Origin of the sequence: Saccharopolyspora endophytica, from assembly GCF_018070075.1 — a bacterium.
GTDB classification, from domain to species: domain Bacteria; phylum Actinomycetota; class Actinomycetes; order Mycobacteriales; family Pseudonocardiaceae; genus Saccharopolyspora; species Saccharopolyspora endophytica.
In genome coordinates this window covers 513,046-627,448 of sequence record NZ_JAGPXE010000002.1, presented here as the reverse complement: position 1 = coordinate 627,448, position 114,403 = coordinate 513,046, and the positions used below count along the sequence as shown (strand labels likewise).

105 protein-coding genes, 1 tRNA gene and 1 pseudogene (2 of these 107 running past the window's edge) are annotated in these 114,403 nt (G+C 68.4%); 64 read left to right on the top strand and 43 right to left on the bottom strand.

The annotated features are described in order from the left end of the window. Window positions 1–2,352, top strand: the 3' portion of a protein-coding gene (locus tag KBO27_RS06955) for a Tex family protein (RefSeq protein WP_307870270.1). Its footprint begins 63 nt before the window's first position; only the last 2,352 of its 2,415 coding nucleotides appear in the window; the start codon falls outside the window, past its left edge; the stop codon is at window positions 2,350–2,352. A gap of 55 nt (window positions 2,353–2,407) precedes the next feature. Here KBO27_RS06955 and KBO27_RS06950 read toward each other — a convergent pair whose 3' ends face one another. The 5 genes from KBO27_RS06950 to KBO27_RS06930 all read right to left on the bottom strand — a co-directional run bounded on the left by KBO27_RS06950 (window position 2,408) and on the right by KBO27_RS06930 (window position 6,875). Beyond that, complete coding sequence (locus KBO27_RS06950) at window positions 2,408–2,602, bottom strand: DUF397 domain-containing protein (RefSeq protein WP_210969088.1); 195 nt, start codon at window positions 2,600–2,602, stop codon at window positions 2,408–2,410. A gap of 225 nt (window positions 2,603–2,827) precedes the next feature. After that, a complete protein-coding gene (locus KBO27_RS06945; protein WP_210969087.1) occupies window positions 2,828–3,589 on the bottom strand; it encodes a MerR family transcriptional regulator in 762 nt (253 codons plus the stop codon). Window positions 3,590–3,825: 236 nt separating this feature from the next. Further along, on the bottom strand, window positions 3,826–5,352 hold the full coding sequence (locus KBO27_RS06940; RefSeq protein ID WP_210969086.1) for a tripartite tricarboxylate transporter permease: 1,527 nt from the start codon (window positions 5,350–5,352) through the stop codon (window positions 3,826–3,828). 3 nt (window positions 5,353–5,355) lie between these two features. Beyond that, window positions 5,356–5,892 (bottom strand): tripartite tricarboxylate transporter TctB family protein, encoded by a 537-nt coding sequence (locus KBO27_RS06935; RefSeq protein WP_132678898.1) that lies wholly within the window; start codon window positions 5,890–5,892, stop codon window positions 5,356–5,358. Next, window positions 5,889–6,875: a Bug family tripartite tricarboxylate transporter substrate binding protein gene (locus tag KBO27_RS06930; protein WP_210969085.1), complete on the bottom strand. Its 987-nt coding sequence runs from the start codon at window positions 6,873–6,875 to the stop codon at window positions 5,889–5,891. Before KBO27_RS06930 ends, KBO27_RS06935 begins: the two co-directional genes overlap by 4 nt. Before the next feature lie 291 nt (window positions 6,876–7,166). Here KBO27_RS06930 and KBO27_RS06925 point away from each other — a divergent pair, with 291 nt between their 5' ends. Together KBO27_RS06925 and KBO27_RS06920 are read left to right on the top strand one after the other, a co-directional pair. Then, window positions 7,167–8,729, top strand: coding sequence for a sensor histidine kinase (locus KBO27_RS06925; protein ID WP_372448829.1), 1,563 nt, complete (start codon window positions 7,167–7,169; stop codon window positions 8,727–8,729). Further along, window positions 8,726–9,409, top strand: a complete 684-nt coding sequence (locus KBO27_RS06920; protein ID WP_210969084.1) for a response regulator — start codon at window positions 8,726–8,728, stop codon at window positions 9,407–9,409. The genes KBO27_RS06925 and KBO27_RS06920 overlap by 4 nt, the downstream gene beginning before the upstream one ends. A gap of 111 nt (window positions 9,410–9,520) precedes the next feature. Here KBO27_RS06920 and KBO27_RS06915 read toward each other — a convergent pair whose 3' ends face one another. The 5 genes from KBO27_RS06915 to KBO27_RS06895 all read right to left on the bottom strand — a co-directional run bounded on the left by KBO27_RS06915 (window position 9,521) and on the right by KBO27_RS06895 (window position 13,462). Next, on the bottom strand, window positions 9,521–10,711 hold the full coding sequence (locus tag KBO27_RS06915) for a cytochrome P450 (protein ID WP_307870269.1): 1,191 nt from the start codon (window positions 10,709–10,711) through the stop codon (window positions 9,521–9,523). A gap of 11 nt (window positions 10,712–10,722) precedes the next feature. Continuing rightward, window positions 10,723–11,286, bottom strand: a complete 564-nt coding sequence (locus KBO27_RS06910) for a GTP-binding protein (RefSeq protein ID WP_246536373.1) — start codon at window positions 11,284–11,286, stop codon at window positions 10,723–10,725. Between the two features lie 10 nt (window positions 11,287–11,296). Then, complete coding sequence (locus KBO27_RS06905; protein WP_132679289.1) at window positions 11,297–11,656, bottom strand: DUF742 domain-containing protein; 360 nt, start codon at window positions 11,654–11,656, stop codon at window positions 11,297–11,299. Then, on the bottom strand, window positions 11,653–12,057 hold the full coding sequence (locus KBO27_RS06900) for a roadblock/LC7 domain-containing protein (protein WP_132679291.1): 405 nt from the start codon (window positions 12,055–12,057) through the stop codon (window positions 11,653–11,655). Before KBO27_RS06900 ends, KBO27_RS06905 begins: the two co-directional genes overlap by 4 nt. 67 nt (window positions 12,058–12,124) lie before the next feature. Continuing rightward, a complete protein-coding gene (locus KBO27_RS06895) occupies window positions 12,125–13,462 on the bottom strand; it encodes an ATP-binding protein (protein WP_210969081.1) in 1,338 nt (445 codons plus the stop codon). A 379-nt stretch (window positions 13,463–13,841) separates the two neighbouring features. Here KBO27_RS06895 and KBO27_RS06890 point away from each other — a divergent pair, with 379 nt between their 5' ends. After that, a complete protein-coding gene (locus KBO27_RS06890) occupies window positions 13,842–14,663 on the top strand; it encodes an SAM-dependent methyltransferase (RefSeq protein WP_210969080.1) in 822 nt (273 codons plus the stop codon). Window positions 14,664–14,730: 67 nt separating this feature from the next. Continuing rightward, a complete protein-coding gene (locus KBO27_RS06885) occupies window positions 14,731–15,837 on the top strand; it encodes an acyltransferase family protein (RefSeq protein ID WP_210969079.1) in 1,107 nt (368 codons plus the stop codon). On the opposite strand, the gene KBO27_RS06880 is transcribed toward KBO27_RS06885, so the two are convergent. The 3 genes from KBO27_RS06880 to KBO27_RS06870 all read right to left on the bottom strand — a co-directional run bounded on the left by KBO27_RS06880 (window position 15,825) and on the right by KBO27_RS06870 (window position 19,122). Beyond that, window positions 15,825–17,186: a S28 family serine protease gene (locus KBO27_RS06880; RefSeq protein WP_210969078.1), complete on the bottom strand. Its 1,362-nt coding sequence runs from the start codon at window positions 17,184–17,186 to the stop codon at window positions 15,825–15,827. The two genes, KBO27_RS06885 and KBO27_RS06880, sit on opposite strands and share 13 nt — an antisense overlap. A gap of 152 nt (window positions 17,187–17,338) precedes the next feature. Further along, window positions 17,339–18,274 carry a coiled-coil domain-containing protein gene (locus tag KBO27_RS06875; protein ID WP_210969077.1) on the bottom strand — a complete coding sequence of 312 codons (936 nt, stop codon included), beginning with the start codon at window positions 18,272–18,274 and terminating at the stop codon, window positions 17,339–17,341. 272 nt (window positions 18,275–18,546) lie between these two features. Continuing rightward, on the bottom strand, window positions 18,547–19,122 hold the full coding sequence (locus tag KBO27_RS06870; RefSeq protein ID WP_210969076.1) for a TetR/AcrR family transcriptional regulator: 576 nt from the start codon (window positions 19,120–19,122) through the stop codon (window positions 18,547–18,549). A 526-nt stretch (window positions 19,123–19,648) separates the two neighbouring features. On the opposite strand from KBO27_RS06870, the gene KBO27_RS06865 reads away from it, so the two are divergent. From KBO27_RS06865 to KBO27_RS06855, 3 genes are all read left to right on the top strand, one after another. After that, on the top strand, window positions 19,649–21,142 hold the full coding sequence (locus tag KBO27_RS06865; protein WP_210969075.1) for an aldehyde dehydrogenase family protein: 1,494 nt from the start codon (window positions 19,649–19,651) through the stop codon (window positions 21,140–21,142). 156 nt (window positions 21,143–21,298) lie between these two features. After that, on the top strand, window positions 21,299–22,843 hold the full coding sequence (locus KBO27_RS06860) for an APC family permease (protein WP_210969074.1): 1,545 nt from the start codon (window positions 21,299–21,301) through the stop codon (window positions 22,841–22,843). An 18-nt stretch (window positions 22,844–22,861) separates the two neighbouring features. Then, window positions 22,862–24,415, top strand: a complete 1,554-nt coding sequence (locus tag KBO27_RS06855) for a GMC family oxidoreductase (protein ID WP_210969073.1) — start codon at window positions 22,862–22,864, stop codon at window positions 24,413–24,415. Window positions 24,416–24,656: 241 nt separating this feature from the next. On the opposite strand, the gene KBO27_RS06850 is transcribed toward KBO27_RS06855, so the two are convergent. After that, the gene (locus tag KBO27_RS06850; RefSeq protein ID WP_210969072.1) at window positions 24,657–25,214 is read right to left on the bottom strand and encodes a helix-turn-helix domain-containing protein; all 558 of its coding nucleotides are present in this window, start codon (window positions 25,212–25,214) and stop codon (window positions 24,657–24,659) included. A gap of 51 nt (window positions 25,215–25,265) precedes the next feature. On the opposite strand from KBO27_RS06850, the pseudogene KBO27_RS06845 reads away from it, so the two are divergent. Continuing rightward, window positions 25,266–26,408 (top strand): annotated as a pseudogene (locus KBO27_RS06845) (benzoate/H(+) symporter BenE family transporter); the annotation flags it as partial. Window positions 26,409–26,467: 59 nt separating this feature from the next. On the opposite strand, the gene KBO27_RS33465 reads toward KBO27_RS06845, so the two are convergent. After that, on the bottom strand, window positions 26,468–27,103 hold the full coding sequence (locus tag KBO27_RS33465) for a cyclase (RefSeq protein ID WP_246536371.1): 636 nt from the start codon (window positions 27,101–27,103) through the stop codon (window positions 26,468–26,470). Between the two features lie 348 nt (window positions 27,104–27,451). Between KBO27_RS33465 and KBO27_RS06840 the strand changes: the two genes are divergently transcribed. From KBO27_RS06840 to KBO27_RS06810, 7 genes are all read left to right on the top strand, one after another. Beyond that, window positions 27,452–28,135, top strand: coding sequence for an HAD family hydrolase (locus KBO27_RS06840; protein ID WP_210969070.1), 684 nt, complete (start codon window positions 27,452–27,454; stop codon window positions 28,133–28,135). Then, window positions 28,132–29,169 (top strand): phosphotransferase family protein, encoded by a 1,038-nt coding sequence (locus KBO27_RS06835; RefSeq protein WP_372448828.1) that lies wholly within the window; start codon window positions 28,132–28,134, stop codon window positions 29,167–29,169. The genes KBO27_RS06840 and KBO27_RS06835 overlap by 4 nt, the downstream gene beginning before the upstream one ends. 3 nt (window positions 29,170–29,172) lie before the next feature. Beyond that, window positions 29,173–30,390 (top strand): acyl-CoA dehydrogenase family protein, encoded by a 1,218-nt coding sequence (locus KBO27_RS06830; RefSeq protein WP_210969069.1) that lies wholly within the window; start codon window positions 29,173–29,175, stop codon window positions 30,388–30,390. A 195-nt stretch (window positions 30,391–30,585) separates the two neighbouring features. Beyond that, the gene (fabG, locus tag KBO27_RS06825) at window positions 30,586–31,341 is read left to right on the top strand and encodes a 3-oxoacyl-ACP reductase FabG (RefSeq protein WP_246536370.1); all 756 of its coding nucleotides are present in this window, start codon (window positions 30,586–30,588) and stop codon (window positions 31,339–31,341) included. Then, on the top strand, window positions 31,338–32,525 hold the full coding sequence (locus KBO27_RS06820; protein ID WP_307870268.1) for an acyl-CoA dehydrogenase family protein: 1,188 nt from the start codon (window positions 31,338–31,340) through the stop codon (window positions 32,523–32,525). The genes fabG and KBO27_RS06820 overlap by 4 nt, the downstream gene beginning before the upstream one ends. Then, on the top strand, window positions 32,522–33,619 hold the full coding sequence (locus KBO27_RS06815; RefSeq protein ID WP_210969067.1) for an acyl-CoA dehydrogenase family protein: 1,098 nt from the start codon (window positions 32,522–32,524) through the stop codon (window positions 33,617–33,619). The genes KBO27_RS06820 and KBO27_RS06815 overlap by 4 nt, the downstream gene beginning before the upstream one ends. Then, a complete protein-coding gene (locus tag KBO27_RS06810) occupies window positions 33,616–34,068 on the top strand; it encodes a MaoC family dehydratase (RefSeq protein WP_132676815.1) in 453 nt (150 codons plus the stop codon). Before KBO27_RS06815 ends, KBO27_RS06810 begins: the two co-directional genes overlap by 4 nt. Before the next feature lie 62 nt (window positions 34,069–34,130). On the opposite strand, the gene KBO27_RS06805 is transcribed toward KBO27_RS06810, so the two are convergent. From KBO27_RS06805 to KBO27_RS06785, 5 genes are all read right to left on the bottom strand, one after another. Next, complete coding sequence (locus tag KBO27_RS06805) at window positions 34,131–35,684, bottom strand: AbgT family transporter (protein ID WP_246536368.1); 1,554 nt, start codon at window positions 35,682–35,684, stop codon at window positions 34,131–34,133. 97 nt (window positions 35,685–35,781) lie between these two features. Then, on the bottom strand, window positions 35,782–36,393 hold the full coding sequence (locus tag KBO27_RS06800) for a TetR/AcrR family transcriptional regulator (protein ID WP_132683539.1): 612 nt from the start codon (window positions 36,391–36,393) through the stop codon (window positions 35,782–35,784). A gap of 48 nt (window positions 36,394–36,441) precedes the next feature. Further along, window positions 36,442–37,146: an SDR family oxidoreductase gene (locus KBO27_RS06795; RefSeq protein WP_210969267.1), complete on the bottom strand. Its 705-nt coding sequence runs from the start codon at window positions 37,144–37,146 to the stop codon at window positions 36,442–36,444. Window positions 37,147–37,207: 61 nt separating this feature from the next. Further along, entirely contained in the window at window positions 37,208–37,960 is a 753-nt protein-coding gene (locus KBO27_RS06790; protein WP_210969065.1) for an SDR family oxidoreductase, read from the bottom strand. Next, complete coding sequence (locus KBO27_RS06785; protein ID WP_246536366.1) at window positions 37,957–39,648, bottom strand: class I adenylate-forming enzyme family protein; 1,692 nt, start codon at window positions 39,646–39,648, stop codon at window positions 37,957–37,959. The genes KBO27_RS06790 and KBO27_RS06785 overlap by 4 nt, the downstream gene beginning before the upstream one ends. Before the next feature lie 268 nt (window positions 39,649–39,916). Between KBO27_RS06785 and KBO27_RS06780 the strand changes: the two genes are divergently transcribed. Together KBO27_RS06780 and KBO27_RS06775 are read left to right on the top strand one after the other, a co-directional pair. Next, window positions 39,917–40,501: a DNA-binding protein gene (locus KBO27_RS06780; protein WP_210969064.1), complete on the top strand. Its 585-nt coding sequence runs from the start codon at window positions 39,917–39,919 to the stop codon at window positions 40,499–40,501. A gap of 35 nt (window positions 40,502–40,536) precedes the next feature. Beyond that, window positions 40,537–41,193 (top strand): RES family NAD+ phosphorylase, encoded by a 657-nt coding sequence (locus tag KBO27_RS06775; protein WP_210969063.1) that lies wholly within the window; start codon window positions 40,537–40,539, stop codon window positions 41,191–41,193. 67 nt (window positions 41,194–41,260) lie between these two features. Here the strand turns inward: KBO27_RS06775 and KBO27_RS06770 are convergent, their stop codons facing one another. Beyond that, complete coding sequence (locus tag KBO27_RS06770) at window positions 41,261–42,229, bottom strand: TerC family protein (protein ID WP_210969265.1); 969 nt, start codon at window positions 42,227–42,229, stop codon at window positions 41,261–41,263. A gap of 676 nt (window positions 42,230–42,905) precedes the next feature. Here KBO27_RS06770 and KBO27_RS06765 point away from each other — a divergent pair. The 13 genes from KBO27_RS06765 (at window position 42,906) to KBO27_RS06705 (ending at window position 56,744) form a co-directional block, all read left to right on the top strand. Beyond that, window positions 42,906–45,530: an alpha/beta fold hydrolase gene (locus KBO27_RS06765; RefSeq protein WP_246536498.1), complete on the top strand. Its 2,625-nt coding sequence runs from the start codon at window positions 42,906–42,908 to the stop codon at window positions 45,528–45,530. Then, window positions 45,527–46,453: an ABC transporter permease gene (locus tag KBO27_RS06760; protein WP_372448827.1), complete on the top strand. Its 927-nt coding sequence runs from the start codon at window positions 45,527–45,529 to the stop codon at window positions 46,451–46,453. The genes KBO27_RS06765 and KBO27_RS06760 overlap by 4 nt, the downstream gene beginning before the upstream one ends. Before the next feature lie 282 nt (window positions 46,454–46,735). Continuing rightward, the gene (locus tag KBO27_RS06755; RefSeq protein ID WP_210969061.1) at window positions 46,736–47,644 is read left to right on the top strand and encodes a LysR family transcriptional regulator; all 909 of its coding nucleotides are present in this window, start codon (window positions 46,736–46,738) and stop codon (window positions 47,642–47,644) included. A gap of 132 nt (window positions 47,645–47,776) precedes the next feature. Continuing rightward, entirely contained in the window at window positions 47,777–48,967 is a 1,191-nt protein-coding gene (locus KBO27_RS06750; RefSeq protein WP_210969060.1) for a CaiB/BaiF CoA transferase family protein, read from the top strand. After that, entirely contained in the window at window positions 48,964–49,737 is a 774-nt protein-coding gene (locus tag KBO27_RS06745) for a crotonase/enoyl-CoA hydratase family protein (protein WP_210969059.1), read from the top strand. Before KBO27_RS06750 ends, KBO27_RS06745 begins: the two co-directional genes overlap by 4 nt. After that, entirely contained in the window at window positions 49,734–50,483 is a 750-nt protein-coding gene (locus tag KBO27_RS06740; RefSeq protein ID WP_210969058.1) for an acetoacetate decarboxylase, read from the top strand. The genes KBO27_RS06745 and KBO27_RS06740 overlap by 4 nt, the downstream gene beginning before the upstream one ends. Next, window positions 50,480–51,436: a 3-hydroxyacyl-CoA dehydrogenase NAD-binding domain-containing protein gene (locus KBO27_RS06735; RefSeq protein ID WP_210969057.1), complete on the top strand. Its 957-nt coding sequence runs from the start codon at window positions 50,480–50,482 to the stop codon at window positions 51,434–51,436. The genes KBO27_RS06740 and KBO27_RS06735 overlap by 4 nt, the downstream gene beginning before the upstream one ends. Window positions 51,437–51,448: 12 nt before the next feature. Then, a complete protein-coding gene (locus tag KBO27_RS06730; RefSeq protein WP_210969056.1) occupies window positions 51,449–52,633 on the top strand; it encodes an acyl-CoA dehydrogenase family protein in 1,185 nt (394 codons plus the stop codon). A gap of 386 nt (window positions 52,634–53,019) precedes the next feature. Beyond that, window positions 53,020–54,711, top strand: coding sequence for a sensor histidine kinase (locus tag KBO27_RS06725; protein WP_210969055.1), 1,692 nt, complete (start codon window positions 53,020–53,022; stop codon window positions 54,709–54,711). A gap of 73 nt (window positions 54,712–54,784) precedes the next feature. After that, window positions 54,785–55,225 carry a roadblock/LC7 domain-containing protein gene (locus KBO27_RS06720; RefSeq protein WP_210969054.1) on the top strand — a complete coding sequence of 147 codons (441 nt, stop codon included), beginning with the start codon at window positions 54,785–54,787 and terminating at the stop codon, window positions 55,223–55,225. A gap of 2 nt (window positions 55,226–55,227) precedes the next feature. Continuing rightward, window positions 55,228–55,587: a DUF742 domain-containing protein gene (locus KBO27_RS06715; RefSeq protein WP_210969053.1), complete on the top strand. Its 360-nt coding sequence runs from the start codon at window positions 55,228–55,230 to the stop codon at window positions 55,585–55,587. Continuing rightward, window positions 55,568–56,140, top strand: coding sequence for a GTP-binding protein (locus KBO27_RS06710; RefSeq protein ID WP_210969052.1), 573 nt, complete (start codon window positions 55,568–55,570; stop codon window positions 56,138–56,140). The genes KBO27_RS06715 and KBO27_RS06710 overlap by 20 nt, the downstream gene beginning before the upstream one ends. Before the next feature lie 37 nt (window positions 56,141–56,177). Next, window positions 56,178–56,744: a GAF domain-containing protein gene (locus KBO27_RS06705; RefSeq protein WP_210969051.1), complete on the top strand. Its 567-nt coding sequence runs from the start codon at window positions 56,178–56,180 to the stop codon at window positions 56,742–56,744. Window positions 56,745–56,811: 67 nt separating this feature from the next. Here KBO27_RS06705 and KBO27_RS06700 read toward each other — a convergent pair whose 3' ends face one another. Further along, on the bottom strand, window positions 56,812–58,371 hold the full coding sequence (locus tag KBO27_RS06700) for an acyl-CoA dehydrogenase family protein (RefSeq protein ID WP_246536364.1): 1,560 nt from the start codon (window positions 58,369–58,371) through the stop codon (window positions 56,812–56,814). Window positions 58,372–59,095: 724 nt separating this feature from the next. After that, entirely contained in the window at window positions 59,096–61,261 is a 2,166-nt protein-coding gene (uvrB, locus tag KBO27_RS06695; protein WP_132676849.1) for an excinuclease ABC subunit UvrB, read from the bottom strand. Window positions 61,262–61,454: 193 nt separating this feature from the next. On the opposite strand from uvrB, the gene KBO27_RS06690 reads away from it, so the two are divergent. Together KBO27_RS06690 and KBO27_RS06685 are read left to right on the top strand one after the other, a co-directional pair. After that, window positions 61,455–62,051, top strand: a complete 597-nt coding sequence (locus KBO27_RS06690; RefSeq protein ID WP_210969050.1) for a ribonuclease FAU-1 family protein — start codon at window positions 61,455–61,457, stop codon at window positions 62,049–62,051. A gap of 116 nt (window positions 62,052–62,167) precedes the next feature. Next, entirely contained in the window at window positions 62,168–62,674 is a 507-nt protein-coding gene (locus tag KBO27_RS06685) for a ribonuclease FAU-1 family protein (protein WP_307870266.1), read from the top strand. 188 nt (window positions 62,675–62,862) lie between these two features. Here the strand turns inward: KBO27_RS06685 and coaE are convergent, their stop codons facing one another. Together coaE and rpsA are read right to left on the bottom strand one after the other, a co-directional pair. After that, a complete protein-coding gene (gene coaE / locus KBO27_RS06680; protein WP_210969049.1) occupies window positions 62,863–64,050 on the bottom strand; it encodes a dephospho-CoA kinase in 1,188 nt (395 codons plus the stop codon). A gap of 153 nt (window positions 64,051–64,203) precedes the next feature. After that, the gene (gene rpsA, locus KBO27_RS06675; protein WP_210969048.1) at window positions 64,204–65,718 is read right to left on the bottom strand and encodes a 30S ribosomal protein S1; all 1,515 of its coding nucleotides are present in this window, start codon (window positions 65,716–65,718) and stop codon (window positions 64,204–64,206) included. Between the two features lie 307 nt (window positions 65,719–66,025). On the opposite strand from rpsA, the gene KBO27_RS06670 reads away from it, so the two are divergent. The 4 genes from KBO27_RS06670 (at window position 66,026) to KBO27_RS06655 (ending at window position 70,661) form a co-directional block, all read left to right on the top strand. Then, entirely contained in the window at window positions 66,026–66,883 is an 858-nt protein-coding gene (locus tag KBO27_RS06670) for a class I SAM-dependent methyltransferase (protein ID WP_210969047.1), read from the top strand. Between the two features lie 128 nt (window positions 66,884–67,011). After that, window positions 67,012–67,944, top strand: coding sequence for a GNAT family N-acetyltransferase (locus tag KBO27_RS06665; protein ID WP_210969046.1), 933 nt, complete (start codon window positions 67,012–67,014; stop codon window positions 67,942–67,944). Window positions 67,945–67,993: 49 nt separating this feature from the next. Beyond that, entirely contained in the window at window positions 67,994–68,623 is a 630-nt protein-coding gene (locus KBO27_RS06660) for an ATP-binding cassette domain-containing protein (RefSeq protein ID WP_210969045.1), read from the top strand. A gap of 16 nt (window positions 68,624–68,639) precedes the next feature. Next, on the top strand, window positions 68,640–70,661 hold the full coding sequence (locus tag KBO27_RS06655) for a YhgE/Pip domain-containing protein (RefSeq protein ID WP_210969044.1): 2,022 nt from the start codon (window positions 68,640–68,642) through the stop codon (window positions 70,659–70,661). Between the two features lie 150 nt (window positions 70,662–70,811). Here the strand turns inward: KBO27_RS06655 and KBO27_RS06650 are convergent, their stop codons facing one another. Together KBO27_RS06650 and polA are read right to left on the bottom strand one after the other, a co-directional pair. Next, a complete protein-coding gene (locus tag KBO27_RS06650) occupies window positions 70,812–71,198 on the bottom strand; it encodes a VOC family protein (RefSeq protein ID WP_210969043.1) in 387 nt (128 codons plus the stop codon). Window positions 71,199–71,438: 240 nt separating this feature from the next. Continuing rightward, complete coding sequence (gene polA / locus KBO27_RS06645) at window positions 71,439–74,084, bottom strand: DNA polymerase I (RefSeq protein WP_246536490.1); 2,646 nt, start codon at window positions 74,082–74,084, stop codon at window positions 71,439–71,441. 136 nt (window positions 74,085–74,220) lie between these two features. On the opposite strand from polA, the gene KBO27_RS06640 reads away from it, so the two are divergent. Further along, window positions 74,221–74,640, top strand: a complete 420-nt coding sequence (locus KBO27_RS06640) for a PaaI family thioesterase (protein ID WP_235876892.1) — start codon at window positions 74,221–74,223, stop codon at window positions 74,638–74,640. An 84-nt stretch (window positions 74,641–74,724) separates the two neighbouring features. On the opposite strand, the gene KBO27_RS06635 is transcribed toward KBO27_RS06640, so the two are convergent. Together KBO27_RS06635 and KBO27_RS06630 are read right to left on the bottom strand one after the other, a co-directional pair. Next, entirely contained in the window at window positions 74,725–75,336 is a 612-nt protein-coding gene (locus tag KBO27_RS06635) for an ANTAR domain-containing response regulator (protein WP_093416966.1), read from the bottom strand. Between the two features lie 121 nt (window positions 75,337–75,457). Beyond that, window positions 75,458–76,762 carry an amino acid permease gene (locus KBO27_RS06630; protein ID WP_210969261.1) on the bottom strand — a complete coding sequence of 435 codons (1,305 nt, stop codon included), beginning with the start codon at window positions 76,760–76,762 and terminating at the stop codon, window positions 75,458–75,460. 267 nt (window positions 76,763–77,029) lie between these two features. Between KBO27_RS06630 and KBO27_RS06625 the strand changes: the two genes are divergently transcribed. From KBO27_RS06625 to KBO27_RS06610, 4 genes are all read left to right on the top strand, one after another. Then, a tRNA-Leu gene (locus tag KBO27_RS06625) sits at window positions 77,030–77,105 on the top strand. Between the two features lie 83 nt (window positions 77,106–77,188). After that, window positions 77,189–78,448: a site-specific integrase gene (locus tag KBO27_RS06620; protein WP_210969041.1), complete on the top strand. Its 1,260-nt coding sequence runs from the start codon at window positions 77,189–77,191 to the stop codon at window positions 78,446–78,448. A gap of 123 nt (window positions 78,449–78,571) precedes the next feature. Continuing rightward, complete coding sequence (locus tag KBO27_RS06615) at window positions 78,572–80,197, top strand: pentapeptide repeat-containing protein (protein WP_210969040.1); 1,626 nt, start codon at window positions 78,572–78,574, stop codon at window positions 80,195–80,197. 107 nt (window positions 80,198–80,304) lie between these two features. After that, complete coding sequence (locus tag KBO27_RS06610) at window positions 80,305–80,892, top strand: NUDIX hydrolase (RefSeq protein ID WP_210969039.1); 588 nt, start codon at window positions 80,305–80,307, stop codon at window positions 80,890–80,892. Here KBO27_RS06610 and KBO27_RS06605 read toward each other — a convergent pair. Together KBO27_RS06605 and KBO27_RS06600 are read right to left on the bottom strand one after the other, a co-directional pair. After that, on the bottom strand, window positions 80,839–81,972 hold the full coding sequence (locus KBO27_RS06605; RefSeq protein WP_210969260.1) for an NsdA family TPR-like regulatory protein: 1,134 nt from the start codon (window positions 81,970–81,972) through the stop codon (window positions 80,839–80,841). The genes KBO27_RS06610 and KBO27_RS06605 overlap by 54 nt on opposite strands. A 177-nt stretch (window positions 81,973–82,149) precedes the next feature. Beyond that, entirely contained in the window at window positions 82,150–82,533 is a 384-nt protein-coding gene (locus KBO27_RS06600; RefSeq protein ID WP_132676873.1) for a helix-turn-helix domain-containing protein, read from the bottom strand. Between the two features lie 174 nt (window positions 82,534–82,707). Between KBO27_RS06600 and KBO27_RS06595 the strand changes: the two genes are divergently transcribed. Genes KBO27_RS06595 through KBO27_RS06575 form a run of 5 tightly spaced genes read left to right on the top strand, consistent with a single transcriptional unit; the run spans window position 82,708 to window position 86,515 of the window. Next, window positions 82,708–82,983 (top strand): helix-turn-helix domain-containing protein, encoded by a 276-nt coding sequence (locus KBO27_RS06595; protein ID WP_132684718.1) that lies wholly within the window; start codon window positions 82,708–82,710, stop codon window positions 82,981–82,983. Continuing rightward, a complete protein-coding gene (locus KBO27_RS06590) occupies window positions 82,980–83,363 on the top strand; it encodes a WhiB family transcriptional regulator (RefSeq protein ID WP_210969038.1) in 384 nt (127 codons plus the stop codon). Before KBO27_RS06595 ends, KBO27_RS06590 begins: the two co-directional genes overlap by 4 nt. Next, on the top strand, window positions 83,338–83,667 hold the full coding sequence (locus tag KBO27_RS06585) for a hypothetical protein (protein ID WP_210969037.1): 330 nt from the start codon (window positions 83,338–83,340) through the stop codon (window positions 83,665–83,667). Before KBO27_RS06590 ends, KBO27_RS06585 begins: the two co-directional genes overlap by 26 nt. Continuing rightward, a complete protein-coding gene (locus tag KBO27_RS06580; protein WP_246536360.1) occupies window positions 83,664–84,392 on the top strand; it encodes a hypothetical protein in 729 nt (242 codons plus the stop codon). The genes KBO27_RS06585 and KBO27_RS06580 overlap by 4 nt, the downstream gene beginning before the upstream one ends. Then, the gene (locus KBO27_RS06575; protein ID WP_210969036.1) at window positions 84,389–86,515 is read left to right on the top strand and encodes an FtsK/SpoIIIE domain-containing protein; all 2,127 of its coding nucleotides are present in this window, start codon (window positions 84,389–84,391) and stop codon (window positions 86,513–86,515) included. Before KBO27_RS06580 ends, KBO27_RS06575 begins: the two co-directional genes overlap by 4 nt. 214 nt (window positions 86,516–86,729) lie before the next feature. Here KBO27_RS06575 and KBO27_RS06570 read toward each other — a convergent pair whose 3' ends face one another. After that, a complete protein-coding gene (locus KBO27_RS06570) occupies window positions 86,730–86,951 on the bottom strand; it encodes a hypothetical protein (RefSeq protein WP_210969035.1) in 222 nt (73 codons plus the stop codon). Continuing rightward, a complete protein-coding gene (locus KBO27_RS06565) occupies window positions 86,948–87,163 on the bottom strand; it encodes an HC3 family zinc finger protein (RefSeq protein ID WP_210969034.1) in 216 nt (71 codons plus the stop codon). Before KBO27_RS06565 ends, KBO27_RS06570 begins: the two co-directional genes overlap by 4 nt. Window positions 87,164–87,448: 285 nt before the next feature. Here KBO27_RS06565 and KBO27_RS06560 point away from each other — a divergent pair, with 285 nt between their 5' ends. Both KBO27_RS06560 and KBO27_RS06555 read left to right on the top strand, forming a co-directional pair. Beyond that, complete coding sequence (locus KBO27_RS06560) at window positions 87,449–88,570, top strand: NsdA family TPR-like regulatory protein (RefSeq protein ID WP_210969033.1); 1,122 nt, start codon at window positions 87,449–87,451, stop codon at window positions 88,568–88,570. Next, window positions 88,567–88,824, top strand: a complete 258-nt coding sequence (locus tag KBO27_RS06555) for a hypothetical protein (protein ID WP_210969032.1) — start codon at window positions 88,567–88,569, stop codon at window positions 88,822–88,824. Before KBO27_RS06560 ends, KBO27_RS06555 begins: the two co-directional genes overlap by 4 nt. 559 nt (window positions 88,825–89,383) lie before the next feature. On the opposite strand, the gene manD is transcribed toward KBO27_RS06555, so the two are convergent. The 3 genes from manD to KBO27_RS06540 form a co-directional block, all read right to left on the bottom strand. Continuing rightward, window positions 89,384–90,628: a D-mannonate dehydratase ManD gene (gene manD / locus KBO27_RS06550; protein WP_210969031.1), complete on the bottom strand. Its 1,245-nt coding sequence runs from the start codon at window positions 90,626–90,628 to the stop codon at window positions 89,384–89,386. Between the two features lie 127 nt (window positions 90,629–90,755). After that, window positions 90,756–92,156 carry an MFS transporter gene (locus KBO27_RS06545; protein WP_210969030.1) on the bottom strand — a complete coding sequence of 467 codons (1,401 nt, stop codon included), beginning with the start codon at window positions 92,154–92,156 and terminating at the stop codon, window positions 90,756–90,758. A 62-nt stretch (window positions 92,157–92,218) separates the two neighbouring features. Further along, a complete protein-coding gene (locus KBO27_RS06540; RefSeq protein ID WP_210969029.1) occupies window positions 92,219–93,223 on the bottom strand; it encodes an L-idonate 5-dehydrogenase in 1,005 nt (334 codons plus the stop codon). 253 nt (window positions 93,224–93,476) lie between these two features. On the opposite strand from KBO27_RS06540, the gene KBO27_RS06535 reads away from it, so the two are divergent. The 7 genes from KBO27_RS06535 to KBO27_RS06505 all read left to right on the top strand — a co-directional run bounded on the left by KBO27_RS06535 (window position 93,477) and on the right by KBO27_RS06505 (window position 99,279). Further along, window positions 93,477–94,235, top strand: a complete 759-nt coding sequence (locus KBO27_RS06535; RefSeq protein ID WP_210969028.1) for an SDR family oxidoreductase — start codon at window positions 93,477–93,479, stop codon at window positions 94,233–94,235. 229 nt (window positions 94,236–94,464) lie between these two features. Continuing rightward, entirely contained in the window at window positions 94,465–95,454 is a 990-nt protein-coding gene (locus tag KBO27_RS06530) for a LacI family DNA-binding transcriptional regulator (protein WP_210969027.1), read from the top strand. Between the two features lie 354 nt (window positions 95,455–95,808). Next, a complete protein-coding gene (locus KBO27_RS06525; RefSeq protein WP_210969026.1) occupies window positions 95,809–96,015 on the top strand; it encodes a ferredoxin in 207 nt (68 codons plus the stop codon). Beyond that, window positions 96,012–96,875 carry an NAD(P)-dependent oxidoreductase gene (locus tag KBO27_RS06520; RefSeq protein WP_210969025.1) on the top strand — a complete coding sequence of 288 codons (864 nt, stop codon included), beginning with the start codon at window positions 96,012–96,014 and terminating at the stop codon, window positions 96,873–96,875. Before KBO27_RS06525 ends, KBO27_RS06520 begins: the two co-directional genes overlap by 4 nt. Further along, a complete protein-coding gene (locus KBO27_RS06515; RefSeq protein ID WP_246536359.1) occupies window positions 96,865–97,242 on the top strand; it encodes a carboxymuconolactone decarboxylase family protein in 378 nt (125 codons plus the stop codon). Before KBO27_RS06520 ends, KBO27_RS06515 begins: the two co-directional genes overlap by 11 nt. Next, the gene (locus KBO27_RS06510; protein WP_210969024.1) at window positions 97,239–98,453 is read left to right on the top strand and encodes a cytochrome P450; all 1,215 of its coding nucleotides are present in this window, start codon (window positions 97,239–97,241) and stop codon (window positions 98,451–98,453) included. The genes KBO27_RS06515 and KBO27_RS06510 overlap by 4 nt, the downstream gene beginning before the upstream one ends. Before the next feature lie 118 nt (window positions 98,454–98,571). Then, window positions 98,572–99,279, top strand: a complete 708-nt coding sequence (locus KBO27_RS06505; RefSeq protein WP_210969023.1) for a TetR/AcrR family transcriptional regulator — start codon at window positions 98,572–98,574, stop codon at window positions 99,277–99,279. A gap of 95 nt (window positions 99,280–99,374) precedes the next feature. Here KBO27_RS06505 and KBO27_RS06500 read toward each other — a convergent pair whose 3' ends face one another. The 4 genes from KBO27_RS06500 to KBO27_RS06485 are packed head-to-tail and all read right to left on the bottom strand — an operon-like array spanning window position 99,375 to window position 102,830. Beyond that, on the bottom strand, window positions 99,375–100,178 hold the full coding sequence (locus KBO27_RS06500) for an SDR family NAD(P)-dependent oxidoreductase (protein WP_210969022.1): 804 nt from the start codon (window positions 100,176–100,178) through the stop codon (window positions 99,375–99,377). 17 nt (window positions 100,179–100,195) lie between these two features. After that, on the bottom strand, window positions 100,196–101,410 hold the full coding sequence (locus tag KBO27_RS06495; RefSeq protein WP_210969021.1) for a cytochrome P450: 1,215 nt from the start codon (window positions 101,408–101,410) through the stop codon (window positions 100,196–100,198). 32 nt (window positions 101,411–101,442) lie between these two features. Further along, window positions 101,443–102,639, bottom strand: a complete 1,197-nt coding sequence (locus tag KBO27_RS06490; protein ID WP_246536358.1) for an NAD(P)/FAD-dependent oxidoreductase — start codon at window positions 102,637–102,639, stop codon at window positions 101,443–101,445. Beyond that, window positions 102,636–102,830, bottom strand: coding sequence for a ferredoxin (locus tag KBO27_RS06485; protein WP_210969256.1), 195 nt, complete (start codon window positions 102,828–102,830; stop codon window positions 102,636–102,638). The genes KBO27_RS06490 and KBO27_RS06485 overlap by 4 nt, the downstream gene beginning before the upstream one ends. A 100-nt stretch (window positions 102,831–102,930) precedes the next feature. Between KBO27_RS06485 and KBO27_RS06480 the strand changes: the two genes are divergently transcribed. Together KBO27_RS06480 and KBO27_RS06475 are read left to right on the top strand one after the other, a co-directional pair. Then, window positions 102,931–103,332, top strand: coding sequence for a carboxymuconolactone decarboxylase family protein (locus KBO27_RS06480; protein WP_210969020.1), 402 nt, complete (start codon window positions 102,931–102,933; stop codon window positions 103,330–103,332). Window positions 103,333–103,361: 29 nt separating this feature from the next. Continuing rightward, complete coding sequence (locus KBO27_RS06475; RefSeq protein ID WP_210969019.1) at window positions 103,362–104,045, top strand: TetR/AcrR family transcriptional regulator; 684 nt, start codon at window positions 103,362–103,364, stop codon at window positions 104,043–104,045. A gap of 60 nt (window positions 104,046–104,105) precedes the next feature. Here KBO27_RS06475 and KBO27_RS06470 read toward each other — a convergent pair whose 3' ends face one another. Together KBO27_RS06470 and KBO27_RS06465 are read right to left on the bottom strand one after the other, a co-directional pair. Further along, window positions 104,106–105,305 (bottom strand): cytochrome P450, encoded by a 1,200-nt coding sequence (locus KBO27_RS06470; RefSeq protein ID WP_210969018.1) that lies wholly within the window; start codon window positions 105,303–105,305, stop codon window positions 104,106–104,108. A 311-nt stretch (window positions 105,306–105,616) separates the two neighbouring features. Then, window positions 105,617–106,924 (bottom strand): MFS transporter, encoded by a 1,308-nt coding sequence (locus tag KBO27_RS06465; protein ID WP_210969017.1) that lies wholly within the window; start codon window positions 106,922–106,924, stop codon window positions 105,617–105,619. 235 nt (window positions 106,925–107,159) lie between these two features. Between KBO27_RS06465 and KBO27_RS06460 the strand changes: the two genes are divergently transcribed. From KBO27_RS06460 to KBO27_RS06435, 6 genes are all read left to right on the top strand, one after another. Beyond that, window positions 107,160–108,131 (top strand): tripartite tricarboxylate transporter substrate binding protein, encoded by a 972-nt coding sequence (locus KBO27_RS06460; RefSeq protein ID WP_210969016.1) that lies wholly within the window; start codon window positions 107,160–107,162, stop codon window positions 108,129–108,131. Further along, window positions 108,128–108,586 carry a tripartite tricarboxylate transporter TctB family protein gene (locus KBO27_RS06455; protein WP_210969015.1) on the top strand — a complete coding sequence of 153 codons (459 nt, stop codon included), beginning with the start codon at window positions 108,128–108,130 and terminating at the stop codon, window positions 108,584–108,586. Before KBO27_RS06460 ends, KBO27_RS06455 begins: the two co-directional genes overlap by 4 nt. Window positions 108,587–108,591: 5 nt before the next feature. Continuing rightward, window positions 108,592–110,109, top strand: coding sequence for a tripartite tricarboxylate transporter permease (locus tag KBO27_RS06450; protein WP_210969014.1), 1,518 nt, complete (start codon window positions 108,592–108,594; stop codon window positions 110,107–110,109). Beyond that, complete coding sequence (locus KBO27_RS06445) at window positions 110,106–111,341, top strand: CaiB/BaiF CoA transferase family protein (RefSeq protein ID WP_210969013.1); 1,236 nt, start codon at window positions 110,106–110,108, stop codon at window positions 111,339–111,341. The genes KBO27_RS06450 and KBO27_RS06445 overlap by 4 nt, the downstream gene beginning before the upstream one ends. Before the next feature lie 10 nt (window positions 111,342–111,351). Further along, complete coding sequence (locus KBO27_RS06440) at window positions 111,352–112,098, top strand: IclR family transcriptional regulator (RefSeq protein WP_210969012.1); 747 nt, start codon at window positions 111,352–111,354, stop codon at window positions 112,096–112,098. Window positions 112,099–112,217: 119 nt separating this feature from the next. Next, on the top strand, window positions 112,218–113,456 hold the full coding sequence (locus KBO27_RS06435) for a PAS domain S-box protein (RefSeq protein ID WP_246536357.1): 1,239 nt from the start codon (window positions 112,218–112,220) through the stop codon (window positions 113,454–113,456). Window positions 113,457–113,569: 113 nt separating this feature from the next. On the opposite strand, the gene KBO27_RS06430 is transcribed toward KBO27_RS06435, so the two are convergent. After that, a protein-coding gene (locus KBO27_RS06430) for an aldehyde dehydrogenase family protein (protein ID WP_246536356.1) crosses the window boundary here: on the bottom strand, window positions 113,570–114,403 show its 3' portion. The gene runs 681 nt beyond the window's last position; 834 of the gene's 1,515 nt are visible here — the last part of the coding sequence; the start codon falls outside the window, past its right edge; its stop codon occupies window positions 113,570–113,572.

The following is a 114,403-nucleotide window of genomic DNA, read 5'->3' as shown; positions in this document are numbered from 1 at the left end:
GCTGTCGAGTTGCTCGACGGCGGGTCGACCGTGCCCTTCATCGCGCGCTACCGGAAGGAAGTGACCGGGGCGCTCGACGACGCCCAGCTGCGCACGCTCGAAGAACGGCTGCGCTACCTGCGCGAGCTCGACGAGCGGCGCGCCACGGTGCTGGAGTCGATCCGCTCGCAGGGCAAGCTCAGCGACGAGCTCGAAACCCAGATCAACGCCGCCGATTCCAAGGCGCGGCTGGAGGACATCTACCTCCCCTACAAGCCCAAGCGGCGCACCAAGGCCCAGATCGCCATCGAGGCCGGTCTGGAACCCCTCGCCGACCAGCTGCTGGCGGATCCGAGCAACGATCCGCAGACCACCGCCGAGGGTTTCGTGGACGCCGACAAGGGCGTCGCCGACACCCAGGCCGCGCTGGACGGCGCCCGCTCGATCCTCGTGGAGCGCTTCTCCGAGGACGCCGACCTGATCGGTGAGCTGCGCGAGCAGGTGTGGACCCGCGGCCGGGTCGTCTCCAAGGTCCGCGAGGGCAAGGAGGAGGAAGGCGCGAAGTTCGCCGACTACTTCGACTTCGACGAGCCCTTCACCGCGCTGCCCTCGCACCGCATCCTGGCGCTGTTCCGCGGTGAGAACGAGGACGCGCTGGAGCTCTCGCTGGAGCCCGACGACGGCACGCCGGTCGAGGGCCCGACCTCCTACGAGCTGCGGATCGCCCAGCAGTTCACCATCTCCGCGCAGGGCCGCCCGGCCGACAAGTGGCTGTCCGACGTGGTCCGCTGGGCCTGGCGCACGCGGATCCTGACCCGGCTGAGCGTGGACCTGCGGCTGCGGCTGCGCCAGCACGCCGAGGACGAGGCGGTGCGGGTGTTCGCGGCGAACCTGCGCGACCTGCTGCTGGCCGCCCCGGCCGGTTCCCGCGCCACGATGGGCCTGGACCCGGGCTACCGCACCGGCGTCAAGGTCGCGATCGTCGACGGCACCGGCAAGGTCGTGGCCACCGACACGATCTTCCCGCACCAGCCGCAGCGGCAGTGGGACCAGGCGCTGGCCAAGCTGGCCGCCCTCGCCCAGCAGCACGACGTCGACCTGATCGCCATCGGCAACGGCACCGCCTCGCGCGAGACCGACAAGCTGGCCGGTGAGCTGATCGGCAAGCACCCGGAGCTGGGGCTCAGCAAGGTCTCGGTCTCCGAGGCGGGCGCGTCGGTCTACTCGGCCTCCGCCTACGCCTCGCGGGAACTGCCGGACATGGACGTGTCGCTGCGCGGCGCGGTCTCGATCGCCCGCCGGCTGCAGGACCCGCTGGCCGAGCTGGTCAAGATCGACCCGAAGTCGATCGGCGTCGGCCAGTACCAGCACGACGTCTCGGAGTCGAAGCTGTCGCGCTCGCTGGACGCGGTGGTCGAGGACTGCGTGAACGCCGTCGGCGTGGACGTCAACACCGCGTCGGCTCCGCTGCTGACCCGGGTTTCCGGCATCAGCGAGACCCTCGCGGAGAACATCGTCGGTCACCGCGACGGCAACGGCCCGTTCCGCAACCGCAAGGCGCTCAAGGACGTGGCCCGCCTGGGTCCGAAGGCGTTCGAGCAGTGCGCCGGCTTCCTGCGGATCCCCGACGGCGACGACCCGCTGGACTCCTCCGCGGTGCACCCCGAGGCCTACCCGGTCGTGCACCGGATCCTGGAGCGCACCCAGAGCGAGATCGACGGGCTGATCGGCAACGCGAAGATGCTGGGACAGCTGAGCCCGCAGGACTTCGTGGACGAGCAGTTCGGTCTGCCGACGGTCAGCGACATCCTCTCCGAGCTCGACAAGCCGGGCCGCGACCCGCGTCCGGAGTTCAAGACCGCGACCTTCGCCGAGGGCGTGGAGAAGATCGCCGACCTCCAGCAGGGCATGACGCTGGAGGGCGTGGTCACCAACGTCGCCGCCTTCGGCGCGTTCGTGGACGTCGGTGTGCACCAGGACGGTCTGGTGCACGTCTCGGCGATGTCGAAGAACTTCGTCAACGACCCGCACGACGTGGTCAAGTCCGGCGACATCGTCCGCGTCAAGGTCCTCGACGTCGACATCCCGCGCAAGCGGATCTCGCTGACGCTGCGGCTCGACGACGAGCCGGGCAAGGGCGGCAAGCCCGAGCGCGCCGAGCAGGGGGCGCGCAACGGCGGCGGCCGGGGCAACGCCCCGCGCAACGGCGGCGGGAACGGCGGAGGCGGCAACCGCGGCGGCGGTGGCGGTGGCGGTGGCAACCGCAACGGCGGCGGCAAGCAGAACCGCGGTGGCGGAGGCCGTCAGCGCAACGACGCCCCCAGCGGCGCGATGGCAGATGCCCTGCGCAAGGCGGGTTTCGGCAAGAACTGACGCCGAGTTCTCGAAGGGGCCCCTCCGAATCGCTTCGGAGGGGCCCCTTCGCACGTCACCGGTCGAAACGCCCGGCCTTGACCGCCATCACGAACGATCTCCACTGCTCGGCCGAAGCGGTGAGGTGGTCGTCCAGGCGGTGCGCCGAACTCCGCACCGCAACACCGAATCTCGAAGTACCGACCTCGACGCGGGAACTCACGTTCTGAGACCGCGACGAAGCTCGCCAACCGGCCGGGTTCGCTGTCATGTTCTCGCGCCTTCCAGCTCATCGAGGATCGCGACCAAAATCCGTTGTCTCACACGGACCGATCACCAGTCCAAGAAGGGTAGACGTCGGGTTCCGCCATACCGCCACTTCCTCGGGGCCGAACGACACCGAGAGCCGTCAGGACCGCGAACTGAACCGATCTTGTGACGCGGACTACGTCCACGCTCGAGCGGAGAACGGGGGTGCGAGCGGCATCCGGGCCGCTCAGCTCTTCGCCGCCTCCCGGCTGCCCTCCGGGACGCTGCCCTGGGCCATGACATCGGCCATGCGCTCGCCGACGACGGCGGGGATCAGCCGTTCAGCGGAACGGATCGCCGCGGCCTGCAGCGCGTTGAACACCAGCGGCCGGAGCCGGTCGATGACGTCGCTGTAGAAGGGCGTCGCCTCCTCCACGGTCGACACGCGCGTGACGACGTGCCTGCGGACCAGGTCGGCGAGGTCGTCGCCGAGCCCGTCGACCTTCCTCAGCATGTCCTCGGCGATCGTCAGCGTTTCATCGAGCGGAATGCCGAGGGCCACCATCTCCGCGGCGGCGTCGTAGAGCAGCGGGCTCGTGGTGACGAAGCCGCGTCCGCGCCGCTCCAGGATCCCCAGGGCGATGACGCGCTTGATCGCGCTCGGGGTGATCTGCGAGCCGAACTTCTTGTGCAGCTCCCCCAGGGTCACCGATCGCGGTTCCTCCATCGCCCAGGTTCGGTCGGCGACGGCTTCCTCCAGACCGAGCACCTCACCGAGGCTGCGGCCGGACTCCCAGGCGCCGAGCATCTCCTTGATCTGGGCGAACGCGTACCCGCGCTCCAGCATGCTGATGATGAGCTTGAGCCGGGTCAGGTGCGCATCGGAGTAGATCGCCGTGCGCCCCTCCTTGCGCGGCGGTGGCAGGAGATCGCGGTCCTGGTAGACGCGCACGTTGCGCACCGTCGTTCCCGCGGTCCGGGCGAGGTCGTCGATCCGATAGTCCACCACCTCGCACAGTGTAGTAACTCCGCGCAAGGCTCGCCGATGCCCGTGCCCTGCGCACATTCGGTCGCACAGCGGAAGAATTCCGCTGCGGCGGTCGTTCGTCGTCGCGGGTCTCCCGGGGGTTGTGCGGCCGAACGGGAACCGAGCGCTCGATACCGCGTTCCAGCAGCGAATCACGAAGTGGCCCGGCCGAACGCTCGCGTTCGACCGGGCCACGAAGGAGGTGGCGTCTTCGGGGGTTAGACGTCCACCTTCTCCCCCTCCTGGGGTTCCTGGAGGTTCGCCTCGCGCTTGGGCAGGAGGCGAGCCAGCAAGGGCCAGACGAGGATCACCGCGACGATGCAGTAGACCGTGATCGAGAACGGCGTGTTGACCAGGCCGCTGAGGCTCCCGTCGCTGATCTGCAGCGCCCGGCGCATCTGCTGCTCCGACGTCGGTCCGAGGATCACCGCGATGATCGCGGGCAGGACCGGCAGGCCGTAGCGGCGCATGGCGAAGCCGATCAGGCCGATCACGAACAGCAGCAGCAGGTCCATCGGCTCACCGCCGACCGCGTACGCACCGACGCTGGCGAAGAACAGGATGCCCGCGTACAGGTACGGCCGCGGGATCTGCAGCAGCTTCGCCCAGACCGGCGCCAGCGGCAGGTTCAGCACCAGCAGCAGAACCGAACCGATGAACATGCTCGCGATCAGCGCCCAGACGAGCTCGGACTCCCGCGCGAACAGCAGCGGACCGGGCTGGATGCCGTACTGCTGGAAGGCCGCCAGCATGACCGCGGCCACCGCCGTGGTCGGCAGGCCCAGCGTCAGCATCGAGACCATGGTGCCCGCCGCCGACGCGCTCGCCGCGGCCTCCGGACCTGCCACGCCCTCGATCGCGCCCTTGCCGAACTCCTCGCGGTGCTTGGACAGCCGACGTTCGGCCACATAGGACAGGAACGTCGGGATCTCCGCGCCACCGGCCGGAATCGCGCCGAACGGGAACCCGATGAACGGGCCGCGCAGCCACGGCTTCCAGGTGCGCCGCACGTCCGAACCGGACAGCAGGGCACGGCCGACCGGGATCGGCGCGGCATTGCTGCGGCGCAGGTGCGCGGCGACCCAGAGAGACTCGCCGATGGCGAACAGGCCCACCGCGACGATGACGACGTCGATGCCGTCGGACAGGTGCAGCAGGCCGAAGGTCAGCCGCTGCTGGCCGGTCATCTCGTCCAGGCCGATGATCCCGATCGTCAAACCGATCAGCAGCGACGCGAAGCCGCGGATCCGGGACTTGCCCAGCACCGAGGTGATCGCGATGAACGCCAGCACGGTGATCGCCAGGTAGTCCGGCGCACCGATGTCCACCGCCAGCGAGGCCACGGTCGGCGCCAGCAGCACCAGCAGGGTCAGACCGACGATCGCGCCGATGAAGTGCCCGACGGCCGCGGTCGCGAGCGCCTGCGCGCCACGACCCTTGCGGGCCATCGGGTTTCCCTCCAGCGCCGCGATCACCGAGAAGCTCTCACCCGGCGTGTTCAGCAGGATCGACGTCGTCGACCCGCCGAACATGCCGCCGAAGTAGATGCCGGCGAACATGATGAACGCGCTCGTCGGCTCCAGCGCGTAGGTGACGGGCAGCAGCAGCGCCACCGCCATCGCCGGCCCGATGCCGGGCAGGACGCCGATCGCGGTGCCCAGCAGCACGCCGAGCGCCGCCCACACCAGGTTCATCGGAGTCAGCGCGGTGGCGAAACCGTCGAGCAGCAGGTTCAGCGATTCCATCTGTTACAGCACCCCCATCAGCGGGCCGCCGGGCAGGGGGACACCGAGCAGGTTGTTGAACACGAAGTAGGTCACCACCGACAGCACGGCCGCCAGCAGCGGATCCCGCACCGCGTTGCGGCTGCCCAGCGCGTACGCGCAGCCCCAGAACAGGATCATCCCGGACAGCGGGAAGCCGATGACGTTGATCAGCACCGCGTTGGCCAGGAACGACGCCGACAGCAGCAGGACGGTCCGCCAGTCGCTGGGCGCCGAGAGGTCCACGTCCTCACCGGTTTCGGACTCGCCGTGCCCGCCGCGCAGCACGTCGCGGGCCAGCAGCACCGAGACGAGCAGCAGCAGGCCGCCGATGAGGAACGGCACGGTCTTGGGCCCGACGGGTCCGCGCTGGGTGAAGTCGGTCGAGATCGACGCGGCGTCGGAGAGCACCAGCACGCCCAGCAGCGCCAGCAGCACGCAGATGCCCAGCTCGGAGTGCTCGCGCAGCCAGTTCCGCTTGGTGCCTTCGGTTTCGGGGGTCTTGGTCGCGGTTTCGGTCATGCCAGCCCCAACTCCTTGAGCACCGTGGCCACCCGGTCGTTCTCCTGCGCCAGGAACTCACCGAACTGCGGCCCCGGCTGGTACGCCTCGGTCCAGCCGTTGCGCTGCAACGCTTCCTTCCACTCGGGGGTCGCGTTGAGGCGCTCGAACAGGGACACGAGCTTGGCGCGGTCGCGCTCGTTCATCCCCGGAGGGGCGACGACGCCGCGCCAGTTGGTGAAGTTGACGTCCACACCGGACTCCAGCAGCGTCGGCGCGTCGACGCCGGGCAGGCGCTCCGGACCGGTCACCGCCAGCACGCGCAGTTCACCGGCTTCGATCTGGTCGCGGTACTCGCCGATGCCGGAGACGCCGAAGGCCACCTTGCCGCCGAGCACCGAGGCGAGCAGCTCGCCACCGCCGTCGAAGGGCACGTAGTTGACCTGCTTGGGGGCCAGGCCGATGGCCTTGGCCATGAGCATCGGCGCCAGGTGGTCCGGCCCGCCCGGGGACGAACCGCCGCCGACCGGGACCTCGCCGGGGCGGGCCTTCCAGTCGTCGATGAGCTGGTCGAGGTTCTGGTACTTCGAGTCCTTGCCGACCACGATCACGTCGGATTCCTCGACGAGCTTGGCGATCGGGGTGGTGTCCTGCAACGACACCGGTGAGTGGTTGGTGTAGACGCTGCCGACCACGCCCAACCCCATCGACATGGCGAGCTTGCCGTTGCCGCGCTCGTTGACGACGCGTCCGAGGCCGACGGTGCCGCCGGCGCCGGGGAGGTTGAACACCTCGGTGTTGCTCTGCAGGCCGGCGTCTTCCATCGCCTTGACCGCGGTCCGGGCTGTGATGTCGTACCCGCCGCCGGGCGAGTTGGGCACCAGCACTCGCAGGCCCCGGATCTGTGCTTCGGCGCTGCTGTCACCGCTGGTGCTGATCAGTGGCGGCACCAGGAGCACCAGCAGCACGGCTGCGATGGCAGCCAGCGCGCTGCGTAGCCGCACGGGCAATCCCGCCTCTCCATTGTGGTCGGAACGTGAGCTGGCTCATGCTGCACGCCCGCACGTCGCCGTGTCTCGCTTAGGCACGTAACGACACTTCCGGAACTTCTGTAACCCGGCCGGGTGAAGAACACGAACATCGAGCAGAACGCGCTGAAATCCCCCCGCCACCAGCCCGGCCCTCCCGAACCTTGATCCACTTCCCCACCGCGCCCGGAGGAACGGGCGTTTCGGGCAGGTTCTGTGCGGGGGTGGGGTTGCGAGCGGTTAACGTTCCCGGCGAGGAGGTGCGCGGTGTTGCGTGTGCAGGGGAGCTTGTCCCGGCAGCTGCTGAGCTGGCAGTTGCTGATCATCCTCGTGCTGCTCGGCACCGTCGCCGTGTACTCCGTCGCCCAGAGCGACGTCGCGTTCCGGGCCAGCGAGGGGCGCAAGATGCTCTCGGTCGCCGAGGACCTGGCGGCCACCGAGACCGTCCGGGCGAGCCTGGCCGACCCCTACCGGAGGGACGCGCTCCCGATCCTCGCCGAGAGCGCGCGCAGCCTGTCCGGGGCCGACCAGGTGATCATCGCCGACGCCCGCGGCAAGGTGCTGACCTCGCCCGATCCGGGGCAGCGCGGGCAGCCGCTGCCGCTGGGCGAGTCGAGCGTGCTGCGCGGTTCGGCGTGGGTCGGCGAGGTCTCCGCGGACGGCACCGACACGCTCGTGGCGCACGTTCCGGTCATCTCCAACGACGCGCGGCTCGTCGGCGTCGTCGCCGCCGGCCGCAACACCCCCGATCTGCTGCAGGGGCTGCGCGAAGCCCCGGAGAACCCCCTCGCCCTGCTGGCCTTCGCCGCGTTCCTGGGCATCGCAGGGTCGGTGCTGCTGGCCCGGCGGGTCAAGCGCCAGACGTTGGGGCTGGAGCCGCAGGAGATCACCCGGCTCGTCGAGCACCGCGAAGCGCTGCTGCACGGGATCCGCGAAGGCGTGGTCGGCGTCGACGAGCAGAACCGGATCACGCTGGTCAACGACCAGGCGCTGCGCCTGCTGTCGCTGCCGCAGGACTGCCTCGGCCACGACATCGACTCCCTCGCGCTCGGCGACCGCGCCCGCGACGTGCTCACCGGGCGGTCCGACGGCGTGGACCAGATCGTGCTGCGCAAGGGCCGGGTCGTGGTGCTCAACCGGATGCCGATCTCCACCGTCGGCGCGGTGGTGACCATGCGCGACCGCACCGAACTGGTCGACCTGCAGCGCGAGCTCGCCGTCCACCGCGACACCACCGACACGCTGCGCGCCCAGGCCCACGAGTTCTCCAACCGCCTGCACACCATCTCCGGGCTGGTGGAGCTCGGAGAGTACGACGAGCTGCAGCGCTACGTGCAGCGCATCAGCCACCACAGCGAGCAGTGGCACGCCGAGGTCACCGCCCGCGTGCAGGATCCGGCCACCGCCGCGCTGCTGATCGCCAAGTCGAGCCTGGCCGCCGAGCGCGGCGTGGGGCTGCGGCTCAACGAGGGCGGGTTCCTCGGCGAGATCGACGAGGAGCTGTCCGCCGACGTGGTGACCGTGCTCGGCAACTTCATCGACAACGCCCTCGACGCGCTGGAGTCCACGCGCGACGCGTGGATCGAGGTGGAGCTGCGGCAGAGCGACGAGATCACCGTCGTGGTGCGCGATTCCGGTCCGGGCGTGGCTCCGGAGATCGTCGAGGAGGTGTTCCGGCACGGCTTCACCACCAAGGCCGCACGCGGTGGTGAGCGCGGGCTGGGCCTGGCGCTGACCAGGCAGATCTGCCGCAGGCGCGGCGGATCGGTGGAGGTGCACAACGCCGACGGCGCGGTGTTCACCGCGCGGCTGCCGTGGGAGGGAGCATGATCAGAGTTCTGGTGGTCGACGACGACTTCATGGTCGCCAAGGTCCACAGCGGGTACGTCTCGCGGGTGGAGGGCTTCGAGGTCGTCGGCGTCGCGCACACCGGGGCCGACGCGGTCGTCGCCGCCGACGAGCTGCGCCCGGACCTGGTGCTGCTGGACATCTACCTGCCCGACATCGACGGCATGTCGGTGCTGCGCCAGCTGCGCGGGCGTCCGTCCGCCGACCCGGACGTCATCGTGATCACCGCTGCGCGCGACCTGGACACCGTCCGGGGCGCGATCCACGGCGGCGCGCTGCACTACCTGATCAAACCGTTCAGCTACGAGGCCCTGCGGGAACGCCTGGAGAGCTTCCGCTCGCTGCACCGCACCCTCGCCGACCTCCCCGGCGACGCGCCCACCGCCCAGCAGGACGTCGACCGCCTCTTCGGCACCCGCACCCGGAGCGCCACGCCGCCGAAGGGGCTCTCCTCCGAAACCTCGCGCGTGGTCGAGAACATCCTCCGCGAGCGCTCCGCCGCCGGCGGCGACCTCTCCGCCACCGAGTGCGCCGACGCCACCGAGATCTCCCGGGTCAGCGCCCGCAAGTACCTCGAGCACTTCGTCGAGTCCGGCCGCGCCGAAGTCCGCCTCCGCTACGGGGGGACAGGCCGCCCGGAACGCCGCTACCGCTGGCTTTAGAAGAATGGTGGATGACCACATTGCTTGGCGGTGCGGGTAGCGGAACCTGAGCGGTGCCAGCTGCCGGAGTGGTGAAAAGGAGAATGCGGCTCCGCCGCATGGTGAAAAGCCCTAGTGCGGTGAGAAGGTCACGGGGAGGGAGGTGAGGCCTCGCATCAGGACTGAGGGGCGCCAGGTGAGGTCTTCCGGGTGGACGCCCAGGTTCGTGTCCGGGAGGCGGTCGAGGAGGACCTCGATGCCCGTGGTGGTGATGGTCCGGGCGATCTCCTGGGCCGGGTAGGGGCAGCCGTACTCGCCGTGGCTGAACGACAGGTGCGCGTGGTTGCCGGTGGCGCCCTCGTGCCCGTGCGGCCGGACCTGCGGATCGGCGTTGGCCGCCGCCAGGCCCAGGACTAGCAGATCTCCCTCCCGGATGGGTTTCCCGCCGAGCTGGATGTCCTGGGTCGCCCAGCGGCCCACGTGGTTCTGGATCGGGGTGTCCTCCCACAGGACCTCGTTGAGCGCGTGCCCGACGCTGCTGCGCCCGCCCGCGAGGTCGACCGCGAAGCGGGGTTCGGTGAGCATCAGGCGCAGCGCGTTGCCCATCCAGTCCGATGTGGTCAGGTGCGCCTTGCCGAGGGTGATGAACAGGTCCGCGGCGATCTCGTCCTCGGTGAGGCCGATCGGGTGCTTCACCAGGTGCGACACCAGGTCGCCGGTCGGCCTCGCGCGGCGCTCGCGGACCAGCCGCAGCATGCGGGCGACCGTGCGCTCGTGCGCGCGCACCGCTTCCTCGCCCTCCTGCCCGGACAGCGCGACGTCGTGGGTGAGCATCGGTGCCTCGTCGTCGGCGAGCCCGTAGATCTTGGCCATCGCCAGCAGCGGGATCTGGTGGGTGTACTCCACGACGAGGTCGGCGAAGCCGCGACCGGCGAACCGGTCGATCAGCGTGTCGCAGATCCGCTCCACCGCAGCGGAGAGCTCGAACGAGTCCACTGTGTCCAGTGCGTCGCGCACGACGGCGCCGCGGGTGCGGTGCTCCTCGACGTCGGCCAGCAGCGCCGACGGCCGGGGTTCGACGTAGGCGCGCAGCGACCAGTTCTCCGGGACGATGTGCCAGCGGTTCCAGCGCCGCGGGTCACGGCCGAACAGCTCGGGATTGCCCACCACGTAGTGCAGTTCGCGGTAGCCGAGCACGCACCAGGCCGGGACGCCGCCCTCCAGCTGCACGGGCGCCACCGGGCCGTGGTCGCGCCGCAGCTGCCGGTACACCACGCCCGGGTCGCGGTGGAAACGCGCGCCGTAGAAGGGGGTCGTGCTCACGTGCGGGTCCATCACAGGCCCCGGGCCAGCGACATCTCGTGCAGGTGCTCCACCAGTCGCACCAGCACCTCCTTGCTGGACTCCCGGTCCCGGGCGTCGCAGTCGAGCATCGGCACCTCGTCGGGCAGGTCCAGCGCGTCGCGGACCTGCTCCAGCCCGTGCTTGGGAACTCCGAAGTTGTTGCGCGCCACCACGAACGGGGTCCGCTGCTCCTCCAGCCGGTCGATGGCGTACCAGCAGTCGGCGATGCGGCGGGAGTCCACCAGCACGACCGCGCCGAGGCAGCCGCTGAACAGCTGGTCCCAGATGAACCAGAACCGCTCCTGCCCGGGAGCGCCGAACAGGTACAGCACCATCCGCTCGTTGAGCGTGATGCGGCCGAAGTCGAAGGCCACCGTCGTGGTGGTCTTGGCGCCCACACCGGCGGTGGAGTCCACGCCGACGCTGGCGGTGGTCATGGTCTCCTCGGTGTTCAGCGGCCGGATCTCGCTGACCGAGCGGACCATGGTGGTCTTGCCGACCGCGAAGCCGCCGATGATGACGATCTTCAGACCGTCGGACGCGGTGCGCCGCAACGGGATTCGGTCAGATGTTGCGAAGTCCAACGAGCACCTGCTTGAGGAAATCGGGAGTCGGGATCTCCGACGGGTCGCGCCGGGCGGAGGGGTGCCGTGCGGTGATCTTGCCCATCGCGTGGAGATCACCGAGCAGGATGCGCACGACGCTCACCGGGAGCCGGAGCTCGGCGGAGAGCTCGACCACCGCGATCGGTTCGCGGCTGAGACGCAGGATGGCGGCGTGCTCCGACTGCATGCCCGGGGTCGCCTCGCCCTCGGCGACCACGAGGGTCACCGAGTCGAAGGCGTCGTCGGCGGGACGGGTGCGGCCGCCGGTGACGATGTAGAGCCGGTCCGGGTTCTCGTCGTCGAGCAGCCGCCTGGTCATGAGACCTCGACCCGGTTCGGACTCCGCAGGTGCTCGCCGATCTGCTCGACGAGCTCGTTCATGTTGTGGCCGACGATGCCCACGTCGGTCTCGTCGGAGGCCAGCACCGCCAGGTGCGCGCCGAACCCGGCCTCGACGATGCACAGGACGCCGCCGTAGAACTCGGTCATGGACTGGCGCACTCCCCCGCTGCCGTCGCCGAACTCCACCGACGCGCCGTAGGACAGGCTCTGGATCCCCGAGGCGATGGCCGAGAGCTGGTCGGCCTGGTCGGCGCTCAACCCGGCGGTGTGGCAGAGCTTGAGGCCGTCCTTGGACAGCACCAGCGCGTGTCTGCTGCCGGGAGTGTTCTGCAGCAGGTTCTCCAGCATCCAGTCGAGCTCGCGGGTGTCGATGGTCATCGCGGTTGCGGGACGACGGGCGGGGTGACCCGCTGTCCCACACCTCCAATCGCGGTCTTCGGGGGCATCATCGGGGTTGTTCGTCCGAAGTGGACGGGTCGTCGCGGCGGGACTTGGAGAACGCGCCGAAGCGCGCGCCCGCGTCCGACCGCTTGCCCTCGGCCTGCCTGGGGGCGGGGGCCGAGCGCACTGAGGCGAGGGTTCGTCCCCGGCGTCGCTTGGGGAGCTCGCCGGGTTCGGTCGATTCGGTCTCGGTGTCGGCGTAGGCGTCGAGGGTCGGCTTGGCCGGCTCCTCCGCGGGGGGCTCGGCATCCTGGCGCGGCTGGGTGATCAGCTTCTGCGGGATCATCAGGACCACGCCGGTCCCGCCGCGCGCCGAAGCGCGGAAGGACACCGACAGCTCGTGCTTGCGGGCCAGGCAGCCGACCACGGCCAGGCCGAGTCGGCTGCCGGAGATCTCGGCGAGGTCCAGCGGGGTCTCGGACACCGCCTGCTCCGCGCGGGCCAGCGCGGTGTCACTCATCGCCAGTCCGCTGTCCTCGACGGTGACGACCACACCGCTGTGCACTTCTTCGACGTAGACGTGCACCTCCTCGGTGGGCGGCGAGAACTTGGTGGCGTTGTCCATGATCTCGGCCAGCGCGTGCATCACGCCCTCGGCCGCGTAGCCGACGACGGCGACGGTGCTGGTGGAGTGCAACCGGATTCGCTGGTAGGAGCTGATCCGGCCCATCGCGCCGCGCAGGACGCTCTCCATCACGATCGGCTTGGTCCAGCGCCTGCCGCTGCGCGCTCCGGTGAGCACCGCGATGCTGTCGGCGAGCCGGCCGGCCTGCGCGGTGCTGTGGTCGAGCTTGAGCAGGTCGGCGAGGACGTCCTCGGAATCGTGCTTGCCCTCCATCTCGCGGAGGTCGGCGAGCATCCCGGTGGCCAGCGCTTGCACGCGGCCCGCGGCGTTGGCGCACGTCGACAGCGCGGCGGCGCGCATCTTCTCGCTGGTGGCCAGTTCTTTGGTCATGGCCTTGATGACGCGCCGGTGGGGGACGCTGAAGTCCTGCTTGTGCTCCTTGACCGCCTCCTCGGCGGTGGCTCCGGCGCGCAGCTGCCGGGCCACGCCGGGCAGGGCCTCGCCGGCCAGCCGCACCATGTCGCTGTTCATGCTCGCCGCGGCGAGGCGGTAGTGCCGGGTCATCTGCACGCCGCGAACGGTTCCGGCGACGGCGACCGACAGCGCGAGGACGAGCAGCGCGCCGATCACGGTGACCGATCCCGCGCCCGCGGGGACTTGGAGGACGGCCCAGAGGAAGATCGCGCCGGAGATGATGAGGGTGAGCACGAACGCGACGACAGCCGGAATCCGGTAGGGGAACTCTCCGCGCGGTTGCAGCTGGGTGTCGGTCGACATCAACGGTTCCTCATCGCCGGATGCGGGCTCGCTTTGGGCACGTTGGTACGCGACGCAGATAGTAACGGAGAGCATACAGCCGATGACTCTCTTTTGGGTGATTCTTGCCTCACTGTGGCAACCAGCTCCTCATTCGATCTTCATCCGGAGCCGACCCCGCCGGTTACGCGCGTAGTTTTTTCGGTTTTTTCACAAAAGTGGAGATGCTTTTTCACTCGGCCCCGGAACTCGAACGCCGCCATTCGCAGATCTTTCGCACTACTCCATAGAGGTGACGCTGCGTCACTACGCTGCGGATTTTTCACCTGATCAGGGCGGGCTCTGATCACTACGCTACGCAGCAGCAAAGTCACTCGCAGACACATTGGCGGACCGACCGATGATCACCAGGACCCTCGACCTGGACCGTCCGAGCGACGCTCGTGTGCACGACTACATGCTCGGCGGCGGCAGCAACTTCGCCGCCGACCGCGCGCTGGCTCGGCGCATCCTCGCCAAGGCGCCCTACGCCAGGCTGGAGGCCCTGGCCGCGCGCAACTGCCTGCGGCGCATGATGCGCGCCTGCCTCGACCAGGGCATCCGGCAGTTCCTGGACCTCGGCTCGGGCATCCCCATCGCCGGCAGCCCGCACGAGATCGCCGCCGAGGCCGACCCCACCGCGCGGGTGGTCTACGTCGACAACGAGCAGATCGCCGCCACCCAGGGCAAGCTGCTGCTCACCGGGAGCGAGACCGCGGCGATGGTGCACGCCGACGTCCGCGATCCGGAATCCGTCCTGGCCGCCGAGGAGACGCGGCGGCTGCTGGACTTCGACCAACCGGCGGCCGTGCTCATGCTCGGCGTGCTGCACCAGTTCGGCGAGCACCACCAGCCGGCCGAGGTCATCCGCCACTACACCGACGCGCTGGCCCCCGGCTCGCTGCTGGCGCTGTCGCACTTCACCGACGAGTTCGCGCCCGCACCGGCGCACGACATCCTCACCGTCCTGCCCGACTGCCCGCCCCCGGCCATGCGCGACCGCGCCACCGTGCTGTCCTTCCTCGGGGACGCAGAGCTGTTGGATCCGGGAGCAGTGCCGGTCGCCGACTGGCGGCCCGAACCGGGCGACGCCGACCTGCGCACGCCCGAGCCGCTGAGCTTCGCGCTGCTGGCCCGCACCGCACCCACGCCCCCACCTCACCCGAACAGCTCAGCCATCTAGACTGTTCGCCCAGAATCACACTTCTACCAGCTGAGATTCCGGACGGACCGACCTTGAGGTAGCGAGCGTGCACGAACTGACCGCTCCGCGCGCGGGCGCCGCCCCGCAGCGGAGCACCCGGAAAGTCAGCTGGGACGCCGTGCGCACCGGGTGCGTGGTGCTGGTGATGATCTACCACGCGACCCACATGAGCCGCGTGACCCATCCCGAGCTCTCCCCGCGCACGCTGTTCTTCCCGTACCAGGTCGGCGCGAGCCTGCTACTGGTGATCTCGGCCTACTTCGCGGCGGCCACCATCGGGCGCGGCAGCCTGCGGCGGTACTGGTGGAAGCGGATGGCGCGCCTCCTGCCGCCCTTCGTCGGCTCGGTGCTGCTGATCTGGCTGGTCCTGCGCTTCCTGCGCCCGCCCAGCTGGGTGGAACCGAACGGGCGGGACCTGGTCGGGCACCTGCTGATGCTGTGGAACTGGAAGCCTGCCGTCTACGCCTTCCTGGACGGTTCACATTGGACGGTCCCGCTGCAGCTGCTGGGATTCAGCTTCGCCGCGGTGCTCTACGCCACCAAACTGGGCCACGGCAACAAGATCCGCTGGGTGCTGTGGACGGCGGTGCTGCTGCCGCTCGCGCAGTGGCACATCCGCATCTCCGGAGCACCGGAGACCTACCGGATGCTCGTGGACGGTTTCGGCGCGCACCGCTGGCACCTGTTCGTGGCCGGGGTGGCGATCTGGATGGTCTCCACCGGGCGCCTCTCGCGCCGGCACTTCGCGCTGCTGCTGGCGAGCTGCATGTTCGCCCAGGCCATGCACAACTACATCCGCCTGCCCGACGGGCAGCTCGACTGCGACTGGGGCTCCACCCTCGGCGTGTGGGCCGGACTGCTGGTGCTGACCCTGGTGGCGTGCGGCCCGGACTGGAAGCTGCCGCCGACGCTCGCGCGCGGTGTGACCTGGTTCGCCGGGATCTCCTACGGCGTGTTCCTCAGCCACCAGACCATCGGCTACGTCCTGCTGCACTACCTGGACACCAACGGCGTTCCGCCGCTGCTGCAGACGCTGGCGATGCTGGTCACCGGCACGGCCGTGGGCTGGGCGCTGACCAGAGCGGTCGAACGCCCGGCCCACGACTTCCTGATGCGCGTCTACGACCGGACGGCCGCGCGTCAGAGCGGGTGACGCTCCAGCTGCTGGTGGTCGATGCGGGTGCTGCGCAGCGCCGGGACGTCGACCCCCGCCCAGCGGCGGACGGTGGCCTCGGCCTCGGCGCGCTGGTCGGCGGGCAGTCCGGCGATCTTGGCGCCGTGGTTGGCGCCCGGCACCAGGTAGGAGTGCGAGTCGTGGCGGCCCGGCTCGAAGGGCTCGGCGCTCCACGGGTCGTTCTGGCCGTTGACGAACATCAGCTCCGAGCCCCGGCCGCGGACCCAGGTGTCGACCTCGCGCATCACGCCCGGCTCGAACTCCATCGGGATGTCCCGGGGCACCAGGTTGCGCGGCCGGCTGAGCTCGCGGTGGTGCAGCAGGTCGGCCAGCGGCTCGTCGGAGACGCCGGGCCAGCCCAGCTGGGTTCCCGCCTGGTAGTAGTACGGCGTGTAGGGCTCCATGCCCTGATCGGTGTAGAAGGCGAACTCGACGGTCTCGTCCAGGAACCGGTAGATCTCGTCGGTGCTCGCGGTGGGCGCCGGGACCTGCCCGCAGTCCTGCTGACCGCGGTACTGCCAGAAGCTCCACGGCGCGTCGAGCACGACCAGCTCCAGGCCGCGATCGATGTCACCGATGATCCGGTCGAAGGTCATCCCCTGCGAGTCGGCGAAGGACTGGAACCTGGCGATCATCTCGGGCCTGCGGATCAGGGCCTCGCGCTGAACGGCGGTCAGCGCCTCCCGGCAGGCTGGATCGGTACCGACCGAAGAGAGGAACCGGTCGTAGGCGTCGCGATCGTTGTCCGCATCGTTCGGTGCGACGTACGCAACGGTTCCGTCCACGTCGTCCGGGTAGAAGTGGCGGTGGTAGACCGCGGTCATGCCGCCCTTGCTCGCACCGGTGGTGATCCACTGCCGGTCGTAGATCCCGCGCAGCGCCGAGATGACCTCGTGCTCATCGGTGGCGGCCTGCCAGATGTCGAGATCGTTCCAGTCGGCGGGTTCCGGGCGCGACGGGGTGAAGAAGCGGTGCTCCAGGTTCACCTGGTTGCCGTCGACGAGCTGCGTCGGCTCGGTGCGGTTGGCGCTGGCCGGGAGGCCGTAGCCGGTGGTGTAGAGGACCGTGGGCCGACTGAGGTCGCGGTGCAGCAGGGTGAGGCGCTGCTCGAAGGAACCGGCGTCCGGGTGCCGGTGATCGGCCGGCTGGGTGAAGGTCAGGTCGAACAACCGGAAACCCGGCTCGGTGGGCCGCTCCCCGACCACCGTCATGCCCGGCAGATCCTCCAGCCGCTGCGCGAGGTCGTCCGGCGGTGCGGCTCCCGCAGGCATCCCGACCAGCACCAACGCGCAAGCCGCGGCGATGGTTCCCCATCCGCGCCAGTTCATCCGACCTCCCGGTGAGCACGACGATCGGAGCAATCTAGCCAGCCGAGCGGATCACCGGGAAGCGCGAGGCGAGTTCTCGACACGTCCCCCGGACGCAGCAGCGGGCCACCCGCCGAACACCGGGCGGGCGGCCCACGTGCTGATGCGACCGGTCAGACGGTGGCTTCCGCCTCCTGCGGCACCGTCTCCTCGTCGCGCTGCTTGGGAACCTCGACGTCCGCATCTCCACTGTGGACGGTCTCGGCCACGTACGCGTCCGAAGCCTCGGTGTCGGAACCGCTCTCGGTGGCCACCAGGAACGGCTCGGCGTTGCCCAGGATCCGCTGCGCGTTGCGCACCTGCTCAGCAAGCTGCTGGCGCGTCTTGTGCATCGTCGCCGAGTACTCGTCGGCGCGCAGGATCCTGCGCTCGCCCTCGGCCGTGGCCTCGCGGACGCGGCGCTGAGCTTCCTCGCGGCTGGCCTGCTCGCGCTCGGCGAGGATCCGCATGGCCTCGTCGCGGCGGGCGGACATGGAGGTCTCGAAGTCGTGCTCGACCTGGACGCGGCGCTCCTCGGCCTCCGCGTCGAGCTGCCTGCGCTGCTGCTCGGCCTCCTTGGCCATGGCCTGCACCTCGGAACGGGTGCGCGCGATCAGCTCGTTGCGCTGCTGCTCGGACTGGCGGCGCCACTCATCGGCCTCGGAGACCAGCTTCTCGTAGCGGTTGCGCAGCTCGGCCGCGGCCTGCTCGGAGCGGGCCCACTCGTGCTCGGAGGCAGCCTGAGCGCTGGCCACGATCTCCTTGGCCTCGTCCTCGGCCAGCCGGACCATGCGGCGCATCCGGTCGGACAGCGCGTCCAGCGAAATCGGCTCCTGCGCCTGCGCGTCGAGCTCCTGCTTGAGCTCCTCGACCTGGGCGCGAGCCTGGTCGAGCTGCGCGGACAGTTCGTTGACCTGGCTTAACGCCGAATCCCGGTCCTCGGTGACGAGGCGCAGTTCGGCCTCGGTCTGCTGGATGTAGAACTTCACCTGCGAGCGACGGTATCCGTACCAGACGGTGTCGAAATCTGCCTTCAGCGGTACCAGTTCGCGGTCTTCGATGTGCCCCACGGTCTCACCCCACCTGAGTTGATCAAATTTGCTGGGAGCGAGCCACGCCCCGACGCGGCAAGTCCGTGCCCGCACCGGTGATTCATCCGTTGATGCGCCCGCCAGGCCAAAAACCGACGACTTCGACGACATCACCGACACCGATGCCACGGATCGCTATGCCTACATCTTCCCCGCAGACAGCATTGAGATCAACTGCCCTGATTCCAGTGCAATCCAACGGACATCCGATGTTGACCACCCGGACACCCGCCCTGAAATGCCTGTTGAAATCAGGTTTTCGCGCCCGGTTGCAGCATCCGCCGAAAAGTCATCTCGATTTCGTCTCGGCTCGGCACCGATTCCCGGACGATCCCCTGCAGCTGCCAACCGCAGAACAGCACCGACAGCGCGCGGCCGGTCGCCTCGTCGGTGTAGGAGGCGAACAGCTCGGCCAACCAGGTATCCCACTCCTGGCTCACCTGGCGCAAGGCCGGCTTGTGCAGCGCGGCGATGTAGAGCTGGTGCTCCACGGCCGTCTGCGCGCGGGCGGGCCCGAGGTAGTGCAGCACCAGGTCGGTCAGCGCCTGGGCGAGGTCGTGGCCCGACTCCAGCCCCGCGGCCCACTGCCGCATGTGCTCGACGTCGTCCTCGGCGGCCTGTCGCAGGGCGCTGGCGAGCAGGTCATCGAGGGTCGCGAAGTAGTAGGTGGTGGATCCGAGCGGGACACCCGCGGCAGCCGCCACGCTGCGGTGCGTGAGCTTCTCGACGCCGCGTTCGGCGACCACCTCGATCGCGGCGCGCGCGATGCGCTCGCGGCGGTCGGGGTCCTTGCGGCGAGCCGGCGGCGCGGGCTGGGTGCTCGACATGCGCTCGGTGTTCCTCCCCTGTCACAGCGCGTGAACGTTCTCGGGCATCCGGGTGGCGAACCGATTCGGGGGCGGGGTGATCGGCCCGGCATCCGGAGATCCAGCTTGCCACGTCCGCCCGGATCGCGATGCGGTCCACGTCACCGACCATGCGTTTGACCAGTTCAACGCGCATTTTTCCACGAGTTCCACCGGTGCTGAACACGAGATGATGTACAGATGTACATGCCTGGTGTTAGTGTCTTCCCCCGGCACCGCAGCCAATGGACGTGCGCGACGGGAAAATGCGTCGTGCGAATTGGAAGAGAACGCGCCAGATAGCCACCGAATGGACCGCCAGGAGGTGAATTCGGAGACCGAATCGTGCCGATGAGAGGCACAATTCGGCGAATTGCTCCGCATCATCCGGTGCGGATTCGTGTGGCGATGAATCGGCGTCCGCCGCATTGTGAACCGGTCGCCTCTCGCGAGGCGTGTTCACGATGGCCGCGAACGCGGACAAACGAGCGACAAACGGGGAAAAGCCATGCCGCAAGCAGACAATTCGGCAGCCACGCTGTTCATCGACGGCAAGTGGGTCCCGGCCGCCGACGGCCGCACCCGGCAGATCCACTGCCCCGCCGACGGCACGCTGGTCGCCACCGTCTCCGAGGGCGGCCGCGCCGAGGCCGAGCAGGCCATCGCCGCCGCGCGCCGGGTCTTCGACGAGGGGGCCTGGTCGACCAGCTCGGCCTGGGACCGGGGTGATCTGCTGCTGCGCGTCGCCGACATCCTCGTCCGCGACAAGGACGAGTTCGCCCGCGCCGAATCGCTCGACACCGGCAAGCGCCTGGTCGAGAGCGAGTACGACATGGACGACATCGCCGCGTGCTTCCGCTACTTCGGCAAGATCGCGGGCACCGACGCGGGCAGCCTCGTCGACACCGGCACCCCGGACGCCATCAGCCGCGTGCAGTACGAGCCCGTCGGCGTCTGCGGCATGATCACCCCCTGGAACTTCCCGCTGCTGCAGGTCGCCTGGAAGGTCGCGCCGGCCATCGCCGCGGGCGACACCTTCATCCTCAAGCCCAGCGAGCTGACCCCGGCCACCGCGATCCTGCTGATGCGCGCCCTGGAGGAAGCCGGGCTGCCCGCCGGCGTCGGGAACCTGGTGCTGGGCGCCGGTGCCGAGGTCGGTTCGGTGCTGGCCGAGCACCCCGACGTCGACCTGATCTCGTTCACCGGTGGTCTGCACACCGGCCGCAAGATCTCCGCGATGGCCGCGCCGACGGTCAAGAAGGTCGCCCTGGAGCTCGGCGGCAAGAACCCCAACGTGGTCTTCGCCGACGCCGACTTCGACACCGCCGTGGACTTCGCGCTGACCGCGATCTTCCTGCACTCCGGCCAGGTCTGCTCCGCGGGCGCCCGGCTGATCGTGCAGGACGAGCTGCACGACGCGCTGGTCGACGAGATCGTGCGCCGCGCCGAGCAGATCCGCATCGGCGGGCCGTTCGACGACGACGCCGAGACCGGCCCGCTGATCTCCGCCGCGCACCTGCAGAAGGTCGACGACTACGTCTCCAAGTCGGTCGCCGAGGGCGCGGTGCTGCGCACCGGCGGCAAGCGCCCCGAGGGCGAGCGCTACGCCAACGGGCACTACTACCTGCCCACGGTCCTCGACGAGGTGAAGCAGCGAACCCACGCGGTCAACGAGGAATCGTTCGGCCCGGTGCTGACCGTCGAGCGGTTCACCGACGAGGACGACGCGATCCGCATCGCCAACGACACCCACTACGGCCTGGCGGGCGCGGTGTTCACCGGCGACCCGGCCAAGGCGCAGCGCGTGGCCAACCGGCTCCGGCACGGAACCGTGTGGATCAACGACTTCCACCCCTACCTCCCGCAGGCCGAGTGGGGTGGGTTCAAGCAGTCCGGCATCGGACGCGAACTCGGCCGGGCAGGGCTCGGCGAGTACCAGGAGGCCAAGCACGTCTACCAGAACCTGCGGCCCGGTCCGCAGAACTGGTTCTCCGCGAAGTAAGGAAGGAATCTTGTGCCGGTGCGGCGGCCGGACGCGCCGCCGCACCGCCCGCAGACCGACTGCGGGAAGCGGGATTTCGCGCTACGCAAACAACCAACCCGCGTCGCCGCTCCTGCCATCCGGCGGGGGAGGTCGGCCGGGGAAGGAGTTCGGGGCATGAGCGCGCCCACCCATCACGACGCCGGGCTCAACGAGTTCGGCTACACCAACAAGTTGAAGAGAAGCCTGGGCAGTTTCCACACCTTCGCCGCAGGCATCAGCTACATCTCGGTGCTCACCGGCGCCTTCCAACTGTCCTACTTCGGCATCGGTTTCGGCGGACCCGCCTACGTGTGGTCCTGGCCGATCGTGTTCCTGGGGCAGTTGCTGGTGGCGTTGAGTTTCGCCGAGCTGGCATCGCGTTACCCGATCGCCGGTTCCATCTACAACTGGGCCAAGAAGCTCGGTGGTCCCCACGTTGGCTGGCTGGCCGGCTGGATGATGCTGCTGGCGTCGATCGTGTCGATCTCGGCCACCGCGCTGGCCTACCAGAACACGCTGCCGCAGATCTGGGCCGGTTTCCAGCTGATCGGTGACGGCTCCGACGCCACGGACTCCGCGGTCAACGCAGTGCTGCTGGCCCTGGTGCTGATCCTGTTCACCACGCTGGTCAACGCCTACGGCGTGAAGCTGATGGCGCAGATCAACTCCACCGGTGTGTTCATCGAGCTGGCCGCGGCGGTGCTGCTGATCATCGCGCTGGCCCTGGTCGTGGTGAACCCGCCGACGGTCATCCTCGACACCAACGGCACCGAGGCCGCCTACGGAGGCAGCTACCTGAGCGCCTTCCTGGTCGCCGGCATCGCCTCGTCCTACGTCATGTACGGCTTCGACACCGCCGCCTCGCTCGGCGAGGAGTCGATCGACCCGCACAAGAACGCGCCGCGCGCCATCCTGCGGGCGCTGATCGCCTCGTTCGTCCTCGGCGGCCTGATCCTGCTGTTCGGCATGATGGCCACGCGCGACTTCAGCGCCCCGGAGCTGGCCGAATCCGGCCTGCAGTTCGTCCTCAGCGACGCGCTCGGCCCGTTCGTCGGCCGACTGTTCCTGCTGGCGATCTTCGTGGCGATCACCGTGTGCGTGCTGGCCGTGCACACCGCCGCGATCCGCATCATGTTCGCCATGGCCCGCGACAACGCGCTGCCCGCCGGCAAGCTGCTGGCCCGGGTGAGCCCGCGGTTCCAGACGCCGGTCGCCCCCGCGGTGTTCATCGGTGTCGTCGCGGTCGTGCTGCTGCTGGTCAACATCGGTCAGCCGCAGATCTTCACCGCCATCACCTCGCTGGCGATCATCCTGATCTACATCTCCTACCTGCTGGTGACGATCCCGATGCTGGTCGCGCGCCTGCGCGGCACGTGGAAGTCGACCAAGGAGGAGGGCCGCTTCAGCCTCGGCAAGCTCGGGCTGCCGATCAACGTCCTGGCCGTGCTGTGGGGCCTCGGGATGTCGATCAACCTCGCGTGGCCGCGCAAGGACGTCTACAACGCCGAACCGCCGTACCACTGGTACCTGCAGTACAGCTCGGTGCTGTTCGTCGGGATCGCGGCCGTGGGCGGATTCGCCTACTACTGGTTCATCCAGCGGCACAAGGTGGGTGTGCTCGCCGACCACGCGGCGTCCGAGAAGGACACCGCGGGCGATGAGAAGACCTCCCTCGTCTGAGTTCTGAAAGGAATGACCATGACCGATCAGTTCGACTACGTCGTGGTGGGCGGCGGTAGCGCGGGTGCGGCGGTCGCGGCGCGGCTGTCGGAGGACCCCGGCACCACCGTGTGCCTGCTCGAAGCCGGCCCGTCCGACGTCGGCGACAGCAACATCCTCGAGCTCAAGAAGTGGATGGCGCTGCTGGAGTCCGGCTACGACTGGGACTACCTGATCGAGCCGCAGGAGAACGGCAACTCCTTCATGCGGCACGCCCGTGCCCGCGTGCTGGGCGGCTGCTCCTCGCACAACTCCTGCATCGCGTTCTGGGCGCCGGCCGAGGACCTCGACGAGTGGGAGTCGACGGGCCTGCCGGGCTGGGGCTCGAAGGACATGTTCCCGCTGTACAAGCGGCTGGAGACCAACGACGGACCGGGCGATCACCACGGCCGCAGCGGTCCGGTGACCATCCGCTCGGTCCCGCCGAAGGACCCGACCGGTGCCGCGCTGCTGGAAGCCTGCGAGCAGCAGGGCATTCCGACCACCGAGTTCAACTCCGGCAAGACCGTCACCCACGGCGCCAACTGGTTCCAGATCAACGCCAAGCAGGACGGCACCCGTTCCTCCTCGTCGGTGTCCTACCTGCACCCGATCATGGACCGGCCGAACCTGGAGATCCGCACCAACGCCTGGGCCAAGAAGGTCACCTTCGACGGCACCCGCGCCACCGGTGTGGAGTACCTCAGCGACGACCTCATCCACTCGCGGACGATCACCGCCCGCAAGGAGGTCGTGCTGTCCACCGGCGCGATCGACACGCCGAAGCTGCTGATGCTCTCGGGCATCGGACCGGCCGAGCACCTGCGCGAGTTCGGCATCGACGTGCTGGTCGACTCCCCCGGCGTCGGCTCCACCCTGGAGGACCACCCCGAGGGCGTGATCAGCTGGGAGGCCAAGAAGCCGATGGTGGAGGACTCCACCCAGTGGTGGGAGATCGGCATCTTCACCCGGACCGAGGACGGCCTGGACCGGCCGGACCTGATGTTCCACTACGGTTCGGTGCCGTTCGACATGCACACCGTGCGGCAGGGCTACCCGACGTCGGAGAACTCGTTCTGCCTGACGCCGAACGTCACCCGCGCGCGCTCCACCGGCACGGTCCGGTTGCGCAGCAAGGACTTCCGGGACAAGGCCAAGGTGGACCCGAAGTACTTCACCGACCCGGACGGTCACGACATCCGCGTCATGACCGAGGGCATCAAGCTGGCCCGCAAGATCGTCGCGCAGTCGGCGATGCAGGAGTGGGCCGGTCAGGAGCTGTTCCCGGGCGAGGACGTGCAGACCGACGACGAGATCGCCGACTACATCAAGCGCACCCACAACACCGTCTACCACCCCGCCGGTTCGGTGAAGATGGGCGCGGTGGACGACAACTCGAAGCCGCTGGACCCGCGCCTGCGCGTCAAGGGCGTGCAGGGCCTGCGCGTCGCCGACGCCTCGGTGATGCCGTTCCTGGTGGCGGTGAACCCCAACATCACCACCATGGCCATCGGCGAGAAGTGCTCCGACATGCTCAAGCAGGACAACGCCTGAGCACGCACGAGGCGGGTGTCCTCCTCCCGGGAGGGCACCCGCACCCGAGCCCCTGAACCGCCCCGACACGGCCAGGTGCTCACCCCCTGGAAGTCCCTCCGGTCCCCCGTCCCGGAGGGACTTTCGCTTTCCTGCCCCACAACCGGGGCACAACACACCCGACCGCGTGGGGCCGTTCGAATTTCGCGCGAAATTCGAGGCCGAACTTTCGGCTTCGAATTTCGCGCGAAATTCGAATGGCTCAGGCCGGGTAGCGCATGACGAGGGTGGCCGTGGTGGCGTCGTCGGGGGCTTCGTAGACGTGGGGGACCGTGGCGTCGAAGCGGATGTAGTCGCCGGGGCCGAGGGTCTGCGGGTCCGATTCCGGTCCGGCGACGAGGGTTCCGGTGTGGACGTGCAGCTGCTCGATGACCCTGGGGTGGTGCGCCGGGGAGGTGTACCGGGTGCCCGCGCGGACGTGCAGCCGGTAGATCTCCAGGCGAGTCCGGCCGTCGTCGACGCTGTCCAGCAGCTCGACGTCGGCGGCGTGGCCGGAGATCTCGGGCCCGGCCGAGCGGTGGACGTGGAGCGCTCCCCCGTCTCGCGGCTCGGGTTCGGCGGCCAGCAGCCGGCCCAGGGGCAGGCCGAGGACCGTGGCGAGGGCGTAGAGGGTTTCCAGGGTCGGGTTCCGGTTGCCCGCTTCGAGCTCGGAGAGCGTGCCCTTGCCGATGCCCGCCTGCCTGGCCACCTCCGACAGCGACAGGCCGCGGCGGGTGCGGGCCGCGCGCAGGTTCTCCCCGACGAGCTTGACCGGTTCCACGGGCACCTCCTACCATCCCCGATCGTTCCATATACAGAACGGACGGGTCTCGTGCAGTTGCGTCAGCGGATCTCCGCCGCACCGGTCTCCACCTTGGTCGCCGGGGCCATCACCACCTTGGTCGGGGTGGTGAGCTCGGCCGCCATCGTCTTCGAGGCGGCGCGCACGCTGGGAGCCACACCGGCCGAGACCTCCTCGTGGATCCTGGCGCTGGGCATCGGCATCGGCGTCACCTCGATCGCGCTGTCGCTGCGCACCCGCGCGCCGATCGTGCTCGCCTGGTCCACGCCGGGAGCCGCGCTGCTGGCGGCGAGCGGGCACGGGCTGTCGATGCCGGAGGCCGTCGGCGCGTTCCTGCTGGCCGCGGCGCTGTCGCTGCTGGTGGGAGTGACCGGGCTGTTCGAGCGGGCGGTGAACCTGATCCCGCCGGCGATCGCCGCCGCGCTGCTGGGCGGTGTGCTGCTGCGGTTCGGGATCGACCTGTTCACCACGATGCGGGAGCAGTTCGCGCTGGTCGCGGCGATGCTCGTGGGCTACCTGCTGGGCAAGCGCTTCCTACCGCCCTACGCGGTGCTGATCGCGCTGGTCATCGGCGTGGCCGGGACCGCGCTCGGGGGCGGCTTGCGGGCCGGGGACGTCGACCTGGCGCTGGCGACTCCGGTGTGGACGTGGCCGGACTTCTCGGTGCACTCGGTGGTCGGCATCGCGATCCCGCTGTTCGTGATCACCATGACCTCGCAGAACCTGCCCGGCGTCGTGACTCTGCGGACCCACGGCTACACCACACCGATCTCGCCGGTGCTGTCGTGGACCGGAGCGGTGAACGTGCTGCTGGCACCGCTGGGGTGCTTCGGCATCAACCTGGCGGCGATCACCGCCGCGCTGGCCATGGGCGAGGAGGTCCACTCCGATCCCGGCCAGCGCTACAAGGCCGCGATCACCTCGGGCGCGTTGTACCTGGTCATCGCGGCGTTCGGTGCAACGTTGGCGAGCCTGATCGCGGCGTTCCCCGGCGCGTTGATCGCCGCGCTGGCCGGCATCGGCCTGCTGGACACGATCGGCGGTTCGATGGCCAAGGCCACCGCCGACACCGGGAGCCGCACCGCAGCGCTGATCGCCTTCCTGGTGACCGCTTCGGGCGTCACGGCGTTCGGCATCGCATCGGTCTTCTGGGGCCTGATCGCCGGGATCGGCGCGCACCTGATCGCCCGGAAGTTGTGGCGGGACGCCGTCGCGCCCCGCCACTGCCGGCATCAGCCGATGGTCGTCGTGGTCAGCGTCGGGTTGGGGTTCGGGAAGCACGCCGACGGGACGTCGACGTCGCCGATGATCGAGGACACGACCGCCGTGAAGGTCAGGCCCGGGTCTTCGTAGCTGGTCCCCGCCAGCTTGGTCTCGATCGTGCCGGACTCACCCGCGGTGAGGTGCACGGTGATGGTGGGGAGCTCGAACTCGCTGCCTCCGGCGATCGGGCCGTCGAGGTGCACCGTGGCGACGCCGTTCTCGACGTTGATGGTCGGCGGGTTCGGGCCCAGGTTCGAGCCACCGGCCAGTTCGGCCGAGACGAAGGTGGAGTTCGCCGGGATCGGGAGCCTCAGGTCGAAACCGCCGACCTCCTTGACGGTGTTGCCGTTGACCTCGCCCGGGATGGTGTTCACGGCCGGGTCGACGACGACGTCGAAAGCCGCTCCGGGAGCGACGGTCTCGGGAGCCGAGACATCGGTGCTCTGCTGCAGGGTGAACTGCTGGGCGCCCGTCGGCGCATCACCGTTGCAGTCGAAGTTGATGTCGAAGGGGGCCGCCACCGCCTGCGGGGCGACGGCGAGGGCTGCGGTTGCGGCGAAGGCGGCCGCGATGGCGGCGCGCTTTCCACTGAGGACGGACTTCATTGGCCTCTCCTGCACGATCGGTGGGAGTCGAAAAGTGCTGTCCGCGCGGCGAATTCGTAACCTACCCACGAGTAAATACCAGGTCAACGACGACGTTTTTGCCGGACTTACCACCTTTGACCCAGCGTCACCGAATTGGGCGAAACGAGCGTTCGCAACCGCCACCTCGACGAGCGCGACTGGCCTGACCAGCCCCGTTCGATCGGGATGAATCGGACGTCTGCTGACCCGCCGTGATCGCGTGGCCTCCATCCGGGCGACCCCGACATCACCCCCGCGCACCGGCCCGACCGGCCCCTCCGAACTGGGGCTAGCGCGACATACCGTCTAGTCGGTACGGTCCTGTCCATGGGTTCCAGTGCTGCCGGCCCGACCGTCCGCGCGGTCGTCTTCGACTACGGAGGTGTGCTGACCACACCCACCCGCGACTCGATCAACGCCTGGTTGTCCGAGGAGCGGATCCGCCCGGAGCTGTTCTCCGCCGCGCTCAAGGAGTGGCTCTCCCGCAACGCGCCCGCGGGCACGCCCGTGCACCTGCTGGAAACCGGGGAGCTCGACGCCGACGGCTTCAACAAGGCCATGGCCGCCCGGCTGCGCACCCTCGACGATCAGCCCGTCGCACCCGATGACCTGCTCGGACGACTCTTCGCGCGGATGCGCCCCGAACCGGCCATGCTGGATCTGGTGCGAGGACTGCGCGAGCGCGGAATCCGCACCGCACTGCTGTCCAACAGCTGGGGGAACATCGACGCCTACCCGTGGGAGCAGCTGGCGGGCCTGTTCGAGTCCACCGTCCTCTCCGGCCAGGTAGGGCTGCGCAAGCCCGACCCGAGCATCTACCGGATGAGCCTGGACCAGCTCGGCCTGCCCGCCGAGCAGACCGCCTTCGTCGACGACGGCGCGCCCAACGTCGACGCCGCCCGCGCCCTGGGCATGCACGCCGTGCTGCACACCGGCCCGGCGGAGACCCGAACCCGGCTGGCCGAACTGCTGCCGACCGGATCCGTACCGCAAGACGAGGAGATCAGGTGAACGCACCCGAGCCCGACGAGCTGCCCGGCCTCGACCTGCACAGGCTGCGGGCGTACCTCGACGTCGAGATGCCCGGCATGGTCACCGGCGAACTCACCGGCGAGCTGGTGCAGGGCGGCCGCTCGAACCTGACCTACATCGTCGGCGACGGCACCCGCGAGTGGGTCGTGCGCCGCCCACCGCTGGGTCACGTGCTGGCCACCGCGCACGACATGAGCCGCGAGCACCGGATGCTCACCGCCCTGGCCGATACCAGCGTGCCGGTGCCGCGCACCGAGCTGCTGTGCCAGGACGAGGAGGTGCTGGGCGCCCCGTTCTACGTCATGGAGTACGTGCGCGGCACCGTCTTCCGCACCGCCGAGCAGACCGAGACGCTCGACGAGCAGCAGCGCCAGGACTTGTCCTTCCAGCTGATGGACGTGCTCGCCGACCTGCACTCCATCGACCCGGCCTCGGTGGGGCTGGCCGAGTTCGGCCGCCCGGAGGGCTTCCTGGAGCGCCAGGTGCGCCGGTGGACCAAGCAGCTCAAGGCTTCCCACAGCCGCGAGGTCGAGGGCATCGACGAGCTGTCCCAGCGGCTGGCGGCCTCGGTGCCGACCAGCGGGCGCGTGGGCATCGTGCACGGCGACTACCGGCTGGACAACGTCATCGTCGGCGACGACCAGCGGATCAAGGCCGTGCTGGACTGGGAGATGGCCACCATCGGCGATCCGCTCACCGACCTCGGCCTGCTGGCGGTGTACTGGGAGGGCTTCAGCGGCCTGGAGAACAACCCGATCGCCAAGGGCGTCGGGCCGGAGCACGGATTCCCCAGCGCCAAGCAGCTCTTCGCCCGCTACGCCGAGCGCAGCGAACTGGATCTGTCCGATGTGGACTGGTACCTGGCGTTCGGCTACTTCAAGATCGCGGTGATCCTGGAAGGCATCCACTACCGCTTCATCCACGACCAGACCGTCGGCGAGGGCTTCGAGCACGTCGGTGGCCTGGTCGCTCCGCTCGTCGCGCAGGGCCTGGCGACCCTCAAGGAGGCATGAGAGATGGATTTCGCGTTCGACGCACGAACCGAGGAGCTGCGCGGTCAGCTGCTGGAGTTCATGGACTCGCACATCTACCCGGCCGAGCCGGTGTTCGCCGAGCAGATGAACGAAGGACCGGACCGCTGGTCGGCGCACCCGCCGATCATGGAGGAGCTCAAGGCCGAAGCGCGCAAGCGCGGCCTGTGGAACCTCTTCCTGCCCGGTGAGCACGGCGCGGGGCTGACCAACCTGCAGTACGCGCCGCTCGCGGAGATCATGGGCCGCTCCGGTCAGCTGGCGCCGGAGGCCACCAACTGCGCGGCGCCCGACACCGGGAACATGGAGGTGCTGGCGCAGTTCGGCACCGACGCGCAGCGCAAGCAGTGGCTCCAGCCGCTGCTCGACGGCGAGATCCGCTCCGCGTTCTGCATGACCGAGCCCGACGTCGCCTCCTCCGACGCGACCAACATCGGCACGCGCATCACCCGCGACGGCGACCACTACGTCATCAACGGGCGCAAGTGGTTCTCCTCCGGCGCGATGAGCCCGCGCTGCAAGGTCCTGATCGTCATGGGCAAGACCGACCCGGACGCCGAGCGGCACCGCCAGCAGAGCCAGGTGCTGGTGCCCAAGGACACCCCGGGTGTCGAGGTCAAGCGCGGCATGCACGTCTTCGGCTACGACGACGCCGACCACGGCGGTCACGCCGAGATCGTGTTCAACGACGTCCGCGTGCCGGTGGACAACGTCATCTCCGGTGAGGGCGAGGGCTTCGCGATCGCCCAGGCCCGGCTCGGTCCCGGCCGCATCCACCACTGCATGCGCGCCCTCGGCATGGCCGAGCGGGCGCTGGAGCTGATGTGCCGGCGCACCTCCGAGCGGGTCGCGTTCGGCAAGCCGCTGGCCGAGCAGGGCGTGGTGCAGCACTGGATCGCCGAGTCCCGGGTGAAGATCGAGCAGGCCCGGCTGCTGGTGCTCAAGACCGCGTGGCTGATGGACACCGTCGGCAACCAGGGCGCGCACACCGAGATCCAGTCCATCAAGGTCGCCGTTCCCGAGGTCGCCACCTGGGTCGTCGACCGCGCCATCCAGGCCCACGGCGGAGGCGGCGTCTCCCAGGAGTTCCCCCTGGCGGCGCTCTACGCCCACGCCCGGACCCTCCACCTGGTCGACGGTCCCGACGAGGTCCACCGCCGCTCCCTGGCCCGCCGCGAGCTCGGCAAGTACAAGAAGAAGTAACCCACCACCCCTCTCCCCCGTTACCCCAACGAACCCCCGCCCCACGACCCGACCGGATTTCAGTGGAAATCGGCCACCCGACTTCAGTGGAAATCCGGAACCGGACTTCAGTGGAAACCGGGAACCGGACTTCAGTGGAAATCCGGGGTTCGGTGGGGCGGGGTTGGAAACGCACAGAGCAGCGAGGAGTTGTCCATGGTTGAGAGTCGTGTCGCGATCGTCACCGGTGCCGCTCGCGGGATCGGCGCCGCCACCGCGAAGAGGCTGGCCGAAGACGGGTTCTCCGTAGGCGTCATCGACCTCGACGAGAAGGCCTGCGGTGACACCGTTTCGGCGATCGAGGCGGGTGGCGGCAAGGCGCTGGCGATCGGGGCCAACGTCGCCGACGCCGAGCAGGTGCAGGCCGCCGTCGACCGGGTCGCCGCCGAGCTGGGCGCACCGACCGTGCTGGTCAACAACGCCGGCGTGCTGCGCGACAACATGCTGTTCAAGATGTCCGAGGACGACTGGGACACCGTGATGAACGTGCACCTGCGCGGCTCGTTCCTGATGGCCCGGGCGGTGCAGAAGCACATGGTCGAGGCCAAGTGGGGCCGGATCGTGAACCTGTCGTCGACCTCGGCGCTGGGCAACCGCGGCCAGGCCAACTACTCCACGGCCAAGGCCGGTCTGCAGGGCCTGACCAAGACGCTGGCGATCGAGCTGGGCAAGTTCGGCATCACCGCGAACGCGATCGCCCCGGGCTTCATCGCCACCGACATGACCAAGGCGACGGCCGAGCGCGTCGGCATGTCCTTCGAGGACTTCACCACCGCCGCGATCTCGCAGATCCCGGTCGCGCGGGCGGGCAAGCCCGATGACATCGCCAACACCGTCTCGTTCTTCGCCGACGAGCGTTCCGGTTTCGTCTCCGGCCAGGTCATCTACGTGGCCGGCGGGCCGAAGGCGTGAGCACCGTGGACGCCACCGAGCTGCGCGGCCGGGTCCAGGAGTTCCTGGCCGCGCACGACCCGAAGAGCACCGACCGGCTGGAGTTCCTGCGCGCCCGGTTCGACGCCGGGCTGGCGTGGGTGCACTTCCCGGAGGGACTGGGCGGTCTGGGCGCGGCCCGCGAGCTGCAGGCCGACGTCGACGCCGCGTTCGCCGAGGCGGGCGCACCGGACAACGAACCGCACATGAACGTCATCGGCCTGGGCATGGCGGCCCCGACGATCCTGCGCTTCGGCGACGACGAGCAGCGCACGCGCTTCCTCCGTCCGCTGTGGACAGGTGAGGAGATCTGGTGCCAGCTCTTCAGCGAACCGGGCGCGGGCTCGGACCTCGCGGCGCTGTCGACCAGGGCCGTGCGCGACGGTGACGAGTGGGTCGTCGACGGGCAGAAGGTGTGGACGTCGCTGGCGCACCAGGCCCGGTGGGCGATCCTGGTGACCCGCTCCGATCCGGACCAGCCCAAGCACAAGGGCCTGACCTACTTCATCTGCGACATGACCGCGCCGGGCGTGGAAGTCCGCCCGCTGCGGCAGATCACCGGCGAGGCCGAGTTCAACGAGGTCTTCCTGACCGGTGTGCGCATCCCCGACTCGCAGCGGCTCGGCGAGGTCGGGCAGGGCTGGTCGGTGGCGCTGGGCACGCTGATGAACGAGCGCGTCGCCATCGGCGGCCGCACGCCCCCGCGCGAGAGCGGCCTGATCGGTGCCGCCGCCGAGCAGTGGCGGAGCCACCCGGAGAAGCGCACGCCGGGCCTGCACGACCGGCTGCTGGAGCTGTGGGTGGAGGCCGAGGCGCTGCGGCTGGCCAGCATCCGCCTGCGGCAGCAGATGGCCGTCGGCGAGCCGGGACCGGAGGGTTCGGCGATCAAGTCGGCCTTCGCCGAGCTCAACCAGCGCCTCACCGGCTACCAGCTGGAGCTGCTGGGCGAGGAGGGCCTGGCCTACGACGACCGGACGTTCCGCCAGCCGGAGTTCACCGACTTCACCAAGCGCGGGCCCGGTTTCCGCTACCTGCGGGCCAAGGGCAACACGATCGAGGGCGGCACGACCGAGATCCTGCGCAACGTCATCGCCGAGCGGATCCTCGGGCTGCCGCCGGAGGTCCGCACCGACAAGGACAAGCCGTGGAAGGAGCTGCCGCGATGACGGACCTGCTCTACACCGAGGTCGAGGAGGACCTGCGCTCCGGCGTGCGCCGGGTGCTGCGGGACCGCTGCGACTGGACGGCAGTCCTGGCCCGCGTCGAGACCGACGAGCCCTACGACCTGGACCTGTGGCGGTCGCTGGCCGGTGAGATGGGCCTGGCGGGACTGCTGGTGCCCGAGGAGCTCGGCGGTTCCGGCGCCACGGCTCGGGAGCTGTCGGTGGTGGCCGAGGAGGTCGGCCGCGCGATCGCTCCGGTGCCCTTCCTGAGCACCGTGCTGGCGACCGCGGCGCTGGCCGGCTGCGCCGAGGAGACCGCGCTGCCGCAGCTGGTGGACGGTTCGAAGGTGGGCACCCTCGCGGTCGGCCTGACGACCGTTCCGCACGCGTCGTTCCCGCAGTCGGTGAAGGCCGAGGACTCGGCGCTGACCGGCACGGTGTCGGCCGTGGTGGACCTGGAAGTGGCCGACTACGCGGTGGTTCCGGCCGTCGACACCGACGGTTCGGCGCTGTACCTGGTGGAGACCTCGGAGGCCACCCGCACGCAGGCGACGCCGCTGGACCTGACCCGCCGCTTCGGCACGCTCGTCCTCGACGGCACCGCGGGCGAGCGCATCGCCTCCGGCGCGGAGGCGGAGCGGGTCCTGCGCCACGCGCTGCTCACGGCGGCGGGGATGCTGGCGGCCGAGCAGGTCGGGCTCGCCCAGCACTGCCTGGACACCACCGTGGAGTACGGCAAGACCCGCTACCAGTTCGGCAGGCAGATCGGTTCCTTCCAGGCGATCAAGCACCGGCTGGCCGACCTGTGGACCAAGATCAGCACGGCGCGTGCGGTGTCCCGCAACGCCTCCGACGCGCTGGCCTCGGGCACCGACGAGGAGCTGGCGGTGGCGATGGCGCAGGCCTACGTCTCCGACCTGGTGGTCCACGCGGCGGAGGAGCACCTCCAGCTGCACGGCGGCATCGGCATGACCTGGGAGCACCCCGCGCACCTGTACCTGGGGCGCGCGAAGAGCTCCCAGCTCACCTTCGGCATCGCCGAGGCCCACCGGGCCCGCATCGCCGAACTCGTCGACCTTCCCGGAGGAAGCGCATGAAGGTTTTCACCAGCAAGGAAGAGATCCTCGCCGCCCAGGGCGAGCAGCTGGGCACCAGCGAGTGGCTGACCATCACGCAGGAGCAGGTCAACACCTTCGCCGACGCGACCCACGACCACCAGTGGATCCACGTCGACGTCGAGAAGGCGAAGCAGGGGCCGTTCGGCACGCCGATCGCGCACGGCTTCCTGACGCTGAGCCTGCTGCCGAAGCTGAACTCGGAGACCTTCCGGGTCGACAACGTCAAGATGGGCATCAACTACGGCCTGAACAAGGTCCGGTTCCCCTCCCCCGTCCCGGTCGGCGCGCGGGTGCGCGCGACGACGGAGCTGATCAGCGCCACCGAGATCGAGGGCGGCCTCCAGCTGGCGGTCAAGGCGACGGTGGAGATCGAGGGCGCCGACAAGCCCGCCTGCGTCGCGGAGTTCCTCTCCCGCGTCCTGCTCTAGAGGCGGTTCTGGCGAGTTGTGGGGTGGTCCCCGCGTAAACCCCCCCACTTCTCGTTTCGGCCTCACGGCTGGATGTGGATGTCCATGCCCGGTCCCAGGGGGAGGTCGGCGAAGTAGAAGACCGTCATGACCAGCGCCCACAGCAGCCAGAACGGGACCACGAAGGGCACCATGCGGGCGACCAGGGTGCCGATGCCCGCGCTCGGTTCGTAGCGGCGCAGGTAGCCCAGGATGATGATCATGTACGGGTTCAGCGGCGTCATGATCTGCGTCGCCGAGTCACCGACGCGGAACGCCGCCTGGGCGAAGCCGGGTTCGAAGCCCAGCAGCGCGAACATCGGCACGAACACCGCCGCCATCAGCGTCCACAGGCTCGACCCGGAGATGATGAACAGGTTCAGCAGCGAGGCCAGCAGCATGAACCCGAGGAACGCCGGATACCCGTCCAGGTGCATCGACTGCAGCAGGTCCGCACCCGAGACCGCCACCAGCGAACCGAGGTTCGTCCAGTTGAACAGCGCGATGAACTGCCCGAGCATGAACGCCAGCACCAGGAACCCGGTCAGGTCGCGCAGCGCGAGCGCCATCAGCCGCGGCACGTCGGCGGCCCGGGTGATGGAACCGGCCTTGGCGCCGTAGGCGATCGCCGGGACGGCGAAGCCGAGGAAGATCAGCGTCGTCACCGAGTCCATCAGTGGCGAGTCCGGCAGGAACCCGCCGTCTTCGTTGGCCAGCGGCGAGCCCGGCCAGAACACCAGCAGCAGCACCAGCGCGGTCGCCACCAGGAACGACGTGCCGGCCCACAGCAGGCCGCGGCGCTCGGCGGGTTCCAGCGCGACCTTGAGATCGGACTCCTCACCGTCGGCGACCTCGGCGGGAACGCCGTTGCGGATCAACCTCGGTTCGATGAGCCGGTCGATGAGGAACCCGGCCAGCAGCCCGAGCAGCACGGCCGAGACGGCGTTGAAGTAGTAGTTCGACACCGGGGTGACCAGCGTTCCCGGGTTCGGCAGCGTCTCGGCGACCTTGTTGCTGATCCCGGAGAACAGCGCGTCCAGGCTCGTGACCACGATCGACGTCGAGTACCCGGCGCCGGTGGCGGCGAACCCGCCCAGCAGGCCGGCCACCGGGTGGCGGCCCGCGGCCTTGAACACCAGCGCCGCCAGCGGCGGGACGATGATCATCGAGGTGTCGGCCATCACGCTCGCGCTGACGCCGACCAGGCCCACCGCGTACGGCAGGACCGAACGCCGGGCGTTGCCGAAGGACGACCTGATCAGCGCGGTCAGCATGCCGGTGCGCTCGGCCAGGCCGACCGCGAGCATGATCGTGACGACCGTTTCCAGCGGCGGGAACCCGATGAAGTTCTCCGCCATCGTCGTGAACAGGAACTCCAGGCCGTCGCCGGTGAAGGCGCCGCGGATCGGCGTCGCCTCGTCGGAACCGGGGATGGTGACCGAGACGCCGAACGCCGATATCGCCGTGGACACCACCGCGACCAGCAGGAACAGCAGTCCGAAGAGGATGAACGGGTCGGGGAGCTTGTTGCCGATCCGCTCGATCAGGTTGAGCACGCGGTCCAGGCGCGGTGAGCGCGCCGATTCGATCTCGGTCAAGGGTGACTCCCGTCGGCCTCGGGACATGCCGGCGTCAGCCAACCTCTCCGCCCGCCGGGCCACAAGCCCCGCGGGCGGAACGAAACACGACCGAGAACTACGGTCTCAGCGAGTCCAGCAGGAGGTCGGCGAAGTGCTCGCCGACCTCCTGACCGGTGAGCTTGCCGTCCTCGCGGAACCAGGTCCCGAGGTGGTGCACGGCGCCGAAGAAGAAGTCCACCACCAGGTCCGCCGACTTGTCGGTGCGGAACACCCCGGTCTTCTGGCCCTCCTCGATCAGGCCGCGCACGCGCTCGTGGTAGCGGCGGCGCTCGGCGCGCACCTCGGCCTGCTTGTCGGCGTGCAGCAGGTGCATCGACCGGAAGAAGATGATCGTGTCTTCCAGGTTGGCCGTCGTGGTGGCCACGACGTCCGACGCCGCGGCGTGCAGCCGCTCCTTGACCGGCGAGTCGCTGTCGGCAGCGCTCTCCAGCCGCGCCTGCTGATCGCGCAGCACCCGGGCGTAGATCTCGTAGAGCAGGTCGTCCTTGGAGCCGAAGTAGTGGTACATCGCGCCCTTGGTGACGCCCGCGGCATCGACGATCTGCTGCACCGAGGTGGCTTCGAAGCCCTGCTCGGCGAACAGCCGGGTGGCTACGGCCAGCAATCGTTGCGGAACCGGCTCGGTGCCCGCCTCCGTGCCCGTGCGTGCGTTGGCCGACCGCGCCATCTCTGTTCCTCCCCTTGTCGATGCCCTCGGGCAAGCCTAGTCGGGTCGCTACTCGACCTTTCGCTGCAGCTTGCGCATGCCCGCCTGCCAGCGCTCCGGCTGGCCCGCCCGCAACGCGTAGTAGTCGGCCACCTCCGGGTGCGGCAGGATCAGGAACTCCTCGCCGCCCAGCTTCTCGGCCACCATCTCAGCGACATCGGTGGCCTCGATGGCGGTGGCACCCATCAGGATCCGCCCGGTCTCGCCGGTGGCCTCCAGCAGCTGGGTGCGCACGCCCTGCGGGCACAGCGCCTGCGCCGTGATGCCCTTGTCCGCGTAGGTGATGTTGAGGTACTCGGCGAAGGCGACCGCGGCGTGCTTGGTCACCGAGTACGGCGCGGACCCGAGCATCGTGAGCAGCCCGGCCGCCGAGGCGGTGCCCAGGAAGTGGCCCTCGCCGCGCTCCAGCCAGTGCGGCAGCACCGCGCGGGCCGCGCGCACGTGGGACATCACGTTGACCTCCCACGACGCGGCCCAGGCCTCCTCGTCGGCCTCCGGCCCGCCGTTGCGGCCGATGCCGGCGTTGGCGCAGAACACGTCGATCCGGCCGTGCTCTCCCATCGCGGCGTCGACGAGCTCGGCCACGCCCTGCTCGCCGGCGGCGTCACCGGGCACGGCGATGCCGCCGACCTCGTCCGCGACCACGCGGACGGCGTCCGAATCGAGGTCACCGAGAACCGTTCTCGCGCCGAGCGCGGCGAACTTGCGGGCCATCGCGGCACCGATGCCGTTGCCGGCACCGGTGATGATCACGACCGAATCGGCGAACTGCACGTCACATACCGCCCTTCAGGGTCGAACCGCCGTCGAGCACGAGGATCTGACCGGTGATCCAGGAGGCCTCCTCGGAGAGCAGGAACGCCGCCGCACCGGAGATGTCCGACGGGATTCCCAAGCGCCCCAACGGGTATCCGGCGGCGACCTCGGCCTCGTTGTCGGCGTAGAGCGCGGTGGCGAACTTGGTCTTGACCACGGCCGGCGCGATCGCGTTGACCCGCACCTTCGGCGCGAGCTCCACGGCCAGCTCCTGGGTCATGTGCGCCAGCATCGCCTTGGTGGCGCCGTAGAAGCCGATCCCGGGCGCCGGGTTGAGACCGGCCACCGAGGACACGTTGAGCACCGATCCGCCGTGCTCGCCCATCCCGGCGCGGAAGACCTGCTGGGTCCACGACAGCGCGGCCAGAACGTTGACCTGGAAGGTCTTCTGCGCGACGCCGTGGTCGAGGTCGATCATCGGGCCGTAGGCGGGGTTGATGCCGGTGTTGTTGACCAGCAGGTCCACCCGGCCGAAGGCCTCCACGGTCTTGGCCACGGCCTCGGCCTGGTGCTCCAGGTCGTCGGCCTTGCCCGCGATGCCCAGCGCGTTGTCCTTGCCGAGGCTCTCGACGGCTTCGGCCAGCGGTTCGGGCTTGCGCGCGGTGATGGTGACCTTGGCACCTTCGGCGACCAGGCGTTCGGCGATGGCCAGCCCGATTCCGCGGCTGGCTCCGGTCACGATCGCCACTCGACCGTCGAAACGCTTGCTCACTGTTCGTTCCTTCCGTGTTGCTCGCCCGCGCGCGCCGTGTCGCGCAGTTGTCGGCGCAGGATCTTCCCGGTTGCGGTTTTCGGGAGTTCGTCGAGGATCTCGACGCTCCGGGGGTACTTGTAGGCGGCCAGCTGCCGCTTGCAGTGCTCGACGAGCTCCTCGCCGGTGGCGGTGCTGCCGTGGGAGAGGCTGATGAACGCCTTGACGGTCTCGCCGCGGTAGGCGTCGGGAACGCCGACGACGGCGGCTTCCCGCACGGCCGGGTGTCCGTAGAGGACGTCCTCGACCTCGCGCGGCCACACCTTGAAGCCGGAGGCGTTGATCATGTCCTTCTTCCGGTCCACGACGTAGAACCAGCCCTGCTCGTCCATGAACCCGACGTCGCCGGTGTGCAGCCGGCCGTCCCGGATGCTCGCGGCGGTCTCCTCGGGCTTGTTCCAGTAGGCCGGGACCACCATCGGGCCCTCGATGACGATCTCACCGACCTCGCCGACGGGCAGGTCGGATCCGTCCTCGTCGACCACCCGCAGCACGGTGTTGTAGGTGGGCACGCCGACCGCGAGCGTCCCGGACGCGGCGTCGACCGGCGCCTCCTTGCCCAGCGGGACGGAGGTCGCGGTGGCCGTGGTCTCGGTGAGGCCGTAGCCGTTGCGGATGTAGAGCCCGAAGCGCTCGCGGAACGCCTCGACGACCGCCGAGGGCAGCGGAGCTCCGCCGGAGTGGACCATCTTCAGCGAGGCGAAGTGCTCGGGCGAGACCTCGGGGTGGTTCATCAGCGCCATGTAGGCCGTGGACGGACCGACCATGAACGCGGGTGCGTGCTCGGCGAGCGCGTCGAGCACGACACCGGGTTCGAACCGGTAGGCAAGGTCGAGCTGCCGCCCGGCTGCCAGGGCGGCGGCGAACTGCACGACCAGTCCGGTGATGTGGAACAGCGGGGCGAGCGCGAAGATCCCGCCGGGGGTGTCCTCGTTCAGCCGCAGCGCCGTGCCCTCGGCGTTGAACACGACGTTGCCGTGGGTGTTGGTGGCTCCCTTGGGGACTCCGCTGGTGCCCGAGGTGTAGACCAGCAGCGCGATGTCCGATGCGGACGGCGAGACCGCGGGCGGGCGGGTGCCGGCGTAGGAGCGGGCGACGGCCAGCAGGTCGGCGCAGCCCTCGGCGGGTTGGCGCTGGGACTTGGCGAACAGCCGCTGGTCGTGGCGGGTCTGCAGGTCCAGCTCGCTGGTGGTGACCGCGATGCCGATCTCCAGCGCGGTCGCGACTCCGCCGACGACGTCGTGCCAGCCCTGCTCGGAGGAGATCACGGCGGTCGGCCGGGAGTCGCCGAGGATCTTGGTGAGCTCGTGCATCCGGTACATCGGGTTGAGCGGGACGACGATGGCCCCGGCCTTCCACCCGGCGAGCACGGCGATGGCGAACTGCGGCACGTTCTGCAGGTAGACGGCGACCCGGTCGCCCCGGGCGACACCGCGTTCGACGAGGTGGCAGGCGAGCCCGTCGCTGAGCTCGTCGAGCTCGGCGAAGGTCAGCCGCCCGTCGAAGTAGGTGAGCGCGACGTCGTCGGGGTGGTCCCGGACCGTGTCGGCGAGCAGGTCGAGCATCGTGGCGTGCTCGGGTTCGATCTCCGAGGGGAGATCGTCGTCGAAGAGCTCCAACCACGGTCGTTCGTCGTACACGCTGCCCAACGCGCCACCTCCACTGTGAGACCGACCAGTCGGTACGGCCAGTCAACGATCCTTCGGCGCTCCCGTCAAGAGGCGATCCGCCGACAGTTCGCAGTTGCCGATCCCCTCCTGCCGGGCGATCCAGCACACGGACGCCGCAACCCGGGAGATCCGGTCAGAGCAGCCACACCGTCACCATCCGCAACATCCGCGACACCGGCGGTGACATTCAGGTGGGGCCGCGCACGTTCGCGCACGCATTTCGTGCGCTCTGCGGTATCCTCGGCATATGTCAGCCGCGCTGGAGACCGTGTTGGCCAGGGCCGGTTTGAAGGTCACCGCCAACGAATTCCTCACCCTCGTCGAGGACGCAGCCAGGAAGCTCACCTCGCCGCAGGTCGACCCAGCCGCGCACTTCACCGACTCGGAGCGCGCCGCGCTCGCGGCCACCGGGCTGGACCTCTCGCCGCTGGGCGACACCGAGGTCGACCCGCGGGCCCGCACCGTCGCCGAGCAGACGGTGCTGCGCGACACCGCGCTGTCGGTCGGTCAGGCCGCCGCGCGGATCGGGGTCGACACCAGCCGGGTCCGCCACCGCATCGGCGAGCGCCGCCTGATCGGCTGGAAGGACCGCGGCGGCTGGCGCCTGCCGGCGTGGCAGTTCACCGATTCCGACGCGCTGCCCGGCCTGGACGTCGTGCTCGCGTGGATGCCCGCGGACCAACCCGCGCTCGTGCTGGCGAACTTCATGACCACACCCCAGGAGGATCTGGAGATCCACGACAGACCGGTGAGTCCGCGAGAGTGGCTGCTGGCCGGCGGCGATCCGCATCGGGTCGCCGAGCTCGCCGCCGCCATCGGCACCCCCGCCTGACCAGCCCCACCGCGACCACCACCTGGGACCACACATTGGCACGGCTACCCCAGCCGCCTGCTCCTGCAGCGCTGCAGGCGATCCTCCGCCGAACAGAGGACGTGATCGCGGTGCCCTCGGGCACCAGGCTCGCGCGCGTGTTCACCTCCGGCGGCAACCACCCGCAGCAGTGGAACAGCTTCCGCTACGCCGGACCGCTGCCGCACGCGCGGTTCGACCCGCACCTGCCGAACTCCCAAGGCGGGCCGACGATCACGCGCGAGCACGGCGTCCTGTACTTCTCGCTGTCGGTGCAGACCTGCATCGCGGAGGTGTACCAGGCGACGTCCACCGTGGACCGGCGCACCCGCAGCCCGCACCTGGTGCTGTTCCGTCCACGCCGGACGCTGCGGCTGCTCGACCTCACCGGGCTCTGGCCCACCAGGGCGGGCGCTTCGCAGGCCATCAGCAGCGGGCCGAAATCGCGCACCCAGGCGTGGGCGCGCGCGATCCGCGCGTCCTACCCGGAGCTCGACGGCCTCTGGTACCGGTCCGCGATGGACTCCGGCAAGCCCTCGGTCTGCCTCTGGGACCCGCCCGCGGACACCGCGCTCCCGGACAGCCCGGACGTCCTGCTCCCGCTGAGCCACCCCGGACTCGACGTCCCGCTGGGACGCGTCTGCCAGGAGCTCAGCTACACCCTGCTCGACTGAGGGCGCGCACGAGAAGATCCCCTCCGGACGGTGTCCGAAGGGGATCTTCTGGTCTTGCAGCGGAGCGTCAGCCCTGGTTGGCCTCGGCCGCCTCCGCGTCCCGCTTGGACTTGGCGAGGCTCGCCCACGTGGTGATCGCGAGCGTCAGCACGATGAAGCCCAGGGACATCCAGTTGTTGATCTCCGCCCACTCCGGCACCAGGTGGTACTCGTGGAAGGCGTGCAGGATCAGCTTCAGGCCGATGAAGCCGAGGATGACCGCCAGACCGACCGACAGGTAGACCAGCTTGTCGACCAGGCCGCCGAGCAGGAAGTACAGCTGCCGCAGGCCCATCAGCGCGAAGGCGTTGGCGGTGAACACCAGGAACGGATCCTGGGTGATGCCGAAGATCGCCGGGATCGAGTCCACGGCGAACAGCAGGTCGGCACTGCCGATGGCCACGATGACCACGAACATCGGCGTCAGGTACCGCTTGCCGTCGATCTTCACCGTCGACTTGGCCTCGTGGTAGTCGTCGGTCACCGGGAACATCTTGCGAACCCAGCGGACGAGCGCGTTCTCCTTGTACTCCTCTTCCTCGTCCTTCTTGCGGACCATGCTGAAGGCGGTCCAGATGAGGAAGGCGCCGAAGATGAAGAACACCCAGACGAACTGCGCGATCAGCGCAGCGCCGACGGCGATGAAGATGCCGCGCATGAGCAGCGCGAGCAGGATGCCGATCAGCAGCACCTTGTGCTGGTGGATCGACGGCACCGCGAAGCTGGACATGATCACCATGAAGATGAACAGGTTGTCCACGCTCAGCGAGTACTCGGTGATGTATCCGGTGAAGAACTCGATGGCGAAGTGCTGATCACCGAAGATCCACACACCGATGCCGAACAGGATCGCGCAGCCGATGTAGAAGGTGACCCACTTCGCCGCTTCGGCGGTGGTCACCTCGTGGGGCTTGCGGTCGACGATCACCAGGTCGAGCAGCAACAGCAGGGCGAGCCCGCCGAGGGTCGCTGCCCACACCCACCAGTGCACGTGCATCGTGTCGACTGCGGGCTGCTGCGCAGGGGCCGCGCGCAACATCAGGTCGGCACCCATCAATCACCTCCGGTTCAGGGCGTACACGTCCGGGACCGGAGGTCTCTTCCACCGATCTGCTTTATCGGTCGACGGCACCGGGCTTGACCAGGCAAGTTCCGTGATGACGACACCGTCGCGAAGGAATACTCCCCTCCACCACTCGTCAAGATTGTCACTTATGCCGGGGTCCCCGCACCAGGTGGGGTGACCAGTTGCAACGCAAGTCACGGATCGAACCTAGGTGGGACCGCTGAACGGGGCAATGCGGGTGGCGCGCGCTCCCCGATCCGGGGGCATTGCGTTCACACCGATGATCGCTAGTATCGCCTCGGCCTGATCACTCGGGCACCGCACGCGGGGATGCGGCCAAGACCACACGACGACGGGCACGACGAGGTGTCCGATTGCGCTTTGGTCTCTGGTTCATAGCGTCTTGCCTTCCCTCCGCGTCTGGATGAAACCGGTGCCGCTCCGTTCACCTACTGTCAATGCCGTGTCCGCCTCTCCCCGTCGCCGAACCGGCCTGTACCTGCTCGCCCTGCCCTGCGTCCTCTTAGTGGTGCTGGGGGCGTTCCTGTGGTCCGGCCAGGTGCAACCGCTGCAACCGGCGGCGCAGCCCCCGGCTCCCCGAGAGGCCATGGTCGACGTGCTCGACGGCCCGGGCGGCACCGAGAGAGTGCAGATCGACGTCACGCTCCACTCCCCCGTCGACACCCCGGCGCCGGCGATCCTGCTGGCCCACGGTTTCGGCGGCAGCAAGGCCGACACCGCCGAGCAGGCTCGGGAACTCGTCCGGCGCGGCTTCACGGTGCTGACGTACTCGGCGCGCGGGTTCGGCCGCAGCACCGGGCAGATCGCGCTGAACTCCCCGGACTACGAGGTCGCCGACGCCCGGCAGCTGCTGGACTGGATGGCCCGCCAGCCGGAGGTGCTGCGCGACGGCGACGCTGATCCGCGCGTCGGTGTCACCGGCGCCTCCTACGGCGGCGCGCTGGCGCTGATGCTGGCGGGCACCGATCCGCGGGTGGACGCCGTCTCACCGGTGATGACCTACAACGACCTCGGCCAGGCGCTGCTGCCCAACAACGCCAGCCAGGTCCGCATCGGCGGAGCCACCCCGGCAGGCGGCTCGTTCAACCCCGAGGGCGTGTTCAAGCAGGCCTGGACCGGGCTGCTGTTCTCCGCCGGAGGCGCACCCCGCCCCACCGCGGGAACCCCGCTGACCTGCGGGAACTTCATCCCCGCCGTGTGCGCCGCCTACTCCGAGGTCGCCCAGTACGGACGCGCGAGCCAGCAGACGCTGGACCTGCTGGCGAAGTCGTCCCCCAAGACCTACAACTCGCGGGTCACCCAGCCGACGCTGCTGGTGCAGGGCGAGCGCGACACCCTGTTCGGGCTCGACCAGTCCGACGCCAACGCGCGGCAGATCTCCGCCGCCGGCGGCGAGGTCAAGACCATCTGGTTCGCCGGCGGCCACGACGGCAACCCGCCCGGACCCGAGGTGCGCGGGCGCGTCGCCGACTGGTTCGCCTTCCACCTGGGCGGCGTGCCACCGGTTCCCGACCCCGGCACCGGTTTCCAGTTCGACATCGCCGGGCGGCCGCAGCGCGACGGCGACATCCCGGTGCGCACCATGACCGCCCCCTCCTACCCGGGGCTGCGGGACTCCCGGACGCCGCGCTACTCGCTTCCGCTGGACGGCCCGGTCACGCCGGTGATCAACCCGCCCGGCGGCTCCCCGGCGGCCACGAGCGCGCTGCCCGGCGCCGGCCAGGTGCTCGACGCAGCGGGCAGCCTCGGCCAGTCCCTGGCCAGGGACCTGCCCGGTCAGGTGGCGGTGTTCCGCACCCAGCCGCTGGAGGAGCAGACCCTGATCTCCGGCACGCCGCGCACGCGGCTGGCGATCGCCGCGGTGCCGGGCCAGCCGCAGCCCGCCGACGCGGTGCTGTTCGCCAAGCTCTACGACGTCGGCCCCGACGGGCAGCGGCAGCTGCTCGGCAACGCCGTGTCCCCGCTGCACATCAGCAACGTGCCCGCGGACGGCAGCCCGGTCGAGTTCGACGTCGCGCTGCCCGGCGTCGTGCACCCGATCGAGACGGGTCACCGCATCGAGCTCGCGGTCGCCACCACCGACCAGGCCTACGCGCTGCCGAGGGAACCTTCGGCGCACCTGGTGGCGCTGGCCGGCGACCGGGCGGTGTCGATCCCGTCGGTGCGCGCGGCGTCCTCCAGCGCAGGTTCGGTCCCGGTCGGCCCGCTGGTGGGCCTCGGGCTGGTGTTCGTGCTGGCCCTGCTGCTGTGGGTGATCTCGGCGATCCGCCGCAAGTTCAACGACGACCCGGATCCGCGGCTGGCGGAGACGCCGCTGGTGATCTCCGGGCTGACGAAGTCCTACCCGGGCAAGAAGGCCGCGGTGGACGACCTGAGCTTCCAGGTGGAGCGCGGTCAGATCGTCGGCCTGCTGGGGCCCAACGGCGCGGGCAAGACCACGACGCTGCGGATGCTGCTGGGGCTGCTGCGGCCGAGTCGCGGCGAGGTCCGCATCTTCGGTCACCGGCTGCAGGCCGGTGCTCCGGTGCTGTCGCGGGTGGGCGCGCTGGTGGAGTCGCCCGGTTTCCTGCCGCACCTGTCCGGCCTGGACAACCTGCGGCACTACTGGGCGGCGACCGGCCGTCCGATGCTGCGCGCGCACCTGGACGAAGTCCTGCAGATCTCCGGTCTGGAGAGCTCCGCGAAGCGCAAGGTGCGCACTTACAGCCAGGGCATGAAGCAGCGGCTGGCGATCGCCCAGGCGATGCTCGGTCTGCCGGAGCTGCTGGTGCTCGACGAACCGACCAACGGGCTCGACCCGCCGCAGATCCACCAGATGCGCGAGATCCTGCGCCGCTACGCCGCCACCGGCCGCGCGGTGCTGGTCTCCAGCCACCTGCTCGCCGAGGTCGAGCAGACCTGCACGCACGTGATCGTCATGCAGAACGGCTCGCTCGTGGCCGAGGGCAGCGTCGCCGACATCACGGCCGTCAACGGGGAGGCGACCTTCCGGGTCGACGACCCGGAGGAGGCCGCCGAGGCGCTGCGCACCATCGAGGGGCTGGGCCTGGTCGAGATCGAGGACGACCTGGTGCACGCCGACCTCGCCGGGCACAAGGCCGCGGTCGCGGTGAACGTGCTGGTCGCATCCGGGGTCTCGGTGCACCAGGTGGGCCCGAGACGCCGCCTGGAGGACGCCTTCCTGCAGCTCGTCGGAGAGGAACAGCGGTGAGCGACGACGAAACCCCCACCGAGGTCGCGGTACCGGAGACGGAGACCGCGCTGGTGCGCGCGCCGATGCTGGGAGTCCCGCAGGCCGACGGCGCCGCGGAGGGCTACTCGGCCAAGCGGACGCTGCCGCTGCGGGTGGAGCTGGCGCGCCAGCTGCGGCGGGTGCGCACCCGGCTGACGCTGGCGTTCCTGGTGCTGCTGCCGCTGCTGCTGCTCGCCGCGTTCGAGCTCGGCGAGGACGACTCGCGCGGCGGGCGGAGCTTCGCCGACATGGCCACCGCCAGCGGGCTGAACTTCGCGGTGTTCACGCTGTTCGCCTCGACCGGGTTCCTGCTGGTCGTGGTGGTGGCACTGTTCTTCGGCGACACCGTGGCCAGCGAGGCGTCCTGGTCGAGCCTGAAGTACCTGCTCGCCGCGCCGGTGCCGCGGATGCGGCTGCTGCGGCAGAAGGCGAAGGTCGCCGCGCTGCTGTCGGTCCTCGGCGTGGTCCTGCTGGTCGGGATGGCGCTGGCGGTGGGCGTGCTCTGGTTCGGCACCGGCGACCTCGTCAGCACCACCGGCGAAGCCCTGACCTTCCCGCGCGGGGTGCTGAGCCTGGCCGCCGCGACGCTCTACGTCGCGGTCCACCTCAGCTGGATCGCCGGGCTCGCCCTGTTCCTCAGCGTCAACACCGACGCTCCGCTGGGCGCGGTGGGTGGAGCGGTCCTGATCTCCATCCTCTCGGAGATCATCGACCAGATCTCCGCCCTGGGCGATCTCCGCAACTACCTGCCCACCCACTTCTCCACGGCCTACTCGGACCTGCTCAGCGAGGACATCGACCCCTCGTCGATGATCACCGGCTGCTTCTCGGCCCTGTCCTACGCCGCGGTCTTCACCACCCTCGCCATCTGGCGCTTCAACAGAAAAGACATCACCAGCTAGCCCCTCCCCCAACCCCACACCCCGAATCACGACCCTCCTCAGAACCCGGAATACCGCCGTAATCAGGCACCGGATTACGGCAGTAATCGGGTCCCTGATTACGGCGGCATTCGGCGGATCGGGGCACTGCCGCGTTCGGGGACCGGAATACCGCAGTAATCCGGGACCTGATTACTGCGGTATTCCGGGTGCGCGGTCGGGGACGGCACCTGGAGGGGTGCGACGGGCGGGGTGGGCGTGTGGCGTAGTGGGTTGGGTCTGGCGGCGTAATGTTGTTGGACGATGGAGATCTTTCATCTTCGGTACTTCGTGGCCGTGGCGGAGAAGCTGAGCTTCTCGGGCGCCGCGCGGTCGTTGCACATGGCCACCTCTCCCCTGAGCCAGCGGATCCGGGATCTGGAGCGCGAGCTCGGGACCGTGCTGTTCGAGCGGGACTCGCACCACGTGCAGCTGACCGAGTCCGGGACCGCGCTGCTGCCGATCGCGCGGGACGCGTTGAGCCGGTTCGACGACGTGCCGTGGCGGCTGCGGGAGGCGATCGGACGGCACCGGCCCGTCGTCTACCTCGGCGTTCCGCCCGGCCTGCACTCGACGTTGCGGGAGCGGCTGACGGTGTTCACCCGCCGCTGCGCCGAGGTGTGCGACCTGAAGCGCTGGCCCGGCGGGAGCCGCGAACTGCTGCTCGGGGTGCAGCGGGGCGAGCTGGCGATGGCCCTGGTGCACCTGCCGGTGCACGCCGAGGGCATCGAGGTGTTCGAGCTGATGCGGGAGCCGCTGGGCGCGGTGCTGCCCGCCGCGGACTTCGCCGGCCGCGAGGCGGTGTCGCTGCACGAGCTGGTCGGGCTGACCTACGTGCGCCCGGTGGCGCGGATGCTGCCGGACTACTGGGACGAGCTGGAGGCGCGGCTGACCGCCGCCGGAGTGCACCGCCGGATGACGCTGGACACCGGTGATTACGGCAGCACGGCGGAGGTCATCGCCAACGGCGGAGCGTTCGCGATTTCCATGCTCGACCCGAAGAGCGGAATGCAGAAAATGCGCGACGAGAACATCACCGTGCTCCCCATCCAGGATTTCTCACCCAGCCTCGCAACCGGTCTGATCTGGCGCCAGGACCGCACCGAGGAGCAGCCTGAGCTGCACGAACTCATCGCCGCCGCGAAGGAATCGATGACCGAACCCGCGGCGTGACCGCTGCGGTCACGCCATTGTTCGCGATACGGTTCCACTGATCAATTGAACACCGCTCCACAGCCGACCTAACGTAGTTAGCGAAGCAAACAAGTCGATTCGGGGCGATTTCCCGACGCACTAGGAGTGGTGATGACAACCCCCGCCGACAACGCCTCCGGCCCTCTGGCCGGCGTGCGTGTCATCGACCTGTCGACCGTGGTCATGGGCCCGTACGCGGCCCAGATCCTCGGCGACCTCGGCGCCGACGTGATCAAGATCGAGTCGCCGAAGGACACCGCGAGGCTCGGCAACGTCCACCGCACCCCCGGCATGACGCCGCTGGCGATGAACGTCAACCGCAACAAGCGCAGCGTCGCGCTCAACCTCAAGGACGCCGACGACGCCCGGCGCGCCCGCGACCTCATCAGCAGCGCCGACATCGTGATCACCAACATGCGCATCAACGCGCTGCGGCGCCTGGCCATGGACTACGACAGCCTCGCCGCCGACAACCCCCACCTGATCTACGCCCACGCGCAGGGCTTCCGCCCGGACTCCGACCGCGCCGAGCTCGCCGCCTACGACGAGACCGTGCAGGCCGCCTCCGGGCTGCTCGACCTCGCCCAGCGCGCCGGCGACATCGGCAAGCCCGTGGTGCTGCCGAGCATCTTCGGCGACAAGGTCGCCGCGCTGACGATCGTCTACTCGGCGCTGGCGGCGCTGGTCCACCAGCGCGCGACCGGGCAGGGCCAGCTGGTCGAGGTGCCGATGGCCGACACGATGCTCGCGTTCAACCTGGTCGAGCACCTGCAGGGCCGGATCTTCGAGCCGCCGAAGACCGACACCGGGTTCCCGCTGTCGATGACCACCGGCCATCGCGCCCGCCCCACCAAGGACGGCTACGCGATGATCATGCCCTACTCGCCGAAGAACTTCCGCGACCTGTTCACCGCCGCCGGACGCGACGACCTCGCCGCCGATCCGCGCCTGGCAGGCGACTACATCGACGCCCGCGAGCACGGAACGGCGCTGGTCGAGCTCATGGAGTCGGTGACACCGACGCTGACCACCGACGAGTGGGTCCAGGTGTGCACCGAGCACAGCATCCCGGTCGGCCCGGTCCTGCGGCTCGACGACGCCGCCGACGACCCCTACGTGCAGGAAGGCCACCTGCTCGACCTGGCCGAGCACCCCACCGAGGGCAGCTACCGGCAGGTCGGGGTCCCGATCCAGTTCTCCGCCACCCCGGCCTCCATCCGACTGCACCCGCCGATCCCCGGCCAGGACACCGACGCGGTCTTCACCGAACTCGACGAGCGCAACGAGGGGAACGCGGCATGACCACTCCGAACACGACCGTGCGGACCGAGACCCGCGGCAACGCCCTGGTGATCACGATCAACCGGCCCGAGGCGCGCAACGCGATCAACGCCGACGTCGCGCACGGCATCGCCGCCGCCGTCGACGAGCTCGACGCGAACCCGCAGCTGCGGGTGGGCGTGCTGACCGGCGCGGCGGGCACCTTCAGCGCGGGCATGGACCTCAAGGCCGCCGCGCGCGGGGAATCCCCCAGCGTCGGTGACCGCGGTTTCGCCGGGATCACCGAGTTCGACAGCGCCACACCGCTGATCGCCGCCGTGGAGGGCTTCGCGATGGGCGGTGGCTTCGAGCTGGCGCTGGCCTGCGATCTGGTGGTCGCGGCCTCAGGCGCGACGTTCGCTCTGCCGGAGGTCAAGCGCGGGCTGATCGCCGGTGGTGGCGGCGCGATCCGGCTGCCCAAGCGGATCCCGTACCACCTGGCCGTGGAGCTGCTGCTGACCGGCCGCAGCATCGACGCCGGCCGCGCCGCCGAGCTCGGCCTGGTCAACCGGATCGCCGACGACGGTGCCGCGCTGGACGCCGCGCTGGAGCTGGCCGAGGAGCTGACCGCCAACGCGCCGCTGGCGCTGACCGCGGTCAAGCAGGTCGTCCGGCACTCCGACCGGTTGCCCGAGCCGGAGGCGTTCGCCGCCCAGCGCCGCGAGATCCGCGGGCTCCACCAGTCCGCCGACTTCGCCGAGGGCGTCCGGGCTTTCACCGAGAAGCGCGCACCGAAGTGGACGGGACAGTGAACAGCGAAGAGATCCTGCGCCGCGTGGCGACCCCGCTGGGAGCCCCGGCCTACGCACCGGCGGTCGCGCGGTTCACCGACCGCGAGTACCTCAACGTCGTCTACCGCACCGACCCCGAGGCGCTGCGCGCGGTGGTTCCCGAGCCGCTGGAGTTCGACGAACCGCTGGTGCGCTTCGAGATCATGAACATGGGCGAGGTCACCTCGTTCGGCCCGTACGTCGAGGCGGGGCAGGCGATTCCGGTGCGCTTCGGCGAGGAGCGCGGCGAGTACCTGCACGCGATGTACCTGAACAACTTCCCCGCCACCGCCGCCGGCCGCGAGGCCAGCGCGTATCCGAAGGTGATGGGCCAACCGGCACTCAAGGTGGAGGACTCCGCGCTGGTGGGGACGCTGGACTACGGCTCGGAGCGGGTCGCGACCGCGACGATGGGTTACAAGTGGTTCCCGATGGACCTCGCCGCCGCCGAGGCCGAGATCACGGTGCCGACGTTCATGCTCAAGCTCGTCCCCGGCTACGACCACCGGCCGCGGATCGCCGATCTCGTGCGCACCCGCATCACCGACATCACCGTCAAGCAGGCCTTCACCGGACCCGCGCGGTTGCAGCTGTTCGAGCACGCGCTGGCGCCGCTGGCGGACCTGCCGGTGCGCGAGGTCGTCTCGGCCAGCCACATCATCACCGATCTCACGCTGTCGGGAGTCGAGCCCGTCCACGACTACCTGGCGGGGAGGAAGCAGTCATGAATCCGAAGTGGACGAACGTCGCGGTGGTGGGCGCCGGGACCATCGGTCTGGCCTGGGCGGCGCTGTTCGCGCACGCCGGCCTGGAGGTCCGGGTCACCGATCCGCGCGACGACCTCGAGGCCGCCATCGACGACGCCCTGCCGATGCTCGCCGAGAGCATCCCGGGCGCTGAGGTCGCCGCGCTGCGCAGCCGCATCACGGCCACCGGCGACCTGGCCAAGGCCGTGGAGAACGCGCAGCTGGTGCAGGAGAACGGGCCCGAGCGGCTGGAGTTCAAGCAGCAGCTGTTCGCCGAGATCGCCCGGCACGCCCCCGCTGATGCGGTGCTGGCCTCCTCCAGCTCCGGGATCGTGGCCTCCGCGATCGCCGCCGAGCTGGACGAGGAGGTCGCCGCGCGGCTGCTCATCGCCCACCCGTTCAACCCGCCGCAGGTGGTGCCGCTGGTGGAGATCGTGCCCGGCGCGACGGCCGAGGAGGTCGTGCAGGAGGCCATCGCCTTCTACCGCGACCTGGGCAAGACGCCGGTGCGGATCCACAAGGAGGTCGACGGGTTCGTCGCCAACCGGCTGCAGAGCGCGCTCCTGCGCGAGTCGATCTCGCTGGTGCAGCAGGGCGTCGTCTCCCCCGAGGAGCTCGACACCGTGATGAAGGCGTCGCTGGGCGGCCGCTACGCGACCATCGGCCCGTTCGAGAGCTTCCACCTCGGCGGCGGTCCCGGCGGGATCCGCCACATGATGGCCCACCTCGGCGTGGGCATGGCCGACCGCTGGGCCGAGCTGGGACGGCCGGAGCTCGACGACGCCACCATCACCTCGATCGTCGAGCAGACCGAGGCCGCCTACGGCGCGGGCCCGGAGTCCTACCGCGAACGCGCGCGCCTGCGCGACCGCAAGCACAACGCACTCAACACCGCCCTGTTCGGAATCGAAACAGGCGCGGACGCAACGATCTGACGAGGTACGACGATGCCCAAGCCCGCAATCACCAACCCCGACTTCTTCGGCTTCTACGACCTGCTCAGCGAGTCCGAGCGCACCGAGCTCGCCGAGATCCGCGAGCACCTGGAGCGCGAGGTCAAGCCGCTGGCCAACCAGGCGTGGGACACCTCGGAGTTCCCCTTCGAGGTCGTCGAGAAGTTCGCCGAGCTGCGGCTGGCCGGCTACCAGTTCGCCGAGCACGGCGACGGCAAGCCCCGCAGCCCGCTGTTCACCGGTTTCCTGAGCCTGGAGCTCAACCGGATCGACCCGTCGCTGGCCGTGTTCTCCGGCGTCCACACCGGACTCACGATGGGCAGCATCTACCACGGCGGTGACCAGGAGCAACGCGATCGCTGGATCCCGGACATGGTGGAGATGAACCGGATCGGCGCGTTCGCGCTGACCGAGCCCGAGGGCGGCTCCGACGTCGCCGGCGGCATGCGCACCACCGCCCGCAAGGACGGCGACGAGTGGGTGCTCAACGGCGCCAAGCGCTGGATCGGCAACGGCACCTTCGCCGACCTGATCGTGGTGTGGGCCCGCGACGAGGCCGACGGCCACGTCAAGGGCTTCGTGGTGGAGAAGGGGACTCCCGGGTTCACCGCCACCAAGATCGAGGGCAAGATCGCGCTGCGCACGGTGCAGAACGCCGACATCGCCCTCACCGACGTCCGCGTTCCGGAAGCCAACCGGTTGCAGCAGGTCAACAGCTTCCGCGACACCGCGAAGGTGCTGGCCATGACCCGCGGCGGCGTCGCGTGGCAGGCGCTGGGCGTGGCGGTGCGCGCCTACGAGCTGGCCCGCGAGTACGCCGTCAACCGCGTGCAGTTCGGCAAGCCGATCGGCGCCTTCCAGATGATCCAGGACCTGCTGGTCAAGATGCTGGGCAACATCACCGCGATGTTCGGCGTCGTGGTGCGGCTCAACGAACTGGTGGCGCAGGGTTCCGGAAGCGCCGAGCAGGCCGCGCTGGCCAAGGCGTTCACCACCACCAAGATGCGCGAGGTCGTGTCCTGGGCCCGGGAGCTGTTCGGCGGCAACGGAATCGTTCTGGACCACGAGATCGCGAAGTTCTTCGCCGACGCCGAGGCGGTCTACTCCTTCGAGGGCTCCCGGGAGATGAACACCCTGATCGTCGGCAAGTCGATCACCGGCCACAGCGCCTTCGCGTAAGACCGGCTTCCAGATCCGACCTGCGCGGCGGACCTCAGCGGACCCGCGTGGAGCGCGCCCACCGATGTCCGCTCCAGATGAGACCCGTTCGGGTACTTGCGCTCCAGTCCTCCCGATCTCAACGAAAAATTCGCGCAGCCCCCGAGAGACGGCCGCTCACCTCGATTTCCGAGGTGGGCGGCCTTCTTACGGCCTCGCGCTCAGATCGTCCATCCGCCCAATGGAGGCATCGTTGGGCGGAAAGGTCCAATTCAGCGGCCGAGCGCACTATCATCACGCCGAGTGATACTTTTGATCATTAGTGGAGCACCAGTAGTCCCCGGTGACGCCCCCGACGTTTCGGCACCGCGGTGCCCGTCACCGAAACCCCCGTACCAAGGACGCTGATGTCTGAAAGCCCCTTACCCGCGATCCAAACCGACCGAGCCCCCGAAGCCCCACCCCACAACGATCTTCGGGCGAAGCTGCAGCGGCTGGTCGTGGCGTCCCTGGCCGCGACGGCGCTGATCGGGACCGCCACGGCGGTCACGCTGGTCTTCGTCCCTCCGCCTGAACTGCGCTACACCGTCCTCGCGGTGGGCATCGTCGCCAGCATCGCCGTCGTGGTCATCGGATACCTGCGCGCGAACACGCTGGCCGACGACGTCGACCGGCGGATCCACGAATCCGGCCACGACGCCCAAGCCAGGCTGCAGGAGTCGCTGCGCAACTCCCACCAGTGGATCGAGTCGCTGCGCGGCACCGTCGCCCAGGGAACCCGCGAACTGCCCCAGCTCGTCGAGCAGATCCAGTCCGGTCAGCAGCCCGCGCCGAAGTGGCCCACGGGCGAGCCGGTCACCGGCAACCCCTACGAGCTGCTCGCCCACGAGCTGCGGCAGGCCCAGATGGCCGTCGAGTTCGCGCTGGTCCGCATGCAGAGCGAGCCCTCGCAGACCAACATCGACCCCAGCGTCGCGGTCTTCGCCAACCTCGCCCGGCGCGTGCAGTCCCTGGCCCACCGCGCCATCCAGCGGCTCGACGAGCTGGAGCAGCAGGTCGAGGACCCGGACCTGCTCAAGGGCCTGTTCGCGGTGGACCACCTGGTCACAGGCGTGCGCAGGCAGGCTGAATCCCTCGCCGTGCTCGGTGGTTCGATGCCGCGGCGGCAGTGGAGCAAGCCGGTCGCGATGTACACCGTGCTGCGCTCCGCGGTGGCCGAGGTCGAGCACTACGCCCGCGTCAAGGTGATCCCGCCGGTCGACGGCACGCTGCACGGCCACGCCGTCGCCGACGTCATCCACCTCATCGCCGAGCTGGTGGAGAACGCCACCGCGTTCTCCGAGCCCGACACGCAGGTGAGCATCAACAGCCAGATCGTCACCGCCGGTCTGGCCATCGACATCCGCGACCGCGGCCTGGGCATCGACCAGCGCAGCCGGGTCACGCTCAACGGGCTGCTCACCAACCCCGACGACGTCGACCGCGACGCGCAGCTGCGCGACGGCCGCATCGGCCTGTACGTGGTGGCGCAGCTGGCGCACCGGCACCACATCGGCGTCGAGCTCGAGAACAACATGTACGGCGGCACCGACGCGCACGTGGTCATCCCCAACAACCTGCTGGGCGAGACCGACGTCGAGCCGGACGAGTCCGCCGCGCAGAGCTCCAGCAGCGTGCTGTCCACCGTCGAACCGCAGGTCAACGGCCATGACTCGCGCGGATCGCTGATGCCCTCGCCGGCGCAGACGTTCAACAGCGGTCGCCACACCGGCCAGCAGCCCGTCTACGCGACCGGGCCGCAGCCGGCGGTCCGCGAGGAGCGCCCCGCCCAGCAGCAGCACAACCCCTACGGGCGCCACTCCGGCGCCGTGCCGGAGGCTCCCCCGGTGACGACCTCCGGTCCGGTCAACGCCGACAACGCCGAACGGCCCGCGCTGCCCCGGCGCGACCGCACGCGCAGCTACCTGGTCCCGCAGCTCGCGGAGAGCTCCTCCACGCCCGAGGAGAAGCCGCAGGGCGGACCGAGCCCCAGCCTGTACGCGTCCTTCCGCTCGGGTGTCGAGGGCGGCGTTTCGGACGACAAACCGGGCCAGGGCTGACCCCGCACCACACCCCTCCCCCGCACAAGATCTGCCCCCGCGCAGTGAGAAGAGTCAGGAGACGTTTTCCACAATGGCCAATGACGCAGCGGGCTCGTCGTCCGACCTGAGTTGGCTACTCGCCGACCTGCTCCGACGAGTCCCGCACACACGCTGTGCCCTGCTCGCCTCGACCGACGGAATCAAGCGGTACTACAGAGGGCTGGACAACGACGAGGCCGACGCCCTCGCCGCTTGGGCCGCCGCGCAGTGCTCGCTGGCCCGCAACGGCGGTCGCCGCTTCGGCATGGACGGTGGTGGCGTCCGCCAGGTCGTCGTCGAGTTCAACGACCTGGTCGTGTTCGTCTCCGCCGCCGGTAGCGGTGCCGTGCTCGTCGTGCTGGCCACCCCGGAAGCCGACGCCGCGGTGCTCGGCTACGAGATCGCCCAGCTCGTCAAGCGAGTCCCGAACCACCTGGCTACCCCCATGCGGCAGCCCACCGCCGCGCGGAGCGCCGGTGAGATGGGCAGGTGAGCATGCCCGGACCATCGGACAAACCGTGGCTGGACAACGAAGCCGGACCGCTGCTGCGCCCGTACTCGCTGACCAACGGCCGGACCGAACCCAGCGAACCGCTGTCCCTGCAATCGCTGGTGCGGTCCACCGGGCGCTTCTCACCGGACCGCATCGAACCGGTTCACGCCAAGATGCTGACGCTCTGCCGGCACGCCACCTCGGTCGCCGAGGTCGCTGCTCACCTGCGGCAACCCGCCGTAGTCACCAAAGTCCTGCTCTCCGATCTCATCGACTGGGGAGCGCTCACCACCCACGCACCCGCCGACGTGCCGAAGCGCGATCAACTGGAGGCTTTGCTGAATGGGCTCCAACAGCTCTGAGCCATTCCCGACCTCGTTCAAGTTCCTCATAGCGGGTGGGTTCGGAGTCGGTAAGACCACGTTCATCCATTCGGTCAGCGAGATCGAGCCGCTGACCACGGAGGAGACGCTCACCGTCGCCAGCGTCGGGCACGACGACCTGACCGGCGTCGGGGACAAGACCACGACCACCGTGGCGATGGACTTCGGTCGAATCACGTTCGACCCGCAGAACATCGTGCTGTTCCTGTTCGGCACGCCGGGTCAGGACCGGTTCTGGTTCATGTGGGACGACCTGGTCGACGGCGCCCTGGGCGCGGTCGTCCTGGCCGACACGCGTCGGCTGGAGGACTGCTTCGCGGCCGTGGAGTTCTTCGAGCGACGCGGAATCGATTTCCTCGTGGCGGTCAACCAGTTCGAGAACAGCTTCCGCTACCAACCCGAGGAGGTGCGGCGAGCGCTGGACATCAAACCGCACATCCCGGTCGTGCTCTGCGATGCGCGCGACCGCCGCTCCGCGGCCTCGGTGCTGGTGCAGCTGATCGAGCACGTGATGGAGACCCGCGCCTTATGACCCCGCCCCGAATCCCCCAACTAAATCGGAGTTTCTCGTGACGACCTTCGATGCCGCCGGACACCGGCACTTCAGCCCCGTCGACGCGCACGCGCACGAGCGTGCGGCGCGGCTGCGCCAGCTCGGCCTGGGCGATGCCGGAGATCCCGAGTTCGACGCGTTCGCGCAGCACGTCGCCCAGACCCTCGGCGTGCCCAACGCCATGGTCAACTTCATCACCGACACCCACCAGTACCTGGGTGGTCTGTTCACCAAGGTGGCGGGGATGGAAGACCCGAACGCCGACGCCGACGCCGACCCGCGTTCGGCTCCTATGGAGACGGGCTACTGCCCGCACGTCATCGCCCGCCGGATGGCGCTGGTCCTCGAAGACGTCTGCGATTACCCGCGCTTCGCGGGCAACGACGTCGTGGACAAGATGAACGTCCGCTCCTACCTGGGTGCTCCGCTGATCGACCGCACCGGCATGGCGCTGGGCACGGTCTGCGTCATCGACAGCGAGGTGCGCCCGTGGGGCCGCGACGGCCTCAACGCCATCAAGGCGCTGGCCAGCGAAGGCGTCGATCTGGTCCACCGCCGCGAGCGGGACCTCCAGGCGGGCTGAACACCACCTGCGACGAGGGGGCGGGACCGGCACGGCGGTCCCGCCCCCTCGATGCTCTCCGCGGTCCTCAGCCCCGGCGCAGGAGCAGGTCCAGGTCGTGCTGGATGCCGGGCCTGCGCTGCTCGACGTTGCCGATGGACAGCTCGAACTCGCCGATGTGGCGGGCGAGCTCGTCCACCGTCGGGAGCTCCACGAACGGCTTGCTGTCCTCGGCGACGCGCAGCTTGTCGAGGAGCTGCTGCTCGCTCCAGGACGCCGTGTGGGAGTACATCGAGGAGCGGTGGCGCCCCTCGGCGGTGAGCACCGACAGGATCGCCCAGCAGGCGAGCTCACCGACCTGGCTGGCCAGGATGTGCCGCTGCTGCCCACCGGTGGTCGTGGTGGTGGTCAGCTTGTCGATCCGGGACACGTGCTCGGCGAGCTTCGGGTCGACGTCGAAGTCGTCGAAGATCGAGAAGAACCGCTGCGGGTGCTTGAGGATCGTCGACCCGAGGTAGACCGTGATGGCCTCGGTGCTGCCCTCGAAGATCCGGAACAGCCGGTAGTCCCGGTAGAACTGGCCGACGACGTTGGTGTCGACGAACCCGCGGGCACCGAGCAGCTGCAGGCAGCGGTCGACCACCTGCCACATCAGCTCGCAGCCCAGGATCTTCGCCGCGAAGTAGAAGGGCTCGGGAACCTCGCGGCCCGAGTCGAGCAGGTCGGTCATGTGCTCGACCAGCATCTCCACGGCCTGGGTCGCCGCCACCGACTCGGCGATGATCTGCTGGATCCGCCCGTTCTCGGCGAGGTTGCCGGTGGCGACCTCGCGACGACGGGCGAAGCGCTGGGCCATTTCCAGCGCCCGCATCGCCGCACCGAGCGCGCCGCTGGCCAGCATGAGCCTTCCCTGGGTGAAGGCGGTCTTGGCCGCGACGAGGCCCTTGCCCTCCTCGCCGAGCAGGCCCTCGGCCGGGACGTGCACGTTCTCGAGGCTGAGGCTGTTCTGCGGCACCGCCTTGAGCCCGAGCGTGACGACCTCGGGGCCGCGCACGAAACCGGGTGAGGAGGTGTCGACGAGGAACCCGGTGATCCCGGCGTCCTGGCCGTTCTCGTCGGTCAGGCGCGCGAAGAGGTTGACGTAGTGGGCGTCGGCACCCAGCGAGATCCACTGCTTGTCGCCGTTGATGACGTAGGACCCGTCGGGCCGCTTGGTCGCGTTGCTGGTGATCGCCCGGACGTTGGATCCCATGCTGGGCTCGCTGACCGCGCTGGTCACCAGCCGGCGGCCCTGCGCGAGCTCGGGCAGCACGGCCGAGCGCACGTCCTCACGAGCGAACTGCTGGATCGGCGGCACGCCGAGCGTGTTGTGCACGGCGAGCAGGATGAGCAGGTTGCAGTCGATCGCACCGGCCTGCCGCCACACCTTGATGGTGTCGGAATGCGAGAGTTCCCGACCCTGGTAGCGCTTGGGGATCTGCACGCCGAACAGGCCCGCTTCGGCGAGGTCGGGGATCAGGGACAGCTGGAAGCCGCGACGCTCGTCCATTCGCCGGGAGTCGAGTTGCTCTCTGCTGTACCTGCGCAGGAAATCGAGCATCTCCGACGCCGCGCCGAGGTTCGGGGAACCGCTTTCGGTCGACTCCATTCCGTTTGGTCCTTCCTGGGAAAGGCTCTCGCGAGGGGGTGGTCGCGAATGGGGGCGGATTCGGGCACGTTTGATAGGACGAACGGGCACCGCACCGGAATTCGGCGCGGGTGGATTACCGCGTTCGTCGTCTCATTCGTTCCGCTGAGGCGAAAAGGGCGACCCCATCTTCAGACGCGCGCTGACACCGGCCCGAGCAGTGAGGATGCCCGGGGCGCAACCACGGTGTTGATCTACCGGAGAGAAGGAGGTGGCACGTCTTCAGCATTGGGGATGTCGGGGTAGCCCAGTCCTGCCGCGTTCACGTGACGCAGGCTCGATCTCGGATCGGATCGCCGTCGGACCCCGGAGGGTACGAGGTCTTGGCGATCGGTCGAGATCCATGGCGAAAACTCCGTTTCCTCGCAAGCCGGCACTGTCCACGTGAGCACAGCCGGAGTGGGAAAATACCGTAGCTCACCAATTCGGGGTACCCCCTTTGCGGTGAGTCGAACAACGGACCGTAATCACCGCTGGTGGCGAGAACCTGAGAACTCCGTGAGGAAATCGCCTTAACCGGAGTGCGGATTCTCGAAATCCAAGTCCTTTGTGGACGGGAACGGGAATTGTCCGAGGTCACGAGCAGAACTCGGCAGTAGGCTCGAAACGCCCGTCGCGGGCTGAAACCCGGCGGACACGCCCGATCGCGGAAGGCGAGATCTTGATCACCTTCCGCGATCGCGGCTCATTCGATGCCTGCGGCGTCCATCCCGCGGATCTCCTTCTTCAGGTCGGCGATCTCGTCGCGCAGCCTGGCCGCCAGCTCGAACTGCAACTCCCGCGCGGCGTTCATCATCTGGTCGTTGAGCTGCTGCACCAGGTCCGCCATCTCGGCGCGCGGCATCCCGGAGATGTCGCGGTCCTCCAGCAGGCCGGCGCTGGCCACCGCCTCGCCCGAAGGCTTCTTCCCGCGCGAGGTGTTGCGGCCCGAACCGCCCACCGACACCGACTCCTCGGTGTCCTCGGCCTCGCTGTAGACGCGGTCGAGGATGTCGGCGATCTTCTTGCGCAGCGGCTGCGGATCGATGCCGCGCTCTTCGTTGTAGGCGATCTGCTTGGCGCGGCGCCGGTTGGTCTCGTCGATGGCGTGCTGCATCGAATCGGTGATCCGGTCGGCGTACATGTGTACCTGGCCGGAGACGTTGCGCGCGGCACGCCCGATGGTCTGCACCAGCGACGTCCCGGAGCGCAGGAAGCCCTCCTTGTCGGCGTCCAGGATCGACACCAGCGAGACCTCCGGCAGGTCCAGGCCCTCGCGCAGCAGGTTGATGCCGATCAGCACGTCGTACTCGCCGAGCCGCAGCTGCCGCAGCAGCTCCACCCGTCGCAGGGTGTCGACCTCCGAGTGCAGGTAGCGCACCCGGATGCCCAGCTCCAGCAGGTAGTCGGTGAGGTCCTCGGCCATCTTCTTGGTCAGCGTCGTCACCAGCACCCGCTCGTCGCGGTCGGCGCGCTCGCGGATCTCGTGCACCAGGTCGTCGATCTGGCCCTCCGTCGGCTTGACGACGACCTCGGGGTCGATCAGACCGGTCGGGCGGATGACCTGCTCGACGAACTCGCCGCCGGCCTGCGCCATCTCGTACGGGCCGGGCGTGGCCGACAGGTAGACGGTCTGGCCGATGCGGTCGGAGAACTCCTCGAAGGTCAGCGGCCGGTTGTCCAGCGCGCTGGGCAACCGGAAGCCGTGCTCGACCAGCGTCCGCTTCCGGGACGCGTCGCCTTCGTACATGCCGCCGATCTGCGGGACCGTCACGTGCGACTCGTCGACGATCAGCAGGAAGTCGTCCGGGAAGTAGTCGATCAGCGTCGCCGGCGCCGAGCCCGCCTCGCGGCCGTCGATGTGGCGCGAGTAGTTCTCGATGCCCGAGCAGAAGCCGACCTGGCGCATCATCTCGATGTCGTACTGGGTGCGCATCCGCAGCCGCTGGGCCTCCAGCAGCTTGTTCTGCTTCTCCAACCGGCCCAGCTGGTCCTCGAGCTCTCCCTCGATGGCGCGGATCGCCTTGTCCATCCGCTCCGGACCGGCGACGTAGTGGGTCGCCGGGAAGATCCGCAGCTCCTGCACCTCGCGGACGATCTCACCGGTCAGCGGGTGCAGGTAGTAGAGCCGGTCGATCTCGTCGCCGAAGAACTCCACCCGCACCGCCAGCTCCTCGTAGGCGGGGATGATCTCGACCGTGTCGCCGCGCACCCGGAAGGTGCCGCGGGCGAAGGCGATGTCGTTGCGGCTGTACTGCACGTCCACCAGCGCGCGCAGGAACACGTCGCGATCGATCTCGCCGCCGACGGCCAGCGGGATCGCGCGGTCGAGGTACGACTGCGGCGTGCCCAGGCCGTAGATGCAGGACACCGAGGAGACCACCACGCAGTCCCGGCGGGAGAGCAGGTTCGAGGTGGCGGAGTGGCGCAGCCGCTCGACGTCCTCGTTGATCGAGGAGTCCTTCTCGATGTAGGTGTCGGTCTGCGGGACGTAGGCCTCGGGCTGGTAGTAGTCGTAGTAGCTGACGAAGTACTCCACGGCGTTGTCCGGGAAGAACCCGCGCAGCTCGTTCGCCATCTGGGCGGCCAGCGTCTTGTTCGGCTCCAGCACCAGCGTGGGGCGCTGCACCCGCTCGACCAGCCACGCGGTGGTGGCCGACTTGCCGGTGCCGGTGGCGCCGAGCAGCACCACGTCCTTCTCTCCGGAGTTGATCCGCCGTTCCAGATCCTCGATGGCCTGCGGCTGGTCACCAGCCGGGTCGTAGTCGCTGACCATGCGGAACCGGGCATCGGTCCGGGGGATGTCGCCAACCGGGCGGAACTCGGAGTGCGCCAGCACGGAGTCGTCGGGGCGCTCAGTCGCAAAAGCCACGTCGCCCAGCGTACGAGCCACCACCGACATCATGTTGCGTCACGGGGTGCCATCCGGCCGATGAGGGCGGACAATGGGATGCGTCACCGGCCCCGACCGATGGGAGGTGACCTGCGAACAGTGGAAGAGAGATAGCGGGCGCGGCGTGCTTCGGACGTCGCGCCCGCCTCATGCGGTCGCTTAGAGTGTCGTTGTGACCACTCAGCGGGAGATCGCCGAGCGTCTGGGACTGCCCGTGCATCCGCCGAAGACCGAGGTCTTCGACCTCTCGGCGGGCACCAACACCGACCCCAAGGGCCACGTGCGCACCGTGAGCCGCTTCCGCCGCGAGCCCTTCGGGCTCTACCTCACCCGGCCGCTGCCGGGGCAGCCGAAGATCGCCGCGCTGGAGTCGTGGCTGCTGCCCTCGCTCGGGCTGCGGGTGACCCGCTGGTACTGGCGGCCCGGATTCGAACGAGACCTCGACTACTACCTCGATCTGGTCGACGTCGAATCGAGTGACACCCAATGGCGGACCACCGACCACTACCTGGATCTGGAAGTGCGCCAGGGCCGGGACGTGGAACTGCTCGACGTGGATGAATTCGTGCTCGCGGTCCACTCCGGACTTCTCGAACCGGAAACGGCCGAGCGCGCGATGCGGCGGGCCACCGCGGCGCTGGAGGGGATCACCCGCTGCGGCTACGACCTGCCGAAGTGGTTGCACACCAACGACATCGAGCTGTCGTGGAGTGGACAACCCACCCAAGATCCCGTACCCGGGCCGCGTTCGCTACCGCCAACGGAGTGATCACCACCGCTGGCCCCCGCGCCATTCCCGGCGCCGGCCGACCATTACGGAAAAGTTATGTTAAAAGCCGGTACTGATGATCACGTTGCCGGTTTTCGCAGCTACTCTCTGAAACTGTGAGCGCTGCGATTTCCCCCAAAATGATGGAAGTCATCGATCTCTTCAGCTCGCAGCGCAGACATCCTTCCGGGTACGTGCACCAGCTGGAGGTCTGCCACGTCGAGCGGTGGGGGCTTGCCGTGGAGTGCCCGACTCCGCAGGCCCCGGAGCACGACGTCGAGATCACCTGGATACTGGCCGACCTGGGCCTGCGCCTGACGAAGTTCCGCCCGCGCAACCGGCACTCCCGTCCGAGCCCGAGCACGCTCACCGCGGTCACCATCCACCGCGACACCCGCTCCTGGGCCACCACGGACCTCCTGCTGGGCCTGGAGATCTCGGACCGGGGCCGGCCCCGCATCACCAGGGCCGCGGAGTTCGCCACCGCCGTGGCCACCGGCGCCATCCGCCAGAGCGAGGCCGACTACGCGTTCCAGACGGTCCACCGCACGCTCGACGAGGTCAGCCTCCACCGCTCGATCAACCAGTGGCTCGCCTACCGAGGCATCTTCGACCCCTGGTAACCCCTCCCCGCTCCCCGCCCCACAGGCGGCGATCCCCACGCGCGGTCCCCGATTTCCACGGAACTCAGGTCCCCGATTTCAGTGGAACTCGGGACTCCGATTCCCACGGAAGTCCGGGCCCCGATCTCAGCGGAAATCAGGGTTCCGATTTCCACTGAGATCGGGGACGCGGAGGTGGGAACTAGGGGTCAGGGGGTCCAGCCGGTGGTGTCCGCCCAGGTCATGGCCCTGGGGAGGTTTGCGGCGAACCAGGGTTCTTTGGCTTCTGCGTAGCCCTCGTGGTCCTGGTCGTCGGCGTGGGCCTCGGCGGCCTGCCGCTTCGTCGCGAGGTAGTCCTCGCGGGCCTGGGGGTCCGCCCGGAGCCAGTCGGGGAACACCAGGGCCACCCGCCAGGCCGCGGTGCCCTCGACCCGGACGTGCAGGTTGACGTGGCGGCCGGGGTCCGCTGCGGCGTGGAAGCGCTTGGACCACTGCTCCGGCTCAGGCGCGAAGTCGTGGGGGTTGTCGTGGTCGATGCCGGGCACGACCGAGAAGCCCGCGTCGCCCAGCGGCTCTGCCAGGGCGTCGGCGTCGGCGAGGGTGCGGACGGTGAGCTGGAGGTCGATGACGTCCTTGGCGGTGATCGGCACCGAGGTGGAGCCGACGTGGTCGACGCGCACCGCGCGCTGCCCCGCCGCTCGCTCCACGCGTGCGATCAGCCGCCGGGCCTGGGCGGCCCATTCCGGATCCCGGTCGACGAGCTTCGGTGGCATGGGTTGGGCGCGTCGGCGGTGCCGCAGGTTCTGCTCGAAGGGCACCAGGCGGTCCCGCCACAGCTCGTCGACGCTCGTCAGCAGGTCCTCGACCGAGCCCGCGTTGTCCAGCCACACGTCGGCGGCCTCGCGCCGCTGCTCGTCGGTGGCCTGCGCGGCGATGCGCGCGCGTGCGTCGTGCGCGGCGAGCCCGCGCTCGATCAGCCGCCGCACCCGGACGTCCTCATCGGCATCGACGACGATCACCAGGTGATAATGCGGGGAGTAACCCGCCTCCACGAGCAGCGGGATGTCGTGCACCAGCACCGAGTCGGCGGGCGCTTCGGCCATCCGCTGCGCGGTCAGCTCGGCGACCTTGGGATGCACGATCGCGTTGAGGTCGAGCCGGGACTGCTCGTCGGCGAACGCCGTGGCCGCCAACGCCGGCCGGTTCAGGGCACCGGACTCGTCCAGGATCGCGTCGCCGAACCGCTCGACCAGCTCGGACAAGCCCGCGCTGCCGGGTTCGACGACCTCGCGCGACAGGGCGTCGGCGTCGATCACCACCGCGCCGAGCTCGGCCAGCCGCCGAGCCACCGTCGACTTGCCCGATCCGATGCCTCCGGTCAAACCCACGCGCAACATGCGCTACATCCTGCCAGCTGATCACCCGTCTGTGAGGGGGCAGTTCGAACCGGACATTGATCTTGGACGACAAAGCAACCCCAGACGCGAAGCGGCCCCGCATCCACGGAGGATGCGGGGCCGTTTCGGACTTCAGCCTTCAGGCGTCAGTGCTCACGCACCACCGGAGAGCTTCTCGCGGAGGGCGGCCAGCTGGGCGTCGCTCGCGAGCGAGCCGCTGTCCTGCTGCTCGTCGTCCGAAGCCGACGAGTAGTTGCCGCCACCGGTCGGAGCCGGCTGCTCGTCCTCGCCACCACCGGCGGCCGCGGCAGCCGCGGCCTCGGCGTCGGCCTGACGGGCCTTCGTGATCTGCGCGATGTGCTTCTCGTAGCGGGTGTGCGCCTCGGCGTACTGGCGCTCCCACTCCTCGCGAGCCGACTCGAAGCCTTCCTGCCACTCCTGGGTCTCCGGATCGAAGCCCTCGGGGTAGATGTAGTTGCCTTCGTTGTCGTACTCGGCAGCCATGCCGTACTGGGTCGGGTCGAACTCCGAGTCGGGGCTGAAGCCCTCGTTGGCCTGCTTCAGCGACAGGGAGATCCGGCGACGCTCGAGGTCGATGTCGATGACCTTGATCATCACCTCGTCGCCGACCTGGACGACCTGCTCCGGGATCTCCACGTGGCGCTCGGCCAGCTCGGAGATGTGGACCAGGCCCTCGATGCCCTCGTCGACGCGGACGAACGCACCGAACGGCACCAGCTTGGTGACCTTGCCCGGCACGATCTGGCCGATCGCGTGGGTGCGGGCGAACTGACGCCACGGGTCTTCCTGGGTGGCCTTCAGCGACAGCGAGACGCGCTCGCGGTCCATGTCGACGTCGAGGACCTCGACGGTGACTTCCTGGCCGACCTCGACAACCTCGGACGGGTGGTCGATGTGCTTCCAGGACAGCTCGGAGACGTGCACCAGACCGTCGACCCCACCGAGGTCGACGAACGCACCGAAGTTGACGATGGAGGACACGACGCCCTTGCGGACCTGGCCCTTCTGCAGCTGGTTGAGGAACTCGCTGCGGACCTCGGACTGGGTCTGCTCCAGCCAGGCGCGACGGGACAGGACCACGTTGTTGCGGTTCTTGTCCAGCTCGATGATCTTGGCTTCGAGCTCGCGGCCGACGTAGGGCTGCAGGTCGCGGACACGACGCATCTCGACCAGGGACGCCGGCAGGAAGCCGCGCAGTCCGATGTCGAGGATGAGGCCGCCCTTGACGACCTCGATGACGGTGCCCTTGACGGGCTCGTCCTTCTCCTTGAGCTCCTCGATGGTGCCCCAGGCACGCTCGTACTGGGCGCGCTTCTTGGAGAGGATCAGTCGGCCTTCCTTGTCCTCCTTCTGGAGAACAAGCGCCTCGACGAAGTCACCAACGGTGACGACCTCGGCGGGGTCGACGTCGTGCTTGATCGACAGTTCCCGGGACGGGATGACGCCCTCGGTCTTGTAGCCGATGTCAAGCAGCACCTCGTCACGGTCGACCTTGACGATGGTGCCCTCAACAATGTCCCCATCGTTGAAGTACTTGATGGTCTGGTCGACGGCGGCGAGGAAGTCCTCCTCCGTCCCGACGTCGTTCACTGCGACCTGCGGCTTGGTGGCGGCTGCAGTCGGGACGGTGGTGGTGTCGGTGGACATCAGGTGGGTTGCTCCGGTACGGATAGGTTGGTCGCTGGTTCTACGCTTGTGCCGCGCCACGGCCGGTTTCGTCCGGTCCAGCGGATAGCCGGACCTGCGGATTCCGTTTTGCCGAACGGCCTTCACAACCCGGTCTGAACCGGCTCGCGGAAGCCGCCGAGAAAAAGACCCACGGCGCGGGCGGTATCGTACGCGCTTTCTCGATCGCCGGGCAAACTGCGGTACCCCTGGATGGCAGACGGGCTTCGGACGCGCGACACAATCTCTTCACGTCCACGCCCTGAACCACCTTCACCCGGGGGAATCCTTGACACATCCCGACGAGCCGGAAAACGCCAGCTCCCAGAATAGCTCGGCTGAGCAGTTGCTGGGGACGGTCGGTGTCCGCAAGCGCAGCGTGGACGCCGCGGAGTCGCGTTCGGCGAACCGGCTGTGGTGGGACGCCGACGCCGACGACTACCACGCCGAGCACGGCGACTTCCTCGGCGACGACGATTTCGTCTGGTGCCCGGAGGGCCTGCGCGAGGAGGACGCCGGCCTGCTCGGCGACGTCCGCGGCAAGCGGGTCCTGGAGGTCGGCTGCGGTGCGGCGTCGTGCGCGCGCTGGCTGGCCGGGCAGGGCGCTGAGGCCGTCGGCCTGGACATCTCCGCCGGCATGCTGCGGCACGGGGTCGACGCCGCGAAGCGCAGCGGGACGCACGTGCCGCTGGTCCAGGCCAGCGCCGATCTGCTGCCCTTCGCCACCGACAGCTTCGACCTGGCCTGCTCGGCGTTCGGCGGAGTGCCGTTCGTCGCCGACGTGGGCGCGGTGTTCCGCGAGGTGGCCCGGGTGCTGCGGCCGGGCGGCACGTGGGTGTTCGCCGTCACTCACCCGATGCGGTGGATCTTCCCGGACGACCCGGGACCGACGGGCCTGACGGCGACGAATTCCTACTTCGACCGCACCCCCTACCTGGAGATCGACGGCGACGGCCGCGCCACCTACGTCGAGCACCACCGCACGCTGGGCGACTTCGTGCGGGCGCTGTCCGGCGCGGGGATGCGCTTGACCGATCTGATCGAACCGGAGTGGCCCGAGGGGCACACTCAGATCTGGGGGCAGTGGAGCCCGCTTCGCGGCAGGCTGTTCCCCGGAACCGCGATCTTCGTGTGCACGCTCGACTGAGGCGTCGACCGGTCGGCTCGCTCGCGGCGGGTAGCGGAACCTCAGGTGGTGGAGGAGGCGACTTCACCGCTCGGCCGACGTCCACGCCCGCGCCCGGGAGGCGCGGGCCCCAGGTGTGAGGAGCCCCGGTGGCGACCGCGCAGGATTTGATGCAGGCCCAGTTCGCGCGGTTCGCCGCCCTGGACCCGCAGTTACCGCAGGACCAGTTCGTGCCGACCGACGCCGAGCCGGTGGCGGCGCGGACCGCTGACGGGCACGCGGTGGCCGGGCTGGTCACGCACACCTCGAACCCGGAGGGCTCGGCGCGCGGCCTGTGGCAGGCCGGCGAGGCGTTCGAGCTGTTCCCGATCATCGGCGAGCACCCGCGCGCGGGGATGGATTCGCTGCTGGGCGCGTGGCGGGAATGGCTCGGCGAGCAGGACGATCCTGGGCCGAACTCCTCGGCGATGGTGGTCTGGCCGAGCCGTGACGTGCAGGCCACGCGGGCGTTGCTGGATCACGGTTTCCTGCCGCTGTCGGTGCTCGCGATTCGATCACCCACCCCGGTCGCAGATACGGAACTGTCTGGTACCGTAAAGGTGCGTCGCGCCGGACCGGCCGACCTGGACGCCGTCGTCGAGCTCACCCTCACCGAGCTCGAGTACGCCGCCCTCGTCGGAACCGCCACGTACCGCTCCGATGCCGCGCAGCTGAAGCGGACCGCCGCCCGAGTGCGCCTGCACTCCGACGATCCCGTCTGGCTCGCGGAGCAGGACGGCACGCCCGTCGCGGTCGCGGAATGCGGCTGGATCGACACCGGCAAGTCCCCGCGGGCTTACCGGCTGCGCCCCGGCTCGTGGGGATACGTCAACTGCGTGTCGGTGCACGAGAAGGCGCGCGGCACCGGCATCGGCAGGCAGCTGATGTCGGTGGTGCACAACGAGTTCGTGCGCCGGGGCGCCATCGGCAGCTTCCTGTACTACAACCCGCCCAACCCGCTGTCCTCGGTGTTCTGGCCCCGTCAGGGATACCGGCCACTGTGGACGATGTGGGAGGTGCGCCCGGCCACCGCACTGCGCTGACCCCGATCCGGGGCCTGCGCGCAGGTCCTAGGAGGATCGAGGAGAAGGCGTGGAGATCGTCGCCACCGGCGTCGAGGTCATCGGCGCGCACGGGCCATTGCTGGCCCCCACTTCACTCCGGGTCGCCGACCGCCAGACCCTGCTGGTCACCGGCGAAGCCGGGACCGGCAAGACCGCGCTCGCGCTGGCCCTGTCCGGACGGCTCAAGCCCAGCAGCGGCAGCATCCGGCTGGACGGCTCGGCCGACGCGGACCGGCTGCGCCGCGCCGTCGCCGTCGTCGATGCCCCGCAGATCACCGAACCGGATGACTCCCTTCAGGTTCGCGACGTGACCGCCGAAGGTCTGGCGCTGGCCCGGCGCGGTTCGACCCGCCGCAAGGTGCGCGACTGGCTGGCCGAACGCGAACTGCCCGGCGACGTCCGGTTCGAGAACCTCACCGCGCACCAGCGCACCCGGCTGCTGGTCGACCTGGCCTGCGAGTCCCGCACCACGCGCGCGCTGGTGCTCGACTGCCCCGACCGCCACGGCGACGACCCTCAGCTCTGGCACTCCCTGGCCACCGCCCGCGCCGAAGGAGGCATGGCGGTGGTCGTGCTCTGCTCCACGCACTCCGCCGACAAGCTCGGAGCGCCCGCCGTCCGCATCGGCGCGGACGACAAGTCCACTTCGGCCGGTTGACACCTGAAGGTCCGTGATGACTACTTTCCGGCTCGCCGCAACGGAATTGCGACGACTCACCTCGGGCAAGCTGCCCAAGCTAGCGCTGCTGGCGGTCACCTTGGTGCCGCTGCTCTACGGCGCGATGTACATCTACGCCAACTGGGACCCCTACGGGAAGCTCGACTCGGTTCCCGCTGCGGTCGTCATCGACGACTCCGGTGCCCAGAAGGAGGACGGCCAGCCGCTCAACGCCGGCCAGGACGTCTACGAGGAGCTCCTCGACTCCGGCACGTTCTCCTGGACCCGCACCGATCTCCAGCACGCCCAGGCGGGCGTGGCCAACGGCGACTACACCTTCGCGCTGGTGGTCCCCCGGGACTTCTCCCACGCCCTGGTCTCTCCCGCCGACTTCGAGCCGCGGCAGGCCAAGCTGCAGCTGATCACCAACGACGCGAACAACTACCTGGTGGGCACCATCGCCGACAAGCTCGCCGGTGAGGTCCGCAAGGGCGTCGCGTCCAACGCGGGGTCGACCGCCGCCGAGCAGTTCCTGCTGGGCTTCTCCACGGTGCACGACAAGACCGTCGAAGCCGCCAACGGCGCGGGCAAGCTCGCCGACGGAGCCGGGCAGCTGCGCGACGGGCTCGGCCAGGCCGAGCAGGGCGGCACCCAGCTCTCCGACGGCGCGCACCAGCTGCTCAGCGGGCAGCAGCAGCTCGCCTCCGGCGCCAACCGGCTGGCCGACGGGACCGGCCGGCTGCACACCGGCCTGCAGCAGCTCCAGGCCTCGACCGCGCAGCTGCCGGACCAGACCGCGAAGCTGGCCGACGGCGCGGAGAAGGTCGCCCAGGGCAACGAGCAGCTCGCGCAGAAGGCCAACGTCGTCGGGAACCTCTCCCAGGGCATCGTCGACAACCTGGACCAGACCAAGGCCAAGACCGCCGCGCAGCTGCGCCAGGCCGGCGTCGACGAGGCCACCGTGCAGAAGATCGTCGCCGGGCTCGACGACCTGGGCAGCCCCGCCACCGATGCCAACACCAAGCTGCAAACGCAGGTCGGGCAGCTCAACACGCTCGCCGACGGAGCCCGCCAGGTCGCCGACGGCAACCGGGCGCTGGCCAACGCCACCCCGCAGCTGACCAGCGGCATCCAGCAGCTCACCAGCGGCGCCGGGCAGGTGGACGACGGAGCCGCGCAGCTGCGCGACGGCGAGCAGCAGGCCCTGTCGGGCACCAGCAGGCTCGCCGACGGCGCCGACCAGCTCGTCGGCGGCACCCGGCAGCTCCACGACGGATCCGGCCAGCTCGTCGACGGTTCCAACACGCTGGCCACCGAGCTCGGCAAGGGCGCGGGCGACATCCCCAACCCCGACGACAAGACCCGGCAGGCCACCGCCGACACCATCGGCGACCCGGTCGCCGTCGACACGCAGGCGCAGGTCAAGGCCGACACCTACGGCGCCGGGCTGGCTCCGTACTTCATGGGCCTGGCGCTGTGGGTCGGCGGGTTCGTCCTCTTCCTGCTGATGCGGCCGATGTCCAACCGGGCCCTGGCGGCCGGTGTGGCGCCGTGGCGGGTCGCGCTGGGCGGCTGGCTGCCCGCCGCGCTGATCGGACTCGTGCAGGCGGTGCTGCTGTTCTCGGTGGTCGTGTTCGCCATCGGCGTGCACCCCGCGCACCAGTGGCGGACGCTCGCCTTCCTGATCCTGACCTCGTTCGCGTTCACCGCGGTCGTGCACTCGCTGAACGCGGCGTTCGGCCCGAAGGGCAAGTTCATCGCCCTGGTGATCCTGGTGCTGCAGCTGGTCACGGCGGGCGGCACGTTCCCGTGGCAGACGATCCCGGAACCGCTGCACCCGCTGCACCAGGTCCTGCCGCTGGGCTACGTGGTGACGGGGCTGCGCCACCTCATCTACGGCGGCACGGAGGGCTCGGTCGCCCAAGCCGTGGCGGTCCTGCTCTGCTACCTGGTCGCGTCCCTGCTGCTGACCACGATCGCGGCCTGGCGCCAGCGCGTCTGGACCCCCAGCCGCCTCAAACCCGAGCTGTCGCTCTGATCAACGCCAGCGGCGGGCCTCCGGACCGATCCGGAAGGCCCGCCGTTCGCGTTGATCGGGGTGGGAAGAGGTGTGCCACCGCGGCGGAGCCGCTGTCTCAGGTGCGGGACTCAACCGGCACCGCCGCGCAAGGCGACCACCGAACAGGTCTCAGTCGTCGTAGCGGGCGATCTCGATGAGATTTCCGTCGGGGTCGCGCAGGTAGAGCGAGGTGATGGGGCCGCGGGAGCCGGTGCGACCGACCGGGCCCTCCTCGATGCGGACCTCGTTGTTGCGCAGGTGATCCTGGACGTCGGCCAGCGCCTGGCCGGTGACGAAGCACAGGTTCGCGGAGCCGGGGACCGGGTGGGTCGCGGTCGGCTCGACCAGCTCGGCAGCCGCGTGCAGCTTGATGGTCTGGTCGCCGAAGCGAACCGCACGCCGCTCACCGGGGAACTCCACCGGCTCCATGCCGAGCACGTCCTGGTAGAACTCGACCGCCCGATCCACATCGGCGACGGTGAGGACCAGGTGGTCGACTCGGTCGATGCTGATCATGCTCCTCCTCGGGGTCGGCGCGGTCAGCTCTTGGGGTGCTGCCGCGCCCTGGTGACGCCCCGCCGGCCACAACGCCGCAGCGGCCGAGCCCGGCCGGAGCGTGTACCGCAGGCTATCCGCACCGGTGTTCGGTACCCGCGTTCGGGCCCCACCAGCGGTGATGTTCGCCATTGCACAACATCACGCCGGAGGGCATCCCCGAAACGGCGGTTCCGTGATCGAGTCGAGATCCCTCGCCGCTCAGTGCGCGGCGGAGTCCCAGGAGCGGCCCGAGCCGACCGAGACCTCCAGCGGCACGTCCAGCGGGTACGCCGAGCCCATCTGCTCGCGCACCAGCTTCTCCACCACGTCCCGCTCGCCGTCGGCGACCTCGATGATCAGTTCGTCGTGCACCTGCAGCAGAGTCCGCGAGCGCAGGCCCTCGGCCTTGATGGCCCCGTGCACGCCGAGCATGGCGACCTTGATGATGTCGGCGGCGCTGCCCTGGATCGGGGCGTTGAGCGCCATCCGCTCGGCCATCTCGCGGCGCTGCCGGTTGTCGCTGAGCAGGTCCGGCAGGTAGCGGCGGCGGCCCATGATGGTGGAGGTGTAGCCGTCCTTGCGGGCCTGGTCGACGACCTCGCGCAGGTAGTCGCGGACCCGGCCGAAGCGGGCGAAGTAGGCGTCCATCTGCGCCTTGGCGTCCTCGGCGGAGATGCGCAGCTGCTGCGCCAGACCGTAGGCCGACAGACCGTAGGCCAGGCCGTAGGACATGGCCTTGACCCGTCGGCGCAGCTCCTGGTCGACCTCGCCGATCGGCACGTCGAACGCCTGCGAGGCGACGTAGTTGTGCAGGTCCTCGCCGGTGTTGAACGCTTCGATGAGCCCTTCGTCGCCGGAGAGGTGCGCCATGATGCGCATCTCGATCTGGCTGTAGTCGGCGGTCATCAGCTCGGCGTAGTCGCCGCCGACGACGAACACCTCGCGGATCCGGCGGCCCTCTTCGGTGCGGATCGGGATGTTCTGCAGGTTCGGCTCGGTCGACGACAGCCGGCCGGTGGCGGCGATCGTCTGGTTGAACGTGGTGTGGATGCGACCGTCGTCCGAAATGGACTTGGCCAGACCCTCCACTGTGGTCTTGAGCCGGGTGGCGTCGCGGTGTTCCAGCATGTGCTGCAGGAACGGGTGCTCGGTCTTCTCGAACAGGGTCTGCAGCGCTTCGGCGTCGGTGGTGTAGCCGGTCTTGGTGCGCTTGGTCTTCGGCATGTTGAGCTCGTCGAAGAGGACCACCTGCAGCTGCTTCGGCGAACCGAGGTTGATCTCCTTGCCGATGACGGCGTACGCGTCCTGCGCGGCCTGCTTGACGCGCGCGGCGAAGCGGGCGCCCAGCTCGGCCAGCTGCTCGGCGTCCACGGCGATGCCGGCGCCTTCGAGCTCGGAGAGGACCAGCAGCAGCGGCAGTTCGAGGTCGGTGAGCAGCTTGGTGCTGTCGATGCGGGCGAGCTCGGTGTCCAGCGCGTCGGCGAGCTCGGCGACGGCGCGGGCCCGCAGCAGTTCACCTTCGGCGGCCTTCTCCTGGCTCTCCGACTCGTCCTCCAGCAGCGACAGCTGGCCGTCGTCCCCGCCGCTGTCGGCGCGCAGCTCGCGCTGCAGGTAGCGCACGACCAGGTCGGGCAGCTCGAAGGAGCGCTGGCCGGGACGCACCAGGTAGGCGGCCAGCGCGGTGTCGCTGGTGAGGCCGGCGATGGTCCAGCCGCGGTCGCGGATGGCGTGCAGCGGGCCCTTGACGTCGTGAGCGGCCTTGGGCGCGTCTGCGTCGGCCAGCCACGAGGCGAGCGCCTTCTCGTCCTCGCCGGTCAGCGAGGTGACGTCGACGAACGCGCCCGCTCCGTCGGCGGTGGCCAGCGCGATGCCCGCCAGGTCGCCGTGGCCGCGCGCCCAGGTGCCGGTGCAGGACAGGCCGACGCGGTTGCCGCCGCGGGCGTGCTGGTCGAGCCACGCGGCGAGCGCGCCGGGCTCGATGACGCCGCCGGTGATCTCGAAGCCCTCGTCGACCTCGGGTTCGGCGCTGGAGAGCGTGGCGAACAGCCGGTCGCGCAGCACCCGGAACTCCAGGTCGTCGAACAGCCGGTGCACGGCGTCGCGATCCCAGGCGCGCACCTCCAGCTCGTCCGGCCCGGCTTCGAGCTCGACGTCGCGCACGAGCTCGGTGAGCTGCCGGTTGAGCAGCACCGACGACAGGTGCTCGCGCAGGTTGTCGCCCGCCTTGCCCTTGACCTCGTCGACCCGGTCCACGAGACCGGCGAGCGAGCCGAACTGCTGGATCCACTTGGTGACGGTCTTCTCCCCCACCCCCGGGATCTTGGGCAGGTTGTCCGACGGGTCGCCGCGCAGCGCCGCGAAGTCGGGGTACTGCTCGGGGGTGAGCCCGTACTTGGCCTCGACGGCTTCCGGGGTGAACCGGGTCAGCTCGGAGACGCCCTTGGTCGGGTACAGCACCGTCACGTCGTCGGTGACGAGCTGGAGCGCGTCGCGGTCGCCGGTGCAGATGGCGACCTTGAAGCCGCCGCCGGTGGCCTGGGTGGTCAGGGTGGCGATGACGTCGTCGGCCTCGTAGTTGTCCTTGCTCAGCACCGGGATGTTCAGGGCGCCGAGGATGTCCTGGATGAGGCTGACCTGGCCCTTGAACTCGTCCGGGCTGGCGCTGCGGTTGGCCTTGTACTCGGTGAAGGTCTCGCTGCGGAAGGTCTTGCGGGAGACGTCGAAGGCGACCGCGAGGTGGGTGGGCTGCTCGTCGCGCAACAGGTTGATCAGCATCGAGGTGAAGCCGTACACCGCGTTGGTGTGCTGCCCGGTGCCGGTTTGGAAGTTCTCCTTCGGCAGGGCGTAGAAGGCGCGGTAGGCCATCGAGTGGCCATCGATCAACAGCAGGCGTCGGTCCTCGGAATGCGTCACGGCCGCGAGTTTAGGCTGAAGCTCTGACAGCCAGTACCGCAGGCGACGGGGAGGACCAGCAGTGCCCGCTACCGACAACGGTGAAGCTGTGACCAGCGGCGACGCCGACCTGGAGGCGTTGCTGAGCGCCACCGACGAACAGCTCAGCGCCCGGATGGGCATCGAGATCGTCGAATACAGCCCCGATCGGGTGGTCGCGACGATGCCGGTGGCCGGCAACCGCCAGCCCTACGGCCTGCTGCACGGCGGCGCGAACGCGGTGCTCGCCGAGCAGGCCGGTTCGATCGCAGCGGCGCTGAGCGCCGGTGAGGGCCGCATCGCCGTCGGCCTGGAGCTGACCTGCACCCACCACCGGGCGGCCACGGAGGGCCAGGTGACCGCGGTCGCCAGCCCGCTGCACCGGGGCCGCTCGACCGCGACCTACGACATCGAGATCACCGACGAGAAGGGCCGCCGCACCTGCTCGGCGCGGCTCACCTGCATCCTGCGCGACCAGCCGCCGAAGTGATCCGAACGCGACAGAGGCGGGGCACCCGTGGGCACCCCGCCTCTCATCGTCGATCAACCGCCACGCAGGCCGCGGAAAACCGCCCTAGGACAGGTTTTCGAGAACCGCCTGCGCGACCGCCTTCATCGTGGTGCGGCGATCCATCGCGGTTCGCTGCAGCCAGCGGAAGGACTCGGGCTCGGAGAGGTTGTGCTTGCTCATCAGCAGGCCCTTGGCCCGCTCGATGGTCTTGCGCGCCTCGAGGCGTTCGGTGAGGTCGTTGACCTCGGCTTCCAGGGCCTGGACCTCGGTGAACCGGGACACCGCCAGCTCGATGGCCGGCACCAGGTCGCGCTTGGCGAAGGGCTTGACCAGGTAGGCCATGGCCCCGGCGTCGCGCGCCCGCTCCACCAGATCGCGCTGGCTGAAGGCGGTCAGGATGACCACCGGCGCGATCCGGTCCCCAGCGATGTTGGAAGCGGCCTCGATGCCGTCCATCTTCGGCATCTTGATGTCCAGGATCACCAGATCGGGTCGAAGTTCCTCGGCGAGCCGAACGGCTTCCTGTCCGTCACCAGCCTCGCCGACGACCTGGTAGCCCTCCTCGCGGAGCATCTCCACGAGGTCAAGCCTGATCAACGCCTCGTCCTCGGCCACGAGTACGCGACGTTCGACGGGCTTGGCCTCGCGTGTGTCCTCGGCAGCCGGCGTCGTCACCGGGATCCTCCAGTAGAACTCGGGGTCCGCCAATGCGGTTTGCATCGGAAACCGCAGCTTACCGGTAGTGACTTCACGCCGAGGTTAATAGGCGGCGTGACCATTGCGACATCGTGAGCGCTCACGCTTTCGAAGGTTTCCTCCGCACGAACACCAGGTAGATCACCAGGATCGCGGCGACGCTGACCAGGCTCAGCACGAGCTGCGACCGGATGTCCGGCACGAAGATCATGGCGGCGATCACGGTGCCGATCAGCCCGAGCGTGACCCAGGTCAGGTACGGGAAGAACCACATCTTCAACTTCAGCGACTCGGGCGCCTCGCGCTCCAGACGACGCCGCATCTTCAACTGCGAGACCGCGATCATGGCGTAGATGAACAACGCCACGGCACCCGCGCTGTTGATGATGAAGTAGAAGATCGTGTCCGGGGCGACGTAACTCGCCGCAACAGCGACGTAGCCGACCAGTGTGGACAGCAAGATCGCCTTCCACGGCACACCCCGACCGTTGAGATCGCGCACCCACTCGGGAGCGAACGACCGCTGCTGCAACGCGAACAGCATGCGGGAAGCCGTGTAGAGACCGGAGTTGAGCACGGAGACCACCGCGGTGAACACCACGACGTCGACGACCACTTCGGCCGCGGGAAGCCCGAACCGGGTGAACGCCGCCGCGTACGGACTGCCCTCGGTGGGGATCTGGTCCCACGGCGTGATCATCACCAGCAGCGTCACCGAGCCCACGTAGAACAGCAGCACCCGCCACACCACGGCCTTGGTCGCCTTGGCCACCGAGCGCTCCGGCTCGTCGGACTCGGCGGAGACGATGGTGACGATCTCGGTCCCGAAGTAGGAGAAGATCACGATCACCACGCCGTGCAGCACGGAGAAGCCGCCGTTGGCGAAGAACCCGTCCTTGCCGATGTTGCCGACCGACATCTCGGCCCCGGGCCAGAGCCCGAGGACGAACACGGTCCCGCACAGCAGGAAGATCACGATGGTGATGACCTTGATGGAGGCCAGCCAGAACTCGGTCTCGCCGAACGAGCGCACCGACACCAGGTTCGTCCCGGTCAGCACCATCATCAGCACGAGCGAGATGACCCACTGGGGCACCATCGGGATCAGCGGGTTGATCAGCTCGGCCCCGGCGACGGCCTCGAAGGCCACCACGCCGACCCAGTAGTACCAGTACAACCAGCCGAGGGTGAATCCCGCCCACTCCCCCAGGGACGTCCGCGCGTACTCCATGAAGGAGCCCAACGTGGGCGCCGCGGTGGCCATCTCACCGAGCATCCGCATGACGAGCACGACGATCAGCCCGCCGATCGCGTAGGACAGCACGGCCGCCGGCCCGACGGTCGAGATCACCGCCCCGCTGCCGATGAACAGGCTGGCCCCGATGATCCCGCCGAGCGCGATCATCTGCAGGTGCCGGTTCTTCAGACTCCGCCGCAATCCGGCGGGCGTCGGCTCCACCTGCCTTCTCTCATCGACCAACACGGCCTCCGCGCGTTCGACCCACCACACACTGCACGACTCAGCGAACCTAAACCGCCGTGATCACAACCACCAGACCCACGACGAAAACGATCACCAGAGCCCCGCAACAACACCCTGACCAGGGATAACCCACCGGACACCCTCCCGGAAGACCCTGATCGGCCGTCACGTATGCTGACGACAAGACCAGCCCCCGTAGCCCAACGGCAGAGGCAGCGGACTCAAAATCCGTCCAGTGTGCGTTCGAATCGCACCGGGGGCACCAGCCTTCACCAGGCAAAATAACCGAATATGTGGATCATGGAAATGATCCTGGGTGCGGCCTTGGGTGCGAGTACACTCAAGGCTATGAGTCGTTCACACCCCGATGAACGTCAGCGCGGTCGCATCGAGGAGCGCAGCAAGACGCTCCGAGTGGTCGTCTTCGCGGGGAACGACCCGGTGACGGGTCGCCGCACCTACGTCCGCGAGACGATCAACGGCACGGACAAGGCCGCCTACAAGCGCGCCGAGAAGGCGCTCACCAAGCTGCTGGCACAGGTCGACAGCCAGCGCTCCACGCCGTCGACGGTGAGCCTGTCCTTCGCCCTGGACGAGTGGATGCGCACCAGCGAGATCGAGGACAGCACCCGGCACACCTACAGCGGCTACATCGACCGCTCGATCAAGCCCGCTCTCGGCGAGACTGCGGTGAACAAGATTTCCGCGAGGATGCTCGAGGGCTTCTACACCGAGCTTCGACGCTGCCGCGCTCGCTGCGATGGCAAGCCGTACATCGAGAAGCACAAGAAGCCGGGCGAGCACGACTGCATCGCCGAGGAGTGCCGCCCACACGCGTGCAAACCGATGGCCGCCTCAACGGTCCGCCAGATCCACGCGATCATCAGCGGCACGCTCGATGCCGCCGAACGGTGGGACTGGATCAGCTCCAACCCTGCCCGCGTCGCACGGAAACCGCGCCAGAAGCGCCCGGAACCGGACCCGCCCACTCCCGCTGAGGCAGCGCGGCTGTCCGAGGAAGCGTTCCGGATGGACGAGGACTGGGGCACGCTCGTCTGGCTCGCCATGACCACCGGCATGCGACGCGGAGAACTCGTCGGTCTGCGCTTTTCCCGCGTCGACCTCGACGAGGAAGTCATCGACCTCCGCCGCAACTGGGTCCGCGGCAAGGAGAAGGACACCAAGACCCACCAGAACCGCCGCATCGCCCTCGACTCGGAAACCGTCACCTTGCTCCGCGAACACCGCGACCGCGTCGCCGACCGAGTCCGGAACCTAGGCGCCAAGTTCAACGACGACCTCTACGTCTTCGCCGGCACCCAACACCCCGACCACACCCAGCCCTACTCCCCCAACGCCATAACCCAGCGCTACAAGGACATGGCCGACAGGCTGGGCATCAAAACCCACCTCCACGCCCTACGCCACTACTCCGCCACCGAACTCCTCACCGCAGGCATCGACCTCCCCACCGTCTCCGGCCGCCTCGGCCACGGCGGCGGAGGTGCGACCACGCTGCGCGTCTACGCAGCCTGGGTTGCCGCTTCCGATCGAAAGGCGGCGGAGATCCTGGGCAGCCGCATGCCTAAGAGGCGTGAAGCCCCATGAGGAGTGGACACAACTCACACGCAACTTGGAAGGTCGACCTTTGACCTCGGAACTCGTCTACCAGGGTGAAGACTTAGGCAAATCGAAACCTGGCCACGTCATCATCTGCTTAGATACCCCTCTGTGGCAGGCGAATCGCGCCCCGTCTGGGCATCATGGAAGCACTACGAAATACAACTTGGAATTGCTGGCAGCGTTGCTTTGGCGGCCGGACTACAAGCCTGGGCGCCGCCCGCCCTATTCAAACCCATAAAGTGGGCCTTTGAAGTTCTCAAATCCTGGGGCCTGTTTACTTTTCCAGCGCTCGTTTCAGTATTTGGATTGGTTCTATTACTTGCAGTCAGATTACTCCGTGGCCTTAGGATCACACTTGGCCTATCAAACACGAGGCAGACTAGGGCCGAAGCGCCGCAAATTCGCCCTTTACGATGGCAGCTTGTCGCGATCGCAATAGTCGCGATCTCGCTTATCACGTGGCTGGCATTTAATTGGCTTCTCGAGATTGCAGCAAAAGCAAACGATTCATCTTCTGCACGCATTGAGGCAATACGGACAGCATTAACAATTGGCGCAGGAACGGGTGGCGCTGTCGCACTTATGCTAAACGCGCGACGGCAATGGCTCGCTGAACACGCACAAACTCACACTGAGTCTGATTCAGCACAACAGCGGGCAAACGAGTTATACGTACAATCCGTTGAGCAACTCGGCCACGAGAAGGCACCCGTGCGCCTCGGGGCACTCTATGCCCTTGAGCAACTCGCCCAAACTAATACGAACCAGCGACAGACAGTCATTAATGTTCTTTGCGCATACCTTCGAATACCCTTTACCCCACCGTCAACAAGCAATGTACTCCTATACGGTGTCAGTAACGACGAAATAGAATCCCTACAGGAAGACAAGGAGACGCAGCCAGAAGAATCGCCTAGCGAAAGCACAACAGAGGCCGAGAAGGAGCAAGAACTGCATGTGCGCCTGGCTGCTCAGCAAATTCTAACTCGACATCTATCGAACGAAGCAAATCCTGGCCATCTAGCGGCAGATTACTGGCCCGGCATCGACATCGACTTACGTGGCGCAACTTTGTTTGATTTCACGCTACCAAAGGGCGCGAACATCAACGTTGGCCAATTTTCCCAGGCGAGATTCTATGGGCACACTTCCTTCGCTAACGCCACGTTTTCCAGCCCAGCCTCGTTCTCTTTTGCAGAATTCAAGGAAGAAGCTGTCAATTTTGACAACGCATGGCTAGCCAGGGGGGCGGATTTCGAAGGAGTAGAATTCTCAGGGGAGACGAGCTTCGAAAAGTCCCGCTTTGGCGGAGAACTTAGCCTCGGAGGAGACGCAAGCGAGCATGCCGAATTCTCTTTCAGGGGGACCACTTATAAGAAGAGCGTTTCATTCAAAAATGCCACCTTTTCGCACGCGCCAAACTTTTCTGAATCGAAATTCTTCGCCGCAGCAGAATTTACTGACTTCGGACCTGGCCAGTCGTTCTCTTTTGCGATGCGCAAACCTGTGATATTCGCCGATTCCCAGTTTTATGGCGACGCAATCTTCGCCCAAGGACTAGGATATAGACTGCGTATACCTGCCGACTTCTCCGGGGCAGCAGTTCGCGTAGATTCGACGGTCGAAACGAAACGCGTTTGGCCTTTAAATTGGAAAGAGGAACGATTGGCATGCGACAGCCATGGCACCGATTCTGCTAGCGGGGTGTGGTATAAGGTTGCAGCCGAGGAGTAACTATAAAAACGCATATCTAAAGCTTGGTGACCGCTCTGGCTTTTGTCGGCCAACGTGTCATCTCCAACAGTCGGCTCCTCGTCCAGCTACCAGTACCCTCCACACTTGTGAGCACTGAGCGCGGAGCATGGAAGACGTACGGGGAGCGGCTGGTCTACGACAACCGGTGGGTTCGGTTGGGGTTGGCTGACGTGGAGGCGCCGAACGGTGAGCGGTGGGAGTACCACGTCGTTCACCTGGCTCGGATCGCGATCGCTCTGATCGTGGACGAGCAGGACCGGGCACTGATGCTGTGGCGCTACCGGTTCCCGACCCAGCAGTGGGGTTACGAGCTGCTTGGTGGCTTGGTCGACGACGGTGACGACTCAGCTGGAACCGCCGCTCGCGAAGCCGCTGAGGAGAGCGGTTGGGAGCCGGTCGGCGAGGGTCAGCACCTGGTGACCTTCGAGCCTCTGCCTGGACAGGTCACCGCCCCGGTGGACGTCTACTTGTGGCGTGGGGCGAAGCACGTCGGCGATCCGACCGACACCGAGGAAGTCGGCCAGGTCGAGTGGGTTCCGCTATCTCGGGTTACCGAACTGGCGCAGCGGCAGGAGCTGCTCGGTTCGGGAACCCTGGTGGCGCTGCTGTACTTCCTCGCTTCACGCAACACCCTCGGTGGAACCGGGCAAGATCAACCCGCCGAGCCGGCGTAGGTGTCGGTCTGACTTGATCTGAGAAGCCAGACGTCGCGCTTGCCTGGAGTGGTCAAGCGCGGCGTCGCGGTCTCCGGCGGCAGCGAACGCCAGTGCCAGGTCGACGAGAAGCCCTGTGCGCGCCCGCACGAACTGCGCAGGTACGCGCGGTAGCGCTTCGACGAGCTGGTCGATCGCCTCTGGCTCGCCTAGCTTGCTCAGGGCGTTGCCGCGCCAGCGGTCGAGGTGCGAGCCGCCTAGGAACAGGAACGGCAGCGCGGCGTCGACCGGCTCGGAAGGCAACAACGCGTCTGCCACGTCGAACGCCCGCAACGCACCGTCGCGGTCGCCAACGGCGGCCAGTCCCTCTCCGTGAGCTGCGGACAGCCACGCTCGCAGCAGCGGCGGTGCCGCCCCCTCCGCGACCTCACAGGCGTACGCGAGCTGTTCGACGGCTGAGGCGGTCTCTCCGACGTCGATCAGGACGAACGCCTGCTCCGCCGCGGCGTGTGCCAGCAGGGCCGGAGCCATGGCCTCTCGGGCCGCTGATTTTGCGCGTTCGTAGTGCTCCCACGCCTGCCCGAGGGCGTTCCGGTCCAGTGCTTCCCAGCCCGCCAATGTGGATGCCTCGGTGAGCGCACCGGCAAGCCTTTCCCGTTGTCTGCCAATGGTGTTGTAGCTGAGCAGGTCTTCGACCTGCTTGATGGTGCTGCGGAGCTGGTCGAGCAGTGTGATCCCGCCGAAGCGGCGGTCGACGTGCCTCGCATCGTTGATCTGCCGCAGGAAGACCTCGACCGTGTCCGCATCCACGGTCTTCGCCATCGCCAGCCTCGACCGCAGCTCCGCGGCGTCGCTGTCCTCGGCTTCCGGAGGAAAGCCGAGTTCTTCGTTGGTGCGGCCGTAGATGTCGCGGAACAGCCGCTGATAGGTCTCGCTGACGGCTTCGTGCCCGTTCTCCCAGCGGGAGAGCTTCGTCTTCAGGCTCGCCGCCGTCATCACCGGGACGCCGAGGGCGTCGGCGCGTTTGAGAAGCATGCGAATGACAGCCTCGGCCGAGTAACCGAGCTGCTTGCGGACCGCCTGAAGTCGCTTCTCCTCCATCACCGCCCCCACCTTGAATAACGACCCTGACCTGCGAAGTTAATTGCAGTTAATGGATTCGCGGTTAACCCGCGCCATCTGCAAAAACTTCCGCGGATGCCGTTTCTTGGTGGCATGCGCAGCACGAACGCAACCACCAGCCCGCCACTGCGGCGGGCCGTCGAGGACCAGAGCCGGCTACCCCGCTCGCTCGCCGTCACTGCCGGTTCCCGCGCGCAGTCGGGCGTTCATCTCGTCGAGTTGGCGGGTGATCTGGCCGAGCTGACGCTCGATGGCCGAGAGCCTGGAGGGCACGTCGTCCTCTTTGAACACCGGCTCGCCGGCCAGGGGCGGTTCACGCCCCTCCAACACTGCCAACAGATGTTCCGGGTGCCAGCCGAGCGCGAGCGACAGCGCTTCCAAAGTTCGCGCACTGCGGCGTCGCTGCACCGTGTTGCGCTGCAACTCGCGCACCGTCGCCTGCGACACGTGCGAGCGCCGCGACAGCTCCCGCTGACGCATGCCCAGCTCGCTCGTGCGCTGATTGATCGCGCGCGCGACCGCAGCCCAGTCTTCCGTCACGTGTTCCTCCGCGCTCCGCCTCAGCGCCGAGATTAGCGCGCAATAGCGAATCCGAAAGACAGACCCGGCTCACGAATCGCCGGGGTTCGACCAATCTGCGCAATTGAGCGCTGAAATTGGCGTTTAAATGCGCCGAAACAATCTCTTACCTCTTCAATCGAAGGGCATACCGCCATGGAAACAAGCGCTGAAAACGCGCGGCCGACCTTCTACACGGTCCGTGAAGCCGCGCAGATCATGCGATGCAATCCCTCGACCCTCTACCGAGCCATCCGCGAAGGTGCGTTCCCCGCAGTTCGGGTCCGCACCCGCTACGTCGTCCCCGCCGCAGCGGTGGACAAGCTCGCCAATGAGGCCAGCACCTCGGGTGGCTGCGTTGACGTCGCCCAGATGGCCGCTGAGCACCGCACCGCTCAGGAGATCGCTCGGCTGACGGGTGGTGCGCGATGAACCACCTCGACACCGAACGTCTCCAGCGCATCGCCGCACAGCTGGATCGCTTGCGGCACGTCCCCACCGATGTGCTCGCCGAGGTCGTCGTGCGCGACGGCAGGTGCATGCAGATCACAACAGGCGAGGAACCGCCGGAACCCGCGAGCGCGGACCCGGATCGGCAGCTCGCGGCCGATCTGTGCACGGGCTGCACCGTCCAGGACGCATGCCTGGAGCTCGAATTCCGTTTGCACGGCGGACGAACGCTCGGCGTGTGGGGAGCAATGTCCGATCAGGACCGACGGGCGCTCTACCCGATCTGGTTGGCGCATCGACAGCACGGACCAAAGAGCAACGAGGAGGTGACCGGCGATGATGGTGCAACTGACACCCGTTGAAGTGCTGATCGGCCTGGGTATCGTCGTCGCCTTGTTCGCCATGTGGCGCGCGAGTGCGCGCGCTGCGCACCGAGCTTCCGAGGCGACGCGGGCTGGAGTCCGGCTGATGTCGCTCACCGGGCGGGTGCTGCTGACGGCGGCGACCATCGTCGGGGTTCAGTGGATCGTAATAGTGAATCCCGGCAACACAGCGCTGCTGCTCTCGGTGCTCGCGGTGCCGGCACTGCTCGCGTCGTACACGCTCACTCGAGCTCTGACCGTGACCACGCTCGACACTCCGCAGCGAAGGAGTCGGCGGCGATGATCGGGCAGGTTCCGGCTCCGGCGGAGGGTGGGCGGCAGCTGCCGCCCACCCGGGCCGAGGCCGAGCACGTCGAACAGGTTCGCAAGCAGGTCGACCGGTTGTGCTGGACGGGCATCCTGCTCGGCCTGGCCTTCACGATGACTAACGTCCAGCAGTTCGCCGCCGCTGACTCGCCACCGTGGTCGCTGGTGTGGCTGGCAGCGTGGCTGCTCGACCCGATGGTGTCGCTGGTCCTCTTGGCGATCCTGCGCGCCGAGCAGGTCACCGCGAGGTACGGCATCCACACCGGCGGCTGGGTGCGTGCTGCGAAGTGGTTCACGCTCGCGGCCACGTACGTCATGAACACCTGGGCGGCGTACGCGGCCGGCGAGGCCGACTCGGTAGTTCTGCACTCCGTTCCTCCGCTGGTCGTGTTCGTCGCCGCCGAGGCCGTGACGGATCTCCGGGACAAGCTCAGCGAGGCCGTCCGGACAGCGTTCACGAACGCAGCTGTCGACTCGCCTGACAACGCTCCCGATGACCACGAGCGGCCGGCTCGCTCAGCGAGCGTCAAGCGACGGACGTCGTTCGACGAGTACTTGGAGCGAGCGCGCAGCGCGTGGAGTCCGGACGTGACGGTGTCGCCCTCGTGGATTCGGGAGGTAACTGGCTGCTCGCGTGGACTCTCGTCGCGGCTGGCCGCCGCACTCGCATCTGAAGTGAACGAGGGAGGTGATCCGCGATGAACGAGCAGGGCGAGCCGCTCCCAGTGCCACGGCCATCGAGCGAAGTCGAATCCGCGATCTTCGACGCCGAGCTCGTGGACGATCCGCCGTCGATCCCGAAGCTGACGCGATGGCAGCGGTTCATGAACTGGTGGCAGCGTTCACCACGCGTGCCTACCGCACTGAAGTCACGGAAGGCCGCCAAGCAGGCCCTCCTGGATCTCCTCCTGTTCGTCGTACACCTCCCGTGGCGGTTCGTCAGCGGCGTCGGCCGCGGGACGGTCGCCGCAGTGCGTGCCTGGCGTCAGTGGGTCCGGGTTCACGACTACCGGGACGCCGCGGAGCAGTCCGAGAAGCTCGCGGACAAGTTCATCGAGATCCGAGAGCTGACCGTGTTCCGGTGGAAGGTGACCGGAGCAGCCGCGTTGGCTTCCGCCGCCGTCGTGGTGGTCGCATACGTCCTGTACGGCGCACCAGCTATGTGGGCTGCGGGTGGCCTGACGACCGCAACGTTGGCAATCTTCGGACGCCGCAAAGAGGGGTCGCCGGGCCGGAAGCCCGTGCTGTCCGGCCCCCGCAGTCTGACCTGGACGATGGATCCGCAAGTCCTGGTCGAAGCGTTCCGCGATGCCAAGCTGATCGGCAAGGACGAGTCCCTGTGCCTGGTCGAAAGGGCTGCGCACGACGGCTCGGGCTGGGCGGTCACCGTCGACCTGCCGGCGACGCGCAAGGCAGCGGACGTCATCAAGCACAGGGAAGCGCTCGCATCAGCGCTTGCAGTCGATGAGCTGCAGCTCATCATCGAACGAGTTCGAGGCCGCGGCGGGCACGCCGGTCGCGTCTTCCTGTGGGTCGCCGACGCCGACCCGTACGCAGGGCCTCCGATGCGATTCCCGCTTCTCGACGTCGAGCAGTGGGACGCGTGGCGAGCGATCCCGTTCGGACGCGACGCTCGCAACCGCCGCGTCGACCTGCAGCTCGTGTGGACATCGTTGCTGGTGGGCGCGATTCCCCGGCAGGGCAAAACCTTCTCGACACGACTACCCGCCGCAGGGTTGATCCTCGACCCGCACGCACGGCTGTACGTCTTCGACGGCAAGGGAGGTAAGGACTGGGAGGCTGCGGAGACCGTTGCGCACCGGTTCGTGTGCGGTGACGAGATCGAGCACGTCGAGGCCGTTCGCAATCACCTCGTGGAGCTGGTGGCAGAAGTCCAATCCCGCTACGCGCGGATGTCCAGGCTTGATGACGACATCTGCCCGGAATCGAAGATCACCCCGGCAATCTCCCGGGACACCGACCTCGACATGCCGATCACGGCGGTGATCATCGACGAGGTGCAGGTGTACCTGGAGAACCCTGCCCGTGAAGACATCGGCGGCAAGAAGAGCACCATCGGCGCCTACATCGCTGACCTGCTGACCTACCTCACGAGGAAAGGTCCGGCCGTTGGCATCGTGGTCATCCTCGCGACCCAGCGCCCCGACTCGAACACGATCCCGTCCCGGCTGCGCGCGGTGCTCGGTTCGCGATTCGCCTTGCGGGTCATGGACTGGCGCGATTCCAACATCGTGCTCGGCGAGCAGATGAACACCCGGGGCTTCGATGCCTCGACGCTGCTCCCGAGCCACAAAGGAGTCGGCATCTTGCGACCGGACAGCGAAACCGGCGCGGACACCATCGCCACGTTGGTCCGCACGTTCTTCATGCCGAACCCGGAATGGCGAACCATCTGCGGCCGCGGAAGAGCTCTGCGTGAGGCAGCCGGAACGTTGACCGGCCATGCCGCTGGTGATGACCTGCAACGGGCAGTCGACCCAGCGGCAGTGGCCAAGGCGCTCGGCAGCGGCTCCGAGGTTCCGAACGACCGCTCAGCACTGCCAGAGCCCCTGTCGTCGGTCGTCGACTACCTGGGAGACGACATCGACCGGCGCGATTTCGTACCGACTGCCGAGCTCATCGACGCACTCGACACCGAACCGACCTTGTTCGGCCGGCAGATGGGCGAGCTCGGCTGTCAGCCAAGACGCGCCCGCGTCGCTTCCGAAGACGGCACCGTGCGCCAGGTCCGCGGCTACTACACCGCGGACCTCCGGGAAGCAGTGGACGAGGCCCACACGGCCCAGGAGAAGGAAGGCGAATAGGCGTCCCATGACAGCCGCGAACCCGTCCCAACTGTGACAACCACGCCCGCACCCGTCCCACGCGACGGGACGCGAACAAGTAGCCTTTGACCAGGCAAGACACCCAGCGGGACGGCTGGGACGGGTGTGCGGACACCCGTCCCAGCCGTCCCAAACCAGGCCTCATATCGACTTCACGAGCCTCCGGACGGCAGCCTGTCCCACGAGAGCTCTTTCAGCTTCCGTGCTTGGCGGATTCGACCTCGTCGTCCTCGGTAGCGAGAGCTGGTAACTCACCCTGGCTTCGCAGGAGCTTCGCGACGCCCTCCAACACGCCAGCCACCTGGCCCAGGTCAATTTCATCCATACGTCCGGCAGCGACCTCGTACGCAACGTCGTCGAGCAGCCATTGAGTCTTCCGCAGCAGGACCGCAAGCGCGGCGACCTCGCTGGTCACTGGCTCACTCCCGCCTCGACCAACACATGGGCTTCGCGGTTGCACTCCGCACAAGTGGGCCACAGCCATGCGAGCTCGGTTCCCCGAGCGACGGTCACGGAACGCCGGCACAGCGCAGTGATGCTCTCCCCCACCGCATATGCGCCAGCGAGGCGGATGTCCGCCGTGGCATGGCGACCGCCGTCCGAAGGCACCCAGCGAAACGGATGCATCCCTGACACCTCCAAGATCCCCAGCTCGAACACAGTGCGCAGGGACCGGAGCCCGAGGGGTCGGTCACGTCCGGCCCCGGTCCCTGCCTTCGAACCCGGCGACGCGCGAAAGCGCGGAGAGCACGCCGCCAGGCCGAGGCGTGATCGCGAGTAGCCATCCCGATCACACTGAAATAAGCTTGTCTGCTGAGCGATATAAGCGCCATGCCAGGAACACGACACAAGGACGACTTGGGGACCACCCGCGCGTGGACGGGAGGGAAGACCGTGCGGCCACCTCGCACATTGCTCGAGCAGAAGATCCGAGAGCGACGCCAGACGCTAGAGGAGTTCGCTGAATCAGCAGAGCGGTTCGCCCGCGATCATGGCGAGGCAGGCACGCTCGGTGTGCGCCACCTGCAGCGTCTCGTCTCCGGTCGAGGACCCAACGGGCGGCCACTCGGCCCCGTTCGGCCGGCCACAGCCCGGCTCCTCGAGAAGATGCTCGACGCGAATATCGAAGAACTGCTTTCGCCGGTGACGAGCCCGGCCACGACCGACGAACCAGCAAACGAGCTACGCCAGATGCTGCACACCTCGCGGCAGGTCGACGACCAGGTGCTCAACCTCCTGCGTGAGCAGCTCGCAACGATCCGTCGCCTCGATCGTCAGCTCGGCGCAGTCATGGCCCACGAGGAGGCTTGCCTGAAAGCCGCGCAGGTCAGCGCGCTCCTCACCCACAGCCTTCCCGGCTCCGTCCGCGAACAACTCGCCGCCTTGCTGTCCGAGCTGCACACCCTCGCGGGCTGGCAAGCCCTCGATCTCGGCAAGACCAACAGCTCGTGGCAGCACTACGAACAGGCCAAGCGAGCCGCCCGCGAGTCCAGCCTCGAGTCATACGAAATCCACACCGCAGCTGAGCAGGCATTCGTGCTGCTCGACATCGGCGAAACCAAAGCCGCGACACAACTCCTCGAAGCAGCGCGCAACCGGAGCAAAGCAGGATCGCCACCGGTGTTGAACTCGTGGCTCGCAGCAGCTCACGGGGAAGCACTCGCCGCCGACAACCAACCTGCCAACAGCCTCCGAGCCTTCGACACCGCTTCGAAGCTGCTGCCAGCCGACAGCATCAACCTGGACGGCCCCTACGTAGCGCTCGACTCCGTACACCTGGGACGCTGGCGAGGCCACGCCCTCGCCCGATTCGGAGCCCCTGAGGCGATCGAGACACTGACGTCAGCACTGGACGAGCTCGACCCGACCTTCGTCCGAGCCGAGACCTCGTTGCGGATCGACCTGGCGAAAGCCTTGGCTTCGACCGACAACCCCGAAGCAGCCAAGCCTCAAGTCGACAGGGCCTCGTCCCTAGCCAAAAACATCGGTTCCATTCGCCAGCAACGCCGCATCGCGGAATTGGCAAGCGCATGACCGGCCAACCCGGCGATGCCGACGTCCAGAACGACTCGATTCGTTCCGGCTTCCGATCTGGAACCCACGACGAACAAGCCCTGCTTGCCCGCACCCCACTGCGCCGCCTCGCTGCCCCGGAGGACATCGCCGCCGCAATCGGCTTCCTGATCTCACCGGCGGCATTCTTTACCTGCGTGCTGCTTCCGATCGACGGCGAATTGATGATCGACGGCACCTTCGACCAACCCCAGTGCACGGAGCCTGCACCATGACCACCACTTTGCGCTGTTTCGCTATCTGGCCAACCGTGGTTTGCTCGCCGGTCAGGCTGGCAAAACTCAGCGTCACCGAACCTCTCCGCGCGTGCGGGCACATCTGTCATGGCCAGTCGCGAACCGGCTGAGTCTGCACGGTGGTAGCCGCACGGGCGCGCGGTTCACTCCTGCCGTGCGCTCCTTGAGCGCGAGGCCCGTCTCCAGTGCGAATCGATGTGCGTCCGCATATGGACTTCCTCGCCGCGGATCTCTCGCGCGCCCCACCTGCCCAGCGAGTAACCGGCACCACCCCAAGCCGGTCAGGCTGACGGCGACGTTCGCTTCCACGCCACCGATCCCGACGCGCCTCCCCATGAGGATATGCACCCTCCGGTTATCAGGCCCATCGTCTCGCCGAGGGTGAGGAAATTAGCGACGGCAGCCGTCATTCGGCTCCACCCCCATACTCGACGAACCGCCAACCCCACGCCTCGACCCATGGGGTCGATGGCGCGCGGCGAGGCGGTCCGCTGCGCCAGCGTCTGTTACTAGCTCCCTATGACTGAACCTTTCCTGCTCACCAGTCGTGGACGGTGCCGTCGAGCAGGCGGTTCACCGGGAGGTAGGCGGCCGTGTACGGGTGGCGCCCGGCGAGTTCTTCGTCGAGTTCCACGCCGAGGCCGGGATTGTCGCCGGGGTAAAGGAAGCCGCGGTTGAACGTGTACGAGGTGCGGAAGGTCTCGAGCGTGAGGTCGCTGTGCGGCATGTACTCCTGGATGCCGAAGTTGTGGATCGCCAGGTCGATGTGCAGTGCGGCTGCCATGCCGATCGGCGAGACGTCGGTCGGACCGTGCAGGCCCGAGCGGATTCCGTAGATGTCGGCGAAGTCGAGGAGCTTCTTCATGGCCGTGATGCCGCCGGTGTGCGTGGGTGCCGAACGCACGTAGTCGATGAGTCGCTCGGTGATGAGCGTCTGGTAGTCGTAGACGGAGTTGAAGACTTCACCGGTGGCCAGTGGTGTGGTGCTGTGCTGCCGGATGAGCCGGAACGCTTCCTGATCCTCACCTGGCGTCGCGTCCTCGAGCCAGAGCAGGTCGTAGGGTTCGAGGGACTTCGCGAGGCGTGCGGCCTCGATCGGGGACATGCGGTGGTGACCATCGTGGAGCAGACGCAGCTCGGGACCGAACTCCTCCCGCACCTTCTCGAAGATCGACGGAACGTGCCGCAGGTATGCGGGCGTGTCCCAGTCCTCCTCCACGGGGCGGGTGGCGGCGCTGCCGTCGGCGGCCCGATGCGCAGGTTCGTAGTCGTACTTCTCTCCGGGCTTGGCTGTCGCGGAAACGCCGTACACGGAGTCGAGTCCGGGGACACCGGTCTGGATGCGAACTGCGGTGTAGCCCTCGTCCACGTAGCCGCGGATTGCCTGTGACAGGGCCGCGTAGTCGTTGCCGGAGGCGTGGGCGTAGACGCGGAGTTTGTCCCGGCTGGCACCGCCGAGCAGCTGGTAGAGCGGAATGCCCAGCTTCTTCGCCTTGATGTCCCACAGCGCCATGTCGACCGCGGCGATCGCGGCCATCGTCACGGGCCCGCGGCGCCAGTACGCGCCGCGGTAGAGGTACTGCCAGGTGTCCTCTATGCGGTCTTCGTCCCGGCCGATGAGGGTGCTGGCGACGTGGTCCCGCAGGTACGAAGCGGCGGCGAGCTCGCGTCCGTTGAGCGTGGCGTCTCCCCACCCGACGACGCCGTCGGAGGTGACGATCTTGAGGGTGACGAAGTTGCGTCCGGGGCTGGCGATGATGACATCAGCGGTCGAGATGCTCACTGTGGTGGCTTTCCTTGTGTGGTGCGTGGTCGCGGGACGAGTGGTGGGTGAGGCGAGAACGCTGTCCGGGGCCGCGCCTCGGGTGGGGGTGTGTTGCAGGCCCCCACCCGTGGCGGTGAATGGGAATTCAGATCGCGTTGCGCGGGTCCTTGAGGTCTCGCCCGGCGACCTCGGGCATGAGCAACGTCCCGATGAGCGGGCAGATCGTGAAGATCCCCAGCATGATCGCGATCGGGATCCACGACCCGGTCGCCGCGGCGACCCAGGCGGCCACGACGACGGGGCCGATCCCAGTGGCGACCATGGCTGCGATCTCGCGGACGACTCCGGTGGCGGCGTAGCGGTGGCGGGAGCCGAAGAGTTCGGGCAGCGTGAGGTTCTCGAGCGAGGCCAGGGCCATGACCGACACGTTGTGCATGACGATGTAGCCGAGGAACAGCTGCGGCACCTGTGCACCTGCGATCGCCATCATGGTCGGCACGATGAGCACCAGCGAGATGACGCTCATGACCTGATACATGCGGCGACGCCCGAACCTGTCGCCGAGCGCACCGACGAGCGGCACCGTGAGGAACGCGCACAGGGAAGAGACGATCACGACGCTGGTCCCCACCGAGGCGGACATCGCCAGCGTCACGGTGATGAACGAGACCATGTAGGTCTGAAGGATGCCCGAGTTGCCCGCCTGCCCGAAGCGCAGGAGGAACGCCGGCACCATGGCGCGCCACTTGTTCTGCTCGAGCGCTTCGAGCATCGGAGCGTCGCTTTCCTGCTCCGCCTTCGCCCGGATCTGCTCGGTCGTGAGCGCCACGCCGTCGTTGACGTGGGAGCTCTCCTCGAACACCGGGCTCTCCTTGAGCCGGTAGCGGACCCACACGGCGAACAGCAGGATCACGGCGCTGCCGAGGAACGGGATGCGCCATCCCCAGGCGAGGAGCTGTTCCTCGGAGAGCACGGCGACGAGGATGCCCCAGATCGCCGAGGCGCCGAGCGTGCCGCAGTTCGTGCCGAGGGCCACGAGCGAGGCGATGATGCCGCGGCGGTTGGTCGGAGCGTACTCGGCGAGCATGACGCCGGCCCCGGAGATCTCCGCTCCGGCTCCGAAGCCCTGCACGAGGCGGAGCACCGCGAGGAGGATCGGGGCGAAGATGCCGATCGTGTGGGCCGTGGGCAGGGCCCCGATGAGCGTCGTGGCACCACCCATGAGGGCGATCGTGATGAACAGGACCTTGGTGCGGCCCACCCGGTCCCCGAGACGTCCGAAGTACCAGGCACCAACGGGACGGGCCAGATAACCCACTGCGTAGGTGGCCATCGCGGACACGACCGCGAGTGCTGGGCTCTCCCCGACGAAGAAGAGCTGGCTGAACACCAGCCCAGCCGCCAGCGAGTACAGCTGGAAGTCCATGAACTCGAGCGCGGTGCCGAGCCATCCCGACATCGCCGCGCGCACGAGGTCGCTGGTTTTGCGCTGGGCCGGAACGGCTTTCGTGCTGGTCGTCTCGGGTGGCTGCGGTGAAGTGGACATCATTGTTCCTTCATCGGTGGTGGCAGCGTCGTTGGCGCCGTCAATCGGGGAAGAGGGCAGATTCAGAACTCGATGAGGACTTTGCCGGAGGCTGCAGAGTCCTTCGCGGTCGCGAACGCCTCGACCGCCTTGGTCGCGGGGAGAATGTGCGTGACGACACCGGCGATCGACGAGTTGGCGGCGAGCATGTCGACCGCCGCGTCGATTTCGGTGGAGAAGCGGAACGTGCCGCGCAGCTGCACTTCCTTCGACACCAGCGGGGCGAGGTTCACGCCGATCGCCGTGTCGGCGAGCATCCCCACCTGCACGACGACGCCAGCGCGGTTCACCGAGGTGATCGCCTGGGTCAGCGACACCGGTGCGGCCGAGCACTCGAACACGACGGGGTACGCGGTCGCCGGGACGTCGTCGGTCCCGATGAGCAACGTCTCGTGCGCGCCGAGCGCGCGGGCACGTTCGAGAGCGGATTCCTGGATGTCGCCGACGGCAACGTGGTCGACGCCGCGGGCGACAAGTGCCGCGACGACGAGGAGACCGACGGGACCGGCACCGAGGACGAGAACGCGGTCACCCAGCTCGTCGCCGGCGATCGTGAGCGCGTGCAGCGCCACCCCGAGGGGTTCGGCCAGCGCCGCGTCCTTCAGGGGCAGTCCGTCGGGGAGTCCGCGGAGCATCTGCTTCTCGACGAGCACGCAGTCGGCTGCAGCACCCTGGCGGTGGGGCAGGTTCGCGGCGCTGCCGAGGTAGTCACCACCCGGCCACAGGTGGGGGCGGTCCGCGATGCCCTCCACCGGGGTTCCGTAGCGCGCTGGGTGCACGGTCACCGATGTGCCGGCTGCCCACTCACCGCTCGGGTCCGCCTCGACAGTCGCGGAGAACTCATGGCCCGGAGTGAAGGGCTCGCGCACGAGGTTCTCCCCGTTCCTCCCGTCGAAGTAGTAGTGCAGGTCCGAGCCGCAGATGCCCACGTAACGCACGCGCAGCAGCACCTCGCCCTCCCCAGGTTCGGGGACGGCGACGTCCTCGAGGCGCATGTCCCCGGCACCGTGGATGAACAGGGCTTTCATCAGCGATTAGCTCCTGGTGGCTAGCGGGCGGAGGCAACGTTCTGCGGACTTCGCGCGATCCAGGCGATCCGATGCCGCATACGTCGATGTACGCCGACCGTTCATCGGCATTTCCTGTCTGAACCCCGAGGCTAAGCCAGGCATGAAAGACACTGCAAGGGTGTTGACAATCTTTGTACAACTATTTCAGGGTGATGCGTGCAGCCATGCTCCCCCCGTTCCGACACGGGACCTCGATCAGCAAGGAACCTCGATGAAGCACGCGTTTGACCTGTCCGGCAAGGTCGCCGCCGTCAGCGGCAGCACCAGGGGTATCGGCCGCTCCATCGCCCTCGGCCTGGCCGAAGCCGGAGCGGACGTCGCTCTGCTGCAGCGCTCCCTCAGCGACACCACGCTGCAGGAGGAGATCCGTCAGCTCGGACGCAAGTGCGAGATCATCGAGTGCGACGTCGAGAACCGCCAGCAGGTCAGGAACGCAGTCCCCGAAACGATCTCCCGACTCGGAGGCCTGCACATCGTGGTCCCCTGCGCCGGGATCCAACACCGCAGCCCCTCGGTCGACTTCCCCGAAGAGGACTGGGATCGCGTCATGCAGGTCAACCTCAAAAGCGTCTGGCTCTTGTGCCAGCAAGCTGGCCGCCACATGGTCGAGCAGGGCTACGGCAAGATCATCACCATCGGATCGGTGGCGTCGTTCCAGGGCGGGTTCACCGTTCCCGCCTACGCTGCCGCCAAGGGCGGAATCGCGCAGTTGACCAAGGCGCTGGCCAACGAATGGGCCGCCCACAACGTCAACGTCAACGCACTGGTCCCCGGTTACATCGACACCGACATGAACACCGCGCTGGTCAGCGACCCGACACGCAGCGTCCAGATCTCAGAGCGCATCCCCGCGGCGCGGTGGGGCACACCGGACGACTTCAAGGGACCCGCCGTGTTCCTCGCATCGGACGCCGCGGCATACGTCCACGGACATCTGCTGGCGGTCGACGGTGGTTGGCTCGGCCGCTGATACCCGAAACCTGAGTGGCCACCGCATGATCTCACCAGGCCCTGTGGGCACCACCGGGCCAACCCCGGCAACCCGGACCGCACCGTCATCCCCGCGCAGGCTGATCCCCACCTGATCGATCTCTGCAGCGGCTGCGGTGCTCGCCATCGCGGACAGCCCCCACCCCCACAGCCTCTTGTACAACCTTGCACAATGGCTCTGACGCCAATGCCGCGACGAAGGAGCGCTCGTGCCTGCCACCCTCACCGATGTCGCTGCGCGCGCCGAGGTCTCGCTTGCCACGGCCTCCCGGGCGTTCAACGATCCGGATCGACTGGCGCCCGCCACACGCCAACGCGTGCTGGCCGCCGCCGCCGAGCTGGGCTACGAGACTCCCCTGGGCCCAGCCACCAGAACCATCGGCGTCGTCGTTCCCGACATGGCGAACGCGGTCTTCGCCTCGCTGCTCAGGTCCATACACGACCAAGCGTGGCACGGCCGACACCAGCTGATGGCCACCAACACCAACGAGGATCCCTCCCGCGAACGTGAGGCGCTCGATCGCCTAGCCGGTTCCACGAACGGCGTCATCCTGTGCTCCCCTCGCTTGCCCGTCGATCAACTCGACGAGATCGCGACCCGGACACCCATGGTGGTCGTCAACGGGATGCTCGAGAAGGCGCCTTGCGTCCTGATCGGCGCGAACGACGGCATCCGCCAAGCCGTCGAGCACCTGCGCGCACTCGGCCACCAGCACCTGGCCTACGTCCCCGGCCCGGCCAGTTCATGGGCTGACCGGAATCGTCAGGACGCGCTGTCGGAGCACTGCGCCGCCGAGGGCCTCCAGCTCACCGTCGTTGGCAACCAGGCCGCCTCAGTGTCTGGAGGCCTGGCGGCAGCCGCGTCCGTGGTGGCCAGCGGGGCCACCGCGGTCGTCGCCTACAACGACCTGGTAGCCCTCGGCGTACGAGCAGGCGCGCAGGGCCTCGGCCGGCGCTGCCCCCAGCACCTCAGCGTCATCGGTATCGACGACCTGGACGTCTCCGCCGTGTCCGACCCCGGCCTCACGTCCGTCCACGTAGGAATCGCCGAAGGCGGCACCCTCGCGGTGGACCTGCTACTCGAGCAGATCGACGGCGGTGCGCGGCACGACGACACCGTTCACATGGGCTCGCAACTGATCGTGCGCGGCTCAACCGGCGTCCCAGAACCAGCCCACGCCAACTCACCGGCCGGGTGACGGCACCAGCCAGCAGAGACCCCCGCACCCATCAGTCGTCACCGATCGAAGGCCGGAGCAACACCGGGCACGTGCAGACAGCACCTCACTGCCCTCCCCGGCACGCCAGTCTCAGTCGGGCACTCGCCGACGATCTGCGGTGGCTCCGGGACGGTGACCGGACCCCTCGACCTCTAGCTGGCACCCCTCCCTGGGGTTTGGCCTACCGCCAAGATCGCAGCGATCACGCGGCAACTTCATCCTGCGCTGTGCGCTGATTCACACACTTGCCGGAACCGCCGATCACTCACCTGGCGCTAGCCTCTCGTTAAGTGAACTTAGTTAGGTTAAGTTCGCGAGCGATGGGAGAGTCGAATGCACATCACGATCGACGAGGACAAATGCTGCGGCGCGGGCCAGTGCGTGCTGGTCGCGCCCGAGGTCTTCGACCAGCGCGACGACGACGGGGTCGTGGTCCTGCTCGACGCCGATCCGGGTGAGGAGCAGAACGCGGCAACCCGCGAGGCGGCGGCCGTGTGCCCGGCGACGGCGATCTCCGTGCAGGAAGAAGTCACCGCATGACCGGCTGCCCGGATCTCAAGGCCGGCGTGATCGGGCTGGGCATGATCGGCGGCGGCGTCGCCGTCAGCCTGGCCCGCCGCGGCCGCGTCCCGGCCGTCTACGACCTTCGCCCGGACGCCGCCGACGAACTCAGCGGCGTGCCGGCACCACTGGCCTCGCCCGCCGACGTGGCTCGCGCCAGTGACGTCGTGCTGGTGGCGGTCGTCGACGCCGATCAGGCGCGCACCGTGCTCGCGGGACCCGACGGCGTGCTCCGGGGCGCGCGGCCGGGGCTGGTCGTGGTGCTGCTGTGCACCGTCGCAGTGCCGGTGGTGCACGAACTGGCCGGACTCTGCGCCGAACACGAGGTCGCGCTGCTGGACTGCGGGGTCACTCCCGGCGGGAACGCCGCGCAGAACGGGATGGTGGCGATCCTCGGAGGCGACGAGCCGACGGTGGAGCGCGCCCGTCCGGTGCTGGCGGACTTCAGCAAGGAGATCGTCCACTGCGGTCCGCTCGGCGCCGGGATGGCAACCAAGATCGCCCGCAACGTGATCACCTACGGAACCTGGCGCGCGGTGCACGAGGCCGCGGAGCTAGCGGCCTCGGCAGGGGTCGATCCGGCGAAGGTGATCAGCGTGGTTGAGGCCGCCGACCCGGAGGGCAGCACCCTGTTCACCTGGCAGCGCATGCGCCTTACCGCCGAGCAGAGCACCAGCGCCATCGTGCCGCAGGTGCGGCAACTGCTCGACAAGGACCTCGCAGCGGCGCAGGAACTCGCCGCGCACCGATCCGTCCCGGTTCCGCTGGTCGACGCCACCCGGGCGCACGCCGACGAAACGATCGCCGTTCCGCAGCGAGGTGAACGCGATGTCCGGTGACACCGAACTCGGCATGTCCATGCTGGACCAGGTCTACGGTCCGGGTTTCAGCGAGAACCTTCCCGCCGACCGCAGCCCGATGCTGGAGAAGACGGTCGACCACCTCTTCGGCGAGATCTGGTCGCGCCCGGCGCTTTCCGTGCGGGACCGGCGCCTGCTGGTCATCGGCGCCACAGCGGCGCTGGGCCGCGCCGACCTGATCCAGATCCAGGCCCAGGGCGCGCTCGCCAACGACGAATTCACCGCCGAGGAACTGCGCGAAGCCGTGCTGCACCTGCACTACTACGTCGGCTGGGGCAACGGAACCCAGGTCAACAACGGAGTCGAAGCCGCGCTGCGCTTACACGAAACGAAGGAGCAGAAATGACAGACCTGCCCGAGATGCCCACGGCCCGCCAACGGCTGCTGGACCCGCCGCTGGAGTACGACCAGCTGCGCGAGGATCAGCCCATCGTCCGCGTTCGCTTCCCCAGCGGCAGAGACGGCTGGCTGGTCACCCGCTTCGAGGAAGGCAGCCAGGTCTTCTCCGACCCGCGGATGAGCGCTTTCCGGCCGCGCCACGACATCCCCGCCGAGGAAGGCACCGACGCCGACGACGCCTCTGAAGGCATCAACCCGACCTTCGTGATGATGGACGAACCTGACCACGGCGCCTACCGGCGCCTGCTCTCGGGCCGCTTCACCCCCAAGTACATCCAGCGCAACCTGCAGCCCTACATCGACCGGATCGTCACCGAGCACCTCGACGAGATCGAACGAGCTGGCGCGAACGAGCCAGTGGACCTCATCGAACACCTCGCACTGCCGATCCCGTGCCTGGTGATCTGCGAGATCCTGGGTGTGCCCTACGCCGACCGGGACGGCTTCCATTACGCCACCGAGGTGATGATGGACGTCAGCAAATCCCGCGACGAACGCGCCGCAGGCGGCAAGTGGCTCATTGACTACATCACCGGGCTCATCGCTACCAAGCGCGCCGACCCGAACGCAGAGGGTCTGCTCGCCGATCTGATCCGCACCAGCCAGCAAGAGGACTCGTTCCTTTCCGATGAAGACCTCATCGGCATCGGGGTTCTGCTGCTGTTCGCCGGGCACGACACGACCATGGCCATGATCGGCCTGTCCTCGCTCACCCTGCTCACTCACCCCGAGCAACGGCAGTTCGTGCAGGACAACCCCGACAAAATCGGGCCCGCCGTGGAGGAGCTGCTGCGCTACCTCACCATCGTGCAGTTCGGGCTCGGCCGCACGGCCAAGGAGGATCTGGAGATCGGCGGTCAGCAGATCGCCAAGGGGGACCTGGTAGTCGTGGCAATGCCCGCGGCGAATCGCGACCCGCGTGCCTTCGACGATCCGGATACGCCGGACTTCGAGCGAAAGATGAGCCGGCATTTGGCCTTCGGCTACGGCGTGCACCAGTGCCTGGGGCAGAACGTGGCCCGCGCCGAGCTCAAGACCATTCTGCCGCAGCTGTTCACCCGGTTCCCCGGCCTGCGGCTGACCACTCCCGTCGACGAAGTGGAGATGGACACCCACGGCACCAACTACGGCGTCCGCAAGATGCTGGTGACCTGGTAGCGCCTCCGATACCCCGGCCCGGACTCGTCCTCGGCGGACAGGGGCCGGGGTAACCCGCTCGAACACCATCAACGGCTTATCGTGAGCAGGTCACGACGACGAGCATGGATGGTGGAACGTGACTGCAGACGGTGTCGGCAGGAAACGCAGCCGACGAGGTCAGGGGGACCGGCTCCGCACCGAGGTACTCGACGCCGTCAACCGCTTGCTCAGCGAATGGGGAAGCGACGAGAAGCTCACCATGCGCGCCGTGGCCAAGGAGGTCGGCGTCGCCGCACCAAGCATCTACCTGCACTTCTCCGACAAGGCAGAACTGGTCTGGGCAGCGCTGACCGACAAGTACCAGCAGCTCGCGGAGGTCATGGACCGCGCAGACCGGGACGCCACCGACGGCGGCCCCCGCGAACGACTGCGCGCCCAAGTGCACGCCTACTGCCGGTTCGCCCAGGAGAATCCGGGCCACTACCGGCTCATGTACGAGGTACGGCAGCCGACGGTGGAACCAGACCGCATGGGACAGCACCCGTCCCGGCTCGTCTCACGAGGCATCCGTCGCGCCCTCGCCCGCTGCGCCGAGCAGGGCTACCCGCTCGCCCTGCCGCTGCACCAGGCCGCGCACACCCTCTGGACCGGCCTGCACGGGCTGGTCTCCATCCAGCACAGCCTCGCCATCGACGCCCCGCCACCCCTGGTGACAAGCCTGGCCGACGGCCTGCTCGACGTCCTGGTCGGCACCGAACTGACCAGCGGCCGAACAACGCCAGCCACCAACGAAGTCGACCGCCTCATCGCCGAAACCGCCCTCGACGACACCGAATCCTGCTAGTCGATCCGCAAGTCAGGAGTGGTGTCGATCGCCCGGCCGGCAAGACCGGGCAATCGACACCTCTCACGCCAGGAGCGCCTCAGCCGGCCTCCGCATCAGTGCGTGGCGGCGCGGAGGGTAAATCCGCCGTCGACGGGGAGCACGACACCGGTGATGAACGCCGAGTCGTCGGAGGCGAGGAACAGCGCCGCGTTGGCGACGTCCCAGCTGTCACCCTGGTGCCCCATCGGGACCATCGCAGCCCGTTTCGCGGCGACCTCGTCCCGCTCGGCTCCACTGGCCCTGGCAACCGAGTCCACGCCCATCGGGGTGTCCATCATGCCGGGAGCCACGCAGTTGATCCGCACGCCGTGGGGTGCGTACTCCAAAGCGAGGCTGCGGGTCATGGCGTGCACCGCAGCTTTCGACGTGGTGTAGGCGATCGCCTCTCCCCCGGCCAGCAGCCCGGCCATCGAGGAGATGTTGACCACCGAGCCCCGTCCGCGTTCCCGCATGTGCGGCAGGAGGTACTTGCAGGTCAGCCACATCCCGGTGAGGTTGACCTCGAATCCCTGCCGCCACTTCTCCGCAGGCAGGGATTCGGTCGGTCCGGCTGGCACGATGCCCACGTTGTTGTGCAGCACGTCGACCGCGCCGAAGGCCTCCAGCGCTGCGTCGCGGATGCCTTCGCACTCGGATTCCACTGTGATGTCGGCCTTGTGGGCCACCGCGACACCGCCCTCCCCGGTCACCAAGTCCGCGGTCTCCTGCGCGGAATCGACGTCGCGGTCCACGACCAGCACCTTCGCGCCCTGCTGAGCGAAGGTCAGCGCGACCGCGCGACCGTTGCCGGTAGTCGCGCCCGGGGTCTGCCCACCACCGACCACCACCGCGGTCCGTCCCTCGAGCTTGCCCGTCATCGCTCGCCCCTCCACGCTCACCAGGTCACCGGCAGTTCTTCGAGACCGTAGGTCAGGGCCTTGTTGTGGAAGCGCAGCTCGCTCTCCTCGACGGCCAGCCGCAAGTCCGGGATGCGCTGGAACAACCGCGGCCAGGCGACCTGCATCTCGACGCGGGAGAGGTTCTGCCCCAGGCACTGGTGCACTCCGAAGCCGAAGCCGATGTGCTTGCGCTCAACACGGGTGATGTCCAGCTGCTCGGCCTCGATGAAGACCTCCGGGTCGCGGTTGGCAGCCGGCAGGTTGCAGATGATGCCCTCGCCGGCGCGGATGAGCACACCGCCGACCTCGGTGTCCTGCACACAGACCCGACGCGGCTCGGTCTGCACCATGCTCCAGTAGCGCATCATCTCCTCGACGCAGCTCGGCGCGTACTTGGCCGGGTCCGACAGCAGGATCTCGCGCTGGCCGGGCTCGCGGATCAACGCCAGGATGCCCAGCCCGATCATGTTCGCGGTGGTCTCGTGCCCAGCGCCGATGACCAGCACGCCCAGACCCACGGCCTCCTGGAAGGTCAGCTCGCCGCGCTCGTCGACGTGGGTGTTGACCAGCCGCGACAGCAGACCGTTGTCCGGCTCGGAGCGCTTGCGCTGCATGTGCTCGCCGATGGTGGCGAACATGGCCTCGTGCGCGGCGTGCTTCTCCTCCTGCGGCAGTTCGAGCTGCACGAGCTTCTTCGAGGACTCGTGCACCGCGTGCCGCTCCTCGTAGGGCACACCGAGCACCTCGCAGATCACCACGGTCGGCAGCGCCAGCGCGAAGTGCTCGATGAGGTCCACCGGGCGCGGCATGGTCAGCAGATCGTCGATGAGCTTGTCGGTGAGCTCGGCCATGCGCGGGCGCAGTGCCTCGGAGCGCTTGGCGGTGAAGTCGGGGTTGAGAATCCGGCGCACCGGGAGGTGTTCGTCGCCGTCCTTGCGGAAGAAGATCCCGCCCTCGACGAACGGCTGTGCGTCACTGGTGTTGGGGAATCCCGGCAGGGTCACATCGGCGGCGAAGCGGTCGGTGGCCGAGAGCACCTGCCGGATCTGGTCGTGGCGGGTGATCAGCCAGGGAGTGCTGCCGTTCCAGATCTGCACCCGGTGCGGCGCACCGCTGTCGCGGAATTCAACGGCCTTCTCGGGAGGGGCGAAGGGGCAGCCGCGGTGGAGCGGGAAGTCAGGAGCCGAGACGTGTTCTTGCGCTGTCGTCATGTCGATTCTCCGTTTCACGGTGGGAAACGTGTTCAGGCTTCGAGTGCGGTGTCCCAGGCGGTTCGGTCGGCGACGAGCTTCCGCAGCGCGCGCAGCGGGCGGACCATGTCCACGCCCAACGCCGCGGTGACCCGGCCGTCGCGGCCGAACAGCGCGGTGAACCGCCGCTCAGCGAGACTGCCGTCGATCACCTGCATCCGATCCGCGCCCCGCGTGCGACCGTAGATCTGGATCTTGTGCTCGTACTGGTCGGACCACACGTACGGCACGCTGGTGAACGCCGATGGCCGATCGGCCAGGATGTTGCGGGCCACCGCCATTCCCTGCTCGGCGGCGTTGGTGCGGTGCTCGATGCGCAAGCGCTCACCGCTGACGGGATCCGGCCACGAGGCGACGTCGCCGGCCGCCCAGACACCGCCACCGGCGTGCAGCGTCTCGTCGCACTCGACACCGTTGCCGACGGGCACACCGCTGCCGGCGAGCCATTCGACGTTGGGCAGGGTCCCGATGCCGACGATGACCGCGTCGGCATCGATGGTGCGGCCGTCGGCCAACTCGATACCGGTGGCCCGGCCGCCGTCGTGGCACACGCGCGTAACCATCGAGTCGCCGATCACCCGGACCCCGCGCTCACGGTGCAGGTCGGTGAGCATCCCACCGACCTCCTCGCCCACGGCGTCGACCAGCGGCAGCGGACGGTCGGTCACCATCGTGACCTCGCAGCCCATCAAGCGGGCCACCGCGGCGGCTTCGGCACCGATGAAGCCGCCACCGACGATCACCAGCTGCCCGCGATCGTCGAGCGATCGGCGCAGTGCCAGCGCGTCATCCAGCGTCCGCAGCAGGTGGACGCCTTCGACGCCGTCGACTCCGGGCACGGTGCGCGCCCGAACTCCGGTGGTCGCCACGAGCGCGTCATAACCGAGGCGGCCGCCGTCGGCGAGCAGCACTTCCCGTCCTCGCGCGTCCAGCTTCTCGGCAGGCGAGCCGAGCACCGTGCGCACGCCGAGATCGTCGAACGCCTCCGGAGCGCGCAGGGCCAGGCGCTCTGGCTCCCACTCCCCGGCCAGCAGCTGCTTGGACAGCGGCGGCCGGTCGTAGGGCAGATGCGGTTCGTCGCCGACGAGGGTCAGCTCGCCCTGAAAGCCGCCGCGCCGCAGTGCTTCCACCGCGGACAGACCGGCAGCCGAAGCGCCGACCACCACGATCCGATCAAACCCCGTCGTCATTCGCGCACCAGGATGGCAGCGGCCGGGCAGATGGCGGCGGCTTCGCGGACGTTGTCGTACTGCTCGGCAGACGGTGCGGCGTCCAGCAGGACCACCACCCCGTCCTCATCACGCTGGTCGAACACCTCCGGCGCAGCCAGCACGCACTGACCGGCTCCACAGCACTTGTCTACTTCGAGGGTGATCTCCACGGCCAACTCCGCTCTCACGAATAGATAAGTGAACAGTCGTTAATATACACTTGTTTACCGATAGCGAGCGAACATGACCCCCACCACACCGGAGGTTCGAATGAGCACCGACCGCGATGAAGGACTCGAACTGCTGCGCGAGATGCTTCCCGAGATGCTCGACGGCCAGACCGGCGGCGAACTCCAGGTGGACGGCTTCGCCGGCGAATTGGCCGAGCTGAGCCTGCAGAGCGTCTTCGGCGCGCTCTGGACCCGCCCCGGACTGGACCGGCGCAGCCGCAGCCTGGTCACACTGGGCATCCTGATCGCCCTGCGCGCGAACGAAGAACTCGCCTTCCACTTCCCCATCGCCCTGCGCAACGGGCTCACCCGCGCCGAACTCGAGGAAGTCGTCTACCACGCCACCGCCTACGCCGGATTCCCCGCAGCATCCGCGGCACGCCTGGTCGCGATCCAGTCCCTCGGCGACGGCACAACCCCCGACCAGGGCCGAACACCGTAACCAGCAGCCGGACATGGCAGGCTGGAGCCATGCGTGCAGACGATTCGTCCTCAAAGGAAGATTCGGGCACCGCGCGAGCGCCGCGCGAGCGAAACCCGCGAGGCCAGGGTGACCGGCTGCGCGAAGAGGTGATCGCCGCGCTGGTTCGCCTGGTCAACGACGACGACCGGATGCGCCCACTGCCGCTGTCGCTGCGCGAGGTCGCCCGCGAGTCGGGTGTCACGGCTCCTGCCCTGTACCGGCACTTCGCCGACAAGGAGGAACTGGGGCGCGCCGTCGAGATCGACGGGTTCGAGCGACTGATCGCAGCCATGGACGCTGCCGACGCCTCGGTCGCCTCCGGACTGCCCAGCAAGCGATTGATCGCCCAGGCGCAGGCCTACTGCCGGTTCGCCCAGGAGCACAAGGGCTACTACCGGATCATGTTCAAGACCGACTTCATGCGCTTCGCGTCCTCGACCACCGAGCCGCACATGGCCGCCGAACTCGCCGAACGCTGGCGCACCGCGGTCGCCCGGCTGCGCGAGCAGGACATCGAGCTCAGCCAGCCCCCCGAACAAGCCGCGATGTTCATCTGGGCATCGGTGCACGGCCGACTGGCACTCACCTCCACAGTGGAATCGATCTGGCCGCTCGGCGACGTGCACGACTACATCGAGAAGCTGGTGGAGTCACTGGTGAAAGTCGGCCTGCCCAGACACCCGACCGCCTGAAACCGGCACGTCCACCTGGTTCGGAACCAAGTCGTGAGCGCTACCGAGCGAGCGCTGCCATCACCAAGTGACAGGCAGCGCCGCAAGACCGTAGACGACGTGGTGCGGACGAAACTCGACATCCTCGAACGGCACACCGAGCGCCAGCGTCGGGAACCGCTTCAACAAAGCCGGAAACGCCGCGGTCATCTCCATCCGCGCCAGCGGCGCGCCGAGGCAGTGGTGCGGACCGTGCCCGAACGCGACGTGCGCGGTGGGTTTGCGTGTCAGGTCGAGCCGATCGGGGTCGTCGACGAACCGCGGATCGCGGTTGGCCGCCGCGAGCCCGAACTGCACCTGCGAACCCGCCGGGATCGTCTGGTCGCCCAGCCGAACGTCCTGCTTGGTCACCCGCGGAATTCCGGAATGGGCGACGCTGAGGAATCGCAGCAGCTCTTCCACAGCCGGGCCGATCTGATCGGGGTTGGCACGCAGCCACTCCAACTGGTCAGGGTGCTGCAGCAGAGCCAGCGTACCGATGCCGAGCATGTTCGCCGTGGTCTCATGGCCCGCGGTGAGCAACAGCCCGGCGATGTTGGTCAGCGCGTCGGCGTCGAGCTCGTCGCCGTGCTCACGCACCAACATGCCGAGCATGTCCTCGCCGGGGTTCGTCTGCGCTCGTGCGACCAGACCCTCCATGTAGGCCCGGCCTTCGCCCGCCAGCTTCGCCCGCTCCTGCGCGGGCAGCGATGTGTCGGTCTGACGCGAGGTCCGGTCCTGGAACTCGGCGCGATCCGCGTAGGGCACGCCCAGTAGTTCGCAGATGACCAGAGACGGGACCGGCAACGCGAACTCGGCCACCAGGTCCGCGCCGGGCCCGACGCGTTCGAGGTTGTCCAGATGCTCGTCGACGATCTCGCTGATCCGGGGCTCCAGACGGCGCATGCGCCGCATCGTGAACTCCGGAGTGAGGATCCGCCGGAGATAGGCGTGCTCCGGCGGGTCGAACGCGAGCAGCTGCCCCTTGCGCATCCGCTCCCAGTCCTCCGGCGACAGGTGCGCGGCTGCGTCCTCGCCTGCCTCCGTGCCCAGGAAGTCGTTGCTGAACCGGGAATAGTCCGACAGGACCTCACGCACGTCAGCGTGCCTGCTCACCATCCACGCCTCACCGCTGCCGAACGTCACCGGGACCTTCGCGAGCTTGCCCTCCTCGCGGATCTCGGTCACCTCCGGCGCGGGCCCGAAACCCTCCCGCGCCATGTACAGCGGAACGTCGGCCATCACCGGCCCCCTCCTTCGCCGACCCGCCGAGGTGTTCTCCGGCCGGACAGTTGCACTGGCGGGCGCAACCGTATCGACTTTGGTTGCATCAATGCAACCACTTTTCAGGCCTCACGGTCGCGTGGACGAACACCCCACCGTGCCCGACCATCGCTGTCGCCTACAGCAGCACCGAGCACCCGACCGTCGCCAGCTCTCGGCGTGAGTCCTCATTCGAGAAGAGGGCCACGACCGAACGTCCTGAACTCACTTCAGATCCCAGCACCCGGTACCAATTTGGCTCGGCAATATGAGGGCCCGCCAGCGGATACCTAACGACCGATATCGGCGGAAGGCTTCGCGGCGGCATCGTCGCCGGTAGCCTCTTCCGTTTCACGGTGATCGAGCGTGAAGCGGTACGGACCCATGAGAAGCACGCAGACGATGCTCATCGCGACAAGAGCGACGATCGGGATCGTGCCGGCTCGGTATGAACCCGTGGCTGCGAAGATCTGACCGAGCAAGAACATCCCGGAGGCGGCTCCCAACGCGTAGAGGAAGTAGACGAATCCCAGCACCCGACCGTACGAGTGCTGGGGAAAGTAGCGACTGGTCATGTAGGCGGCGACATCGCCCTCGGCTCCCAAACCGAGCCCGATCAGGGCGGCACCCACGAACAGCAGGCCAACCTCGGCCGAGATGATCAGCATCGCGACGCCGGTTGCGCACAGCGCGAAGATGATAGCGGCGATGACCGGAGCGTAGAAGCGGTCAAGCAGATAGCCGACCAGCAGGCGGGCCAGCAGCGACGACAGGCTCAGCACGGACAGGACGGACACGGCCACGGCCTTGTCGATACCCTTGTCCGTGGCCATCGGCACGACCTGCGACATGAGTCCGAAGGTCGCCGAGGACACCAGGAAGATCGACACGGACAACAGCCAGAACTGCCGATACTTGCGAGCCACGGTCCACAGCGACTCACCGATCACCCGGCCTTCATCGCGCGCGGCCTTTCTCTCGCCCTCGTGTTCGGCGGGCATCCTGGTGACGAAGAGGTAGACCGCCACGGGGATGACCGTGCACATGACTCCGATCACCAAGCAGGTCAACCGCCACCCGGCCAGCCCGAGGACCCAGTTCGCGAGGAACGGCATCAGGACCCCGCATGCGCCGAGCCCTGCCATGAGAGTCCCCAGTGCTACACCGCGCCGGTCTTGGAACCACGCGCTGACCACGGTCGCGTGCACGATCGGGTTCACGGCGCCGCTACCGGCACCCATCACCACGCAGGCGAGGTAGAACAACATCTGGTTGTTCGGCAGCACGGACAGCGCCATGAATCCGATGCCGAAGGTAAGGGCCATGGAGACTGACGGCGCCTTGGGACCGTAGCGGTCGATGAGGATGCCGAGCGCCACGATGCTGAACCCGACCAGCACGGTTTCTATCGACAGGCCGTTGCTGATGACACTGCGCTCCCACCCGAACTCCGCTGCCATGGGCCCGCCGACGACGTTGAACAGGACGTTGACGGTGCTCGTGCCGAAAAGCAGCGTCAGGAAGCCGGTAACGACGTACCACCATCGGTTCAAGTGCCGGGATCGCGTCGGGAATGCGGCGACGCTGCCTGCACTCATGCGAACTCCTGTCTATCGGCGAACCTCGCGGTTCGCTGGCCAAGGACCTCTCCTCAGTGGTGTGGGTCACGAAGCATGAGCTTTGGTCCGTCCTTTGTCAAGATATGACCAAAATGGGACGGTCGTCTGAATCCAAGTCGGCACCAAACCCCCTGATTGACACCACGATTGCGCGAGCCTATGGTCCGAAAACCCAATTGCGAATGAGGCATTCCCATATCGGAACGGATCAATGATGCTTCGACCGACTCACACCGTCGCGGTGCTCGCCGTGGCAGGGCTGGCTGCGGCCGGCTGTGCGCAGGCGCCGTCCGCAGCGCAGAACTACCCCTCGTCCACGGTCCGGATCATCACGCCCTTCGCGGCGGGTGGGATCTCGGACACGACCGCTCGCGTGGCGTCCCAGTGCCTTGAGAAGGACCTCGGCGGCACGTTCATCGTCGAGAACAAGGACGGTGGCGGAGGCGCCGTCGGCATGACCGAAGTGGCGCAGGCCAAGCCGGATGGCAGCACGCTGTCCGTGGTGTCGGTGTCGACGGCCGCGCTGGTGCCGCTCGTGACCGAGGGAGCGAAGTACGAAGGGGCCAGCTTCGAGCCGATCTCCGGTGTGACGCTCGCGCCCTCGGTGCTGGTGGTGAAGAACGACAGCCCGCACCGCACCGCTCAGGACCTGCTGGCCGCGGCGAAGAGCGAGAACGGCGGGTTCACGGTCGCCATGCCCGGTTCTCGCGGCATCTTCTCCCTCACCACGAACGCGATCACCAACGCGGGCGGGCCGAAGTTCACCAACGTTCCCTTTGAGAGCAACGACAAGTCCGTGGCGGCGGTTCTCGGCGGCAACTCCGACAGCGCCTATCTGAGCACCTCACCGAACCTGCTCGAACAACTGCGGTCGGGCCAGCTGCGCGCGCTCGCCACCGGTGCGCCCCAACGCCTCGACTTCCTGCCCGACGTACCCACCTTCGCCGAACTGGGCTTCCGCGATCTCCCGGATTCCACCGTGAACGTCTCGCTGGTCGCACCGCGCGGACTGGACGACAAGATCGAGCAGCGGCTCGCCGACGCCATGCAGAAGTGTCTCAAGGACCCGCACACCGCCGACGTACTCGGCAAGGAGTTCGTGCGCCAGGACAACCCGGGACCGGCTGTCATGCGCGAGGAATTCGCCACCTCGGAAGCCTCGTGGCGCAAGGCGGTCGGTCGATGACCGGCGCACGAGCTGCCGGCCGATCACACCGGACGGTCCCGGCCGCACTGACCGCGCTCGGAGCGCTCGCGGCGGTGGTCTCCGTCGGATTGGGCCTGGGGAGCACGACGCAGCCGGGCCCCGGTACCTGGCCGCTGGTGGCCTCCGCCGGAGTCGTCCTCAGTGGAGCCTGGCTGACCGTCACCGGCGTCGAACGCCCCGAGGGCGTCGCGCGCACCGATCTCGGCAGAGTGCTCGCCGCCGCCGGCACCCTCGCGCTGTTCGTCGTGCTGCTCCCGCTCGTGGGCATGCCGGTGCCCGCTCTGGTGGCGATCGTCGTGTGGCTCCGGCTCTTCGGCGAGTCGTGGCGACTGACGGTCATTACCGCGGTGCTGGCCGTCGTCAGCCTGCAGATCGTCTTCGTCGAACTGCTCGCGGTCCCGCTGCCGGTCGGGCCGCTGGCCCCGGGGAGCTGAGCGCGATGAACTTCTCCGAAATCCTGACCGGTTTCGAAACGGTGCTGACGCCGACGAACCTGCTGTTCGTCCTGATCGGTGTCGTCGTCGGCATGGTCATCGGCGTCATCCCCGGGCTGGGGCCCACGGCGACGATCGCGCTCCTGCTGCCGCTGACCTACGGCATCGAGCCCGCCACGGCCATCATCATGCTCGCCGGCATCTACTACGGCTCGATGTACGGCGGCACCATCACCTCGGTCCTGCTGCACCTGCCCGGCGAAGCCGCCTCCGTGGTCACGACGTTCGACGGCTACCAGATGGCCAAGCAGGGACGTGCGGGACCGGCGCTGGGCATCGCCGCGATCGGCTCGTTCGTCGGCGGGCTCGTCTCGGTGGTCGGACTGCTGCTGTTCGCACCGCTGCTGGCCTCGTTCGCCCTGCGCTTCGGCCCTCCGGAATTCACCGTGCTCGCCCTGCTCGGCATCGCGTTGGCCGCCTACCTCGGCTCGCGCCGGTTCGCCGCCGCGCTGGCGATGGCGGCCTTCGGTCTGCTGCTGGCCACGGTCGGTCAGGACTCCATCGAGGGAAGCCCGCGGTTCACCTTCGGCAGCCTCGAACTCCTCAACGGACTGGACTTCGTCGCCGTCGCGATGGGCCTGTTCGGGCTCGGCGAACTCCTGCACACGCTCGAAACATCGCGCCGGTCCCGCGGGCAGATCGCTCCGGTCGGCCACGTCCTGCCCTCCCGCGCCGAGATCCGGCAGTCCGGAGGGGCCATCGCCCGCGGCAGCGTGATCGGGTTCGTCCTCGGTTTGCTGCCGGGCGGTGGGGGCATGGTCGCCTCCCTGGCCTCCTACGCCACCGAGAAGCGCCGATCGGCCACACCCGAGCGCTTCGGCAAGGGCGCCATCGAAGGCGTCGCCGGTCCGGAGACCGCCAACAACGCGGGTTCCCAGGCCGCCTTCATCCCGCTGCTCACCCTCGGCCTGCCGCCCAACCCCGTGCTCGCCCTCATTCTCGGCGCACTGCTCATCCAAGGCGTAACGCCGGGACCGCGCCTCATCGAGGAGAACCCGGACATCTTCTGGGGCGTCATCGCCTCGATGTTCGTCGGCAACATCATCCTGCTGGTGCTGAACCTGCCGATGGTGCGCGTGTTCATCAAGATCCTCAACATCCGCGTCGCGATCCTCGCCGCACTGGCGGCCGTGGTCACGATGCTCGGCGTTTTCAGCATCAACAACAGCGTCTTCGACCTGTGGGTGGTGCTCGCCTTCGGTCTGCTCGGCTACGGCATGCGCAAGGCGGGCTTCGAACCCGGACCGCTGGTGCTGGCCTTCGTGCTCGGCGGGCTGCTCGAACCCTCGGTGCGCCAGTCCCTGCTCATCAGCGGCGGTGACCCCACCGTCTTCATCACCAGACCCATCTCCGGCACCATGCTCGGCCTCGCCGCGATCGCTGCGATCCTCATGGCCGTGAAGTCCGCCCGGGGCAGGAAGACCAACCGCAACCCCACCGATTCCGAGAAGGTGACCGCATGACGGCGTCCACGCCCGCCCCATCGAGGGCGCCTCTCGACGGGGTCACCGTCGTCGCGCTCGAGCACGCCGTCGCCGTGCCGATCGCCAGCAGGCAGCTGGCCGACCTCGGTGCCCGAGTCATCAAGATCGAGCGCGTCGACGGCGGCGACTTCGCCCGAGGTTACGACGACGTCGTGGCCGGCGAGCTCTCCAGCGTGTTCCTGTGGACCGGGCGCGGGAAGGAATCCCTCGCGGTCGACCTCAAGAACCCGGCAGGGATCCAGATCGTACGGGAACTGCTGGCAGAAGCGGACGTCTTCATCCAGAACATGAGCCCCGGTGCGGTGGAGCGGCTGGGCCTCGGTCCCGACAAGCTCACCGAGCACAGCCCCAGGCTCGTCGTCGTCTCCAACACCGGGTACGGCGAGCCCGGCCCGTACGCGGGCAAGCGCGCCTACGACGCGCTGGTGCAGGCCGAGTCGGGCACCGTGGCCGTCACCGGCACCAAGGACATCATGGTCAAACCCGGATTCTCGGCCGCTGACGTGGCCAGCGGGATGTACATGGCGCAAGCCGCGCTGATGGGTCTGTACCAGCGGGAACGAACCGGTGTGGGAACGGTGGTCGACGTCGCGATGATCGACGCGATGACAGACTTCATCGCCAACCACATCTACTACGCCCAGCACAACGGGATCCCCGCCGAACGCATCAGCCTCGGCCACCCCTCACTCGTCCCCTACGGCGAGTACGCCACGCGGGACACGCCCGTCGTCGTCGGCATCCAGAACGACCGCGAGTGGGCGCGCTTCGCCCAACACGTGCTCAAGCGACCGGAACTGGCAGAAGAGCCCGAGTACGCCACCAACGTCGCCCGCACCCGGCGCCGCGAGGAGGTCGACGGGCTCATCTCGCAGACGCTCCAGCGCTACACCGCGGCCGAGCTGACTTCGCTGCTCGACGACATCGGCATCGCCTGCGCCAGGGTCAACGATCTCAGGTCGGTATCCGAGCACCCGCAGCTCGTCGAGCGCGGTCGCTGGGCGGAGACGTCGACGCCCGTCGGCCCGGTGCCGACCTTGCGGCAGGTCATCACCGAGCGCCGCAAGCAGTACCCCGTTGGTGCGGTGCCGGCGTTGGGACAGCACACCCGGCAGCTGCTCGCCGAGCTGGGGCACGACGACGCCGCGATCGACGAACTCGTGCGACGCGGCGTGGTACGCGATTCAACGTCACGCGTTCCCGGTCAGTAAATTGGGCCGAATGGGGACGCAGAACGAAGGACACCGGTCGGTCGCCCGAGCGCTGCACGCGCTCGAGATCACCGTCGCCAGCGAAACCGGGTTGACCCTCGGCGAACTCGCCGAGCACGTGGGCGCGGCGAAGTCGTCGCTGCACCCCTTGCTGCGGGCGCTGGTGTTCCGCGGCTACCTCGTCCACGAGGACAACCGCTACCGCACGGGTCCGGCGATCGACACGCTGGCGATGGCGCAACACCCCGCGGTCGTTCCCGTCGCCCGCCCCTTCATGGACGACCTGCTCCAGAAGTTCAACGAAACGGTCATGCTCGGCAGCGTGGTCGGCGAAACCCTCGTGTACCTCCACTCCGTCGAGTCCACGCACGTCGTCCGCTACTCGCCGCCGCAGGTCCGACCACCGACGGACCACCCCTCCTCCATCGGGAAGCTCTACCTCGCCCAGCTCGACGACGCGGCGCTCGAGAGGTACGCGGCGGCCAACATCCGCGAGGACAAGCGAGCACGGCTGCTGGCGGAGGTGCGCGAGGCCCGCAGTACCGGTGTCGCCTACAACCACGGTGACACCTTCCCTGACCTCAGCGCGGTCGCCGTGCGGATCACCGGCGACCAGGGCGTCCTCGCTTGCCTGGCCCTCGGCGGGCCGAGTCGGCGAATCGATGCGCGATCGGACGAGATCACCGAAGCTCTTCGCGAGGCGAGCAGAGCCATCGAGCGCACGCTGTCGGTTGGCAACCGAACGAGCCCGAGGTGACCGGAATCGACGCGGATGAGGAGGGTCGCCTGGTACTTGCGACGGACCCGTCGCCTTCGGACCACTCGAACGAGTGACGCCTTAGCGGGTCAAGCGGTGTCGCCGGTACCGTTTTTTCGATGGGTACACCGGGCTCAGCCATGCCTCACGACGTGACATGGCAGATGATCTTGGCGCAGGCCGCGGGTCCAGTAGCAGTACTGGATCTGCAAGCTCGGATCATCTACGCCAACCCCGCGACCTGCGACTTCCTCGGCCACGATCTCGAGAACGTCCTCAACCGCCCGGCGCGGGATTTCGCGCATCCCGACGACCCGCCGATCGACGAAGACATGATCACCAGCTTGGTCACCGGTGGCGAGGAGAAGCTGACCCAGGAGCGGCGCGGCGTGCGATCGGACGGCACCGCCTTGTGGGTCTTGATCAGCTACGCGCTCATCCGCGACGCCGACTGCGAACCCCAGTTCGTCCTCGCGCAATACCAAGACATCACCGAACGGCGCGCGGCCGAGCGACGCTGGCGCCACACCTTCGCCAATGCCCCGATCGGCATGGCCATGCTCGACCTCACCGGGCGCTGGCTCGAGGTCAACGACAAGCTCTGCGACATGGTCGGCTACACGCGCGACGAACTACTGGCAATCCGCTTCACCGACCTGACCTACCCGAACGACACGTCCGGATTGGATGTCTTCGAGGAACTGGCCGCAGGCAACCTGGACACCGCCAGCGTGGAAAAGCGCTACCGCCACAAGGCCGGGTACCCGATCTGGATCCTCATCCGCATCAACCTCGTCCGTGGAGCCGACGACCTGCCTGCCTACCTCGTGTCCCAATACGAAACGATCGGTGACGAGGCGATGCGCGACAGTCACATCGCGCACATGGCCCTCCACGACCCGCTCACCGGCCTGGCAAACCGCGCCCTGCTCATGGACCGGCTCAACCAAGAACTCGCCGCACTCCCCCAGCACGGAGGCGTCCTCGCAGTACTACTGGCCGACCTCAACGGGCTCAAGCCGATCAACGACCGCTTCGGTCACGCCGTTGGCGACGAACTCCTGATCACCACGGCCGACGAACTTCTCAACGCCGTTCAGCCAGGAGACACGGTTGCCCGCCTCGGCGGTGACGAGTTCGTCGTGCTTTCCCGGAAACCGGATTTCCACGCGGCCAAGGTATTCCGCGATGAAGTGGCGGAGTCCATGAAGAACGACGTCGTCGTGGCGGGCCACGACATCGCGCTCAGCGCCAGCATCGGCCTGGCCACGACCGCCACCAGCACGATGCCGGCAGCGGATCTGTTGCACGCGTCCGACCTCGACATGTACAGCCACAAAAGGCCCCGGCACCACTAGCCAAGCGCCGACGGTCGATGACCGTCGGCGCTCTTTTCAGGCTTCGTGCCGCCGGTACACGTGCTCACCAGGCCATCTCAAATCGGATCGTCACATCGTCGGCACGACCTCCGTCAGGCGGACAGTTTGACGTTGATCTGCTTGGTCTGGGTGAACCCTTCGAGCATGCCCTCGAGGGAAGCCTCGCGGCCCATGCCGCTCTGCTTCACACCGCCGTAGGACTGGCCGATGACCTGGCCGCCGCCCTGGTTCACCTGCACCCAACCCGCTTCGACCCGGTGTGCCGTGTTCAGCGCCCGGTCCAGGTCGTGGCTCCACACGAAGGCCGCCAGCCCGAAGTTGGTGTCGTTGGCCAGCCGGATCGCCTCGTCCACGTCGCGCCACGGGGTGACCACCAGGACGGGGCCGAAGATCTCCTCGCGGGAGATGCGCCAATTCGGCTCGACGGCGTCGAAAACGGTGGGTACGTGGTAGAAACCCTCCGACAGAGGGCCATCCGTCGGCGGCAGTCCGCCCAGTGCCAGGTTCACCCCGGGCTGTTCGGTGCCGTCGACGATGTAGTCGCGGACACCGCAGAACTGAGTCTCGTTGATGATCGCACCGATGTCCGAGGCCTCGTCCAGCGGGTTTCCGACCACGAGTTCGCTCAGCTTCTTGACCAGGCGGTCGAGCACCTCGTCGTGCACGTCGGCGTGCACGAGCAGACGCGATCCGGAGGTGCAGCTCTGCCCCTGCCGGTGGAAGCGCGTGGCCAGCAGCAGCCCCCCGATCAGATCGTCGTTCACCGCGTCCGGGAAGACGATGGACGGGTTCTTCCCGCCGAGTTCCAACGAGGTGTGCGCCAGCCGGTGACCGGCCTGCTGCGCCACCGTCCGGCCGACCTCGGTGGAACCGGTGAACGACACCTTGTCCACCCCGGGGTGCTCGACCAGCGCCGTGCCGCAGAC

What these genes read in the sequence shown, in the direction of transcription:
- KBO27_RS06950 (WP_210969088.1), bottom strand. Translation starts at nt 2,602, where the DNA reads ATGACAGCGAACCCGGCCGGTTGGCGAGCTTCGTCGCGGTCTCAGAAC.
- KBO27_RS06940 (WP_210969086.1), bottom strand. Translation starts at nt 5,352, where the DNA reads ATGGAATCGCTGAACCTGCTGCTCGACGGTTTCGCCACCGCGCTGACT.
- KBO27_RS06935 (WP_132678898.1), bottom strand. Translation starts at nt 5,892, where the DNA reads ATGACCGAAACCGCGACCAAGACCCCCGAAACCGAAGGCACCAAGCGG.
- KBO27_RS06920 (WP_210969084.1), top strand. Translation starts at nt 8,726, where the DNA reads ATGATCAGAGTTCTGGTGGTCGACGACGACTTCATGGTCGCCAAGGTC.
- KBO27_RS06905 (WP_132679289.1), bottom strand. Translation starts at nt 11,656, where the DNA reads ATGACCAGGCGGCTGCTCGACGACGAGAACCCGGACCGGCTCTACATC.
- KBO27_RS06900 (WP_132679291.1), bottom strand. Translation starts at nt 12,057, where the DNA reads ATGACCATCGACACCCGCGAGCTCGACTGGATGCTGGAGAACCTGCTG.
- KBO27_RS06895 (WP_210969081.1), bottom strand. Translation starts at nt 13,462, where the DNA reads ATGTCGACCGACACCCAGCTGCAACCGCGCGGAGAGTTCCCCTACCGG.
- KBO27_RS06890 (WP_210969080.1), top strand. Translation starts at nt 13,842, where the DNA reads ATGATCACCAGGACCCTCGACCTGGACCGTCCGAGCGACGCTCGTGTG.
- KBO27_RS06880 (WP_210969078.1), bottom strand. Translation starts at nt 17,186, where the DNA reads ATGAACTGGCGCGGATGGGGAACCATCGCCGCGGCTTGCGCGTTGGTG.
- KBO27_RS06870 (WP_210969076.1), bottom strand. Translation starts at nt 19,122, where the DNA reads ATGTCGAGCACCCAGCCCGCGCCGCCGGCTCGCCGCAAGGACCCCGAC.
- KBO27_RS06865 (WP_210969075.1), top strand. Translation starts at nt 19,649, where the DNA reads ATGCCGCAAGCAGACAATTCGGCAGCCACGCTGTTCATCGACGGCAAG.
- KBO27_RS06860 (WP_210969074.1), top strand. Translation starts at nt 21,299, where the DNA reads ATGAGCGCGCCCACCCATCACGACGCCGGGCTCAACGAGTTCGGCTAC.
- KBO27_RS06855 (WP_210969073.1), top strand. Translation starts at nt 22,862, where the DNA reads ATGACCGATCAGTTCGACTACGTCGTGGTGGGCGGCGGTAGCGCGGGT.
- KBO27_RS33465 (WP_246536371.1), bottom strand. Translation starts at nt 27,103, where the DNA reads ATGAAGTCCGTCCTCAGTGGAAAGCGCGCCGCCATCGCGGCCGCCTTC.
- KBO27_RS06840 (WP_210969070.1), top strand. Translation starts at nt 27,452, where the DNA reads ATGGGTTCCAGTGCTGCCGGCCCGACCGTCCGCGCGGTCGTCTTCGAC.
- KBO27_RS06830 (WP_210969069.1), top strand. Translation starts at nt 29,173, where the DNA reads ATGGATTTCGCGTTCGACGCACGAACCGAGGAGCTGCGCGGTCAGCTG.
- fabG (WP_246536370.1), top strand. Translation starts at nt 30,586, where the DNA reads ATGGTTGAGAGTCGTGTCGCGATCGTCACCGGTGCCGCTCGCGGGATC.
- KBO27_RS06815 (WP_210969067.1), top strand. Translation starts at nt 32,522, where the DNA reads ATGACGGACCTGCTCTACACCGAGGTCGAGGAGGACCTGCGCTCCGGC.
- KBO27_RS06810 (WP_132676815.1), top strand. Translation starts at nt 33,616, where the DNA reads ATGAAGGTTTTCACCAGCAAGGAAGAGATCCTCGCCGCCCAGGGCGAG.
- KBO27_RS06800 (WP_132683539.1), bottom strand. Translation starts at nt 36,393, where the DNA reads ATGGCGCGGTCGGCCAACGCACGCACGGGCACGGAGGCGGGCACCGAG.
- KBO27_RS06795 (WP_210969267.1), bottom strand. Translation starts at nt 37,146, where the DNA reads ATGGCCCGCAAGTTCGCCGCGCTCGGCGCGAGAACGGTTCTCGGTGAC.
- KBO27_RS06780 (WP_210969064.1), top strand. Translation starts at nt 39,917, where the DNA reads ATGTCAGCCGCGCTGGAGACCGTGTTGGCCAGGGCCGGTTTGAAGGTC.
- KBO27_RS06770 (WP_210969265.1), bottom strand. Translation starts at nt 42,229, where the DNA reads ATGCACGTGCACTGGTGGGTGTGGGCAGCGACCCTCGGCGGGCTCGCC.
- KBO27_RS06765 (WP_246536498.1), top strand. Translation starts at nt 42,906, where the DNA reads ATGGTCGACGTGCTCGACGGCCCGGGCGGCACCGAGAGAGTGCAGATC.
- KBO27_RS06755 (WP_210969061.1), top strand. Translation starts at nt 46,736, where the DNA reads ATGGAGATCTTTCATCTTCGGTACTTCGTGGCCGTGGCGGAGAAGCTG.
- KBO27_RS06750 (WP_210969060.1), top strand. Translation starts at nt 47,777, where the DNA reads ATGACAACCCCCGCCGACAACGCCTCCGGCCCTCTGGCCGGCGTGCGT.
- KBO27_RS06745 (WP_210969059.1), top strand. Translation starts at nt 48,964, where the DNA reads ATGACCACTCCGAACACGACCGTGCGGACCGAGACCCGCGGCAACGCC.
- KBO27_RS06735 (WP_210969057.1), top strand. Translation starts at nt 50,480, where the DNA reads ATGAATCCGAAGTGGACGAACGTCGCGGTGGTGGGCGCCGGGACCATC.
- KBO27_RS06730 (WP_210969056.1), top strand. Translation starts at nt 51,449, where the DNA reads ATGCCCAAGCCCGCAATCACCAACCCCGACTTCTTCGGCTTCTACGAC.
- KBO27_RS06725 (WP_210969055.1), top strand. Translation starts at nt 53,020, where the DNA reads ATGTCTGAAAGCCCCTTACCCGCGATCCAAACCGACCGAGCCCCCGAA.
- KBO27_RS06720 (WP_210969054.1), top strand. Translation starts at nt 54,785, where the DNA reads ATGGCCAATGACGCAGCGGGCTCGTCGTCCGACCTGAGTTGGCTACTC.
- KBO27_RS06715 (WP_210969053.1), top strand. Translation starts at nt 55,228, where the DNA reads ATGCCCGGACCATCGGACAAACCGTGGCTGGACAACGAAGCCGGACCG.
- KBO27_RS06710 (WP_210969052.1), top strand. Translation starts at nt 55,568, where the DNA reads ATGGGCTCCAACAGCTCTGAGCCATTCCCGACCTCGTTCAAGTTCCTC.
- KBO27_RS06700 (WP_246536364.1), bottom strand. Translation starts at nt 58,371, where the DNA reads ATGGAGTCGACCGAAAGCGGTTCCCCGAACCTCGGCGCGGCGTCGGAG.
- coaE (WP_210969049.1), bottom strand. Translation starts at nt 64,050, where the DNA reads ATGTTGCGCGTGGGTTTGACCGGAGGCATCGGATCGGGCAAGTCGACG.
- rpsA (WP_210969048.1), bottom strand. Translation starts at nt 65,718, where the DNA reads ATGTCCACCGACACCACCACCGTCCCGACTGCAGCCGCCACCAAGCCG.
- KBO27_RS06655 (WP_210969044.1), top strand. Translation starts at nt 68,640, where the DNA reads ATGACTACTTTCCGGCTCGCCGCAACGGAATTGCGACGACTCACCTCG.
- KBO27_RS06650 (WP_210969043.1), bottom strand. Translation starts at nt 71,198, where the DNA reads ATGATCAGCATCGACCGAGTCGACCACCTGGTCCTCACCGTCGCCGAT.
- polA (WP_246536490.1), bottom strand. Translation starts at nt 74,084, where the DNA reads ATGGCCTACCGCGCCTTCTACGCCCTGCCGAAGGAGAACTTCCAAACC.
- KBO27_RS06630 (WP_210969261.1), bottom strand. Translation starts at nt 76,762, where the DNA reads ATGATCGCGCTCGGCGGGATCATCGGGGCCAGCCTGTTCATCGGCAGC.
- KBO27_RS06620 (WP_210969041.1), top strand. Translation starts at nt 77,189, where the DNA reads ATGAGTCGTTCACACCCCGATGAACGTCAGCGCGGTCGCATCGAGGAG.
- KBO27_RS06605 (WP_210969260.1), bottom strand. Translation starts at nt 81,972, where the DNA reads ATGGAGGAGAAGCGACTTCAGGCGGTCCGCAAGCAGCTCGGTTACTCG.
- KBO27_RS06595 (WP_132684718.1), top strand. Translation starts at nt 82,708, where the DNA reads ATGGAAACAAGCGCTGAAAACGCGCGGCCGACCTTCTACACGGTCCGT.
- KBO27_RS06590 (WP_210969038.1), top strand. Translation starts at nt 82,980, where the DNA reads ATGAACCACCTCGACACCGAACGTCTCCAGCGCATCGCCGCACAGCTG.
- KBO27_RS06585 (WP_210969037.1), top strand. Translation starts at nt 83,338, where the DNA reads ATGATGGTGCAACTGACACCCGTTGAAGTGCTGATCGGCCTGGGTATC.
- KBO27_RS06580 (WP_246536360.1), top strand. Translation starts at nt 83,664, where the DNA reads ATGATCGGGCAGGTTCCGGCTCCGGCGGAGGGTGGGCGGCAGCTGCCG.
- KBO27_RS06575 (WP_210969036.1), top strand. Translation starts at nt 84,389, where the DNA reads ATGAACGAGCAGGGCGAGCCGCTCCCAGTGCCACGGCCATCGAGCGAA.
- KBO27_RS06565 (WP_210969034.1), bottom strand. Translation starts at nt 87,163, where the DNA reads ATGCATCCGTTTCGCTGGGTGCCTTCGGACGGCGGTCGCCATGCCACG.
- KBO27_RS06555 (WP_210969032.1), top strand. Translation starts at nt 88,567, where the DNA reads ATGACCGGCCAACCCGGCGATGCCGACGTCCAGAACGACTCGATTCGT.
- KBO27_RS06545 (WP_210969030.1), bottom strand. Translation starts at nt 92,156, where the DNA reads ATGTCCACTTCACCGCAGCCACCCGAGACGACCAGCACGAAAGCCGTT.
- KBO27_RS06540 (WP_210969029.1), bottom strand. Translation starts at nt 93,223, where the DNA reads ATGAAAGCCCTGTTCATCCACGGTGCCGGGGACATGCGCCTCGAGGAC.
- KBO27_RS06535 (WP_210969028.1), top strand. Translation starts at nt 93,477, where the DNA reads ATGAAGCACGCGTTTGACCTGTCCGGCAAGGTCGCCGCCGTCAGCGGC.
- KBO27_RS06525 (WP_210969026.1), top strand. Translation starts at nt 95,809, where the DNA reads ATGCACATCACGATCGACGAGGACAAATGCTGCGGCGCGGGCCAGTGC.
- KBO27_RS06520 (WP_210969025.1), top strand. Translation starts at nt 96,012, where the DNA reads ATGACCGGCTGCCCGGATCTCAAGGCCGGCGTGATCGGGCTGGGCATG.
- KBO27_RS06515 (WP_246536359.1), top strand. Translation starts at nt 96,865, where the DNA reads ATGTCCGGTGACACCGAACTCGGCATGTCCATGCTGGACCAGGTCTAC.
- KBO27_RS06510 (WP_210969024.1), top strand. Translation starts at nt 97,239, where the DNA reads ATGACAGACCTGCCCGAGATGCCCACGGCCCGCCAACGGCTGCTGGAC.
- KBO27_RS06500 (WP_210969022.1), bottom strand. Translation starts at nt 100,178, where the DNA reads ATGACGGGCAAGCTCGAGGGACGGACCGCGGTGGTGGTCGGTGGTGGG.
- KBO27_RS06495 (WP_210969021.1), bottom strand. Translation starts at nt 101,410, where the DNA reads ATGACGACAGCGCAAGAACACGTCTCGGCTCCTGACTTCCCGCTCCAC.
- KBO27_RS06490 (WP_246536358.1), bottom strand. Translation starts at nt 102,639, where the DNA reads ATGACGACGGGGTTTGATCGGATCGTGGTGGTCGGCGCTTCGGCTGCC.
- KBO27_RS06480 (WP_210969020.1), top strand. Translation starts at nt 102,931, where the DNA reads ATGAGCACCGACCGCGATGAAGGACTCGAACTGCTGCGCGAGATGCTT.
- KBO27_RS06475 (WP_210969019.1), top strand. Translation starts at nt 103,362, where the DNA reads ATGCGTGCAGACGATTCGTCCTCAAAGGAAGATTCGGGCACCGCGCGA.
- KBO27_RS06470 (WP_210969018.1), bottom strand. Translation starts at nt 105,305, where the DNA reads ATGGCCGACGTTCCGCTGTACATGGCGCGGGAGGGTTTCGGGCCCGCG.
- KBO27_RS06465 (WP_210969017.1), bottom strand. Translation starts at nt 106,924, where the DNA reads ATGAGTGCAGGCAGCGTCGCCGCATTCCCGACGCGATCCCGGCACTTG.
- KBO27_RS06460 (WP_210969016.1), top strand. Translation starts at nt 107,160, where the DNA reads ATGCTTCGACCGACTCACACCGTCGCGGTGCTCGCCGTGGCAGGGCTG.
- KBO27_RS06455 (WP_210969015.1), top strand. Translation starts at nt 108,128, where the DNA reads ATGACCGGCGCACGAGCTGCCGGCCGATCACACCGGACGGTCCCGGCC.
- KBO27_RS06450 (WP_210969014.1), top strand. Translation starts at nt 108,592, where the DNA reads ATGAACTTCTCCGAAATCCTGACCGGTTTCGAAACGGTGCTGACGCCG.
- KBO27_RS06445 (WP_210969013.1), top strand. Translation starts at nt 110,106, where the DNA reads ATGACGGCGTCCACGCCCGCCCCATCGAGGGCGCCTCTCGACGGGGTC.
- KBO27_RS06440 (WP_210969012.1), top strand. Translation starts at nt 111,352, where the DNA reads ATGGGGACGCAGAACGAAGGACACCGGTCGGTCGCCCGAGCGCTGCAC.
- KBO27_RS06435 (WP_246536357.1), top strand. Translation starts at nt 112,218, where the DNA reads ATGGGTACACCGGGCTCAGCCATGCCTCACGACGTGACATGGCAGATG.